The organism is Ekhidna sp. (assembly GCF_965228795.1).
Taxonomy (GTDB): domain Bacteria; phylum Bacteroidota; class Bacteroidia; order Cytophagales; family Cyclobacteriaceae; genus Ekhidna.
This window is the reverse complement of the sequence record NZ_OZ245839.1, coordinates 1,730,143-1,845,485: the sequence shown is the minus strand read 5'-3', so window position 1 is coordinate 1,845,485 and position 115,343 is coordinate 1,730,143. Positions and strand designations below refer to the sequence as shown.

General features: G+C 39.1%; 93 protein-coding genes and 3 tRNA genes (2 of these 96 only partly in view). 44 read left to right on the top strand and 52 right to left on the bottom strand.

Going from position 1 to position 115,343, the window contains the following annotated elements:
- A protein-coding gene (locus ACQK2H_RS08355) for an amino acid adenylation domain-containing protein (RefSeq protein ID WP_425390979.1) crosses the window boundary here: on the bottom strand, positions 1-5,600 show its 5' portion. Its footprint begins 5,440 nt before the window's first position; only the first 5,600 of its 11,040 coding nucleotides appear in the window; it begins with the start codon at positions 5,598-5,600; the stop codon falls past the left edge of the window.
- A complete protein-coding gene (locus tag ACQK2H_RS08350) occupies positions 5,597-15,229 on the bottom strand; it encodes an amino acid adenylation domain-containing protein (protein WP_425390978.1) in 9,633 nt (3,210 codons plus the stop codon). Before ACQK2H_RS08350 ends, ACQK2H_RS08355 begins: the two co-directional genes overlap by 4 nt.
- 306 nt (positions 15,230-15,535) lie before the next feature.
- Between ACQK2H_RS08350 and ACQK2H_RS08345 the strand changes: the two genes are divergently transcribed.
- The 4 genes from ACQK2H_RS08345 to ACQK2H_RS08330 all read left to right on the top strand — a co-directional run bounded on the left by ACQK2H_RS08345 (position 15,536) and on the right by ACQK2H_RS08330 (position 20,763).
- Positions 15,536-17,959 carry an ABC transporter permease gene (locus tag ACQK2H_RS08345; protein WP_425390977.1) on the top strand — a complete coding sequence of 808 codons (2,424 nt, stop codon included), beginning with the start codon at positions 15,536-15,538 and terminating at the stop codon, positions 17,957-17,959.
- Between the two features lie 54 nt (positions 17,960-18,013).
- The gene (locus ACQK2H_RS08340; protein ID WP_425390976.1) at positions 18,014-19,570 is read left to right on the top strand and encodes a flavin-containing monooxygenase; all 1,557 of its coding nucleotides are present in this window, start codon (positions 18,014-18,016) and stop codon (positions 19,568-19,570) included.
- A 91-nt stretch (positions 19,571-19,661) separates the two neighbouring features.
- On the top strand, positions 19,662-19,865 hold the full coding sequence (locus ACQK2H_RS08335) for a hypothetical protein (protein WP_425390975.1): 204 nt from the start codon (positions 19,662-19,664) through the stop codon (positions 19,863-19,865).
- Positions 19,834-20,763 (top strand): serine hydrolase domain-containing protein, encoded by a 930-nt coding sequence (locus tag ACQK2H_RS08330; protein WP_425390974.1) that lies wholly within the window; start codon positions 19,834-19,836, stop codon positions 20,761-20,763. The genes ACQK2H_RS08335 and ACQK2H_RS08330 overlap by 32 nt, the downstream gene beginning before the upstream one ends.
- A 585-nt stretch (positions 20,764-21,348) precedes the next feature.
- Here the strand turns inward: ACQK2H_RS08330 and ACQK2H_RS08325 are convergent.
- The 7 genes from ACQK2H_RS08325 to ACQK2H_RS08295 form a co-directional block, all read right to left on the bottom strand.
- Complete coding sequence (locus ACQK2H_RS08325) at positions 21,349-22,242, bottom strand: phosphotransferase (RefSeq protein WP_425390973.1); 894 nt, start codon at positions 22,240-22,242, stop codon at positions 21,349-21,351.
- Positions 22,199-23,359, bottom strand: coding sequence for a lanthionine synthetase LanC family protein (locus ACQK2H_RS08320; RefSeq protein ID WP_425390972.1), 1,161 nt, complete (start codon positions 23,357-23,359; stop codon positions 22,199-22,201). The genes ACQK2H_RS08325 and ACQK2H_RS08320 overlap by 44 nt, the downstream gene beginning before the upstream one ends.
- 66 nt (positions 23,360-23,425) lie before the next feature.
- Positions 23,426-23,911 carry a hypothetical protein gene (locus tag ACQK2H_RS08315; RefSeq protein ID WP_425390971.1) on the bottom strand — a complete coding sequence of 162 codons (486 nt, stop codon included), beginning with the start codon at positions 23,909-23,911 and terminating at the stop codon, positions 23,426-23,428.
- A gap of 368 nt (positions 23,912-24,279) precedes the next feature.
- The gene (locus ACQK2H_RS08310) at positions 24,280-24,978 is read right to left on the bottom strand and encodes a hypothetical protein (RefSeq protein WP_425390970.1); all 699 of its coding nucleotides are present in this window, start codon (positions 24,976-24,978) and stop codon (positions 24,280-24,282) included.
- A 4-nt stretch (positions 24,979-24,982) separates the two neighbouring features.
- Positions 24,983-27,124 carry an ATP-binding cassette domain-containing protein gene (locus ACQK2H_RS08305; RefSeq protein WP_425390969.1) on the bottom strand — a complete coding sequence of 714 codons (2,142 nt, stop codon included), beginning with the start codon at positions 27,122-27,124 and terminating at the stop codon, positions 24,983-24,985.
- Complete coding sequence (locus ACQK2H_RS08300) at positions 27,114-29,558, bottom strand: ABC transporter permease (protein ID WP_425390968.1); 2,445 nt, start codon at positions 29,556-29,558, stop codon at positions 27,114-27,116. Before ACQK2H_RS08300 ends, ACQK2H_RS08305 begins: the two co-directional genes overlap by 11 nt.
- Positions 29,558-30,556, bottom strand: coding sequence for an LLM class flavin-dependent oxidoreductase (locus tag ACQK2H_RS08295; RefSeq protein WP_425390967.1), 999 nt, complete (start codon positions 30,554-30,556; stop codon positions 29,558-29,560). Before ACQK2H_RS08295 ends, ACQK2H_RS08300 begins: the two co-directional genes overlap by 1 nt.
- On the opposite strand from ACQK2H_RS08295, the gene ACQK2H_RS08290 reads away from it, so the two are divergent.
- From ACQK2H_RS08290 to ACQK2H_RS08255, 8 genes are all read left to right on the top strand, one after another.
- Positions 30,544-32,103, top strand: a complete 1,560-nt coding sequence (locus ACQK2H_RS08290; RefSeq protein WP_425390966.1) for a hypothetical protein — start codon at positions 30,544-30,546, stop codon at positions 32,101-32,103. The genes ACQK2H_RS08295 and ACQK2H_RS08290 overlap by 13 nt on opposite strands.
- Positions 32,093-33,532 (top strand): glycosyltransferase family 4 protein, encoded by a 1,440-nt coding sequence (locus tag ACQK2H_RS08285; RefSeq protein ID WP_425390965.1) that lies wholly within the window; start codon positions 32,093-32,095, stop codon positions 33,530-33,532. Before ACQK2H_RS08290 ends, ACQK2H_RS08285 begins: the two co-directional genes overlap by 11 nt.
- Positions 33,529-34,272 carry a galactosyltransferase-related protein gene (locus ACQK2H_RS08280; protein ID WP_425390964.1) on the top strand — a complete coding sequence of 248 codons (744 nt, stop codon included), beginning with the start codon at positions 33,529-33,531 and terminating at the stop codon, positions 34,270-34,272. The genes ACQK2H_RS08285 and ACQK2H_RS08280 overlap by 4 nt, the downstream gene beginning before the upstream one ends.
- A gap of 232 nt (positions 34,273-34,504) precedes the next feature.
- Positions 34,505-35,017: a galactosyltransferase-related protein gene (locus ACQK2H_RS08275; RefSeq protein ID WP_425390963.1), complete on the top strand. Its 513-nt coding sequence runs from the start codon at positions 34,505-34,507 to the stop codon at positions 35,015-35,017.
- A 54-nt stretch (positions 35,018-35,071) separates the two neighbouring features.
- Positions 35,072-36,166 carry a polysaccharide pyruvyl transferase family protein gene (locus ACQK2H_RS08270; protein WP_350205737.1) on the top strand — a complete coding sequence of 365 codons (1,095 nt, stop codon included), beginning with the start codon at positions 35,072-35,074 and terminating at the stop codon, positions 36,164-36,166.
- Between the two features lie 62 nt (positions 36,167-36,228).
- Entirely contained in the window at positions 36,229-37,533 is a 1,305-nt protein-coding gene (locus ACQK2H_RS08265; RefSeq protein ID WP_425390962.1) for an HAD-IIIA family hydrolase, read from the top strand.
- A 76-nt stretch (positions 37,534-37,609) separates the two neighbouring features.
- Positions 37,610-38,593 carry a hypothetical protein gene (locus ACQK2H_RS08260; protein WP_425390961.1) on the top strand — a complete coding sequence of 328 codons (984 nt, stop codon included), beginning with the start codon at positions 37,610-37,612 and terminating at the stop codon, positions 38,591-38,593.
- Positions 38,594-39,166, top strand: a complete 573-nt coding sequence (locus ACQK2H_RS08255; RefSeq protein WP_425390960.1) for an SIS domain-containing protein — start codon at positions 38,594-38,596, stop codon at positions 39,164-39,166. It abuts the gene before it with no gap.
- A 107-nt stretch (positions 39,167-39,273) separates the two neighbouring features.
- Here ACQK2H_RS08255 and ACQK2H_RS08250 read toward each other — a convergent pair whose 3' ends face one another.
- On the bottom strand, positions 39,274-40,602 hold the full coding sequence (locus tag ACQK2H_RS08250) for a tyrosine-type recombinase/integrase (RefSeq protein ID WP_425390959.1): 1,329 nt from the start codon (positions 40,600-40,602) through the stop codon (positions 39,274-39,276).
- A gap of 114 nt (positions 40,603-40,716) precedes the next feature.
- Between ACQK2H_RS08250 and ACQK2H_RS08245 the strand changes: the two genes are divergently transcribed.
- Positions 40,717-40,783: transfer RNA gene (locus ACQK2H_RS08245), tRNA-Met, on the top strand.
- A gap of 256 nt (positions 40,784-41,039) precedes the next feature.
- On the opposite strand, the gene ACQK2H_RS08240 is transcribed toward ACQK2H_RS08245, so the two are convergent.
- The 4 genes from ACQK2H_RS08240 to ACQK2H_RS08225 form a co-directional block, all read right to left on the bottom strand.
- The gene (locus ACQK2H_RS08240; RefSeq protein ID WP_425390958.1) at positions 41,040-41,705 is read right to left on the bottom strand and encodes a DUF6090 family protein; all 666 of its coding nucleotides are present in this window, start codon (positions 41,703-41,705) and stop codon (positions 41,040-41,042) included.
- 61 nt (positions 41,706-41,766) lie between these two features.
- A complete protein-coding gene (locus ACQK2H_RS08235) occupies positions 41,767-42,993 on the bottom strand; it encodes a glycosyltransferase family 4 protein (protein ID WP_425390957.1) in 1,227 nt (408 codons plus the stop codon).
- A gap of 156 nt (positions 42,994-43,149) precedes the next feature.
- On the bottom strand, positions 43,150-44,340 hold the full coding sequence (locus ACQK2H_RS08230) for a glycosyltransferase (RefSeq protein ID WP_425390956.1): 1,191 nt from the start codon (positions 44,338-44,340) through the stop codon (positions 43,150-43,152).
- Positions 44,325-45,368, bottom strand: a complete 1,044-nt coding sequence (locus ACQK2H_RS08225; RefSeq protein ID WP_425390955.1) for an NAD-dependent epimerase/dehydratase family protein — start codon at positions 45,366-45,368, stop codon at positions 44,325-44,327. The genes ACQK2H_RS08230 and ACQK2H_RS08225 overlap by 16 nt, the downstream gene beginning before the upstream one ends.
- A 276-nt stretch (positions 45,369-45,644) precedes the next feature.
- Here ACQK2H_RS08225 and ACQK2H_RS08220 point away from each other — a divergent pair, with 276 nt between their 5' ends.
- Both ACQK2H_RS08220 and ACQK2H_RS08215 read left to right on the top strand, forming a co-directional pair.
- On the top strand, positions 45,645-45,875 hold the full coding sequence (locus ACQK2H_RS08220; RefSeq protein WP_425390954.1) for a hypothetical protein: 231 nt from the start codon (positions 45,645-45,647) through the stop codon (positions 45,873-45,875).
- A complete protein-coding gene (locus tag ACQK2H_RS08215; protein WP_425390953.1) occupies positions 45,872-46,177 on the top strand; it encodes a type II toxin-antitoxin system RelE/ParE family toxin in 306 nt (101 codons plus the stop codon). Before ACQK2H_RS08220 ends, ACQK2H_RS08215 begins: the two co-directional genes overlap by 4 nt.
- A 27-nt stretch (positions 46,178-46,204) precedes the next feature.
- Here the strand turns inward: ACQK2H_RS08215 and ACQK2H_RS08210 are convergent, their stop codons facing one another.
- Positions 46,205-47,074, bottom strand: a complete 870-nt coding sequence (locus ACQK2H_RS08210; protein WP_425390952.1) for a hypothetical protein — start codon at positions 47,072-47,074, stop codon at positions 46,205-46,207.
- Positions 47,075-47,212: 138 nt separating this feature from the next.
- Here ACQK2H_RS08210 and ACQK2H_RS08205 point away from each other — a divergent pair, with 138 nt between their 5' ends.
- From ACQK2H_RS08205 to ACQK2H_RS08185, 5 genes are read left to right on the top strand one after another with little or no spacing between them, the layout of a single operon-like run.
- Positions 47,213-48,217: a glycosyl transferase family 90 gene (locus ACQK2H_RS08205; RefSeq protein ID WP_425390951.1), complete on the top strand. Its 1,005-nt coding sequence runs from the start codon at positions 47,213-47,215 to the stop codon at positions 48,215-48,217.
- Positions 48,218-48,219: 2 nt separating this feature from the next.
- Positions 48,220-48,921, top strand: a complete 702-nt coding sequence (locus ACQK2H_RS08200; RefSeq protein ID WP_425390950.1) for a hypothetical protein — start codon at positions 48,220-48,222, stop codon at positions 48,919-48,921.
- Positions 48,918-50,558: a cyclic peptide export ABC transporter gene (locus tag ACQK2H_RS08195; protein WP_425390949.1), complete on the top strand. Its 1,641-nt coding sequence runs from the start codon at positions 48,918-48,920 to the stop codon at positions 50,556-50,558. The genes ACQK2H_RS08200 and ACQK2H_RS08195 overlap by 4 nt, the downstream gene beginning before the upstream one ends.
- Positions 50,545-51,504, top strand: a complete 960-nt coding sequence (locus ACQK2H_RS08190; RefSeq protein ID WP_425390948.1) for a glycosyltransferase family 2 protein — start codon at positions 50,545-50,547, stop codon at positions 51,502-51,504. The genes ACQK2H_RS08195 and ACQK2H_RS08190 overlap by 14 nt, the downstream gene beginning before the upstream one ends.
- 4 nt (positions 51,505-51,508) lie before the next feature.
- Entirely contained in the window at positions 51,509-53,053 is a 1,545-nt protein-coding gene (locus ACQK2H_RS08185; protein ID WP_425390947.1) for a capsule assembly Wzi family protein, read from the top strand.
- On the opposite strand, the gene ACQK2H_RS08180 is transcribed toward ACQK2H_RS08185, so the two are convergent.
- Both ACQK2H_RS08180 and ACQK2H_RS08175 read right to left on the bottom strand, forming a co-directional pair.
- Positions 53,050-53,817 carry a rhomboid family intramembrane serine protease gene (locus ACQK2H_RS08180; RefSeq protein ID WP_425390946.1) on the bottom strand — a complete coding sequence of 256 codons (768 nt, stop codon included), beginning with the start codon at positions 53,815-53,817 and terminating at the stop codon, positions 53,050-53,052. The two genes, ACQK2H_RS08185 and ACQK2H_RS08180, sit on opposite strands and share 4 nt — an antisense overlap.
- Before the next feature lie 329 nt (positions 53,818-54,146).
- Positions 54,147-55,427 carry a hypothetical protein gene (locus tag ACQK2H_RS08175; protein ID WP_425390945.1) on the bottom strand — a complete coding sequence of 427 codons (1,281 nt, stop codon included), beginning with the start codon at positions 55,425-55,427 and terminating at the stop codon, positions 54,147-54,149.
- 159 nt (positions 55,428-55,586) lie between these two features.
- On the opposite strand from ACQK2H_RS08175, the gene ACQK2H_RS08170 reads away from it, so the two are divergent.
- From ACQK2H_RS08170 to ACQK2H_RS08150, 5 genes are all read left to right on the top strand, one after another.
- A complete protein-coding gene (locus ACQK2H_RS08170; protein WP_425390944.1) occupies positions 55,587-56,399 on the top strand; it encodes a M48 family metallopeptidase in 813 nt (270 codons plus the stop codon).
- Positions 56,400-57,371: a YitT family protein gene (locus ACQK2H_RS08165; RefSeq protein WP_425390943.1), complete on the top strand. Its 972-nt coding sequence runs from the start codon at positions 56,400-56,402 to the stop codon at positions 57,369-57,371.
- A gap of 154 nt (positions 57,372-57,525) precedes the next feature.
- Positions 57,526-57,999, top strand: coding sequence for a nuclear transport factor 2 family protein (locus ACQK2H_RS08160; protein ID WP_425390942.1), 474 nt, complete (start codon positions 57,526-57,528; stop codon positions 57,997-57,999).
- Positions 58,000-58,050: 51 nt separating this feature from the next.
- Entirely contained in the window at positions 58,051-58,638 is a 588-nt protein-coding gene (locus ACQK2H_RS08155; RefSeq protein ID WP_425390941.1) for a fibrobacter succinogenes major paralogous domain-containing protein, read from the top strand.
- A gap of 103 nt (positions 58,639-58,741) precedes the next feature.
- Positions 58,742-59,644, top strand: coding sequence for a DUF5694 domain-containing protein (locus ACQK2H_RS08150; protein WP_425390940.1), 903 nt, complete (start codon positions 58,742-58,744; stop codon positions 59,642-59,644).
- A gap of 45 nt (positions 59,645-59,689) precedes the next feature.
- Here the strand turns inward: ACQK2H_RS08150 and ACQK2H_RS08145 are convergent, their stop codons facing one another.
- On the bottom strand, positions 59,690-60,808 hold the full coding sequence (locus ACQK2H_RS08145; protein ID WP_425390939.1) for an amidohydrolase family protein: 1,119 nt from the start codon (positions 60,806-60,808) through the stop codon (positions 59,690-59,692).
- 105 nt (positions 60,809-60,913) lie between these two features.
- Here ACQK2H_RS08145 and ACQK2H_RS08140 point away from each other — a divergent pair, with 105 nt between their 5' ends.
- On the top strand, positions 60,914-61,396 hold the full coding sequence (locus ACQK2H_RS08140; protein WP_425390938.1) for a deoxycytidylate deaminase: 483 nt from the start codon (positions 60,914-60,916) through the stop codon (positions 61,394-61,396).
- 131 nt (positions 61,397-61,527) lie between these two features.
- Here the strand turns inward: ACQK2H_RS08140 and ACQK2H_RS08135 are convergent, their stop codons facing one another.
- Positions 61,528-61,887 (bottom strand): hypothetical protein, encoded by a 360-nt coding sequence (locus tag ACQK2H_RS08135; protein WP_425390937.1) that lies wholly within the window; start codon positions 61,885-61,887, stop codon positions 61,528-61,530.
- Between the two features lie 115 nt (positions 61,888-62,002).
- Here ACQK2H_RS08135 and ACQK2H_RS08130 point away from each other — a divergent pair, with 115 nt between their 5' ends.
- The gene (locus tag ACQK2H_RS08130; RefSeq protein WP_425390936.1) at positions 62,003-63,028 is read left to right on the top strand and encodes an alkaline phosphatase D family protein; all 1,026 of its coding nucleotides are present in this window, start codon (positions 62,003-62,005) and stop codon (positions 63,026-63,028) included.
- 59 nt (positions 63,029-63,087) lie between these two features.
- Here the strand turns inward: ACQK2H_RS08130 and ACQK2H_RS08125 are convergent, their stop codons facing one another.
- The 3 genes from ACQK2H_RS08125 to ACQK2H_RS08115 all read right to left on the bottom strand — a co-directional run bounded on the left by ACQK2H_RS08125 (position 63,088) and on the right by ACQK2H_RS08115 (position 67,572).
- Positions 63,088-65,556, bottom strand: a complete 2,469-nt coding sequence (locus ACQK2H_RS08125; protein ID WP_425390935.1) for a TonB-dependent receptor domain-containing protein — start codon at positions 65,554-65,556, stop codon at positions 63,088-63,090.
- An 85-nt stretch (positions 65,557-65,641) separates the two neighbouring features.
- Positions 65,642-66,895 (bottom strand): sensor histidine kinase, encoded by a 1,254-nt coding sequence (locus ACQK2H_RS08120; protein ID WP_425390934.1) that lies wholly within the window; start codon positions 66,893-66,895, stop codon positions 65,642-65,644.
- Positions 66,892-67,572: a response regulator transcription factor gene (locus ACQK2H_RS08115; RefSeq protein WP_425390933.1), complete on the bottom strand. Its 681-nt coding sequence runs from the start codon at positions 67,570-67,572 to the stop codon at positions 66,892-66,894. Before ACQK2H_RS08115 ends, ACQK2H_RS08120 begins: the two co-directional genes overlap by 4 nt.
- A gap of 163 nt (positions 67,573-67,735) precedes the next feature.
- On the opposite strand from ACQK2H_RS08115, the gene ACQK2H_RS08110 reads away from it, so the two are divergent.
- Together ACQK2H_RS08110 and ACQK2H_RS08105 are read left to right on the top strand one after the other, a co-directional pair.
- Entirely contained in the window at positions 67,736-70,189 is a 2,454-nt protein-coding gene (locus tag ACQK2H_RS08110) for a S9 family peptidase (protein WP_425390932.1), read from the top strand.
- A 109-nt stretch (positions 70,190-70,298) separates the two neighbouring features.
- Positions 70,299-71,996 (top strand): hypothetical protein, encoded by a 1,698-nt coding sequence (locus ACQK2H_RS08105; protein WP_425390931.1) that lies wholly within the window; start codon positions 70,299-70,301, stop codon positions 71,994-71,996.
- 20 nt (positions 71,997-72,016) lie between these two features.
- On the opposite strand, the gene ACQK2H_RS08100 is transcribed toward ACQK2H_RS08105, so the two are convergent.
- Both ACQK2H_RS08100 and ACQK2H_RS08095 read right to left on the bottom strand, forming a co-directional pair.
- A complete protein-coding gene (locus ACQK2H_RS08100) occupies positions 72,017-72,889 on the bottom strand; it encodes a hypothetical protein (RefSeq protein WP_425390930.1) in 873 nt (290 codons plus the stop codon).
- A gap of 67 nt (positions 72,890-72,956) precedes the next feature.
- The gene (locus ACQK2H_RS08095; RefSeq protein ID WP_425390929.1) at positions 72,957-74,108 is read right to left on the bottom strand and encodes a DUF819 domain-containing protein; all 1,152 of its coding nucleotides are present in this window, start codon (positions 74,106-74,108) and stop codon (positions 72,957-72,959) included.
- Between the two features lie 80 nt (positions 74,109-74,188).
- Here ACQK2H_RS08095 and ACQK2H_RS08090 point away from each other — a divergent pair, with 80 nt between their 5' ends.
- Together ACQK2H_RS08090 and ACQK2H_RS08085 are read left to right on the top strand one after the other, a co-directional pair.
- Complete coding sequence (locus tag ACQK2H_RS08090) at positions 74,189-74,875, top strand: aspartate/glutamate racemase family protein (RefSeq protein WP_425390928.1); 687 nt, start codon at positions 74,189-74,191, stop codon at positions 74,873-74,875.
- A gap of 6 nt (positions 74,876-74,881) precedes the next feature.
- On the top strand, positions 74,882-75,337 hold the full coding sequence (locus ACQK2H_RS08085; RefSeq protein ID WP_425390927.1) for a GNAT family N-acetyltransferase: 456 nt from the start codon (positions 74,882-74,884) through the stop codon (positions 75,335-75,337).
- On the opposite strand, the gene murB is transcribed toward ACQK2H_RS08085, so the two are convergent.
- Both murB and ACQK2H_RS08075 read right to left on the bottom strand, forming a co-directional pair.
- Positions 75,334-76,350 carry a UDP-N-acetylmuramate dehydrogenase gene (gene murB, locus ACQK2H_RS08080; protein ID WP_425390926.1) on the bottom strand — a complete coding sequence of 339 codons (1,017 nt, stop codon included), beginning with the start codon at positions 76,348-76,350 and terminating at the stop codon, positions 75,334-75,336. The genes ACQK2H_RS08085 and murB overlap by 4 nt on opposite strands.
- Positions 76,351-76,362: 12 nt before the next feature.
- Positions 76,363-78,075 (bottom strand): amidohydrolase, encoded by a 1,713-nt coding sequence (locus tag ACQK2H_RS08075; protein ID WP_425390925.1) that lies wholly within the window; start codon positions 78,073-78,075, stop codon positions 76,363-76,365.
- 51 nt (positions 78,076-78,126) lie between these two features.
- On the opposite strand from ACQK2H_RS08075, the gene ACQK2H_RS08070 reads away from it, so the two are divergent.
- The 3 genes from ACQK2H_RS08070 (at position 78,127) to ACQK2H_RS08060 (ending at position 81,095) form a co-directional block, all read left to right on the top strand.
- Positions 78,127-78,627, top strand: coding sequence for a hypothetical protein (locus ACQK2H_RS08070; protein WP_425390924.1), 501 nt, complete (start codon positions 78,127-78,129; stop codon positions 78,625-78,627).
- A gap of 149 nt (positions 78,628-78,776) precedes the next feature.
- Positions 78,777-80,957 carry a 30S ribosomal protein S1 gene (rpsA, locus tag ACQK2H_RS08065; protein ID WP_425390923.1) on the top strand — a complete coding sequence of 727 codons (2,181 nt, stop codon included), beginning with the start codon at positions 78,777-78,779 and terminating at the stop codon, positions 80,955-80,957.
- A gap of 67 nt (positions 80,958-81,024) precedes the next feature.
- Positions 81,025-81,095, top strand: a tRNA-Cys gene (locus tag ACQK2H_RS08060).
- A gap of 239 nt (positions 81,096-81,334) precedes the next feature.
- Here ACQK2H_RS08060 and ACQK2H_RS08055 read toward each other — a convergent pair.
- Both ACQK2H_RS08055 and ACQK2H_RS08050 read right to left on the bottom strand, forming a co-directional pair.
- Positions 81,335-81,583, bottom strand: coding sequence for a hypothetical protein (locus tag ACQK2H_RS08055; RefSeq protein WP_425390922.1), 249 nt, complete (start codon positions 81,581-81,583; stop codon positions 81,335-81,337).
- An 81-nt stretch (positions 81,584-81,664) separates the two neighbouring features.
- Positions 81,665-84,517, bottom strand: coding sequence for a M16 family metallopeptidase (locus tag ACQK2H_RS08050; RefSeq protein ID WP_425390921.1), 2,853 nt, complete (start codon positions 84,515-84,517; stop codon positions 81,665-81,667).
- 168 nt (positions 84,518-84,685) lie between these two features.
- Between ACQK2H_RS08050 and gap the strand changes: the two genes are divergently transcribed.
- Positions 84,686-85,678 carry a type I glyceraldehyde-3-phosphate dehydrogenase gene (gene gap / locus ACQK2H_RS08045; protein ID WP_425390920.1) on the top strand — a complete coding sequence of 331 codons (993 nt, stop codon included), beginning with the start codon at positions 84,686-84,688 and terminating at the stop codon, positions 85,676-85,678.
- A 70-nt stretch (positions 85,679-85,748) separates the two neighbouring features.
- Here the strand turns inward: gap and ACQK2H_RS08040 are convergent, their stop codons facing one another.
- From ACQK2H_RS08040 to ACQK2H_RS08030, 3 genes are read right to left on the bottom strand one after another with little or no spacing between them, the layout of a single operon-like run.
- Positions 85,749-86,459 (bottom strand): YebC/PmpR family DNA-binding transcriptional regulator, encoded by a 711-nt coding sequence (locus ACQK2H_RS08040; RefSeq protein ID WP_350207276.1) that lies wholly within the window; start codon positions 86,457-86,459, stop codon positions 85,749-85,751.
- Between the two features lie 53 nt (positions 86,460-86,512).
- A complete protein-coding gene (locus ACQK2H_RS08035) occupies positions 86,513-87,349 on the bottom strand; it encodes a DMT family transporter (RefSeq protein WP_425390919.1) in 837 nt (278 codons plus the stop codon).
- Positions 87,350-87,351: 2 nt separating this feature from the next.
- Entirely contained in the window at positions 87,352-87,999 is a 648-nt protein-coding gene (locus ACQK2H_RS08030) for an ABC transporter ATP-binding protein (protein ID WP_425390918.1), read from the bottom strand.
- 193 nt (positions 88,000-88,192) lie between these two features.
- Here ACQK2H_RS08030 and sucC point away from each other — a divergent pair, with 193 nt between their 5' ends.
- From sucC to ACQK2H_RS08015, 3 genes are all read left to right on the top strand, one after another.
- On the top strand, positions 88,193-89,404 hold the full coding sequence (gene sucC, locus ACQK2H_RS08025; RefSeq protein ID WP_425390917.1) for an ADP-forming succinate--CoA ligase subunit beta: 1,212 nt from the start codon (positions 88,193-88,195) through the stop codon (positions 89,402-89,404).
- Between the two features lie 148 nt (positions 89,405-89,552).
- Positions 89,553-89,978 (top strand): hypothetical protein, encoded by a 426-nt coding sequence (locus tag ACQK2H_RS08020; protein ID WP_425390916.1) that lies wholly within the window; start codon positions 89,553-89,555, stop codon positions 89,976-89,978.
- A gap of 473 nt (positions 89,979-90,451) precedes the next feature.
- Positions 90,452-90,525: transfer RNA gene (locus ACQK2H_RS08015), tRNA-Arg, on the top strand.
- Positions 90,526-90,909: 384 nt separating this feature from the next.
- On the opposite strand, the gene ACQK2H_RS08010 is transcribed toward ACQK2H_RS08015, so the two are convergent.
- Positions 90,910-91,281 carry a hypothetical protein gene (locus tag ACQK2H_RS08010; RefSeq protein ID WP_425390915.1) on the bottom strand — a complete coding sequence of 124 codons (372 nt, stop codon included), beginning with the start codon at positions 91,279-91,281 and terminating at the stop codon, positions 90,910-90,912.
- An 83-nt stretch (positions 91,282-91,364) separates the two neighbouring features.
- Here ACQK2H_RS08010 and ACQK2H_RS08005 point away from each other — a divergent pair, with 83 nt between their 5' ends.
- Positions 91,365-91,508: a hypothetical protein gene (locus ACQK2H_RS08005; RefSeq protein ID WP_425390914.1), complete on the top strand. Its 144-nt coding sequence runs from the start codon at positions 91,365-91,367 to the stop codon at positions 91,506-91,508.
- Here the strand turns inward: ACQK2H_RS08005 and ACQK2H_RS08000 are convergent.
- Complete coding sequence (locus tag ACQK2H_RS08000) at positions 91,505-92,365, bottom strand: ion transporter (RefSeq protein ID WP_425390913.1); 861 nt, start codon at positions 92,363-92,365, stop codon at positions 91,505-91,507. The two genes, ACQK2H_RS08005 and ACQK2H_RS08000, sit on opposite strands and share 4 nt — an antisense overlap.
- A gap of 117 nt (positions 92,366-92,482) precedes the next feature.
- Here ACQK2H_RS08000 and ACQK2H_RS07995 point away from each other — a divergent pair, with 117 nt between their 5' ends.
- The gene (locus ACQK2H_RS07995; RefSeq protein WP_425390912.1) at positions 92,483-93,577 is read left to right on the top strand and encodes a fasciclin domain-containing protein; all 1,095 of its coding nucleotides are present in this window, start codon (positions 92,483-92,485) and stop codon (positions 93,575-93,577) included.
- A gap of 269 nt (positions 93,578-93,846) precedes the next feature.
- Here the strand turns inward: ACQK2H_RS07995 and ACQK2H_RS07990 are convergent, their stop codons facing one another.
- The 17 genes from ACQK2H_RS07990 to ACQK2H_RS07910 form a co-directional block, all read right to left on the bottom strand.
- Positions 93,847-94,815, bottom strand: a complete 969-nt coding sequence (locus ACQK2H_RS07990; RefSeq protein WP_425390911.1) for a carboxylesterase family protein — start codon at positions 94,813-94,815, stop codon at positions 93,847-93,849.
- An 89-nt stretch (positions 94,816-94,904) separates the two neighbouring features.
- Complete coding sequence (locus ACQK2H_RS07985; RefSeq protein WP_425390910.1) at positions 94,905-97,862, bottom strand: TonB-dependent receptor; 2,958 nt, start codon at positions 97,860-97,862, stop codon at positions 94,905-94,907.
- A 277-nt stretch (positions 97,863-98,139) separates the two neighbouring features.
- A complete protein-coding gene (gldC, locus tag ACQK2H_RS07980; RefSeq protein WP_425390909.1) occupies positions 98,140-98,469 on the bottom strand; it encodes a gliding motility protein GldC in 330 nt (109 codons plus the stop codon).
- 28 nt (positions 98,470-98,497) lie between these two features.
- Positions 98,498-99,301 carry a M48 family metalloprotease gene (locus tag ACQK2H_RS07975; RefSeq protein WP_425390908.1) on the bottom strand — a complete coding sequence of 268 codons (804 nt, stop codon included), beginning with the start codon at positions 99,299-99,301 and terminating at the stop codon, positions 98,498-98,500.
- Positions 99,298-100,224 carry a bifunctional riboflavin kinase/FAD synthetase gene (locus ACQK2H_RS07970; RefSeq protein ID WP_425390907.1) on the bottom strand — a complete coding sequence of 309 codons (927 nt, stop codon included), beginning with the start codon at positions 100,222-100,224 and terminating at the stop codon, positions 99,298-99,300. The genes ACQK2H_RS07975 and ACQK2H_RS07970 overlap by 4 nt, the downstream gene beginning before the upstream one ends.
- Positions 100,211-100,885 (bottom strand): tRNA pseudouridine(55) synthase TruB, encoded by a 675-nt coding sequence (gene truB / locus ACQK2H_RS07965; protein ID WP_425390906.1) that lies wholly within the window; start codon positions 100,883-100,885, stop codon positions 100,211-100,213. Before truB ends, ACQK2H_RS07970 begins: the two co-directional genes overlap by 14 nt.
- A 1-nt stretch (position 100,886) precedes the next feature.
- Positions 100,887-101,672: an undecaprenyl-diphosphate phosphatase gene (locus ACQK2H_RS07960; protein WP_425390905.1), complete on the bottom strand. Its 786-nt coding sequence runs from the start codon at positions 101,670-101,672 to the stop codon at positions 100,887-100,889.
- Positions 101,669-101,893: a DUF3098 domain-containing protein gene (locus ACQK2H_RS07955; RefSeq protein ID WP_425390904.1), complete on the bottom strand. Its 225-nt coding sequence runs from the start codon at positions 101,891-101,893 to the stop codon at positions 101,669-101,671. The genes ACQK2H_RS07960 and ACQK2H_RS07955 overlap by 4 nt, the downstream gene beginning before the upstream one ends.
- 3 nt (positions 101,894-101,896) lie before the next feature.
- Positions 101,897-102,790 carry a cell division protein FtsX gene (locus ACQK2H_RS07950; protein ID WP_425390903.1) on the bottom strand — a complete coding sequence of 298 codons (894 nt, stop codon included), beginning with the start codon at positions 102,788-102,790 and terminating at the stop codon, positions 101,897-101,899.
- A 40-nt stretch (positions 102,791-102,830) separates the two neighbouring features.
- Complete coding sequence (locus ACQK2H_RS07945; RefSeq protein ID WP_425390902.1) at positions 102,831-103,739, bottom strand: hypothetical protein; 909 nt, start codon at positions 103,737-103,739, stop codon at positions 102,831-102,833.
- A 2-nt stretch (positions 103,740-103,741) separates the two neighbouring features.
- Positions 103,742-104,281 carry an RNA polymerase sigma factor gene (locus ACQK2H_RS07940; RefSeq protein WP_425390901.1) on the bottom strand — a complete coding sequence of 180 codons (540 nt, stop codon included), beginning with the start codon at positions 104,279-104,281 and terminating at the stop codon, positions 103,742-103,744.
- 91 nt (positions 104,282-104,372) lie between these two features.
- Positions 104,373-104,993, bottom strand: coding sequence for a ligase-associated DNA damage response endonuclease PdeM (gene pdeM, locus ACQK2H_RS07935; protein ID WP_425390900.1), 621 nt, complete (start codon positions 104,991-104,993; stop codon positions 104,373-104,375).
- Positions 104,994-104,995: 2 nt separating this feature from the next.
- Positions 104,996-105,430 carry a DUF2147 domain-containing protein gene (locus ACQK2H_RS07930; RefSeq protein ID WP_425390899.1) on the bottom strand — a complete coding sequence of 145 codons (435 nt, stop codon included), beginning with the start codon at positions 105,428-105,430 and terminating at the stop codon, positions 104,996-104,998.
- Positions 105,431-105,467: 37 nt separating this feature from the next.
- Positions 105,468-107,927 (bottom strand): ligase-associated DNA damage response DEXH box helicase, encoded by a 2,460-nt coding sequence (locus tag ACQK2H_RS07925; protein WP_425390898.1) that lies wholly within the window; start codon positions 107,925-107,927, stop codon positions 105,468-105,470.
- A gap of 77 nt (positions 107,928-108,004) precedes the next feature.
- Positions 108,005-110,383 carry a sodium-translocating pyrophosphatase gene (locus tag ACQK2H_RS07920; protein WP_425390897.1) on the bottom strand — a complete coding sequence of 793 codons (2,379 nt, stop codon included), beginning with the start codon at positions 110,381-110,383 and terminating at the stop codon, positions 108,005-108,007.
- Between the two features lie 97 nt (positions 110,384-110,480).
- Positions 110,481-111,173, bottom strand: coding sequence for a GTP cyclohydrolase I FolE (gene folE, locus ACQK2H_RS07915; protein ID WP_425390896.1), 693 nt, complete (start codon positions 111,171-111,173; stop codon positions 110,481-110,483).
- Complete coding sequence (locus ACQK2H_RS07910; RefSeq protein ID WP_425390895.1) at positions 111,136-111,546, bottom strand: 6-pyruvoyl trahydropterin synthase family protein; 411 nt, start codon at positions 111,544-111,546, stop codon at positions 111,136-111,138. Before ACQK2H_RS07910 ends, folE begins: the two co-directional genes overlap by 38 nt.
- Positions 111,547-111,649: 103 nt before the next feature.
- Here ACQK2H_RS07910 and ACQK2H_RS07905 point away from each other — a divergent pair, with 103 nt between their 5' ends.
- The 4 genes from ACQK2H_RS07905 to ACQK2H_RS07890 are packed head-to-tail and all read left to right on the top strand — an operon-like array spanning position 111,650 to position 114,126.
- On the top strand, positions 111,650-112,303 hold the full coding sequence (locus ACQK2H_RS07905; protein ID WP_425390894.1) for a phosphoadenylyl-sulfate reductase: 654 nt from the start codon (positions 111,650-111,652) through the stop codon (positions 112,301-112,303).
- Between the two features lie 53 nt (positions 112,304-112,356).
- Positions 112,357-113,277 carry an NAD-dependent epimerase/dehydratase family protein gene (locus tag ACQK2H_RS07900; protein WP_425390893.1) on the top strand — a complete coding sequence of 307 codons (921 nt, stop codon included), beginning with the start codon at positions 112,357-112,359 and terminating at the stop codon, positions 113,275-113,277.
- 46 nt (positions 113,278-113,323) lie between these two features.
- Complete coding sequence (locus ACQK2H_RS07895) at positions 113,324-113,683, top strand: antitoxin Xre/MbcA/ParS toxin-binding domain-containing protein (RefSeq protein ID WP_425390892.1); 360 nt, start codon at positions 113,324-113,326, stop codon at positions 113,681-113,683.
- The gene (locus tag ACQK2H_RS07890) at positions 113,680-114,126 is read left to right on the top strand and encodes an RES family NAD+ phosphorylase (protein WP_425390891.1); all 447 of its coding nucleotides are present in this window, start codon (positions 113,680-113,682) and stop codon (positions 114,124-114,126) included. Before ACQK2H_RS07895 ends, ACQK2H_RS07890 begins: the two co-directional genes overlap by 4 nt.
- 206 nt (positions 114,127-114,332) lie before the next feature.
- Here the strand turns inward: ACQK2H_RS07890 and ACQK2H_RS07885 are convergent, their stop codons facing one another.
- Positions 114,333-115,067 (bottom strand): class I SAM-dependent methyltransferase, encoded by a 735-nt coding sequence (locus ACQK2H_RS07885; protein ID WP_425390890.1) that lies wholly within the window; start codon positions 115,065-115,067, stop codon positions 114,333-114,335.
- Positions 115,068-115,140: 73 nt separating this feature from the next.
- Positions 115,141-115,343 carry the end of a flavin reductase family protein gene (locus tag ACQK2H_RS07880; protein ID WP_425390889.1) on the bottom strand. 682 nt of this gene lie beyond the right edge of the window, so only the last 203 of its 885 coding nucleotides appear in the window; its start codon lies beyond the right edge, outside the window; the stop codon is at positions 115,141-115,143.

Sequence of the window (115,343 nt, the reverse complement as noted above, 5' to 3'; positions counted from 1 at the left end):
TTGCTTTCATGCAGCGACTCACCACCAGTAGTAAGAATTCTTAAGGAAGGTACATCGCAATCTTCTGTTCCATTGAGTACAGCAGCAGAAACGGATAAATGAGTTATCTCTAATCTACGTGCTGTCTCTAAAGCATTCACATGCTTCTTCATAATGAAAAGTTTACCCCCTGCTAAAATTGATCTGAAAAGATGACCAGTACCTGCATCAAAAGTCATTGAAGTGGTGTGTAAGCATCTAGAATGTTCATTCAGATCAAAACGAGCAATATTGTCTTCAATAAAATTCACTACGCTAGTATGTGAAACAATGACACCTTTTGGCTTTCCTGTAGTTCCAGACGTATAAATCACATAGCAGAGGTCTGTAGCTCGAGTTTCTGAAGGAAGATTGGTAGGTTTTTCCTTGATGTAGAGAGACTCATTGAGATCGACAGGTATAATTTGGTCTTCTTTAAGAACTGCGCTTAATCTATCATAGAGGTGTCTTTGTGTCAGGACTAATGGTGCTTTTGTATCTTTTAGCATGTAGTCAATCCTCTCCTCAGGAAAGTCCGGATCCAAGGGAAGGTATGCGCCCCCTGCTTTCAACACGGCCAATGTTGCAATCACCATTTCCAAGCTTCTGTCCACACACAAACCTATGAATGTGCCTGGATGCATTGAGTCACCAACTTTTTGTGCATAGCTGTTTTTAATATGTCTAGCCAGTTGATTACTTTTGCTGTTTAGTTGACCATAGGTCAATTCCTCTCCCCCAAAAACTATAGCAACATGATCTGGAGCTCTAGCAGCCTGTGCCTCGAATAGCTCATGGATGGTTTTGCTTTTTGAATACTCACGATCTGTCGCATTCCAATCCATCACTATCTGCCTGTAGTCAGCAGGGGAAAGTAGGCTCATCTGACTATAGGACTGGTGAGGCGAGGATACCAGCCGTGCAAGCAGGTATTGATATTGTGCTACGATGCGTTTAATAGTTGATTTTTCGAATAGGCTTGTGGCGTAGCTTATGCTACCTTGAAGCTGAGCCTTACCATCATCGATGAATAGTGAGAGGTCGAATTTCGCCACTTCACCAATTACAGTTCCATCATACACCCTGAATGGTGTAGAGTGATCCTTTTCTACTCGAAAATCACCAAAGCTTTGTACACCAAACATAACCTGAAAAATGGGATGTCGAGAGAGGTCCCGATCTATTTTCAATTCATCCACCAACTTATCAAAGGGTAAGTCCTGATGAAACTGAGCTGATACCTGATCTTGATGAATCGTGTCAATTAATTCGCAATAGCTTTGTTCGTGATTAAGCACTGTCCTACTTACTTGCGAATTGATGAAGAAGCCAATAAGCTTTGCTGTCTGATGATAGCCTCGATTGGCAATTGGGCTACCTACCACAATGTCTCTCTGACCGGAATACTTTCCCAAGAGAATTTTGAGACTGCCCAGTAGCACACTATAAAGTGTAGTACCTCGTGATTTCGCAAGCTTTCGAACCTTAACGCTCGTTTCTTCATCTATTACAAAGTATTCCCTCGCACCTCGATAATCAACTTGGTTGGGCCGAGAATGATCTGTGGGAATTGCAAGTGTTTCGAATCCGGAAAGCCTTTGTTTCCAGTAATCAATTTGGTTTGCAAGGGTGGCTTCTGTAAGCTGAGTACGCTGCCATGCAGCATAGTCTTTGTACTGAATTGGTAAGGGGGCTAAACTAAATGACAAATCCTGCCTTACGTATGCTTCATAGAAAGAGAGCAACTCATTCTGAAAGATATCCAATGACCATCCATCGCTGGCGATATGGTGGATATTGATCAATAAAACAACCTCGTCTAAGTTTCCACTTGAGTCAGATGAAACAATAGTATAGAACTTTACTCGAATTGGATAATCTTTACTTAAGATGAAGGGCTTCTTAATGTCGGACCGAATAAGTGCATCCAAATCAGCATGCTCGGCCACATTTTCCTCTTCGATGGTCAAATTGTCGTCACCGACTACCTGAATACCTTCTCCTTCTTCATTTTTTTGTATGGTGCTGCGTAGCACTTCATGTCTTGAGACAATTTGCTGTAATGCGTAGACTACAGCTGATTGATCTGTCTCTTTACCCAGGGAAAGTACGAGTGGAATATGATACGCATTGGTTCCCTTCTCAAACTCTTCGATAAACCACAACCGCTCTTGCGCAAAAGAAAGCATGGCATTGTTTTTTTTTATTTTGGGAATGGTCATCTGAGTCTGCCCCAGGTTGTGGGAAAGAAGTTCGGAGATGGTTTTGTGTTTGAAAATATCAGCTACCCTGATCTCACAATTGAGTTCAAGGCTCATTTGATGGGACACTTGCATCGCAAGAATGGAGTTGCCCCCTATTCTGAAAAAATCATCCAAAACTCCAACTCGATCCAGCCCAATGACACTCCTCCATATCTTACAGATAGCAAACTCTGTGTCGTTTGAAGGTGCACGGTATTCGTCTGATTGCGATCCCCAGTCAGGGGGTGGCAGTGCCCTCCTGTTCAACTTACCCTGCACGGTCAAGGGAATTTGATCCAGTCTCACCATCGCGGAAGGAATCATGTAGTCTGGTAGCCTCTCTCGCAGATAGTCATCTAGCTCCTGGACTTCCACATCTTCTCTGGCTACAAAATATACAACCAACTTTTTGTCCATGTTTTTTTTATGGACTATCACCGCCACTCCTTCCACCTTTAAATGGCTGGTCAGCTGATTTTCAATCTCTCCCAGCTCTATTCTATACCCTCTGATTTTGACCTGATCATCGTTGCGTCCAAGAAACTCAATGGTGCCATCAGGAAGCCATCTGGCCAAATCCCCAGTTTTGTACAACCTCTCACCTTCTCTAAAAGGATGATCGATGAATTTCTCCTTCGTTAGTTCTGACTGATTCAAATAACCCCTTGCCAGCTGCACTCCTCCCAAGCAAAGCTCTCCAGGGATTCCTATTGGCTGTAGTTGCAAACTTTGATTGAAAATGTAAGCTTGAGTATTGGCCACGGGTTTACCAATTGGAACTGAATGACCTACAATACCCTTGGAGGGATCAACAAGGTTGATAGTAGAAGTGACTGTATTTTCAGTAGGTCCGTAGGTATTGAGAAACTCACATAGAGGTGACCATTGTCTTGCCAAGTTCCAATCACAGACCTCTCCTCCCGCAATGATGCCTTTCAAATTGGAGTAGGTTTTCGGCTCGATTTGTCTCAGGAATCCGGGGGTCGCATCAAAATGAGTGATACGATTATCCATGATGAACTTTTCAAAAGCGGCTTTTTCAAATCTTTTCTCTTCATGCAAAAGAAACAGTTCAGCTCCACTGCATAACGTAGGCCATATTACTTCGACTGATGTATCAAAGCTGTAGCTACTAAAAAGTAACACTTTACTTGTTTCCTCAATGCCATAGGGTGGCGTCAAGGAGTGGATCATATTGTGAACACTTTTGTGCTCAATCATTACCCCTTTGGGCTTTCCTATTGTGCCAGAGGTAAAGATGACATAGGCTAAATCCTCTTGAGTACTAACTGGTGAAAGGTTGGAGTTGGCTTCTGTCTGGTAGTACTCTTCAATCAAATCAACGTAGAAGACCTTATCGCTCGGCAGTTCAATGTCATTAATCTCCGGTATTTTCTTTCGCGTCAGTATGATTGAGGCATCGATATCCTCTATGACATAGTCCACTCGACATTGTGGATAAGCAACATCAATGGGTACATAAGCTCCTCCTGTTTTTAAGACCGCTAATATCCCGATCATCATCTCCAAACTCCGATCTAAGTAGAGAGGTATTAGGGTATTAGGGCATATTGTCTTACCGTTTCTCCTTTCATATTCAGTTTTCAGTTGCCTCGCCAATTGATTACTCTTTTCATTCAGTTGTGAGTAGGTCAATTTTTCTTCCTCATACACAAGGGCAACATTATCAGGGGTTTTATTCACTTGAGCTTCAAATAGCTCGTGGAGTGTTTGCATTGGAGGATAATCTTGGGCGGTATCGTTCCAGCGGGTTACTATCTTACTGTATTCCGATGGGTCAAGAAGACTGATCTTGCTGTAGGCTTTGTTTGGATCGTCTACAAGTTGGGACAATAAATACGCGTAATGCTGAACAAGTCTGATAATGGTTTCGCGGCTAAATAAACTGGTAGCGTAGCTAATGATTCCTTCCAATTCCTCTGCACTGTCGTCAATGGTTATGGTGAAATCAAATTTTTCTGCTTCATAAAGTGAAGATGTTTTAAATGGCTTTAGGTACTTGTTTTCGGCCCTATGGTTGCCGTATACCTCGAACATAATCTGGAAAACAGGATGACGAGATAGGTCTCGGTCCTTTTCCAATTCATCCACTAGCTTTTCAAAGGGTAAGTCCTGATAGCGCTGTGATGCTATCTGCTCTCTATGCACTTCGTCGATGAGCTGCGCAAAACTTTGCCCGTCAATGAGTCGTGATCTGTTTACCTGAACATTCAAAAAGGGGCCGATGAGCCCTACTGTTTGCGGATAGTGACGATTTGCATTGGGGCTACCCACAACAATATCTTCCTGACCTGAATATTTGCCCAGCAAAATATTGAGACCGCTCAATAGCACACTGAACATCGTCGTGCCCTTGGTTTTGGCCAATGCCTTGAGTTTTTCACTTACTCGCTGATCAACCTTAAAAGATTCATTAGCACCACTGTAACTGACCTGAGCAGGCCTCCCGTAATCAGTAGGAAAGGCCAGTGTCTCGTACCCTGCTAGTTTCTCCTTCCAGTAAACAACTTGCTTCTCCATTTCGGCACCGGATAGATAGGCTTTCTGCCAAAAAGCATAATCTTTATATTGTATTGTCAGAGGAGGTAGGCTGAAGTCATAATCTTGTTTCAGGTAAGCCTTGTAATAAGCTAGCACCTCTTCCATTAAGATGTTCTGAGACCATCCATCACTTGCAATGTGATGAATATTGATCATCAAAATCACTCGTTCTTCCACAGTTATGGATTGCGAAAAAGAGGAGACCCGATAAAATTTGATACGAATAGGATACTCCTTATTTAAATCAAAAGGCCTGTTGATATCTGTCTTCAAAAGGTTTTCCACTTCTTCTGACTTTCCTACTTCTATTTCTTCAATCTTCGGAAGATCGTCATTAACCGTCTGGATTCCTTTCCCCTCTTCCCCTTGGTCTATCGTACTGCGCAGAATCTCATGGCGCATGACCACTTTTTCTAACGCATACTTCAAGCCCTTTACGTCCGTCCCTTGCTCCAGCTCAAACAATAATGGAAGGTGATAAGCATTCGTTCCCCTTTCAAACTGCTCGACAAACCATAAGCGCTCTTGTGCAAAAGAAAGAACTGACTTTTTGTTGTTACCGGGAAACATAAGAGTCTGTAATTGTCCTTGCTCGAATACCTGATTCTCCTCCAGCATTTCAATGATACCGGCTTTATTGTCTCGTACCTTCTTCAGAACGCCGGAGATATCCTTCTCCTTGGGAGCCCTGAACTTCAACTCGCCATTCTTACACCAAAGCCAAATTCCTGACTGATGTGCCTGGTAGATTACTTTCAGTATATCAAGACTTTTCATATCACACCAAAATCAAATTCATTTTTTCTATCAAAATGTGCTGGAACTAGCTCCCTGATCGTTGAGTTCATAAATACATCTGCAACTTTTATTTCATGGTTCAATGCCTGACTCATACGATGTGATAATTGGATGGCCAAGATGGAATTGCCTCCAATCTTGAAGAAATTGTCCGTGATGCCTACTCGCTGGAGCCCTAGCACCTCCTCCCAAATCTTACAGATCATCTGCTCTGTGTCAGTAGTAGGTGCAACATATTCGTGGTCAGGTACTCCCGAGTCGAGATCTGGAAGCGCCTTTTTATCCAGTTTTCCATTACCGGTAACAGGGAAGGTATCTAGCCTGATCAATACATCTGGGATCATGTGATCAGGTAAAATTGCCCTCATTTTCTTGATTAGTAAATCCTGCTCCAAACTACCTGATTCGCTATCAGGCTCGTAGTAACCAACCATACACTTAACTGTGCCAGCGGTTGTCTCTCTATCCTTTATCACCACGCAGCTCTTCCTGACCCCATCCATCGCTGACAGTGTGTGCTCCACTTCTCCCAGTTCGACACGGTTTCCTCTTATTTTTACTTGATCATCATTCCGTCCCAAATACTCCAATTGGCCATCTCCAACCCATCGTACCAAGTCGCCAGTTCTATAAATTCTAGACTTTTTCTCCTCTTCGCTAGAAAAAGTGAAAGGATTGGGTACAAAAAAGTCAGAAGTTAGTTCTTCATTGTCATAATAGCCTCTTGCCAGCCCAACGCCTCCAATGTAAAGCTCTCCCATGACTCCAACCGGAACGGGAAGTTTGGCTGAATCCAAAACATAAACTTCGGTATTCTGAATAGGGCGCCCTATATTGATCTCTTCATCTAAGCCTACCTCTTGGTAGGTGATAGAGGCTTCAGTAGGACCGTACTGATTGTATATCCTAAGCTTAGAAGACTCTGCATTTTCAAGAGTAAGCTGAACCAGCTGATTGGTCAATACTTCTCCACTACATACGATATATTTTAGACTTGTGCACCACCTCTCACCGGTCTCCAAAAGATAATCGTTGAACACCTCCAGCATGCTTGGCACAAAATGTACCAAAGTGACTTCATTAGCTTTAATCAGTTGATAGAGGTAAGGACATTCGAGGTGACCACCAGGTTTTGAAATGACCAATTTCGCACCACATGTATTCGCTAAGAGCATCTCCCATATAGAGACATCAAATGTGTATGGTGATTTATGTAGGACAATATCGTCTGCTGTGAGTTCATATTTCGAACGCATCCAACTAAGCTTATTCACAATACCACCATGTTCGAGCATCACTCCTTTTGGTTTTCCTGTGGTACCCGATGTGTAAACAATGTAGGCCAGATCATTTGGGGTGCTCTCAATCGGTAGAGTAGAAGAATCTTGCTGCTGAAATAGGTCAAGATTTAGGTCAATCATGAGTGTCTTGTCATCCGGAAGCAGCAATTGATGGCTTTCTAAGAGGTGCTCTTGAGTCAAAATCAATGCTGTTTGCGTATCCTCCAATATGTAATCAATTCTTTCTTGTGGATCTTGAGGGTTGATTGGCACGCAAGTGCCACCTGATTTAAGAACACTCAAAACACCAACTATCATTTCGAAACTCCTTTCGAGACACAGGCCTATTAAGGTATCTGGCAAAAGGGATTCACTCCTTCTTTTTTCGTATTGAGACATGATGTACCTTGCCAATTGATTGCTCTTCTGATCTAATTCTAGGTAGCTCAGTTCTGCTCCTTCAAATACTATCGCTGTTAAATCCGGGGTCTTAGCTGCTTGTATTTGGAAGAGTTCGTGGATCGTATTGTTCCTTGGATACACCTTTTGAGTAGCGTTCCAGTCGAAAATAATCTTTTGGTATTCTGTGGGATCTAATAGACTTATTTGACTGTATGGTTGCTCGGGAAAGGATACCAGCTGATTTAATAAGTGCTGATAATGAATAACCATTCGAGAGATGGTTGACTGCTTGAACAGGCTCGTCGAATACGTCAACCGGCCCGATAGAATTTCTGTACCGTCATCTATGAAAAGAGACAGGTCAAACTTTGATATCTCATTTAAAATCAAGGATTCAATCGGTTTGAAATAAACTTTTTCCACATCCTTTTTTCTTCCAAAGCTCTGGACTCCAAACATTACCTGGAATATTGGGTGTCGAGAGAGGTCCCGGTCGATTCCCAATTCGTCAACCAGCTTTTCAAATGGTAAGTCCTGATGAGACTGAGAGGCCACCTGCTCTTGGTGAACGGCATCGATCAGTGCGGCATAGCTCTGATTAGCATCTAATCTGACCCTATTGACCTGAGTATTGACAAAGAGCCCGATTAGCTCTTCTGTCTGATGGTAGTGGCGATTGGCAATAGGACTGCCTACCACCACGTCTTGTTGCCCAGTGTACTTACTTAATAAGATATAGAGACTACTCAACAGGACGCTGTGCATCGTGGTGCCATGATCCTTGGCTAACAGCCGAAGTTTGTCACTTGTGGCCTTTCCTATCTCGAAAAATTCACTAGCCCCCTTATAATCAACCTGACTCGGGCGAACGTAATCAGTCGGCAATGCCAAGGTTTCATGACCAGTGAGTTTTTCCTTCCAGTAGTTGATTTGCCTTTCTAGCACTTCACCCGTCAGGTACGTACGCTGCCAGGTGGCATAGTCCTTATACTGTATTGCCAGTGGTGGGAGGCTAAAGTCGGTCTTCTCATGGAGATAGGCTTCGTAGTAGGCATGAAGTTCGGTACGGAAAACATCAATGGACCATCCATCACATGCAATATGATGGAAGTTCAGTAGTAGCACCACTCGCCCGGTAAATTCTTTGTAAAATTTAATCCTAAGTGGATATTCCTTCCTTAAATCAAAAGGCCTGCCGACATCTGATTTGATTAGCTCTTCAAGTTTCTCTTCAGGCTTCACGTCGACCACTTCAAAGTTGATAGGTTCATTATGTATGACCTGAATACCCAGCTGGTCACTCCCAATCTGAATAGTACTACGTAGCACTTCATGCCTTAAAACAATCTTCTCCAGAGCATAACACATTCCCTTAATATGAACTGCTTCGCTAAGTTCCAATACCCAAGGCAAATGGTACACATTTGTTCCTTCCTCGAATTGCTCAATAAACCAAAGCCGTTCCTGTGAAAATGACAGGACGGCATGATTTTCTTTCGTCTTAGGAATAGCTATTTTATCCTGGCCCACTGCATGGGAAAGAAGTTGCAATAGTGTCTTGTATTTAAATATATCCGCCACCCTTACATCAAAGCCTGTGGTTTGACTCATTTGGTTCGCTACCAGTATTGCAGAAATGGAATTACCTCCTATTCGAAAAAAATCATCCGTAACCCCAACACGAGTTAGGTTTAAGACTTTCTCCCAAATCCTACACCCAATCATCTCCATTTCAGTAACAGGTGCTATGTAATCTTCCTCAGACGTGTTTAAATCAGGTTCTGGCAAAACACTCCTATCTAGCTTACCATTTTTTGTCAAGTGAAAACGATCGACACGAATCAATACATCCGGGATCATATGATCGGGTAAGATGTTGGCCAAATAATTGTGTACATCCTTTTTGCTGATCTCTACTTTTACATCAACCAATGTGTAATATGCTATCAGGTATTTGCTGTCCCCAGCCGCCGTTTTTTGCTGCTTGAAACATACGAAGCACTGACTTATTCCCTCCATGCCAGACAGTACCTCTTCTACTTCGCCCAACTCCACACGCATCCCTCTGATCTTAATTTGATCGTCGTTTCTTCCGACGTACTCCAGCCTACCGTCTGGTAGACAGCGGACCAAATCTCCTGTTCTGTAAAGTTTGGTATACCCTTTAGCTTGATCTGATTCCGTTCCGAAAGGGTTTGCAACAAAACGATCTTGTGTTAAGGTATGATTTTTCAAGTAACCCCGTGCTAAGCCAGCACCTCCTACATAAAGCTCCCCAATCACGCCTACAGGTACAGGCTTTCTGGTATCGTCTAGTACATATTGGCGACAGTTTGGAAAGATTTTTCCAATGACAGCTGCATCTTCGGGGGCTTGCGGACTGAACCCGGTTATTTCGCCTAACTCAGTAGGCCCATAATAGTTGTAAACCGCTATGGTTTCGTCTAACTCCCTTAAAATCTTGGTTGTCAGTGCTTCACCACTAAAGAAAACTCTATCAGGTTTCGCCCGATTAATGGTAGAAGCAATTAGCTCGAACTGCGAAGGAACGAGATGTAGGGAGGTAATTTCACCACTTCCAAGCAAGCTATTTAATTCTTCAAGATCAAAAAGACTTTTGGTGACTTGTATGGAGGCTCCAACAAGTAAGTGGGCGAAAACCTCAAAGAATGAAGCATCGAATACATAATTGGTCTTGAAGAGGTGGACATCTGATGACTTTATCCTAGAGTAAGAAATAATATGCTGCACTCTGTTACACAATGAAAAGTGTTCGAGCATCACTCCTTTTGGTTTGCCGGTAGTGCCAGAAGTATAGATTATATACGCGAGATCTTGCGATGTGCTTGTAGGTGAAAGTCGAGCTCCAGATTCTGTTTCATAAAATCTTTCTTTGAGATCAATTTGAAGCACTTTGTTAATTGGAAGGACAGCAGTTTGATCCTTAGAAAAATGCTGAGCCGTCGTAAGTACAAGGTGTGCTTCCGTATCTTCCAGGAGGTAGTCGATTCTGGCCTGGGGGTATGCAGTGTCTATCGGAACGTAAGCTCCTCCAGCCTTTAGCACACCCAGAATACCAATGATCATCTCTAGGCCACGATCCAGAAATAGCGGGATCAACGAATCGGCGGTCAGCCCTTTTTTAGCTCTTTTTTTATACTCCTTTCGGAGGTGTCTCGCGAGTTGGTTAGTTCTTTCGTTTAATTGTTGATAAGTAAGGGTTTCTCCTTCAAAAATCAATGCAATATTCTCGGGATTCCTGATGACCTGTTCTTCAAACATTTCATGGATCGTTTTCTCCCTAGGATACGGCATATCCGTTTTATTCCACTCGTTTACTATCTGATCGTACGTTGATGGAAGGAGTATCTCAAGTTTAGTGTGCTCCTGATTGGGATGGTTAATAACCTGATTAAGGAGATGAGCTAAGGTTTGAATATGATTGTTGGCTTTTTCTTCAGACAAGCAAATCCCGTCGTACTTGAGATTGATGGTGAATTGATCTGCTCTATCAAAGGCTTGTATGCATAAAGGATAGTCTATTCCATCGTGATAATGTCGATTTAGACGAAAATCAATACCCTCTTTTTCAGTCGCCGGAAAATTTTCGAACACAAAGAGACTATGAAAAATTCGCTCACCTCCTCGCTGTAGGTCTGCCAGGTCTGCATAGCTGTGCATGGTCAATTCGGACAATTGATTCTGAATTTCATGCAACATCTCCAGTATAGACACCTCCTTTTCCCAATGTACAATGAGCGGAAGCGTATTGATATATAACCCTACACTGTTTTCGATTCCCAAAATGGGCAAGTTTCTCCCGGACACGATGGTGCCAACTACTGTACGATTCAGTCCGCTGTACTTCTGGATCAGTTTATGCCAGATGAATTGGACGATAACGTTCAGTGTAACACCATGTTCCTGACTGAAAGATTTGAGTTGATCATACAGACGACCCTTGATGACTAATGGACTTGTCTTGGCTTCCTCGACTCTCCTAAAAGACCTGATGTCTATAGGTTCACTCAAAAGTGGAGTAAGATCATTAGCCCCTTCCAATTTGTTTAATTGCTCGCCCCAGTAACTCATAAGACTGCTTTTCTTGCCACTGATATACTCCTGGGCTTCTAGATAGGTACTATCTTCTTTGACGCTTACTTCCCCTCCTGCTATTATGGTCTTGTAGTACCGGTGCAGCTGCTTCAGTAAAATAGCCTCACTCCAACCTTCCGTGATAATATGATGTATAGTCTTTATGACCGTATATACATTATCAGATTGTTTTATGATATGCAATCGAAATGCTGTGGGCTTGGAAAGGTCAAAATCACTTTCCCTGGCTTGGACTCGGATTTGCTCTATCGCGTCTCTTTTACCATCCTGGGTAGGCAAATGACATAAGTCATGAAATTTATGATACAAAGAACCATACTGATACACTATCTGTAACAGCTCTTCTTGCCAGTCAAATGCAGTTCTTAAAATCGGATACTGGGAAATACAGAGCTCCATGGCTTTTACGTAGGCATCTACCTCCAGGGGCTCATGATATTCAAAAAGATACTGTTGTTTATAGGCCAGATCTTCCTTTTGACTTAGTGAATGATAGATAAACCCTTGCTGGAGACTATTTGCCGCATAGATGTTCGAAATTTCGTTTCCCGTAGAGTAAGCATTGTACTGTAATTGATCTAGTAAGTGCTGGCTTACTTTTACATACTTAAAATCACTTGGAGTATAACTGATACCTACTTTTTCTAACTTGCTGACGCAGTGCTTTAATACTTCCAAAAGATGATTTTTGAAGTGTATGGCAAGTAAACTAGTGGTTGCCACTCCTAGCCGAGTCATAATGTTAAATTCCATACACCCATCTACTGCCATACCAGTAACACTGATGATATTAAAGTCAATGTTATTTGGATCGGTATCCAGCCATTTACTATCTGAAGATATCTGCCATTCCTCCTTTTTTGTATCAAATTGACCGAGGTAATTGAAACTTATCGGCACTAGGTCTTTCAATGAGTAGCCCATACCTGAACCAGATGCAAAAGGACCAAAACCCAACCCTTTGACTGGTATCCTTCGCAGCGTCTCTTTCGTACAGATAATGCTTTCTTTGATGGTTCCCTTGACCTTAAGAAGGACAGGGAACATACTTGTAAACCAGCCGATTGTGCGGCTATGGTCCACTTCTGGATCAATAGGTTCCCTTCCGTGTCCTTCTAAAGTGATGCCTTGAGCACTCAACCCGTTCACCTCTTGAAGGGCATACGCCAAAACAGTCAGTAGCAAATCGTTGATTTCAGTGTGATACGCTTCAGGTGCGATTCTTAGCAGAGAGTGGGTCAGCTCTGTGTTCAATACCACTGAGTCCTCGCTTTGAAGAATGGATGGGTCTGGGTACACCTTCCGATAGTCTGGAATCTCTTTAAGCAAGTCTAACCAAAAGAATCTCTCTTCCGGATACTGCTTTGGATACCGTGTGATGGTTTCTACCCATTGACGATAACTTGTTCCTTTCTTTGAAAGTATTTTTCCATCGTACAAAGCTTTTATGTCTTCGGTAAGCACACGCCAGCTTACCGAATCCATCACTAGGTGGTGTGCCGCGAAAAACAATCTTGCGCTGTTGTCCTCATAGCCGTGAAGGTATCCCCATTGAAAGAGAGGACCTTTTTCAAGGTTTAATTGGGATTGCCACTGGTCCAACGCTTGCCCTACCTCTTCTTTGGACAGATTCTTTACATCCAAGATAAAAAATTCAGGAGTGTCAATTTGGGACTGATAAACCTGCTTCCACTCTTTACCTTTGACAAACCTTACTCTTAGCATGTCATGGTGCCTGGCCAATTCCTGAACCATTTCGCCAAGTCGTGAAGTCTCAAGTACTGGGACTTTGACCATAAAGCTCTGATTCCAAAAGTTGGCATTGCTCAGTTTTCCGGCATCGATTCTGTCGGTAAACCATTTCTGCACAGGCAGTAGCCCAAAAGTCCCCTCAAGCAGTCCTTGTTCCGACTTGATAGATGCTCTGGTGTCTTTATTCTCAAGTAGTGTGGATAACCTTGCAACTGTTTTGGCTTTATAAATATCTCTAACTTGACAGTCATATCCTTCCTTTTGAATACGACTCGCCGCTTGAATGCATAAGATAGAATCGCCTCCAAGTCGGAAAAAGTCATCATTGGTACTTACTCTTGACACGCTTAAAACCTCCTTCCATACGTTACAAACCACCTTTTCTGTTGGTGTCTCCGGTGCGGCATAAGTGGTTAACGATGAGTTGGGAGCAGGCTCAGGAAAAGAATTCTTATCCAATTTGCCGTTTGCAGTAAGTGGGAAATCATTCAACTGAACAAACATGGATGGCACCATGTACTCCGGCAGTGTCTGTCTCAACTGTTTTACTATTTGCTCTTTGCATACTTCATGTGCTCCCTCATTTAAGGTAAAATACCCTACCAGGTATCTGCTGGTCATTCCTGTAACTGACTGGCGCTCTTTGACTACTACACAATTCTGCTTTATCTCAGAACACTTTGAAAGCGCGTGTTCTATTTCTCCAATCTCTATTCTATGTCCCCTGATCTTAACCTGGTCATCCCCTCTGCCCAGATACTCCAAGCCCTCTCCCTCTACCCATCGTACCAGATCTCCTGTTTTATAGAGCATCTCAAAACCAGCTTTTTTTTCTCTGTGGGTCGCAAAAGGGTTTTCAATAAAGTGTTGTCCAGTTAAATGCTTATTGTTGAGATATCCTCTAGCAAGTGCTATACCCGAAAGATACAATTCCCCCACATCCCCATCAGAAACAAGGTGGCGATCCCCGCTAAGTACGTAAGTTTTTACATTCCGTATTGGTTTCCCTATGTAAACCTTTTTATCAGGATGTGTTTCATAGAATGAAACATCGATGGAAGCTTCAGTAGGTCCGTATAAATTATGTAGTTTGAAATGTGGATTAGACGCGTACTTATAAGTACTTTGAACCACCTGTTCCTTCAAGGCTTCACCACTACAAAATAGCTGATAGATAGAAGAATTCAGCTGCTCTTTTTGATCTGCCAGAAAGTGACTATAGACCTCCAGCATACTGGGCACAAAATGTAAGGTAGTCACTTTGAACCGCTTGATAAGCGCATGTAGATATGCACTATCCTTATGCCCGTCGGGCTTCGCCAGTACAATTTTAGCTCCGTACCAATTACCCCAAAGAAGTTCCCAGACAGAAACATCAAACTCGTAGGGGGTTTTTTGAAGAATCACGTCTTCTTCATCAACTGAATACATCGATTGCATCCACTCGATCCTGTTAACAACCCCTCTATGTTCAAGCATCACACCTTTAGGCCTACCAGTCGTACCAGAGGTATAAATCACATATGCCAAATCTCGATTTGAATTGTAGCTGGGCAATCTAGTACAGTCATACTTCTTATAATTCAGCTCATTTAACCCTATGAACAGCTGCTTATGCTGAGGCAACGAGATGCTATTTGTAAGCACTGAGTTTTCGGTGGTTATGACAATCTCGGTTTTTGTGTCATCAAGAAGATAATTGATCCGCTCTTGAGGATGACTTGGATCAATGGGTACATAAGCTCCTCCTGCCTTTAATACACCTAGGATCCCAATGACCATCTCTAAACTCCTCTCTAGACAGAGCGCTATCAATGTGTCTGGTTGTAGTTCTTCACCCGTTCGCCCCTGATACCGACTTCTAATGCATCTTGCCAGTTGATTACTTTTCTCGTCTAGCTGCTGGTAGGTTAATTCTTCATCCTCAAAAACCAGCGCAACACTCAAAGGGGTCTTCTCTACTTGTAGCTGAAATAATTCTGGAATAGTTCTATCCTTAAATGCATCACGTGGCGCACCAACTTCCTTGGCTTTAGGGTTTCTGATTTTTTTTTGCAAAATAGGATTTAATAATTGCCGCTAACCTTTTTGGAGAGTATGGCTTTATCTTATCAACTGCTAATTAAAAAAAAAGCACTTAACTTTTTCCATTTTTTAACATTTAAATAATAAGAAATCTCAAAAATTTTATTTTCGAGGAGAAGTTACCTATTTTGGCCTCCTTAATATTATGCAACACCTTAAGTCAGGTAAATAATATTTTAAGATTAAACAGATTTTTTTTTAAAATAGTGAGATAAAACTGCAATTGCAATTAAAGATGTGTGGGATACACTCAAAAAAACCTTAAAACCTAAACAAAACATGTTTTCCAGCCATTTCAGCTTCGCCATTCGATTTTTTCGCAAGGAAGGAGCTTACACGTTACTCAATCTCCTGGGGTTAATCCTTGGTATAGGAATAGGCATCATCCTTCTTCTGTATTTGCAAAATGAACTAAGCTATGACACCCATCATTCAAAAGGTGATCGCGTATACCGTGTTTCTCAATACATGAAGACCAAGAGTGGGGAATATAATACGGCTAGGACGCCTCGGGAACTTGGTCCGCTTTTGAAGAAAGAGATCCCTGAAGTACTTAATTACGTGCGATTCAATTTGTTCGATAAGACCATGATCACAGTCCACAATAAAAGTGGTAAGGAAGCTAAATTTTATGAAGAGCGGGTTATGGAAACGGACTCGTCACTTCTGTCACTCTTCACTCATGAGGTGTTCGAAGGAAACCCGAAAAACTGTCTTAGTGGACCCGGTAAAGTTGTTCTCACTTTGTCCATCGCAAAAAAATATTATGGCGACAAACCAGCATTGGGCAGAGTAATTACTTTGCCAACTGGAGAAAAACGTACAGTCTCCGCTGTAATCTCAGACCTGCCAGACAATTCACATTTAAAATATGATCTGCTGCTTTCTGAGATTTCAGAAAGAAAAAGGTTTGCGAACACAGAAGACTTGATCCGAAAATCAGAGGCGTTTTGGAATCCTCGTTGCTACACGTACGTATTGATGCCTGAGGAATACCGTGCTGACGATTGGAATGACCGATTCCAAGTTATTTTTGAAAATCACTATACTTCTTTCGGCAAGAAAATCGAGGGCTCTGCTACCTCTGCTTTGACTGTTTTAAGTGATATCCATTATACTTCTGATTTGCAAGATGATGAGGTGCAAGGAGACTTAAGTTACTTGTATACTTTCGCCACTATTGGTCTGCTTGTAATTTTGCTAGTGAGCGTCAATTATATGAACATGGCTACCGCCAGGTCCATTGTTCGAACCAAAGAAATCGGCATACGAAAAGTACTAGGCTCGACGCGTAGACAATTGTTTTTCTCCGTTCTCTCTGAAGCACTGATTATGTCCCTTCTGGCGATGTTCTTTGCCATCATTATTGTCTTTATTGTATTGGAAGCAACTCCTTTTAATAGTTGGATCAATAAAGATCTAAACCTTAACTTCCTAAGCAATCCACAGCTACTATTTGGAGTACTCATAATATCTCTCTCAGTCGGTCTCATATCTGGTCTCTATCCAGCAGCGTACATCCCCTCTGTCAAAGTCACTTCTGCGCTTAAGGGAAGTGTTCAGACCAATCGTATTGAAACCTACTTAAGAAAAAGTTTAATTGTTCTGCAATTTTCGGTATCTATTTTCGTCGTGCTGCTGGTAGTCATGATGAATCAGCAAACAAGCTATCTTAAATCGACGGATATTGGATTTAACAAGGATAATCTATTGGTAATTCCGCTTCAAGGGTCCATGACAGGTAAAGTAGATGCAATTCGCAACAAATTGTATTCTAACCCTAATATACTATCAATAACATCTGCACGAACAACACCAGGAATCAATGTACATAGTCCGGCATTTCGTGTAGAGCAAGATGGGGAAATGGTGATTAAATCACTTGGTGTGATCATCACTGGCAGTGATTATCTGAAAACAATGGAAATGGAAATTGTTGAAGGTCGTGATTTCCGTCCTGAAGACTCCAGGCGTGAGAGTCCAGGAGTGATCATCAATCAGACCGCTGCGGAAGAACTGGGTTGGGCAAGGAATCCGTTGAATAAGCGAGTCCGTTTCTTCAACGGAAAGGTAGACATGCATGTGATCGGAGTGGTGAAAGACTTTAATTTTCAATCGCTTCATAACTCGATAGGCCCTTTGGTGATTTTAAGATCAGGTAGAGAATCAGGTGCCTTACATGTAAGGGTTTTGCAGAAAGGCTTGGATCAAACACTGGCCTTTTTAAAAGAGCAGTTTGAGGTATTCGATCCGGCGCATCCTTTCGAGTATTCGTTTGTAAATCAAGAGTTTGAAAAACAATATCAGGCAGAGCAAATCCAGATGCAACTGATTTCATTACTGTCAGTTATTTGTATCATTGTTTCGGCTTTGGGATTGATTGGCTTATCTGCATTTAATATCGACCAAAAGGCGAAAGAAATAAGTATTCGAAAAGTAATTGGTGCCTCCACCGAAAGCATCCTCGTGAAATTCTCTAAGGAGTATGTATTTCTCATATTGGTAGCCATCGTACTAGCCATCCCTTCGGCTGACTATATGATTAATGAGTGGCTAGCAGCGTTTGCATACCAAGTAAACATTAAATGGTATATCTACTTAATTCCTGGTTTTCTGGTACTTCTCCTGGGATTGATAATTGTATTATTACAATCTATAAAGTCAGCTCAGGCAAATCCAGTGCGATCACTAAGACAATCGTAAACTTATTTTTTTAAAAAAAGCTGCTTTTATTCTCAACTATTTTATTAGCGAAAAATGAAAAAGAAAGTAGGCGTAATTGGAGCCGGTCCGTCTGGTTTAGTTACTATCAAAGAGCTGCTCAGCCAAGGTATTGACCCAATATGTTTCGAATCACAGGAGACTTTCGGGGGGGCCTTCAGACCCATATTAAAAGGGGGGCGATCATATGACAATCTAAAACTTACTGTATCGAACTATTTTATGGCATACTCTGATTTTATGCCTGATCCAGGCACTGAAAGAAGGTATTGGAAAGTAGTGGAATACCGGAAGTACTTGGATGACTATGTGGAGAGATTTGATCTAAAGAAACACATCCTATTTTCGCATGAGGTAACCCATGCCGATATTGATGGCCATCAAGTAGTGGTTCAGGTGAAAAACGATAAAAAAAAATCCTCTACTTATCATGTTGATCATCTGATCATTTGTGGCGGCAGTAATTTCACTCCTTTGACTCCAACTTTTGATCAACAAGAAGGTTTCGAAGGCAAGATTTTACACTCCAGTAACTACCCAGGTGCAGCGGCTTTTAGAGGTAAACGTGTTGTTTGCATCGGACTAGGTGAATCGGGCGCTGATATAGTTCATGAAATCAGCCAGGTTACTCAATGTGAAGTGTTGGTAAGAGACTACCCTAATGTGATTCCACGCTGGATCAATGGTTTTACAAACGATGCTTACACTGCGTTTGCTTTTTACAAAATGGGTGCGAGGGGTATCGACTTTTTCATGAAGATCAAAGCGTTTTACTATTTGCGATTCAAAAAAAACATGACGACTGGGGAAAGACTTGTACAAGAATGGATTTATAAAAGAAAAACATTTATTGGCAAGTTCCTAACGAAAAGTGACATTTTCATTGAAGACATCATCCAAAAAAGATTGATTCTTAAAAAGGATGAGGTCAAGTCACTTACCCGTGATACTATTCTTACTACTAATGGGGACCAGATTAAAGCAGATGTTATCCTATGCAACACAGGATACCAGACATCCTTAGATAGCTTTTCGTTCGGCTCAGATTTTGAAAACCCAAGAAGACTTTTCAAACACATGATACATCCAGAATATGGAGATAAGGTTTGCATCGTTGGGTGGGCAAGACCTACTCAGGGAGGCCTCCCTGCTTGTTCTGAGATGCAATCTCGCTACATCGCTATGCTGATATCAGAAAAGAAAAGCTTACCATCAATTGATAGAATGCAAGCTACTATCTCAAAAGATGCAGCCTACTATGAAAAAGTGTTTAAAGACAGTAAGAGGATAAACTCACTTATTAGTTATCATGACTTCATGAATGATATGGCAAAACTCATAGGGTGTAAGCCCAACTTTCTGAAAGGAAAGAACCTGCGGCTACTCCCTAAATATTTATTTGGATCGCAACTACCATCTTTTTATAGAATCAATGATGTGAGTCCTAACGAAAACACTAAATCATCTATTACTTCTTTACCAATTGCATATTCTTGGAGGAGGAGGATGGTAATTTTCTTTGTCATTATATTCTGTAAACCGATTTTAGGATTGATAAATCTCAAAGTAATGGCCGCACAAAGTAAAGTTTGATTCAATTTAGAATTTTTATAAAAGAAAAACTACGCAAAGTCGGCATTACGATTTCAATTTGATGAATTCAACTGGAATAATCCATAATGATATGAGTCTTTTAACTAAACTCACAAGCCACTCTGATTCAGAAATTGACTTGATACTTGAAGAATTTGAATGGCAGCTCCAAAAAGACTTGAGAGATGATGATTTAAAGGGAAGCATCTCAATGGCGATTGTAAAGGAGGACAATTTAATTCGATCCAAAGCATTTGGTTTTCATGACTTCAAAAAGGTCTCAGGCAACAACTGATAGTGTCTATAGAACAGGATCTATATCCAAATCATTAGTAGCGTATGTAATAATGCTTTTAGTTCAGGATAACACTATTGAACTGGATGGCGCGATTGAAGAATACCTGCCTGAAGTCAAAAAAATTAAGGGTTATAGAGAAACTCCTAAGATTACATTTCGCTTGCTAGCCAGTCATATGTCCGGGTTGGCTAACGAACCTCAAGTGCCACAAAAAATTGGAAGCGTAGACAATTGGGAAAGCCTTTTACTGGAAGTATTTCCAAATGCCTACTTTGAAGCAAGGCCTGATGAACAATACATCTACTCAAATCTTGCATTTGGGATCCTTGGCTTGGCCTTGACCAGGGCAACTAATAAAGCACTACCAGATTTATTATCTTCTAAGGTCTTTGAGCCAATGAGTATGCAAAACACTTTCTATAAAATACCAATCTCAAAAAAGGGTAATATTGCGATAGGTAGACTGGGAGGGTCTATTGGGTGTTACAATGAAGAAAAACCCCTCAAAGAACTTGCAGGAAGAGGATGGGCGACTTCTAGTGGAGGAGTATGGTCAACTGCCAATGACCTAGCCAAATTCGTGATTTCTCTGATGGGATTTAAGAGTGATTTAAAGAAAGAGTACTTAAATATCATGCAAACCACAAAAAGTAAAAGCACAAACTGGGAGGAGAATTATGGACTTGGTTTATTTACATACAAAGACAGTATCATTCATCGAATCGGACATGAAGGAATTGCTCCAGGATATCGCGCAAATTTTGCATATGAAAAGGATACAAAATATGGCGTTGTAATACTAAGAAACTACACTTGGGGTAGTACAGATTTAAAGTTGAGATCCACGTTATTGCTACGAAGACTTAAGAAAGTACAAATAAAGAATAATAAATAGTATTTATCTGTTTTTTCATAAACCTATTACAAAAATGACTTCTCATCTTTTCATAATATAGCAAGCTTCTTCGCTCAGATTCTGATATTAATGTGGCAGAGCATTTGTTTCTACAGCTTTTAGCCTAACAAAACCCGCAGAGTTATTCACATTTTTATACCAGTACTTTAGCCAACAACCATCTTCCAAAATACCGCCACGCTTCTATCGGAATATGGATTGTTCATATAAAATTCTTAGCTTGATGTTTTGAAGAGTAGGCCGGTAAATAAACTTGACAAATATCGGAAGTATAAGTTTCGGGTTACGAATTAAAAATACATTTTTTTATTGAATTGAGATAACTGGTGTGTTTCATGTACCAGTTAATCGCCTATCTCTTAATTGAGACAGGTTTGTACTGGGATTTGTTTCTCAACTACTAGTGCTTAGACTCTTATTGTTATTCTAAATTATCTATCGTAAGAAATTAATTTTGTTTTAACGTCAATTAGTCTTTAAGTAAGCCTTAATTGGAATTAAAACTGGCCCTAAAGAATATCTAAATCCACTAGGAAATCTGATCATAAATAGGAGAATTATGAATCAAATCATAAGAGAAGATTTTTTGATAATACCCAACATCCTTAAATACCATTTCTTGCTGTTGGGCGAAAGCATTCCATCACGGAGACACCAAGAGATTCTTGAGACTCCCGCTAAGATTGTGAAATAGTTCATTTTCCTAATCGAGAATTCATTTTTATTATTCAGCATGTAACCTTCAATGATTGCGTTAATATCACAATTCCATTCAAGATTAATAATTGCAAAATCATAGTGAATATCAGAAGATCGAGCATTTCCAAAATCAATTATCCCAGAAACTCTATTATCTTGAACAAATACGTGATTCATACTCAAATCGGCATGAGCAAGTCTTGGATTTCCTGTAGTGCTAAGCGATAAATTTTCTAAAACGATTTTCTCTAAAAAATAAACTGTATGTCTATCAACTAATTCAAAATTCAATAAGGTAATTAAATCGTTTCTAAATTCAGCACTAATTGTTTTCTCTTGTAAAATTGATGTGCCAAATAGCATATTATTCTGAATTTTTTCAATTTTACCAAATTGAAAGGTATGTATTGAGTGAATTTTTGCCAACTCTTTCCCAAACGAGTTGAGAAGTTTTCTGTTTGCAAAATTCGATGTGTTTTTATAAATCTCTTCCCCAACAGCTTCTTCTAAAAGAATGAATGATTTTTCATTTCGATCACTTGACCCAACTACTCTAGGCACAATATGTGTCACTTTACTTAGCTCTTTCAGTATAAAATTCTCAATCTCAGCTGATCCTTTTGTATACATTTTTAAATAATAGATTTTCTTTCTACAATTAATTTTGTAAACAGTAGAGGTATTTCCAGCCTCTACCTCTTCAAGAAAATCCACCTTAATTTTTGGGATTTCCTTCTGAAGGATCTTGGAAGGCTTCAAGCAAAAAAAGTTTGTTAAACACAGTCATGTCATTAAAAAGCACACCAGACATGAAAAACGCAATTCCAGCTATTCCTGATAATAGTCCATTAACCTTTTCCCACTTTTTGGATGCATAGTTGAACTGAAGAGGGACTTCTAGCCTGATTGATTTGAAAAATTGTTCTTGCCAATATTGGTTAGCACTTTTAACTTCTTCACAGGAAAATCTTTCATGGCTTAACCAAAATAATATTGTTGGTGAGAGTATCCCATGGCACAAATTTGTTTCGACAATATTTTTTGATCTTTTAAGCAAACTTTCGTTTAACTGACGACTAGCATTAAACTTAACTGCAGAAATAGCTTCATTCAATGTCTCCTTATTTCCTGTTACTTCATATCCTGCTAAAAGTCCATAAATAATCCCTATGTCTCCCCCACACCATGAAGTTTTCGTGGATCTATTGTGATCAGAGTAATTCGAGAAGTAGGAAATACCATTTTTAAGCTTATTAGCAATAATTCCATTGCAAGCCTCATTGACTATTTCTTTCAATCGATTTTGCTTAGTATTAAAAAAAAGAGTTTTTGCAAGAAAATAGATTATTAAAGATTGTCCATGAGCAAGACCTAAATTATAATTCTTTCCGTTATAGAATTGATCCCCTGGGCTATTTGACCAAAACATTCCCCTATTGGTCGCGACCAAATTATTTAAAAAATAGTCGTGTATGTCAATTAACAAATCACTACTGTAACTACCATTTAGGCAATTGTCCCAATACAAGTAATGGATTTTTCCTAGTGCACCAAACAAAAAATCATGGTTAGAATTTTTAAGATCATTTCGAATCGAATTAGTTATCAATTCATCCATCTTCTTCAAGATCGAAATGTCATCATTTTTTATCAATCCAAAGCTTATAAGTAGCCTAAATGTCAATGCAATACCTGCTAATCCAGATCCTAAAGAGGTATCATTCTTAGACGCTTTTCTGTAAGCTTTTTTAAGATGATCTAAGGCTCTATGCGCTACCCCATCATCATTTGTCTTACTCCAGATAAATCCCAAACATAGAGCAATTCCACTATCACCATACATGAGTCCGGGATGACCAATCTCCTCAGGAAACATTGAAATAAGTCTATTCAGAATTGATTCAACCAAGGGTTTATTTTGGAATGTCACATCAACTAATGGTCAAGTAACAGGGTACGGCTTTTGGTAGATTTGATTGATTATTTCTGTTGAGTACTTTTTAGGGTAGACATAATACCATCTGATGAAAGTTTCTTTACCAAGATATTTAATGATGTATTGTGCTTGTTTCTCAAATTCCCATGTTACAGCATTGGAATCCGTTACTTTATCTTTGATATATGGCTGGTGGTGGAGATAAACTTCGAAATAATTTTCACAAAACTTCTTATAATCAATAGTGAATAATAAAAAGGTGTGCCACATTTGATCTATAATCGCTAATTCACTTGTAATTCGAACACGGAATAAATGATTTTCCCAAACTGTTGCAGACAACCAAAGCCATCTCAAAACGTCTTCAAATATAATTTGATAGTCGCTATCCAGCAATTCGATCGTCTTCTTGAATCTAACCAGAACATGCTCGTTTGAATAACTGAGTACCTGATCTAGTGAAGCAATTTTAATAGTTGGTTTTCTAGACATAGGGGATTAAATAGCTGTTCGAAACGTTTATTCGACTAAATAGAAAAACAATTAAGATTTTCTACACAAATTAATTCAATCTATTTCGAACAGCTAATAAAGAGATGTTTACTGAATAATAGCCTCACATTCCTGATTGCAACATCCCTGAAAACAACATCCTCTTATCAGTTGTTCATCTGGAATTGATTTCATGTCATTCAACATGGACTTGGATTCGTTCAAAGAAGAAATAAGTGTTTCCATTCTACAAAAATTTATAGTTAAAAATAAAATCTAAAAGTAAAAGATTTTCTTAAACAAGAAAATCTTTTATCAGTTTTATTTGCGACTAATTGAATTGTGTGTAATCAATCATATTCATCCAATCAATCATTCATCATCGACTCTAAGTATGATCCTCGAAAATAAGTTTTTAGTTCAGAATAGTTCGTAATTATCTGAGAGAGTCTCCTGTTATTTTGCTTTTTGAGTGAAGATTTCAGCTTGCTATACTTCAATGGAATAAATGATAGTATTTTCTTATGTTCATTCACTCCAAGTATAAGATCTTCGTAGAACACATCAATTGTATTGAATTTTAGCAAGCAGTCAATTTTTTTTTCATCAGCATCTATGTTCAAAATTTCTCTCTCACACTCTTTAGTACTTAAAGTAAATTTATGTCTATCATAAATTGATTGATTAACCCCACAAATATGTGAATTAGAGTAGTTAGCCAATTTTTTTGATACCAATTGTTTTAGCTTATTCCGTCTTTTGAGGTGAATAAATTTATTTGATGAATTGAAAATAGCTTTTTTTACAGACTCTAAATGTCTCAAGCCATGAAGCTCAAAGTATTCTTTCGTAAGTTGTTCATATAGTATTTTAGATACATCTACTTTTGATGAATTATAATTTTTTAACGGATAAAGACTGTCTTCGCGATATAAAGACAGGATTTCGGGCTTTTTTAGATACCAACTGCCATAAATTTCACCATATGAATTAATGTCTGGATGAGAGCTTAATAATGAACTAAGAAGGTTGGATCCACTTCTTCCATGTGTGATAATGAAAAGCATTTTTTTAAGAATTGATAAAGGTGTTCAAGATAGAATTTGGTTTAGCAATTAGCTGCTCAGTAGCACCTTCCTCAACAATCGTTTTATTACCAAGTACGATTGCATAATCTGAAATACCTATAAGACTTGAATCGTGCGAAGTAATAATCACTGTGCTATCAGCAAAATATTTTTTAATCATTTTATCAATCAGGTTACCCTGTAAATGATCGATAAATGTGGAGGGCTCATCCATAATCAATATATCCCTCTTTTGATAAATGGTTCTTGCCAGCAAAATTTTTTGTTCCTGTCCTTTACTGAGACTTAATCCATTTTTTCCTATAACAGTTTCCAAACCATATGGTAATGACATCGTAAATTTTTTTAGGGCAACAAAATCCAATATTTCATCAATTGAAATCTTACTTGATTTATTTCCAAGAGTGATATTAAAGAGTAATGTATCTGATAATAAGTTGCTTTCAGTACCCAGATAGGCAATATTTTCACGAATGGAGTTGAAATCTTTTTTCAAATCCGAGTCAAATATGACCTCGCCTTGAGTTGGTTTGACAATTGTTGCCAATATTCTTAATAAGGTGGTTTTTCCGCTTCCATTTGATCCGGCAACTAGTGTAACCTTTTGAGCAGGTATTTCAAATTTTAAGTTATCAAACACTTGATTGGAAGCATTCTCATAGGAGTAAGAAATGTTGTTTAACTTAATACTACCTGTATCAAGAGGTTCCCATATAGTTTCGAAATCATCTTGCTGTTGCTTTTGTGTAAACTCGAAGTGTCGGTTTCTAAAGAGTAGAAAGTCCTGATAGGCAGGAGAAAAATTGCTTATGGTATTGACTCCCCAGCTTAGTTGTCCCGTAATAAATTGGACCGCAAATAAATCACCAATTGTTGAGTTCTCCTGGATTACCAGAACTAAAAGTACACATGTAATTGATATATTTCGAATCTCATCAATTAGGGTTGTTCCTCTTGCTCTTTGAAAAAATAATGAATCACTTTTAATGTGATTCGAATTGTGTATGGATGATGAGTAAATGAGTTTATCTTTAATATACCTTTCTTTTTGATACATCCTTAAATCAGTTATCTCATTTTTGAAGTCCAATATTACCTGTTGAAATCGGGTGCCACTTAGGTGAATTGTGTAAAAGATGTTCTTTAACCTATTTCTGAATGTTTTAAGCCACACAAACTCCCAGAAAATAAAAAATACAAATAGGATAAAAATTTCCCACTGTATGAATAGTAGCAAGACTCCCAGTGCTATAGTTAGTAACAGTGCTATAATATTGGCCGGAATTTTTTCAGATAAAAATTTTTGGATTCTTCTAATATCCTGAGCTCTCATCTGGAAAATTCCGACGCTCTTTCTTTTTACAAAAGATGTTGATAAGGATACATATGAATCAAATAACCTGGAATAGAGGGAGTTTCCTATTTTAACTCCGAATTGAATAACCATTTTATCGTTAAACTCTTTGGCAAGGTATTTACCCATAGCAACTACCAACTGTGCAATGATAATTGGAATGATTGTCATTACACTGCTTGACCTCAAGCTATTGTCAATTAAAACCTTGGATAATAACGGAATAGCTATTTGTAAGCATACCAAAACAATACTTAACAAAAGGAATACTACTAACTTTGATGTGTCTATTTTCAAGATCTGAAGACTTTTCAGATGATTGAAAAAATTTTCTTTCCTGGAGTGAAATAGGTCTAGTCTTGAAATTCCCGAAATATGTACACCAACGATATTTTCCTTTTGATCACGTTGCAGTGATGGAAGGATTGAACACCAAGGCAAGGTTAGCTCTCCGGCTATTGGATCAACCATAATAATGGCATTCTTATTAGGTGGTTTCTTCACAATACAGATCCAATCGCCATTTTCCTTGCGAAGAAGTGCGGGATATTCTAAATCAGAAATATCATTGATAGAAATTAAATTTGAATTAAAACCGACTTCATTACAAATTTTGCAGGCATCTTCCAACTCAATTGTCCGTGCAAAAATTAATTCATCCACTTTATCGATCGACAAATCTTGTTTAAAGCATGAAGCAATAACTTTCAGGCAAAAGTGAAAGTGATATTCTTCAGGAAGAGTCGAAGAATACCAAGTATTATTGAGCATGAAGGTTGGAGGTTGGGTTTAAAGACTTAATTCTTATAGAATACAATAAAATAGCTACCGAAGCGGTTGAAAGCATTATTAATAACGGAATAATAAAATCCAGAATATTTATTTCAATTCTAGATGAATAATTAGCTAACCAATCCTGCATTAAGGGAAAAGCGATTAGAATACCTATAGTGAAGCTTATTATTATAACTAAAAAAGTTTGCTTTATAAGTAGAATTAACAAATGAACAAACCCAGCTCCATATATACTTCTTACTGTAAGCTCTTTAATTTTATTTTGGAAGTTGTACGATGTTAATGCCCATAAGCTAACAAGACAAATGATGAACATTAAAAAAGTAAAAAGCATTACAATCTTAATAAATCTTCGATCTTCCTTATAATTCTGATTTATAATATCACTGAGTGCATAGTACTCAAGACTTTCATTTGGTAAAATGGTGTTCCATCCTGCTTTTAGATTTTCAACATCTATTTCGTTATTAAATGATATTGTAATATTTGACAACGAAACTTCTTGCCTATATAGAAGTAATGGTTCCACCGATTGTTTTAGTGAAATCAAATGGAAATCCTTTACAACTCCAATAATTCTCTTTTTTGCACCGAAAAGAAAAAGGTCTTTTCCTATAATTTCCTCCGGCTTTGAGAACCCGAGTACTTCAACAGCTTTTTCATTAACAATAACTGTGTGGTCTTCAGTGCCCAAATTGATTCTTCCCCTATTAAAGTCAATTAAATCAGCAATAATGTTTTCCTTCTCAAAAGAATTACCAGCTACAATTTGTAAGTCATAGGCTTTAATAAAGCTGAAGTTTACACCATTGATATTTAAGAAATATTTATTCCTGTTTTCACCAAAAATAACAGCTTGTTCTCTATGGTTTGCTCCCGGATGGGTGACACTATAGGTGACTTCAGAAATACTTGGATAATTAAGAAGTTCATTTCTTAAGGATTCTTTTTTTGAGTTAGTTAGAGATTTAGGTGCTTTGACAATCAATAAATTACTTGATTCAAACCCCAAATCTGAAACGGTTAAAAAAAAGTATTGCCTTGCTGCAATAGTAGTACAAAAAATAAGTGATGCAGCAATTAAATAGTTTATTCCTAAAAGGGCAGTTCGCCAATGTTTTTGGCTATTTATTTTCAGGTTACCTGCCAGTACTTGCGAGATTTTGAATTTTGAAACAATCCATGTTGAAATCAAACTCGACAGGAAAATCCAAGCAATAAGCCCAAGAATAATACTCTTAAGAAGCTCCGACTGAGTCATTATTGTTAAGTCGATCGAATTATCGATCATCTGTTCAACTATTTGGCCAGAGGAGGCAACAATTATTGTAGTCAGTATCAGGGTAAGTGTCAAAGTAATTACGCTATCAATCAGTGATTTGACAAACAGGTGCAATCTAGTCGATCCAACCACCAACCTAACTCCAAGTTCCTTCGAAGAGTCCCTTAATTTTGAGATAAAAAGATTGATATAATTCAAGAGTGTTATTGAAATAATAAACGAAGCTGTGATTTTTAGATAAAATAGCAAGTCACTATTTGCACCTGGCTTAAAGTCTCCTAACACATTAGATTTTAAATGAATATCTCTAATATTCTGTGAATAAAATGATACTTCATGCCTACCTTTCGTTTGTTCGTATACTTCTTTGGACAAATCTTCATAAAGATTGTGTGGAATCTCATCAGCAAAAAAATAAGTGTAGAAACCAGGCCAACCCATATTAGTTTCGGATATTGTTTTGTAATCTGAGTTGTCGCTATCTCTCCATTGGTAAATTGATTTATATGAAATCAGACCATCGAAATCAAAATGAGAATTTTGGGGCAAATCTTCAATTATTGCAGTTATATATAAAAGTTCATCTTCTAGATTTCCCTTTTTTGTAACCGTTCTGCCAATCACTTCCGTCAACGGAATGTCAGGGAAATATTTACTGGCAAATGATTTCGTTACTACCAGACTATTGAGTTCACTCAAAGGATTAACTGCATCACCAACCAATGTGCTGAATGTGAATAGTTCAAAAAATCCCTCATCAGTATAATATAGCTTTGTCTCGAAATTTTGAATGATTTTGCCAGATTGATTATTAGTAATCATACCTGGTTTTCTTTTCATTCTAATTGATTGGGAAATACTTGGATAGTCTTTTAACAATGTTCTAACTCCTGGAAATGTGCTTGCATTCGATGATATAACTTGCCCATTGTTTTTAATATTCATCTCAAGTCGATAAAGACGAGCGCTGTTCTTGTGGAAAGAATCATAATGTGTTTCAAAAAATATAAATGAAATTAGAAACACCATTGAAGCAAATGAAACAGATAACCCAAGGATTAAAAAGATGTTATTTGCAAACCTTCGTCTAAAATTCCTGAAATAGATTTTGATATAATTTCGTATCATTACTGGTTTCTGAGGTTAAATAAATTCCCGATTTTCTCAATCATTTCTAATTCCAGATTTGGATCATAGTGAATCGGAATGATCATTAGTTTACGGGTGCCATAAAAAGATAGAAGAGATGTTGTTTTAGCATAAAATTGGTCTTCTAATCCTACTATAGATCGGTATTGGATTACTTCATCTTCTAATTTACTTTCTTCCATTATCTCCTTTTCACATAGTGTTTTCGCATGTTTATTGTCGACCATATGATCAATCAACCGTTGGTGAGTTTTATTGAGAATCTCTAATTCCCTATGAGTACTGGCTAAGGATGCAAACACTGTAACACCGTCAACTTTAATTACCTTATTAGATGGCACTGAATAATTATTTGGTTTTATGAAGTGTGCATAGTACGTTGTTTCACTTAAAGAGGGATACTCAGGGAGTGTTGAAGTTAATCGTATCAAATTTATATTATTCTTTTTTGAGTTAACCCAATCTGCCAGTTCATTGTATTTGGTAATTTTACTTTCTTTACTAGATGTCCAGCCAAGTGAATTTTGAATGGTAGAGTTTTCTGTCCCAGGGGCAAATCCAATTCCTATTTCAATAGGTTGATTGCTTAATGCGCTGAGATTTTCAAGTTGATGTTTTAAATTTTCAATATTTTGATAGACTATGAGCAATGCTCCTGTACCTAACCTAATATGATTTGTTTTGGATGCAAAATAACTTATTAAGATAAGGGGTGATGTAAAAGTAAGAAGCGAATCATTGTAGTGCTCACCAAACCAATAACTTGTAAAGCCTTTTTTATCAGTTAATTGAACCAGTTTTTTAGTATGATTCAGAATATCTATAAATTTTTGGTTGGATCGACGCAAGCCGAAATCAACTACTCCGATTGCAATATCTTTCACGCCAAGTTTAGGTTTGATTTTTTTGAATTTTGTACCTTGCCAAAGATTATAAAAATATTGCAAATAACCTTTTAAATTATATGTGGATACCATTTAAACTAGACTCCAGGTTTAGTGAATCAATTAATGACTCCATCAATCAAATTGAAAATCAACAAGAGAATCTTGATGTTGAGAGCCTAAACGAAACTGTCGAAATACTTAATCAATTGATGGTCAATAATATTCATAACATCATTGATCGTGATGGAATGCCATACTATTGTCACATTATTAATGGATGGGGAAATGTAGAGTATGAAGGTAAAACAATCATTGATTACATGGAGACATTTGTACATTTAAATAAGAAGGGACTTCCTCATATAAGACAGAATTCTCCTGAAGGTGATTTTCATCCGTGGCAAACTTTTGCCTACTTAGCAATGAGCGGATTTGAAAAAGAGGGACATATTGGAAGACATAGTATTATTGAAACCGTCAAAAATAGCAATGTAATTAACCTTCCGTCTACAGAAAGTCATGATTTTGGCCATTTGTTATTTGGGTATGCTTACTTTCTAGATAATCCTGATCTGGAGTTTACATTCAAAGACACAAAATTGAAATTTGGTCAACTTTTAGAAAAAGCAATTGAATCTCATGAAAATGGGCCATTTACAGTTTGTCGCAAGGTACATCTAACAGAAGGTATTATTGCTACAACCAATAAGTTTAAAGAATTTGAACACTTAAGAAAGTACAATGAATACTTTTTGCATGGTCAATTGGAGATATTAAAATTATTGGGCTCACTACTTTATTTTTTGAAAACCAACACTGGAAAGGACACGATTCTGTATCTCCAAGACCTTCTGAAGGTTGGTCCTTATGTAGAGAATCTATCGTTTTATGTTGGTCACCTTGTGGAACTAGCCATGTTTGCTGTTCATTATGGAATGACAATCCCAAAAGAATATCTGCTATTTTGTAATTACACGATAAATCGAATGAATGAGCTTATAGGAATTTATCAAAATGATTTTGAATTTGAACATTGTTTCCTTCATTTAGGACATTATAGACGATCCATAACTCTTTTCAAAGATCTCAACTTTGACTGCCAAAAGATATCGAGTGAGATATTAGCTGATTTCACGTTAGAGTTAAATGGTATTACAGCTATAAGCAAAAGCAAAAAACTTGGAAAAAGAAATGAATTTCTTAAAACAGCACATTACGAAGTAACTTTCGATGATAGTTTTGAAGAACTAATAAATTATAGTGACAAGCTTCTTGGAAATGATTTAAAGGCAAGAGGTAGATTCCCCCATTTCCGTCGTATTATACCAAATGGCTGGCCAAGGTTTCTCCACTATGAATACCTCCTTGAGGAAAATAACGTCTTAATCGAGCTTCATATGGAATCCGGTTTTAATGAAGCATTAAAAGAACTATTGAAGAAAAATGAATCTAAACTTAAAGAAATGTTTAATCCTAATGAGCTTCATGTTGACGATAAATGGTTTGGTGGGAATGGTTACCGTATAGGTCTTAAATTCAAGCAAAACGCAACAACAAAAGAGGAGATAGCTAAAAAAATGGAAATGCTTATCAATGCTACTTCACCAGAGTTGAATTCAATCATAAATGGGAGATAGGTTAAGGGTTGGACTTGCTGGATTTAGTGAACATCCTTGGAGAAGCGTAGATAAAACAAGGCGGTTTTTTCTGAATGCAATTGAAAAAAAATTTGAATATGAGTTTGTCGATTCATCAGATTTCTCTGGAGATGTTCTTCTTAATTTTTCATCTAGTAAATGGTGGCAATCAAGAGAGAATGATTTCCCAGTTATTCATTGCATTCATGGAGGAGCCACCATTGATGTTGAATTTCTGAAAAAGAATCTTACTAACCTTTACAGAACTGATGGTCTTATAGTAAACTGCCATTCAGACGTTGAATTGTTAAACCTATATACTGATGAATCTCCAATTGTGAGTTTATTGCAATTACCTGTAGACCACTCAATATTTTATAGAAGGCATGACTATACTCAAATAGATGATATAATCCACCCCGATGAATTGGTCATTGGTTTTTTTGCAAGAATACTACCTCAGAAGAACCTTCATGGCTTTCTTGAAAGTTTCTACTGTTTAAAAAGACAATTCAAGAAGCTAAAAGCTGTGGTAGTAGGAAATTATTGGCTTGATTATCCACTTTTTAATTGGGAAGGGACTCAATATCCAAATTATATTCAAAAGCTTATTAACCAATATCAATTGGTAAATGATCTAAAATATTTTACTTCAACACTTAGTTCATCTGACCTTGCCCTACTGATGAGTAGATGTGATATAATAATGCACCCCACTTTATCTGTTGATGAGAATTTCGGATATGTTGTTCCTGAAGCTATGGCATGCGGCACGCCAGTGATAGGTTCTGCTTATGGAGGGCTGAAAGATACCTTAGCAGAAGAAAATGTGGGTTTTGCAATGCCTACATGGATTTCTGATTCAGGTTTAAGGGTAGATCTGGCATCAGGAACATACGCCTGTCAAAAATATTTATCAGATCATGATATTAGAAAGAATCACAGCCAAAATGCGATGAAATTAAGCTCAATCCATTACAGCTTAAATGCATTCCAAAATAAGTTATCTGCCATAATTAATGAAACTGTAGCCAGACATAAACGATCAGAAAACAAGGATACGAAAGTGTCATTAGGCGACTTTCTTATTAAGAATAATACTGATGTGAATTATTTGCCTGACACAGACGGTATTTCATGGAATGATATATCTAACAGTGTTTATTACTATACCTCAAAACCAACATATAATCAAGAAAAGCATCTAGTATATCCTTCATCACCTTTTCATCTTAATCAAGTTTCTAAACAATTGAAAATGAATAACCCAATGTGGCCTGCCACTTTTGATGTCAGTAGCGAAGAAATAAAAATCTTAGATACATTTTCGAATAGTCATTTTATTCAACCAACACAGTTCGACTTAAATTATAATACTAAACTGAATAGTATGATTAAAAAGGGAATTCTAAACTTTACAAAAAAATGATATCAGTCATTATCACAGCATTCAATAAACCAGAACTGGAGAGATCACTTGTTGAAAATAAGGAGCTTTGGACTGATCCATATTATCAGTTGATTTTAGTGTGCAATAGGAATAAAGAGTTTCTTCAACTGTTAAAAAACATTAATGCTAAAAATTATAAGGTAATTCAATACGATTTCAAGAAATTCAATAAATCACGAGCAATCAATATTGGAGTATATCATTCCAATTTTGACATTATTTTTCTTATGGATGCTGACATCATAATTAAAGCTGATACCTTGAAAGAGAGAAAATTATCGAAGAATGAATTTCTAACAATAAGAAAAGTCTTTGAATCAGATAATAACCAAAGAGTTAAAGATGGATTCATTTCTGAAATTCATAATGTCAAGCGGTTTGTTACAAAAGATGGTAAGAATATCGATGTACCAACCTCAAGTAACTATATAACAGATGGATCACGAAGTGGAATAGGGCAATGTACTTTGTTTAAAAAGGATTTTTTTGCTGTTAATGGAATGAACTCAAATCTTGAGAATTGGGGATGGGAAGATTGTGATCTTTTTATTAGACTTTCGTACATCGGGCTTAGTCATGACCAATTTGGAGAGGCAATTCACATAAGTCATACTAATAGGCAAGTCGATGCTAATCTTAGTAATTTTCGACACTGTTTAGCCAATTATTATAAGCAAAATTTTCTAGGAACCTACGATCAAGATATTATCAAATTTTAGTTATTACCATATCATAATGGACCTTTCACTACTCATAACATACAGAAATAGACCAGCACATCTTAGAACATTCTTAAAGTGGTTTAAGAAAACCCAAAAACTGACTTCCTCAATTGAAGCTATTTTAATTGAATCAAATTTTGAACCCAGTATACAAAGAACACAGATTGAAAAGACAAAAAATCTAATTTATGAATTCCTACCATTCGATGGTGTTTTTCATAAGACAAAAATGCTTAATCTCGCATTAGCAAGAGCTTCAGGAAAGTATGCTACTGCATACGATATTGATTTAGTCCCATATGAATTTTCTTTCGAGACACATTTAAGATTAGCTGAAGAATCAAAATCCCTCCTTATGTCCGGATATAGAATTAATTCCAATATAGAAGAACTTGAAAATATTGAAATTGTTTGGGAATATATGAAAAGAGGGAATATAGCCGAAGAAGATTTGGAAGAAGGTTGCCTAAAGTCACAGTTCTTTGACCGTGAGCGCTTCGGTGTACTGCCTTTTTTTCTTAGAAAGGAACTTGATAGAATCGGTGGATGGGATGAGAGGTTTATGGGCTGGGGTGCAGAAGACCAGGATATTATTGGTCGCTACTTAGGAGACAGCCGGTTTTTACTTAAATCACCCGACCTTCTTTACCTGCATTTAAATCATGGTACAAGTGAAGGTTGGAATGAAAAAGTCCTGACAAAAAAGAATGTTCACTTATACGAGACGAAGCGAATGAAGTAATACTCTTTTACCAAATAATCCCGGTAAAAGAGTATCGCCTTTAGAGATCAAGTAATGAAAATAGCAGTACTTTCCTCATATTCTTGGATTCAAAGAGCTAATAATTATGGTTCTCTCTTTCAATATTATGCATTACAAGTCTACCTTAAAAAACTCAATTGTGAGGTTTTTTGGATACGTCTTAATAATGTTTCACAAAAAAGAAAGGTATTTATAGATTCGACTTTAGAAGAAAAAATCACTAATTGTCAATTTGAATTTAAATGCTTCATTGACAATTTCTTAAATGTATCTACCCACGAATACCCTTCTTTAGTAGCTTTTAGGAAAAATCCACCCCAAGCTGATATTTATATAACTGGCAGTGATCAAGTATGGAATGGTATAGTACCAGAATATTTTCTACATTTCTTTCCCAAAGGTGGTACTAAGGCCTCGTACGCAGCAAGTTTTGGTAAAAACTCTTTGAATATTGAAGAATTTTCGCTTCTCAAAAAATTACTTTCTAATCTCGATTTTATTTCAGTTAGAGAAAACTCTGCTTTACAACTTTGTGAGCAAGTTTTGGAAAGACCAATAGACCTTACATGTGATCCAACGCTCTTGCTTGAGAAGGAGGACTATTTGCAACTGATTAGAAGGGACTCTGCCTTTTTCATTGATGAATCTCGCCCCAAATTTGTTATTTACTTGGTAAATGAGTGTCCATTTACAGTCGATGAACTCGCATTTATTGAAAATTATGCAAATTCTGAGGGACTTGAAGTGGTGATTATCGCTATTCAGGGTGCAGAAAACAATTTTCCCTCCACTATTGTCAAGATGCCTTCGCCAAATAAATGGCTTCACCTAATTTCTGTAGCTAAGTACGTAATAACGAATTCATACCATGGCCTACTTTTTTCAATAATTTTTGAAAAAAAATTTATGCTTGCAACACAAAAGAATAAGGCATTTGCTGAAAATGATAGGTTTACCACAATACTCAATCGATTTCAACTAACTCATAGAGTCTACACCTCTCAAAAAGAGCATCTAGTCAAGATCAGCAACGAAATCGATTGGCATTCTGTAAGAAAGCATAAACGACAATTTGTAAATCATTCAGTACAATTCTTAAATCGTGTTATCTATAATCACAATTCATAGGTTCTTTGTGGCAAAGAGGTATGATTTATATTTTTTTAAAAAAAATCAACCAATTTTAATCAATGAACAAAATTAAGCAGGCAGTTATTTTGGCTGGGGGTAGAGGATCGCGACTAGGAATTCTGACATCTGACATTCCAAAGCCGTTAATTAAGGTTGGAGATATGCCCGTGATTGAACATCAAATTAAATTACTACATAAATATGGTGTTCGAAGAATACTCATCACTGCTAATTATCACCATGAAGCACTCTCTAAGTTCACGAAAAAAATAAAACTACAAGGACTTCAGCTTCAAGTTTATGTAGAAAAAGAACCACTCGGAACAGCAGGTGCATTTCCATCATTCATGGATGATTTAGAGGAGCATTTCTTTATTCTTTACGGAGATGTGATGTTGGACATGGATTTAGATAGATTAATAGCATTTCATTTTTCACATAATTCAGACATAACATTAGTTACTCATTCTAATGATCACCCTCAAGATAGTGATCTGATTGAAACCGATGGTGCAAATAGAATATCTCGTTTCATACGAAAACCACATGAAAATGGTTTTGTTGGTCAGAACCTTGTAAACGCTGGGCTTTATTTAATGTCTAAATCAATAATTAATGGAATTCCGTTTCGGAATAAATTTGATTTTGTTAAAGATCTTTTTCCTACCATTATTTTAACTAAACAACTCTATTCCTATAGAACTTCTGAATACCTTAAAGACATGGGTACGCCAGAGAGACTAGAGAGAATAAGGATAGATTTCGCCAAAGGGATTATTCAAAAGAGAAATTTATCAAACCCTCAAAAGGCGATCTTCTTAGACAGAGACGGTGTCTTAAACTATGATATTGATCTCATATCCAAACCAAAAGATTTGATTCTTTACGATTTCACCGTGGAAGCTATTTCTAAAATCAATAAATCAGATTATTTGTGCATTGTAGTAACAAATCAATCCGTTGTTGCACGAAACCTTTGTACTATAAATGAGCTTGAGGCAATCCATAGAAAACTAGACATGGAACTAGCAAAAGGAGGCGCTAAACTTGATGCTCTATATTACTGTCCATTTCATCCAGATAAGGGATATCCAGAGGAAAACCCAAACTTTAAAAGCGAACATCACTGGAGAAAACCAAATGATGGAATGTTGTTACAAGCGGCAAATGATTACAATATTAATTTAAGTGAATCTTATATGATAGGTGATAGAGAAACTGATATTGAAGCCGGCAGAAAAGCTGGTGTGATAACAATAGGTGTAGATACAGGATATGGTCTTAAATCAAGGACAATAAATCCTGATTTCTTTTTCAAAAACCTGAACAAAGCAGTAGAGTTTATTATTGAAAATAATTCTTAACATTGGTTTTTAAGGGAGAAAAAACATTACATTTCTATTTATTAAATTTTGATGTTTTCATTGCAATAAGGAACGAATGATAATAACTCGAACCCCTTTTAGAATCAGTTTTATTGGTGGTGGATCAGATATGCCATCGTATTATAAAAGATTCCCAGGATGTGTTCTCAGCAGCACCATTAACAAGTTCATGTACATTGCGTCTCATCGATTCTTTGATAAAAATAAAGTGAGATTGAAGTATAGCAAGACAGAGACCATTCAAAACATCAATAATATCAAACATCCAATTTTTAGGGAAGTGCTCAAAAAATTCAATTTTGAGGGTGGTATTGAATTTTCTTCTATTGCAGATGTTCCATCAGGTACAGGAATGGGATCTTCTTCCTCTTTTACAGTAGGCTTATTGCACAATGCATATGTAAATAGAAAGAAATATGTGTCGAAAGAAACACTAGCAAGGGACGCTTGTGAAATTGAAATTGACATACTCAATGAGCCAATAGGGAAACAAGATCAATATGCGGCCTCATATGGAGGAATAAATGCTATTCAATTCAACACTGACGATTCTGTGAACGTCGAAAAAATTTATCTAAAAAAATCCATTCTTACTGAATTGGAAAGGAATTTAGTCCTCTTCTATACCGGGGAAAAGCGAGCTGCACATACTATTCTTGAAGAGCAAAAAAGAAATCTATTACAGGATAAATATGCTGGCTACATGAAGCATATGGTATCATTGGTCAATGAAGCTAAGTCTTTTCTTATTAACAACAAATTGGACGATTTCGCGAGAACGTTAAGTGAGAATTGGGAAATAAAAAAGAAATTAAGTTCAAACGTTTCTAATGAAATGATCGATCGAATTTACAGAGTTGCTATGAAAAATGGAGCAATTGGTGGAAAGCTTTTGGGGGCAGGAGAAAGTGGATTTTTTCTATTTTATTGTCCATATAAAAAGCAACAGATACTCGAAGATAAGATTGGACTTAAGAAGTTTGATTTTAAGTTTGAATCGGAGGGATCAAAGGTGATACATTATTCAGATGAAGATTAGATGGAAAACATTTATACATCGTACATTAAAAAATTGACGGAACAAATTACAAAATTAGACTTTCAAGAAATTGACAGGTTGAGAGTTCTAATTGATTCTACCCGGTCGAAGGGAAATACCATATATATATTTGGTAATGGGGGAAGCGGTGCCAACTCTTCTCATATTGCAGGAGACTACCTGAAAAGTCTGAATAATGGCCAAAAAAATAGAATTCGAATCATTTGTTTGAATGATAACTTCCCAGCCATTGGCGCAATTGCGAACGATATCGACTACAATGACATTTTCAAAAACCAACTTAGTGCCCTTATCAAACCAGGTGATCTTGTTATTGGATTAAGTGGAAGTGGGAAATCTAAGAATGTTGTTAGGGCATTGAAGTGTGCAAATCAAATGAGTGCAACTACTGTGGGCCTGGTTGGATTTGATGGTGGAGAGGTTTTAAAAATAGCCAATTTATGTCTTCACATTCAGATACCTGATATGGAAATTGTTGAAGATATCCATATGATGATTTTTCATATGCTAAAAAAATCATTACTAGCCGGAAAGGAATACACGTACATTTAAACTTACTAGCACAAACACCTTCTCTACATTATCGTAACTGCTTGGATTTCAGAGTAGCGGGAGGAGGACTCGAGCCTCCGACCTTCAGGTTATGAATCCAAACCAATTCACATTATCATCGAAGCAATTCTAGAATTTACTTCATCTAAAATTTTTCCGTTTAACTGGGGTGCATAGTGTTTGTCTGTCGTGTCCATACTAGAATGACCTAAACCCTTAGAAAGTAATCGTAAATCTATACCTATTTCACTTCCCATTGCTGTCCACGTATCACGAGGAGTATAGCTAGTAATATTCTTATCGATACCGAGTTCATGGGCAACTTTCTTAATTTGCTTATTGAAGTATATGATCTTCTCTTTTATCTTGGCATGGACTTTATCCTCGGGTATATCATCTTTCAGAATCGGAAAAAGATACTTGGATCCATTTTTACAAATGGATGCATTGAGAATATCTAGTGCCTGAGATGATAAGGTAATTGAAAAATTATCTGGGGATGAGTTTCTTGTTTTTCTCCGTGTGTAAAGCAATTTACCTCCATTAACATTCCACTTTTCAAGCAATGCCAAGTCTGTAAAATTCATACCCATGCAATAGAACATGAAAAGAAAATAATTCTTTGATTCCTCTAGACCTTTCACAGATGTTTTATAGGAATTTAGCTTTAGTAGCTCTTCGCCAGATAGTGGAGTTGGAATATTTCTAAAACTAGGTGTCTTAATATCATTGATAGGAGAATACCCATTCAAGTCTTCTATTGATTTGTAGGCCTCATTTAATATTGCAGAAATGGATCTTAGAAAGATATTGGGAGTATTTTTACTACTATATCTAGATTTAAAAAATGACCTGAGATCTAGGACAAATTCTCTATCAATACTTTCACAAGGAATGTCAAAGGTTTCAAACTCATCTAGCAATGTCATCTGCTCATCAAATAAAGACTTTATTTGTTTATCTATTTCGACATCATCGTTTCCTCTTTTCTTCTTTAAAAATCTCACAAAAGCTTTTAAAGAATCTTCATAGCTACTTGCCGTAGAATACCTTCCTTCTTCCTTAAGCCTTTTAAGATAATTAGAGGAAAAGCTTAAGAATCCCTTTTCATTCACTTTACCAAAAACCTCTTTTTCAATTCGGACTTTGACTCGATTTATATCCCAATACTTAATCCGCTTATTATTATCTTGAACAAACAGTTGAGCCCTTGATAATGAGGTCTTGCATCTTGCATTCAATCGGGAAGAACCTAAAATCTTTTTGGAAATGGGTTTTTCTAATGATGATGGATTGAAGTCTGATTTATTAAGGTTTATGTCAAGATAAATCAATCTGGTTTTTTGATTATGACTTAGTTGAAGAACTAACGGATGCTTATCTCCTTGAACAATACTAGTCTTCCTAAGATCTAACTTCAAACTTATTTTGGTCATAATGAATAATTAAGCTGCGATTTTTCTGCGATTTTCAAATCGTTTTCTACACAGCCAAAGTTATTAAAATATAGACTAAATATGCCTTAAATACGTATTTAAAAGGATTTCATTGGATCTAAGTTCATTATAATACTGACTCATAATCAGTAAGTCCCAGGTTCGAGCCCTGGTGGGCCCACACCCGAATCCCGCTTTTACGCGGGATTTTTTGTTATGAGTTATGAAAGCCTATTGCTACATCTTTTCCCCCTCAGAGTTACTCGCAGAGAACTCTGAGCTTTGTACTAGCTAACATTTTTCTTTTTTCTATTCTCTTTTTCTTTGTTCCTCAGAGTCCGCTATTCATCTCCCTTCTCAGGAGTGACTCTATGAAAGCCTCATTCTGATCGCAAGACGATCCTTTCAAATCTCAACAAACCTTAATCAACAAGAACTCATTCTAGATCTAAATAACCAACTATCTCATTCCTTACACTATCTGTTTTATTCAGCACATTCTTATAGAATTCATCTTTTGCGATAAATAGATATCTATAGGCAAAAATGATATTTCGAAATTCGTCACTATTTAAAAAGGCAGGATCAATTGATTGTGGCCCTGTAAAACGCACATTTTTCATGTAATAAGGTTTTACAAAATCACGCACATGTTGGTCTAGTGCGTCATCATACTCCGAGGTACCCCGGTAATACTGCTCATATAAATCCACTATCTGATTTCTAAGTTCATAGTCCCTGATAAGATCCATTTTTCCGGATGCTTTTAATGATTCATAAGCAGTTCTTTGCGGAGTAAATGGAGGATTATATTGGATTTTTAGCGTTTGATACATCAAAGCGGAATCACTTCCGTATGGCCTTCCTACGCTTGCTAAAGACAGATTTACCAAAGCTCCTGACAACTCTTCATTAACTTTTAAAAGAGTATCCAACGCCTCAATATCCGTTTGCAGATCGGTAACCATACTTTCCAGATACTTTTTCTCCTGACGCTGATTGTTCGATTCCTCCTTGTAACTCTCTAGATAAAACGCAATGCTGATACCAAGAATTACCACCAGCAGATTAGCAAAATGATCCAGCCAATTAATCTTCTTCATGCAATAAAAATAGTGATATCAATGGATTTTGGTCCAATTGGCAGGTAGATTCAGCAACCAGCTATATGCTCTGCCTGGATGGCACTCCTGAAACAACAGAATGACGTGATGTTATTACAGGAGCAGTATTATAGTCGTTGATGGCCTTTTCATAAATAACCCACAACTTTTCATGAAGGCTCTCGATTGATCGAACTTCAATGGATTTTCGGGCAGCTTCACTCATTTCTGCATGTAGTAGATCATCCTTTAAAATCTGCACCACTCGCTTTACAAACTCCTTTGTTTTTCCCGTCTTTACGAGGAAGCCGTTTTGCTTATGTTTGACTAATTCTGAAGGCCCTCCTGCATCTGCAGAAACCACAGGCAAACCAGAAGCAAGTGCTTCAATTACCACATTGCCAAAAGTCTCTGAAGATGACGGAAACAGGAACAAATCACTGGATGCATATATGCTTGCCAGATCCTCGCCTGTTTTCTTACCGGTAAAAACAGCCTTTCGCATTCGCTCCTCCAGCCACTCTCTTTTAGGTCCATCTCCGGTGACCACCATAGTGATAGACTTATCTATTTTCCTTAGCTTCTTATAAATTTTCACCATTGCTGGCATATCCTTTTCTTTAATCAATCGACTCACAAACAGCACCTTTTTATTGTCTTTAGGAATCACCAAATCAAATAATGATTCATTACGAAAGTCCGGGTGAAAACTGCCTGTTTCTATTGCACGTCCCCATACCTTCATTTTCTTCTTTGGCACACCCAGCTTTTTTAGATCCTTGCGAATAGGTTTTGTAGGAACGAGCGTGAGGTCTGCCTTACGGTAATACCACATCACAGACCGCTTGATCATTCTACCGAAAAGGAAATCACCGAACTTGCCAATATAGTACTTCAGGTATGCCGGAAAATGAGTGTGGTAAATATTGATAACCGGAATATTATGTTTTTTGCCATACTTTATTGCAAACCGTCCCAGCAGCGAGGGTGATGTAAAATGAATAAGGTCAGGACTAAATTCATCCAGTTTTTTTTTGGCTTCCTTTCCAGGTATTCCAAGTCTATATCCTGATTGACCCTTTTGAAAAGGTAGATCTAAAAATTTACAGGTATATATCTCAAAAGGAATCTTTTCAGGAAATAGCGGTGGATGCGGCGTAATTATCAGAAATTCAAACCGGTCTTGGGGTGCATTCCTGAGAATCTTATGCAACGTGACACTAACCCCATCAAAGTTTTCCTCAAGGACATCAGCAAACAGGGCAATCTTTCTCTTTGTCACGCTCATAATCAGAAGTAAAGATCATGCTGATTTAAGCGCAGCGGAAACAAATCCCATTATGAAATAATGAGACTTTTTTTACCGCACATTGATGCCAATATTATGATCAACCTTACTTCACCGATCTATTTTAACATTGAAATCAGGAGAAATAATATTGACTTAATGAACCATGCGTTTATTCGCCTCAATTGCTCGTTGATAAATATTTAACTGACGATCAAAACAGCTTTCCCAAGATAATTGAGCGGCATACTTCCTGGCATTTTCTGACAGCTTATATCGGTCAAGCTTACTGAATCTCACGATGGCATCAGCAAGTTGATCCGGATTTACTTCATCCAGAATTAATCCGGCTTTCGAACTTTCAACATGTTCACGAGCCGCTCCTTCGCCAGCCACAATAAGGGGTAGCCCCGAGCTAAGTGCCTCCACTAAGGATAATCCAAATGTCTCCCACTCGCTTAGTGCAAAACCCAAATCAGCACTGGCATAATATTCAGCTATTTCTCGCTTGTTTTCAATGAATCCTTTGAAGTGTACATGTTCATATTTGGCTGCTGCTTGCCTTACCGAGCTTTCAAATGGTCCTGTTCCTGCAAATACTAAAGCAGGAGGTACATCCAGCATTTCCAGGATCATCTCATATGCCCTTAACAAAACATGTAACCCTTTCTCTTTTGAAAACCGATGAGAGAAAAAAAGTATCAGCCGATCAGAGTTACCGGCTTTCAAATCATTGATAAGTCCGGTGTTTCTCCGGTCCGGGTGGAACAGTACATTGTTAACACCAAGAGGAGAAAAGTGAAGATTTTTCATTCCGTTTTCCTCCATCCTGTTTTTAACAGCCTCACTAGCCGCTAACACTCCTTCCATTCTGTTGTAATGCTTTCGTGCATACTGCCAGGCTAATTGCTCTCCTTTATTTGCTAATCCCAGAGGGGCTTTTTCCAGAAAACGACGCATGTAAGTGACCGGGAAATCGGCGTGCCAAAAACCAAAAACTTTGGATTCAAGCTTATTTTTTTTCACAATTGAGTGGATAATTCGCGGCATAAAATAAGGAGATCCCACTTCAATGATATCTGGCTGATGCTTAAGTATCACTCGCTCGATAGGTTTTTTTCGAACCAAATAACGATACTCCCAGTTACCCCAGACTTTAGGAACTTTGATATGCTCAACAAAAGCATTTTCCCCAATTTGCTCTGTATACGTTTTGTTATCATGCATTACAAAGACATAATGCATATCTGATCTGGATTTATAATAGTCCATCTTCTCTAGATGGTACCTACGAACACCTCCGCCTGAGGGGCTCCAGAAATTGTTACAATCTAGTAGCTTGAGCATGCCTCCAGTTGATAGAAGCTTTTGTACCAATGGACAAACTCCTTCACCCCTTCTTTAACAGACACCTTGGGGTGATAGCCAATCTCTTCTTTTAGTTCCGAGATGTCAGCGTATGTGCTTACTACATCTCCCTCCTGTAATGGAAGAAACTGTTTTTTCACCTCCATTCCAAGCTCTTCACCCAGAATATTGATAAAATCCATAAGCTGCACCGGATGGCTATTACCAATGTTGTAGATGCGATACCTCACTCCCTTCTCATTAGGTTTAGGAGCGGTTTCGAGCACCTGCTTCACCCCTCCTACAATATCATCAACATAGGTAAAGTCACGCTCCATCTCCCCATTATTAAAAACTTTGATCGGGTCTCCATTGGAAATGGCTTTTGCAAAAAGCATTGGTGCCATATCGGGTCTTCCCCATGGTCCATATACAGTGAAGAAACGAAGACCCGTGGTGGGAATTTTGAACAGATGGCTGTATGTATGCGCCATCAGTTCATTACTTTTTTTGGTACTCGCATACAAGCTTACCGGCTCGTCCGTTTTGTGCTCTACAGAAAAAGGCTGATCAATATTCAATCCATACACACTGGAGCTGCTCGCATAAACCAGGTGCTTCACAGGGAAGTACCTGCATGCCTCCAGAATGTTATTAAAACCAACTACATTCGATTGAATGTATGCATTAGGATTATCGATGCTATACCTTACCCCTGCCTGGGCCGCCAGATGAACCACATACTCAAATCGGTATTGAGCAAACAATGTGGTTATGGATTTCTCATCTGTAATGTCGATGCGGACAAACTGAAAGTTCTCAAATTCATCACTTTCAGTTTCCCTATTGTAGCGAATAAAATCAGGGTGGATACCAAGCTCTTTTAAACGCTCAAATTTCAGCGTCATCGGGTAATAGTCGTTGATATTATCAATACCAATCACATGGTATCCCTGATTTACTAACAACTTTACTGTGTGGAAACCAATAAATCCCGCACATCCGGTTACCAATACCTTAGTTTTCATCCAGTTTATAAAAAATTAGATCAATTTGTATAGGCAATACACATCATTTGGGAGGTATTTCCAAGCATGATGGAGCATGATAACAGAATCGTAAAAGTGAGGAAATAACTCACTAGTGTTCATTAAGAGAAGATCAAGAATTCATTGACCACCATTGATTTTTAAAATACCCATAGAGCGTATTGTTATTGGTGTTATCAGCATTATTCTGTAGGATTTATAGAATTTTGAAGTCTTTTTGATCTAAACAAGGAGATTTATCGTTATTTTGTTGATATGGATTTACAATCGAAGAAGCTTCATTTCATAGAAGAAATTCTTGCTATTAGTAATGAGGAACTTATAGACAAGCTAGAATCATTATTAAAGAAAGAACAAAAATTAGATCCAACTCTAAAAGAAAAGCTGACTGCAAGGGCTTTGAAAGCAGAGGAAGATATTAAAGCTGGTAGAGTTTTTACCCGAGAAGAAGCAGAAGTCAAATTAAAGGAAAGAATGGACTTATGAGGGTAATCTATACAGGCCAGTCAATTGACAGCCTTGAGGAATCCTTAAATTTTGCAATTAAAGAACGAGAACTTTCACCTGAAAGAGCATCAAGTCTAAAAGATACCCTACTTGATCGAGCTGATAGTTTAGGCCTGAATCCGTACAAAGGCCAAAGAGAAGATTACCTGAAGCATCTTAAACAAGAGCACCGAAGAATCATAGAAGGTCACTTCAAAATCATTTATAGAGTTGATAGAGAGGTTATCTACATCACAGACTTTTTTGACTCAAGACAAAGTCCCTCGAAAATGAAAGGTTAATAACACCTTTATCCAAAAAAAAGAAGATCAAGAATTCATTGACCACCATTGATTTTTAAAATACCCATAGAGCGTATTGTTATTGGTGTTATCAGCATTTACACTACTGGATAAACCAAACTGTGAAGACTGCCTAACGGAAACAAATCGACCAAAACGAAAAGGTGCAGGAATAACGTACACAGGTATTTTGTTTCTGGCTAAATTTCCACTTACCCATATATCATCCACGAAGAAGGCTTCTTTCGGTGCATTATCAAAATCGAATACGGTTAGATCGAAAAATTTAGGCTTAACAGCGAAGCTTGCAGCCCCTTGCAGACAATCAACGCGAACAGGTTCTTCTACTGAGTCGTCTCTTCGGTAAAACCTCACGATTCCACCATAGCGTTGTTCTTTATATGCATGATCCAGTGTCTCTGGGACCCTCCATCCGGAGAGTGTCATCGCTGCACCCGGTAGTTGTTTTTCATGCTTCACATAATTCTCCACCATCTCTTTGGAGTAGATCTGATCATCATCTACCACAATGATTAATCGGTCGGGATTGTGCTCATAGAAATCGATGGTTGGCAATAGTTTAGTTGCAGGGCCTAAATCATTTTCAATCCAATTGATTTCAATCAATGGATGTTCGGTGATGTAGTTTGGAATTTCATACTCAGTTTTATCCCTTTTAAAAAAACGAGGAAGATTGATCATGATCTTTTCAGGAAGGACCGATTGATCAGTTAGTGAATTGATGGTAGGTAATAGCCCTTTAAAACGAGAAGGCAATACTGACATAGACACCACAGCGCTTGACTGATCCTTCCCCTCTATTTTCCGGATCCACCTTTCTGGTTTCGTATGTCGAATTTGAAACAGTCTGGAAATCTCCTTCAAATATCTGCTCATCTTCTTACTAGATCTATTTGCTTCAAAAACCAAAACTATACGCTGATCAAGAAGAAAATCTCAGCATTTCCATAATTAAACAAACTCATAACACCCTCTTAATCTTCTCAGAGTACTGTCAGCATAGTTTTGCTAGCTATGAGAGGGGACAGTCATAGTGACAAAGAGTATTGGATTGCGCCAAAAGAACGAGTAGACTTTTACCTGAATAGTCAAGCTTCATTTGATATCAACCTGAAGCGATATGAAGAAGTTAAGAATAGTAATAGTTGGAACCGGAAGGAAATGAAGCTGGTGTCTTACAATGACTTGGAAAATACCCTTACTCACTGGTACTGTAAACACATTGTTCACCTACCCAGGATACGAAACATCCGGGTTTTACCATTTTTCAAGTCGTACAAAGACCTGCACTCATTGATGAATTTCTTTCTACCATTCGATCGAATCGGGAAAGAACACGCTTCAGTGAAATACCCACTTTTTTATGGAGAAGCAGGTGATACTAATGAAATTCCCTGTATCAGAAAATCAAGGAGAGCAGATGATCATACCAGTGTGATTTTCAATTTCAGATCCCTTCGATTGACTACTCCTTGTGAGATTTCAGCCCAGCATGACCTCCCGTGGGAGCAAAAGAAAAAAAATGTCATCTGGCGAGGAGCCACTACCGGTCAGGATCAGCGTGTGCAGTTCGTTGAAAAGTATTTCAAGGAATACGATGTGGGTTTTGCCAGTACTAAACAGAAGCCTCATTTAGATCACTTGAAAAAAGACAAAGTATCTATCAAAGAACAGCTTCAATACAAATTCATCATCAGTCTGGAGGGGAATGATGTAGCAAGCAACCTCCGCTGGGTGCTCTCATCCAATTCCGTCCCCATAATGACAAAGCCTTACTGGCAGTCATGGATCATGGAAGACCGGCTGGAGCCAAATGTGCACTACTTGGAGCTAAACAAAGATTTATCCAACCTGAATGAGTTGTTGCACTGGGCAAGAAATAATGATGAGGCTTGCAAAAAGATCGCTCTCAATGGTAAAAAATATATGTCCCAATTCCTTGATCTGGATAATGATCTGCCTGTACAAAAAATGGTATTGGATGAATACGCCAAACGACTAACCTATAACAACAACTAGCCATGATAGATATTTTAATGCTTTCTACTGAGCACATTGAAGAGTACACAAAATACTCGATCCCTATCTGGGAAAAGTACTGCGATATGCATGGCTATCGATTTTGTCATTATGGTGAGAAATTGATTCCTGATATGGCATTTACATGGAGCCGCATTAAGATGATTCAGGACCATTTCAATGAAACGGACGCTGAATACGTGATGATGGTAGATGCGGATACCCTCCTTTTCAAAGACCAGTTGGACTTAAAATTGGAGACGCTGATTGAAAAGTACATGACCGGAGACAAACGCATCCTTTTTCAAAAAGATGGATCTGAACGCATGGGCCTTTACTTCTCTCACAATTTCAAGTTGAGCTTAGAACTCAAACGCTGGACTCTTCCTAACGCAGGGTTCAACATCATGAAAAATTGTGAGGAAGTACACCGATTCATTGATGCCTGGCTAGAGCTGGGGCAAGGAAAACTTAGGCACCTCGCTGAAGTGCACCCTCGAACACAAAATGTTCTTTTAAGGGGGCTGATGACCGATCCTGAGATGGATCAATTGATTGGGTACCTGCCCTCCAAAGTGGTAAGTAAACGCAATACAGAATTTTGTAAACACCTATCTGCCATGACCAAAGAGCAGATAGCCACGAAAATTAAGAAAGAACACGACAAGATTTTTCAGGGTGAAGGTGAACTCATAAATCAATGAAAAAGCTTTACCCACTTATCAAAAACCGGCTTGGACTATTCATGGTTGGAGCCATCACCGGGATACTGTCAGGTATCTGTACTTCCCAGGTGATCTCCATGATTAAAAGTGGATTGGATTCAGTGGATAACATCAATGGAAGTTTCATTTTTCAAATCATTGGATTTAGTCTGTTTGCTACTGCTCTTGGTATTGCCTCTGGCTATTTCATTGCCAGAATCACTGCTATTGTTATCAGAAACCTGACTCAAAGCCTGTCTGAAAAAGTACTAAAAGCAAACTACGAGTATGTGGAGTCAAACTCTGAGCGAATCGTTCCGGTGCTTACTCGGGATATCACCATGCTATCCGAATTCATTAATCGCTTTCCACAATTTCTGGTATCCACTACTACAGTAGCGGTCACGCTATTCCTCCTATTTAAAACAGATTGGCAGCTTACTTCTTTCTTTATGGTCGCCTTCCTCCTTCAGATTATCATGGTTGCCTCCACTCTTCCCCTGGTAAGAAAACTGACACGGCGATCAACGAAATTCAATAATTTTCTTTTTAGAGATTTGGCCAGTTTGGTTTCCGGTTTGAAAGAGCTTTCATTAAATCAGCGAAGGCGCAATGAATACATATCAGGCGTGATATCTGAAAACTTGCACAATTGGAATCACTCTGAAGTGAAACGAAAAGTACTGCTCGAAAGCACAGATCGGTTATCGGATTTATTGGTTTTTATTTTTTCCGGACTGCTCATGTTTATGGGCGTTACCATTCTTCCGATCGATTTCAATCAGTTCAAGGTGATCCTTCCAACTATCCTTTTCCTAATTCCATTTACTGTGAAGATTGCCAGCTTTTTCCGATTAAGAAGCAGTGCCTTGGTTTCATTAGAGCAAATCCACCAGCTGGGAATTGACGTTGACAAACAGAAAATAGAATCATCAAAAGAGCTAAGCCTCGAAAGCGCACAAAACGAACCATACTTGTTCTTTGAGGACATTGAGTTTCAATACAAAACCTCACAGCACGAAAACCCTATCTCTTTTGGCCCCTTAAAAGTCTCATTTACAAGGAATAAGATCACGTTCATCGTTGGAGGAAATGGTAGTGGCAAAACCACCTTCTCAAAGATTCTGACCGGACTATATCAACCCACAGAAGGTTCTATTTATTATCAGGGTCAGCAGGTGGATCACACCAACTTGCTTAGTTATAGAGACCTGTTCTCTGCTTACTATGCGGATTCACACGTCTTCGAACACCTTTCACATATAGATGTCAGCTTTCTAGAAGATCATGCTGAAAACTACATAAACATGCTGGAGATGGAGAGTAAAGTAGATGTAGAAGATCAGAAGTTTAGTTCGACCAAACTTTCCTATGGTCAACGTTCCAGACTAGCTCTAATAGCCAATATGCTGGACAATAAAGAAATCTATGTTTTTGATGAATGGGCTGCCAATCAGGACCCCTATTTCAAAAGCATATTTTATCATGAAATACTACCATTCCTAAAAGAAAAAGGCAAGACGGTGATTGTCATCTCTCACGATGAAAAATACTTCGAAGTGGCGGATGAAATCATTGAGCTGGAGGAAGGAATGACGGTCTCCGAATCTAAAATCGTTCAAAATGAGTACGCCTAAATTATCAGTCGTTGTACCGGTTTACAATGTATCAAAGTACCTTCCAAAATGCCTAAACACGCTTACGAATCAATCGTTCAAGGACATTGAGATCATTCTCGTAAATGATGCCTCACCAGACCCGGAAGATGATACCATCTGTACTTTTTTCTCTGAGAAAGACGATCGCGTTAAATACATTATACATCCGGAAAATCGTGGACTGGGAGGAGCCAGAAACACAGGAATTAAAGCTGCTGAGGCGAACTACGTTGGGTTTGTGGATAGCGATGATTGGGTAGAGTTCGACATGTTTGAAAAACTTTTTCAAGCCATCCAATCAAAGGATGCCGATATCAGCCAGTGCTATTTTATGGAGCATAGAGGTGGCTTGAGTAATGTCAGAAAATTAAAAAAATTCAGAAAGAGAAGGGACGTTCTAAACGCTACCAACGTACTGTTTTGGAACAAGCTATTTCGTAAAGAACTGTTCACTAAAAACGATATTTACTTCCCGGAAAAACACTCGCTGGAAGATCTCGCCACTATGCCACGACTTCTTTATCACGTAGATTCAATGGCACAAGTGAAAGAGCCTCTCTATCACTACATTGTAACGCGTCCGGGAGCATTGACGGCCAACTATGACCGAATCTTTTCAGATCATTCTACGGTTTTCAACATCATCAAAGAGTTTATGGAAGAGCAACAGGTTTGGGATAGAGATCGACCATTTTTTGAAAAAAGAGTTCTCAAAAGCCTGATTCACGATGTAAGTCGGTTTGCTCAAGATGACTTGTTTACAGAACAAGAAAAAATAAACGTGCTTTCTAACCATCTTCACAAGTCTCTCAATTTTTTAGAAAACCCAGATAAAATAAGAACCGAATCAATTGATGAAGCTGAGCAGACACTCAAAAAATATAAATGGAGGTTAGAAGCTAAATCACTCCTAAAAGTGATCTAACAGAATGAAGATAATTACCTCGATCATTTTTCTTGTTTCATCGTTTGCGCTATCAAGCCAAGTGCTATATCCTGAAAGCGAAATCTTAGATTATCATCGGATACTGGAAATAAAAAATCCAATTCTGGAGAGTCGCTTGAACCTATTTCCGTCCATAACCACTCCGTACAAAACGGATTCACTCGATTGGAATCCATGGGGGTTTCACCAAAAAAAGAATAAAAAGAAGATGAAACTGCTTCCACTTAGGTGGGCCAATCATTTCAATAGTAAATATGCCCGTGGGTACAATGATGGAGCAATATGGAAAGGGAAAGGTATTACCTCATCCTTACAGGGGGGAGCTCAAGGTAAACTTGGAATGTTAGAGATTTCCTTTGCTCCTATCATCTATTATTCTCAAAATGCCAATTTTGAATTAGCCGAACAGCAAGGCAATAATAACCCACTGAACTATCAATTTCGAAACAGAAGGATTGATCATGTTCAACGATATGGAACCGATCCTTTCATGAAGTTTAATCCAGGCCAATCAGAAGTTCGAATCGTGTACCGCTCGTTTACCTTCGGTGCTTCTACCCAAAATGTGACCTTTGGTCCCGCACAATACAATCCGATTATCCTAAGCAATAACGCTGCTGGAATTCCTCATATTGATATTGGCACCTATAAACCAATTGAAACCAAAATTGGACGGATCGAAGGGAAAGTCTATTACGGCATCCTTACCAAATCAGATTACTTCAGCGAAAGCGATGAATGGGATTATCGCTATTGGTCAGGCTTCTCCATTGGCTACAGTCCCAGCTTCCTACCTGAACTTACCTTGGGCTTCAATCGAGCATTCTACGAGAAGTCCAGTGATTTCTCACCAATTGATCTCCTCGTCTTCATTAACAAATTCGATGATACGGATGGAAACCCGTCTATCAATGATGAATTTGATCAACTAGGGTCTGTCACTATGCGATGGGTTTTTAAAGAAGTAGGATTTGAGGCATATGCGGAATATGCGAAGAATGATTTTGGCGGTAAGCTATGGGGAACCGCTCCTGAACATGGACGAGCTTATGTCATTGGATTTAATAAGTATGTTGATGTCCAAGACAAAAATGTACTCAAATTGACCTTCGAACACACCTCACTGGATCAGCCAAAAAATGCAATTTATCGTCCATACAACTCCTGGTATTCTCATGGAATTGTGAAGCAAGGTTACACACAGGATGGACAGATTCTTGGTGGTGGAATAGGTTCAGGATCTGTTACGGATGTGATGGAGGCTCAATACTTCTTTACCAAGGGAAGACTTTTGCTAAGAGCGCAACGCATCCGATTTGATGATGACTACTTCTTTGACAATATTCGAGACGAATATAATCACGATCATGAATGGACGCTTGAATCTAAGTATTCAAAGTTTATGGGACCTTACATGGCAGGATTTGATCTGGCTGTTAGCTTCAGGCAAAATCAGTACTTCATTCAGGAGAACGATAAAACCAATATTTATTTAGGTTTTAGTTTGACTAAGTTTTTTCAGCACTAGCTAGCACTACTTAGTGAACGCCTACCTCCAAAAGCCCATCTGGAGTTCTTGAATTTCTCCCGAACGAAACAAATGATCCACCCAAAAGATGTTGAGGTAATATGTATGAAGGAGATATAAATATTATTTCCTAAGATGAAATAATTGATCAGCTCAAACACAAATACAAGGCTGTAAATAAACCACTTTTTACCACTGTAAAAGGACAGCCCCCCCATCAATGCGAAGATACCTACCGACCCTCCCATCCATGCTCTGCTAAACGCATGTGAAAAAAGGGGCTCCTCCGGCCAGTATTCAACAAGCGTATTAAATAGTGCACCATTAAAGATGGCTATTAGGATGTAAGAAAAGAAGTAAATAAAAACGGTGAGTCTGGTTCCATGTTGGGCTTCAAAGGACTGCACGGGAAACATAAAACCGAAGATGGTGACAAAAAGGATGTGCACAAAGTCATTATGTAACCATGGCGTTGTAAAGCTTGTAGCCATGAAGTGCCAGAAGTTTGTTTTGTACTCTGCCATCCACATAGACCAGTTACACTGAAGCACTATTTGCCATGGGCCCGTATCACAATCTCTTCGCTCCGCAAAACCAAGAAACGCAAGCAGCAACCATATTGCAATTAGGTAGAAAACACTGAATTTTCTAGAGTAAAGCCAAGTCCAAAAAGTGTATTTACCCTGGAATGGATGCGCCCATGGCCACATATATGGCACCCATTTTTGCTGATATTTATTCTTGCTATTCTGAGGCTTTCCCATGCAGTTTTAGCTTTTTCGCAAAGCTATGGGCTTAAACACAATGGGAGTACTTGAAGTCTTTAGTTGTGTGATGAATTAATAAGAATATAATATTCAGTTTTCGTTGAAGTAATCAAACTCAAAACCAATCGGTTTACAAATTGATTTCTCCATTTGTTATTTGTAAGTACTGACGTTCGACTGAAATTTATTTTCAATGAAGAAAGTGTATTTTATAAAACATAGAATTTACTTTTTCTAATAATCTTAAAACCATCGCTGACGGACCGTTCCCATCGAAATCCACTGAACTAAAAAAATCTTGCTATGACGCTATTAATTTGTAAGCCTCAATCTATATTCAGATGGAGGGTTATTTTACGAATGATTGGATTCTCTACCTCATCGATCTGCAACTCCATATTCTCATCATAAGCTCCCCATGGACTGTTGAAAACATAATGGAATTCATTCCCTACAATTGTGCCCAGTGTTGGTTCATTCATTCCGGGGAGCGCTTTCTCAAGAATAGTGTATCCATCTATTTCATCCTCGGATGCGTTTAACGAATACCTTACAATCCGAAATGGTCTCAATCCATTATGAACAGCTATCAGGTCTCCTTTATAATAATAAAGACCGTCGATCCCTTTGAGCGGATGTTGAATATTTGATGTTATTGATGAGAGCTTCTCTTCAGATATATCATATCGAAATAAGCCAAACCGGTAATCTGAAAAGAAGAGGGCTGACTCATCAGAATTGAATGCCAATCCCTGAAGCGATACCAATTCCTTCGGTTCTATTAACACTTCGAGCGTTTCATCAGCCTCATTTACAACATATATAGCCGGTTTCTCTGCGCTACTACTTGATACATAAACTACACCATCATTCGAAACCAATAAATCTCCCAGCCATGCTTGAGAGTGAGGGGCTGCATACGAACCAACCAACTTCCCTGTCTTGAGATCAAAACTGAGAACCTCAGCAACCAATCCCTCTTCATACTCAGACATTTCAGGTGCCGGGGTAGAGCAAGCCCAAAGTAGGTTTCTTTTTTCATCCACCTGAAGGCCCATTATCGCCATCAAGCGTTCTTCAGAGGTAAACTCCTTCGCATTACCGTTCCTATCGACAGATATTATAGTTTGATTATGGACACCACCGATGTAATATTTCTTTTGCTTTGAACTATAAGCAACTCCTTCCGGATGCAGGCTTTTATTATTGATTTCAAAGGCAACAGATCCTGATGAAATAGGCTGTTTTAACTCATTAACCTCTGTGATAAGTGCCTGGAAAGGTTCATAATCTTTCAATGATTCCAAGTCTTCGTCAGAATCAAAAGGCATTTCTGCATTCATCCATGCCACTTTTCTTAAGGTTTCTACTGCTGATGCTTCATCTCCTGTGAGTGCTAAAGCGACACCAAGATTATATAATATGGTTGGGTGATTTGGCCTAAGCTCATCCGCAAGCTTCATATTGGTAAGAAAAGTCTGATAATCATCTGCCTTGTAAGCATCGGTTCCTGCTTTGTATACTTCCTGGAGTCCTTCTTGAGTGAATGATAAGAATGAACTAGCAATACAGATGAACGTAAAAAAGAGTCTCTGGTAAGTGCTCATTTTGATAGTAGTTTTTAAGTGGTAGTAGGCCTGGTCAAATTACTTTGTAATTTGGCCTTATCTTCGACGTTTTAACAAGAACAATCAAAAAAGCAGCTTCCCTATTTACAGTAAAGAATGGATGATTTATCTTCATCCTTTTAATTCCAATAACTCATCATGAGAAAGTTAACTTCTATTTCATTCATCATTCTTGCATTTGTTCTTGGTCAGTGCTCCAGTGTTCCCATGAGCGACCGATCTCAATTAGCGCTTATCAGCAATGACAAAATATTTCCAATGAGTTTTGATCAGTACGATCAGGTAAAAAAGGATAGTAAAATAATCACCGGAACGGATGATGCCAGAACCGTGAAACGTGTCGGCACCCGGATTCAACGGGCAGTGGAGCAATATTTCAATGATCAAGGTCAGGGTGACTACCTTAACGACTATCAATGGGAGTTTAACCTCATTGACGAAGAAACGGTAAATGCCTGGTGCATGCCAGGTGGAAAGGTTGCCTTTTATACCGGTATCATGCCCATCTGCCAGGACGAACTGGGTGTTGCAGTGGTCATGGGACATGAAATAGCACATGCAATAGCTAATCATGGTCGTGAGCGCATCAGTCAACAATATGCAGCCCAATTTGGACTGTCGGCAGTTAGTATTTTATTAACCGGCGGAAGCAGCGCTCCATCCATTCCAACGGAAATAATCATGCAAGGAGCCGGAGCGGCTACCTCTCTGGGGATACTGGCTTTCTCCAGAAAACATGAATCAGAAGCTGATAAATTAGGACTATTTTTTATGGCAATGGCCGGATACAATCCTCAAGAGGCACCTAAATTTTGGGAACGAATGGCAGCACAAAGCGGTGGAGAAGCTCCTCCTGAGTTTGTCTCCACTCACCCTTCTCATGATACACGCATTTCTGACCTGAAGGCAAACATGCCAAAGGCTATGGAGTATTATCGCAAATCTCAATAGGTGAAGTCGACAGGAATTTATCGATTCTTCAAATCCTTACAATCATTGATTGGAGGGAGAGCCAAGCGTATAAGCGATTATACAATTGCACGATACTCCATTGCTGTGAAAGATAATGCAAGCAGATGGTTTAAAGAACTCATTTTTTTAACGGTGGGTATATTATCTGCCGGGTTTGGATTGCACGGATTTCTGCTTCCAAATGACTTTATAGATGGTGGGGTAACAGGTATTTCACTACTTACACGAGTGATAACAGGGTACCCCCTCCCTATTCTGATTGTAGTTATCAATATACCATTCATCGTTCTGGGCTACTTCCAGATCGGGCGATCATTTGTTTTCAAGAGTATCATTGCCATTATCGGTCTGGCATTGGCCTTGAATTTTATTCACTACCCAATCATTACTTCAGACAAGCTTCTAGTCTCTGTATTTGGTGGTTTTTTCCTTGGAGCAGGCATTGGATTGTCCGTGCGAGGCGGTGGAGTATTAGATGGAACAGAAGTGCTGGCTATATATCTGGGTAGAAAAACCGGTTTGACCATTGGTGACCTTATTTTGGTATTCAACATTTTCATCTTCTCTACTGCCGCATACCTACTCTCCATTGAAATTGCACTCTATTCCATTCTTACTTATCTGTCCGCCTCAAAAACAGTTGATTTTGTTATTGAGGGTGTTGAGGAATACATAGGTGTAATTATAATCTCCAAACGAAGTGAGGCTCTTAGATTGATGATCACAGAAAAAATGGGGAGAGGTGTCACTATTTACCAGGGTAAAAGTGGGTTTGGTAAGCGGGAAGATTTAGCAGAAACCGAAATTCTCTATTCGGTTATCACTCGACTAGAGATCGGACGTATGCAGAATGAAGTAAAATCCATTGATCCACAGGCTTTCATAGTTATGAATAGCGTGAAAGACTTGAAAGGTGGAATGATCAAGAAGCGACAGTTTAAGGAGCATTGATTTACAAAAAGCCCTCACCACCATTCGATCAGTAAAAAAATAGTAAAGAGAAATTATTCTTTACTTCCTCGTTCATTTCTTGACCAAAAATATCCATGCAGCCTCATATCATTGCTTATAGAAAAATGAGACGTGATAAAAAATGTATTGGTCAATGAGGAATAAAACAATGAAAACCTTTTACCTCATCATCACTCTATTATTGATTTCATGCGGACAAAAATCAAGTGTAGATCAAGTAATTGAAGAGGGGGATTATGACATTCTGAAAAACATAAAAGAAGTAAAATGGCCGATGGCCTACAGAGAACAAGATACTGTCCTACTTGATAGGTTATTAGCTGAAGACTTTCAACTGATCGATCAATCAGGAGGCAGGTATGGCAAAAAAGATGAACTAGCTTGGATTAAAGAGCATGCATTAGCGCATGACTCATTTTACTACGAAATTAAGCGTCTGGATATCTATGAAAATGGTACTGCAGTAATTGCAGGAACCGGGCATATATTTAACGATACAGCTTATTCCACCTACGAATCAAGTAACGTTTTAGTTAAACGAAATAGAGAATGGAAGGCGATACTATCCCATGTTTCGGGCTACAAAAATATAAAGGCAGAAAATTAACTGATTATTGGATATACCAGAGATGCCTACACCCACAACAAACTCCGGAAAATGAAAAACCAATACCTGATCAGCTGTCTTCTTTTATTACTAATATCATGCGATAGCGCTAAATCTACTTTGAATGACTTTGATGGAAATCAATATAAAACCCAGAAATATGGCAATACAATCTGGATGACTGAAAACCTTCGCACTACACGAGACAAACATGGAAATGAGTTAATGTACTATTTCCCAAACGAAGACCCCACAAAATCGAAAGGTTTTGGTTTGCTCTACGATTTCGAAACAGCATGCAAGGTTTGTCCTGACGGATGGAAGCTTCCATCGAATGAAGATTGGGAAGCGTTGTTTGATTTAGAGAATCAAAACATCGCAAGTATTTACAAGGATAGCCAATATTGGACTGAAGGTAAATCCAATCAAAGTGAATTTTCAGTTCGGCCGGCTGGATATGGTAATAATGGTGAGCATGATAATAATTTCAACTCCAAAGCAATCTTATGGTCTTCATCCAAAGAGGATGATCATTTTGTTTGGACCTATGTGCTCGAACTCGGCAAAGACTCCATTCGGAAAGCTTCGCAGCATCCAGAATATGCATTTTCGGTTAGGTGTATAAAATCAGAATCATAATAGTAGAAATTTCAAAGTCGGTGATAAGTCATGTTTTTCATGACAGGGAGCATCAGGGTTGATACTCTCGTTTTAAAGATTAATTCAACAATAATAAAAAGGCATGAAATATTTAACAGTAATAATCATTATAACAACTTCATTAAGTTGTCAATATCAGAATACGATAACTAAGGATGAGTCCGACAAAGAAGTCATGCTGCTGGGTGTATATCATTTTGATAATCCAGGCATGGATACGCACAACATGGATGTGGACGATTATTATTCTGAAAGACGTCAGAAAGAAATTGAGGCAGTAGTGTCCAGACTTAAAGCATTCAATCCAACCAAAATCCTTGTCGAATTTCAACCGCATACGCAACCAAAACTTGACAGTCTATATGGTCTGTATAACAATGGTGATATTGACCTAAATGAAATACCAGGAGGCAGAAATGAAGTGTATCAATTGGGATTTCGACTGGCAAAAGAAATGGATTTAAATGTCCCTGTGGCTATTGATAATGATGGTTTTTGGCTTGGAGACTATGTAGACTTTATTGCTGACACACTCAGGTATGATTCTTATACTACCAGTCAGGAGAAGCGAGCCAAATATATAGCTGAGCGTTCTGAACGCTTTCAGCAAAATACCATTTTGGAGAACCTTTCCAGCCTAAATGAATGGGAAGAAATCATGGCAAATCATGACTACTACAACAATGTAGCCATTGATGTAAGAGATGGAGAAGGAATCATGTTTAATTATCAAGAGCTAACCTCTGAAATAGATGGTCTCCCTTATTTTATGAGGTCGTTTGATTTCAACAACATTGGTGTTGAGATGATAGCTGAGTGGTATAAACGTAATCTATTTATCTATCGAAATATCTTAGACCAAACCCAAAAAGAGGATCGTGTGATTGTCATATTTGGATCAGGTCATGTGAGATATCTAAACCAGATGTTGAGTGACAACCCTGAATTCAACCTGGTAAATCCAAACCAATATTTAAAGAAATGATTTTTGTGTTTTGATAATTACGAAGCATTGAAAGGTGCTCCGTTATTACTCAAACTGACTCTCCTCCAATCCAGGAATAATATCACAAGCGTTCTTATAATAGACCTTTTTTAAGACCTCATCGGAAAGCCCTAACCCGTACATGCGCCAGAATGCGTGATACTTTTTGTAGTATGGAAAATACTCATCTTCAGTTTCCAGGACTCTGAAATAGGTCCAGAATTCTTCAGGATTATAGGCGTCCTTCCCGAATAGCAATCGATCCTGATATTTTTCAAAAAATTGCTTTGCTCTTCTTGGCTGACGACCAAACTCTGCGATTACAGCTCCGATTCCAAAATAAACATTTGGATACATTTCCAGGTGTTCACCGGCCTTATCCAAATCATTCGCCATCCAGCCCATATGAGCATTCACGAAAGTGGTATTAGGATGCTTTTTAAAAACATTATGTTGCTCTGCAATGATTTGTTCAAATGGTGCAGGATTATCCTCTCCACGCTTTCTTCCCGGTCTTAGCTTGAGCTCAAGCCACCGCTCGTTATCAGCATCCATGGGATCCCAAAATGGAGCTGGGTCAGCTGAGTGAATAAGAACCGGAATTCCGAGCTCACCACACTTCGCCCAAACGGGATCAATTCTAGGATCGTCAATGGCTATTCGATTTCCGTCTTTATCAGTATATCTCAGCCCTAGACTCTTGTAAATTTTCAAGCCTCTCGCTCCTGCTTTTACATCTTCTTCGAGTTCTTTTACTGCATTTTCTGTCCAGCCCTCCTCATCAATGTCATTAAATGAAACATTGGTAAAAACGATGATCCGATTGGGAGCCTCACCTTCGACCCTTCTCACCATTCCAGCCAGGTATTCCTGAGAACCAATATCACCTGCTTCTCTATTATATCCCCTCCCACTTAGGTTGATCATGGCTCCCATATTCAATTCATCCATCTCCTCCACCAGTGAAGCAATGCGTTCTTTGGTAAGATTCCACTGATGACTGTGAATATCTACAAAAGGAAACTTCGCTCGCTTCACAGGGTTTTCAGGTACTACGAGTGTTGAAACCGGATTGTATTCTTCAAAACTCATGGTTGGTTCTATTTCCTGAGCCTGGATCGTCATCGAAAGACAGATAAAAAGTGTTAGCAGGAATTTTCTCATTCTTCTAATTTTATTTCAAGACAATAATACGAAATGTATGGCCTCTTCAGGTGGTGATTTATTTATTTGGGTTCGATTTCCGTTTCAGCTGATTATTTTCGCAATATGGAGCGACCAGAATTCGACGACATTTTTATGGAACTGGCAGTGAACCTCGCCAAGAAATCTCATTGCATAAAGCGACATGTAGGTGCTGTGCTGGCAAAAGATACACGCATCATCTCGATAGGCTACAACGGACCTCCATCCGGCACACACAATTGCGATCAGGAATGGCCCGAACAAGGCTGTCCCAGAGATTCCAAAGGCAGTTGCTCTCTGGCACTTCATGCCGAGCAAAATGCGATTCTCTATGCAGTAAAAAACAAAACCGACGTAACTGGCGCTACCCTTTATGTCACACTGTCACCATGTATCGCCTGCGCCAGAATCATCTACACCATGAAAATAGAAAAGGTGATTTACCTAAAGTCATATGCTGAGTACAAAGGCATTGCCAGCGATGAAGGCGTTGACTTTCTTCGCAGGTTTGGGGTTGAGGTGGAAAAGTATGAGGGGAACCTTGAGAATGTGACAGAGTTGGTGTAACATCCAGTGACAAACATCCTCTTGAAATTACAATTGAAATTGATAATGCCAGAAGGCTAATCACAACAGCGTTGGAAGTGGATTGAGGCAAAAGGTGATTTAATAACGTGAGTGGCCATTTTGCTTATTATTTAGTCAGCCGCCAAATAGTCCTTGGCTTCTTCTAATGTAGGAAATGGCTTCAAATCATTTCCGGTTATGGCATTATAACCTTTCAAAATCAACCCTCTTAAACCATCCATTCCAATGATTGCTCTCTTTTTAGCATAAACACTAAAAACCTCTTTGCCTAAACGCTTAGTTTTATCCACGATCTCAGGATCATTTTTCGTTCCTCGCACATCAGTAAGTACCAGTAAGTTTCCCTTCGTTTGCTTGAATGTATTGGCCATCTCATCTAATTGATCAAAAATGGCTTGCTTATTTTTCATGTCCTTGAAATCACAGAACATGATTTCTTTTCCCTTATGGGTGATTTTATTAATTGGCATTGGTGATGAAATTTAGGCGACAAAAATAGCTTTATCCTTTTCAAAAAAATTAAGCACACGATTAATTAATAATGAATTGACTTCTTTTCGTTTATTTCAAATTATTTTTCAGCCGATGAAATATTTAATCATTCTTTTTCTCGGATTACCGTCTCTTGTTTTAGGACAACAGGCAGATGTTGTTGTCGCAAAAAATATCTCGCAAGTTGCTTTTGGCTCGTGTAGCAAACAAGATCAACCTGACAAGCAACTATGGAAAGAAATAAACCACATGGAACCGGATCTCTGGATATGGTTAGGCGATAACATCTACGGAGATACAGATGATATGCGAGTGATGAGGTCGAAGTATGACAAGCAAAAATCACATAAAGGCTATCAGCAATTATTAGAAAACACAGAAGTACTGGGAATATGGGACGACCATGATTATGGAGGAAATGATGGAGGAAAAGAGTATCCCAAAAAGGATGAGAGCAAAGAGGAACTTTTTAGATTTCTAGACATTGCGGATGATCATCCGGGTAGAGGAAGAAAAGGAGCCTATCAATCGTATGTATTTGAAAGCAACAAACGCATTAAGGTCATTCTTTTAGATACCCGGTATTTCCGGGATTCATTAAAATGGAATTGGCCTTCACCTGGAAAAAAAGAAGCAATCATCAACCCAACAGGTGAGATATTAGGGGAAGAGCAATGGAAATGGTTTGAACAACAGCTTTCGGAACCAGATATTGACTTATTCATAATCTGTTCAGGAATTCAAATCATACCAAAAGAACATGTCTTTGAAAAATGGGCAAACTTTCCCAGAGATCGTGAGAGATTTCTAAAGACAATCACCCCGGTTGAAAGTCCTCTAATTCTGCTTTCCGGTGATCGGCACATGTCAGAGGTTTCGAGAATTGAATTAGATAATCGAAAACACCCTATTTATGAATTTACTTCCAGTAGCTTGACCAGCCCATGGGGGATGGAACGGGATGAACCAAATCAATTCCGGGAAAAGAACATCATATACAAGCCGAACTTTGCTCATCTTGATATTTCATGGTCTGGCAATATCCTTAATCTAGAGCTCAATTACTTTGGTAAGGGAAGTGAGGTTCTTCAGACACATCTTATGCGATATTCTGAATAAAAAAACCCTCCCGCTTTTCAGCTTAAGGAGGGCTACCAACTTACTCAAAGTATATTTTCTTAGAACTCACCACCGTCATAATCACCGTCACGTTCCTCACCTCGGTTACGCTGCTTTTTCTGATTCAGCCGATAGGTAAAAGAAAGAGTTGCAGTTGTTGACCGCCACTGAAATTCGCTGTATTGGAAGGAGTTATCATTAAAAGTCTCACTCCTCCATCTTCTGGTGTTGAAAAGGTCCCGTACATTAAAAGCTAATGTTCCTTTATTATTTAAAACATCTTTTGACATTCCAATATCTACTGATGTCACTGATAATCGCTTGCCTTGAACCGTATTTCTTGGTGCTCTATAATTCACATTGATTTGAGCATCAAAGAGATTATTAAACTTAAAATTATTGCTCACTCTGGTTGAAAGCGAAACCGCTTCTGCTTCATCGTAGCTCACCGTTTGATCTCCAAAAGAAACAGATCCAGCTGGCACATATGATCTGAAAAAATTAACATTCCCGCTTACTCGGTACCAATCTGTAAAGTCTTGAGATACATTAAACTCTGCCCCAAATGAGCGCTCAATAGAAACATTGTATGGTCGTGTAAATGTGATTCCATTTTCATCAGTCGTTCTAAGACGCTGCTCCACTCCTTCCGTATAGCGATAATAGACACCTCCGTAGAATGAAGATTTTTCTAGATTTAATAAATAACCAAGCTCGTAGGAGTCTGTAAATTCCGGCTGCAAATTCGGATTACCCACGTAATAATTTCTATTGTCTGATATGGAACTGAATGGATTCAACCTTCTACCTCTTGGACGACTGATTCTTCGACTATAGCTTGCCTGAACAGCTTGTGTTTCAGTCACCTGGTAGGTTAGGAAAGCACTTGGAAAAAAGTTGCCATAATTTTGCTCGTTTCTAAGATCATTGGTTTTTTGATAGGTAATCAATTTTGTGAGCTCATACCTTACCCCGAGCTGCCACGACAGCTTATTAAACTTATTGCTTATGATCCCATAAACAGCCAGCACATCTTCTTCATATTCAAATTCGTTAGAAAATGCAGAATCTACCTCATAAATACCGCTCTCATTTCTTTCAGTAACCAGATAGTCATTTCCTACTAACCTATCGGTATATCGTGTACCAAGTTCCAGATTTCCCTCTTTTGCAAATGGGTGAACATAGTCAGCCTGGAGCATGAATCGCTCTTCTATTTCATCATTGTTTGCTCGCTGATACAGAAATGGAACCTGATTATTAAATGTTGTGCCTTCACTCTGAACTAAATCACTACTTTCCTGCTCGTTGTTATTTTGATATTGAAAGTCAGCGGTGAGTTTTTGACCTTTTCTATTGAAGTTTCGCGTATAGTTTAGCGCGTATTCCACATTTTCATCTCCTTCACCTTCATTATCATTTCTCAAAGTCAATGAGTCTGCACCAGATGGCTCGAAAAAATCACGGTAGATTAATCGTGTTTCGTTTTCTTCATCCGAATACCTGTATAAAAATGAAAGTGTAAGCGTATTTGATTCGTTTAAATAAATATCTGATCCAAATCGAGCAGAATAGCTGATTCCACCTCGATCATGAGATCGATCCCTTATTGTAAAAGATGGAGAGCTGGGATCTTGATTGTAGAAGTTCTGTTCCGAAAAGCCACTACCGTTATATCTTCGATTATTGATACCAACATTCGTAAAGAAATTAATCCAATCTCGCCTTAAGTTCAGGTTAATAGATCCTCCATGATTAGCCGGAACGCCCGTATTAGCCTGAAAACTACCATTAAGTCCTCTTTTTTGATCTTTTTTAAGTACTATATTGATAATACCGGCCAATCCTTCAGCATCATACCTGGCCGAAGGGTTTGTTATTACTTCGACACTTTCTACCAGGTTTCCATTTAATTGACGCAATGCATCATTGCTACTCAATCCAACCAATCCTGATGGTTTTCCATCAATCAATATCCTAACATTTTCACTTCCCCTTAAACTCACATTTCCTTCTACATCTACTTGTACTGAAGGTAGATTATCGAGTATATCAGTTGCACTTCCTCCAAGGTTACTGAGGTCTTTTCCGATATTGAATACCTTTTTATCCAGCGTCATTTCCATCTGGGTGCGCTCACCTTGCACCACAACCTCCTCTAATAAGGTCTCATTTTCTTCAAACTGGATATTGCCGGCATCATAAACCGGTCGGTCTTTTGAAACCTTAACTCCGGAAATCAAAGCATCCTTAAAACCCATAAACTGAACTCTGATGTAGTACTCGCCAGGCTTAATTGGAACATTAAAAATTCCGTTAATGTCTGTCAACCCACCTGTTACTAAGGATGAGTCAGATTCATTAAAAATGCTAATCGTAGCAAATTCAACGGGCTCATTGGTGTTGGCATTCACCAGCTTCCCTTTAATGGCAAACTTGGGTGCTGCCATTTCTTTAGATGCCTGACTATAGGCACCTATCAATAGAGCTAAAAAGTAAATAATAAACAGTAGTCCTTTTGATTTCATAATGCAAAACAAACAACACTCTTTGAAGCATGTTTGAGTGAAATTTGAAGCAATTCTGAAGTTTTGAAATTCTTTCTATCTACGGTCAAAAACGAATATGAATGGAGTGTAATTCGTTCGCATACCCGTAATTAATTTGATAAGAATAGTAATCACAGATTTTTTTAACAATAGCCAGCCCAAGCCCCATAGACTTTGCGCTTTGGTTGGACTTTTTGAACCGCTCGAACAGCTGATCACTTGTTATCTCTAGCTTTGGCCCTGTATTTGAAATTATTAGCTCTCCTCCGGTCAGGGAAACTTGAATCGTTCCTCCTTCCCAGTTGTGCCTTATTGAGTTATTAATGAGATTAGTCAACATAAGTTCGATCAACACTGAATCAGCCTCAACAACCACATCATCATCAATCTCAACCTTATGATCAATCGATTTAAGTTCAATCAATTCCTTGAATTCCTCAACCATACTCCTGAGCGTTTCTGATAAATTAATTTCAGAAACATTAGCAAACTCCTGATTTTCGATCTTTGTCAATAGCGCCAGCGAGTTACTAAGATTACTGAGGCGTTTAATTGTATGTTGTGCAAAAGTGATTTGCTCTATTTGCTCTTCTGTTAAATTTTCACCATCCATGAGCACTTCAAGCTTGCTTTGGATAATGGCAATAGGGGTTTGAAATTCATGCGAAGCATTTTCTGAAAACTCCTTTAAAGACAAATAATCCGACCGAACCTTGCTCGTCATTTCACTTAAAAAGTGATTTAGCCGCTTGAATTCACTCACATTTGACTTAGGGAATTTGAGCTGCTGGTCCGGTTTAGTGAGCGAGAAATTCTTAATGACATCCAAAGTAAGATTGAAGGGTCTTAAAATAAAATATGAAGCCAGAAAGCCAATAACTATCACTGCTGCCAGTAGAATCAAATACATGGTCACCAATGATTCCACCAATCCATCTCGGATATCATCCGGTTCTATAATGATATCATATAAGCTAACCATATAGCTCACACTATCCACATTCCGGATCGCATCCAATCGAAGGTGTGACTCAATACGCTCAAGTTGACTATGCATCACAACTGTATCTGAAAATTCGGTTGATTCCTCAACGAATTCATCCAACCTGACAACAGTAAGTTTAGCCCATTGCAGCGAATCTTCTACAGGTCTGGCTTGCAGTCGATTTTCCATACGATCCAGCCGTTCCATTAAAAAACGCTGTTGCTCATAATTCACTTCGCGCATCATCACATTGAAGCTGATCACTCCGCCCACCAGAAATACTACCAGCGAAACAATGACAAATAATATGGTGATTCGGACAATCAGATTCATTCTTCATCTTTCATTTTATACCCTGCACCGTAAACGGTTTTCAAATAATCTCTGCCACCGGCTGCCATTATTTTCTTTCTTAGGTTTTTAATATGCTGATAAACAAAATCAAATGAATCCATGGTATCCATGTAGTCACCCCAAAGGTGCTCCGCAATGGCTTGCTTTGTCAATAATCGATTTTGATTGACTACAAAATAGTGTAGTAGCTCGTATTCTTTACGAGTTAGGTCTAATGACTGATTATTTACTGTCACTTCGTGGTTCTCCAGGTTCAACTCAATTTCGTTGAAGGTTAGCGAACGTTTACCCTCTTGCTTTCTTCTTCTGAATATGGCATTGGCGCGTGCATTTAGTTCGGCTAAATGAAAAGGTTTTGGGAGGTAATCATCTGCCCCTAGTTCAAGACCATGCAGCTTATCGTTGAGCGCATTCTTAGCCGAAATGATTAACACACCCATATCCGGCCAGTTCTCCTTTACGACTTTCAATAATGAAAGCCCATCACCATCCGGGAGCATTAGATCTAATAACAGCACATCGTAAGAAAACGCATAGAGTTTCTCTGTTGCTTTAGAAAAAGTAGTAGCGATCTCACAAACGTCTCCTTCCTTCGAAAAGTAATTTCGAACACTGGATGCAAGCTCTTCTTGATCTTCAACTAGCAACAATTTCATGGGGTAAACTTAAGATACCTTTTTGAAGCAATTCTGAAATCCCCTAATACTTCATACTCCATTATTCAAAATGAATGCAGGGCAACTCTTACATGAACGGTCACTTCTCTGCCGTCAACTTTTTCTAACTTAAAGGTGAAAATCAATTTAAACAGCTAGGACTATGAAAAAAATAATGAACAGTTGCTTCTTGGCTCTTTGCACCTTAGGGCTTTTTGCCCAGGGCGGACTTGAGTATCAGGAGCCACCTGAAGAAATCAAAGAACTGATAGATGCCCCACTTGCACCATGGGTACGCATCGATAACAAAGGAGAAAATGTAGTTCTCCTTTACCGTAATGCCTATAAGTCTATTGCAGAGCTATCAGAAGAAGAATTAAGACTTGGGGGCTTACGGATCAATCCGGTCACCAACATTGGGAGCCGTACTACTTTTTACAACAATGTGAAGGTAAAAAAGGCTTTTGACGAGAATGCTAAACAGGTAACCGGCCTACCGGTAAACCCGCGCCTGGCCTACTTCAGTTGGTCACCAGATGAAAGCAAGATGGCGTTTACTCATACCACCGCCACAGGTGTAGAAATTTGGGTACTAGATGTGGCTAAGGGGACTGCCAAAAAGCTAACCAACGCTGGAGCAAATGCAAATTTAGGTTGGCCTATGGTATGGTCTCCGGATAGCAAAAGTATGCTGGTTAAAATGCTACCTGCGGATCGTGAACCTTTAATCAATACAGACACTGCCGTACCTACAGGGCCTACTGTCAGTACAAGTACCGGAGAAAAGGCGCAAAACAGAACCTATCAGGATTTGCTTAAAAACCCCGTGGATGAGAAAAACTTTGAACAGTTAGCCAGAGCAGAGATATTCAAAGTTTCCCTGGATGGAACCTCCAAAAAATGGATGGAAACCGGAATGTACCGAGGCATGGATTATTCACCCGATGGCAACTATGTACTGATCACTAAAGTGAAGAGACCATTTTCATACCTAGTACCATACTACAGATTTGCTTCTGAGACAGCCATTTTCGATCAAAATGGCAATCAAGTAAAAATGCTGTTGGATAATGACGTAGATGAAGTGAGACCTAAGGGCTTTATGTCTACTACAGATAAACCACGAGGATTTAACTGGCGTGCCGACAAACCTGCAACTGTAGTCTGGGCTCAGGCACTGGATGAAGGCGATCCTGCCAAGGAAGTAGCATTCCACGATGAAGCATTTGAACTTCCGGCTCCATTTACAGGAGAAGCCCGATCACTCATGAAAATGAAAAATAGATTCTCAGGCATCACATGGGGTAATGATGAGGTCGCAATAGCCTACGACTATTGGTTTGACAACCGAAACACAAAAACGTATCTGTTTAACCCTTCAGACAATGCTCAAGAACCTAAAGTATTGTTCGACAGAAACTATCAGGATGCGTACAGTGATCCGGGCAATTTTGTAACTACAAAAAATAAGCTAAATCAGTCTGTGTTATCAATGGACGGAAGCAACGCTTACCTGATGGGCGATGGCTTTAGCGATGAAGGCCAATTCCCTTTTGTAGACCAAATGAATCTGGAAAGCGGGAAGACGACCAGACTATATCAGTCTGAGTACACTGATAAGGTTGAGGATCTGGTAGATGCGATAGATATGAGCAAAGGAGAAATCCTTGTTCGCATTGAATCACCAACGGAGTACCCTAATTATTACGTTAGAAACATCAAGAAAAAGATGGCTTTGAAGCCAATCACTCAATTCGAAAATCCATTTAAAGCGATGATGGAAGTAGAAAAAGAGGTGATTACTTACGAACGAGAAGATGGAGTTGAGTTGACCGGCACCCTTTATTTACCTGTTGGCTATGACAAGGAAAAGAAAGAGAAAATGCCAATGATCATGTGGGCTTATCCGGTGGAGTATAAGGACAAAGCCAGCGCAGGACAAAATACTACCAACCCGAATGAATTCATCTACCCATGGTATGGATCTCCGGTTTTCTGGGTGACACGAGGTTATGTGGTGTTAGATGATGCAGCCTTTCCAATCATTGGTGAGGGGGATGAGCAACCAAACGATACTTTTAGAAAGCAGCTAGTCGCTAATGCTAAAGCAGGAATCGATGCTGTGGATGAAATGGGTTACATCGACCGTGAGCGAGTTGCTGTTGGCGGTCACTCGTATGGCGCATTCATGGTGGCAAATCTATTGAGTCATTCTGACCTGTTTGCGGCTGGAATTGCGCGAAGTGGAGCATATAACCGTACGCTTACTCCTTTCGGATTCCAACGTGAGGAACGCTCTTACTGGGAGGCTCCAGAGGTGTATTATACCATGTCTCCATTTATGCACGCAGATAAAATGAAAACCCCACTCCTGCTTATCCATGGAGAAGCCGACAACAATTCGGGTACGTACCCCATGCAAAGTGAGCGTTATTTCAACGCACTAAAGGGACTTGGAGGACCTGCAAGGTTAGTGATGCTACCAAAAGAGAGTCATGGCTACCGGGCGAAGGAGAGCATCATGCACGTACTATGGGAGCAAGACGCATGGCTTGAGGAGCACGTTAAAAACAAAGACCCAATGGAAACTTCTGTTGAAATGGAGGTTGACAAATGAAACAAGCGATGACCAACCTAATGAAGCCGGACCGTAAGGTTCGGCTTTTTTTATAAGAAACAGGTGATGATATTTTTATGTATCTTAAAGGTACATTAAACCTTTAATTGTGAACAAACTCGGCAAAAGGTTAGCATTCTATCTTGGAGGTGCCTGGGTGGTAATTGAAGCATTTAGTTTTTTGGTTCAACAATATGATCTTGACCCTGCACTAATTGATATTCTCATATTGTTGGTACTATTTGGATTTCCAGCCACCCTTATTTACTCATCATTTAAGGGAAAAACTAATTGGAAAGCCATATCACTACAAATAATTAACGTTTTTTTGGCCATTAGTTTGATTTTCTACTATGTTATTAATCCTAACAGCCTTAAACCGGAAAAGCTTCGCTTTTTAAAAATAAGTAAGACAAAAAATACAGAGTTAAACAAGCTTGACGCAGTTGCAGTACTCCCTTTTCTAAATAACCTGGGTTCAGAGCAAAAAAACCTTGTTGCAGGTATGCATGATGGACTAATAACCGAAATCGGTAAGTTGGGAAGTATGAAAGTAATCTCAAGAACTTCTGTCATGTCGTATGAAAATTCCGACAAAAACATAACTCAAATTGCTCAAGACCTAAATGTAGATGCCATAATTGAAACATCTCTAACCAGAATTGATACGGTTGTTTCGTTGAATATTAAGCTAATTAATATCTTTCCCGAAGAATCAGTTTTATGGTCTCATTCGTATGAAGGACACTTTGGAAAAATCCCCAACCTATTCCGTGAAGTCACTAAAAATGTAGCAATTAAGCTAAACAAAGTAATTTCCCCTGAACAGGAAAAAAGGTTATCATCCAATCGTACATTTGATCCTTCAGCTTATGAAGCATACCTCAGAGGCACTTTTTACACAGGGCTTTTGACACCTAAAAATTTTTCTAAGGCTGAGTTTTATTTTTCAAAAGCGCTTCAGCTTGATTCTACTATTATCGAGGCTTATTGTGGACTAGCAAGCATGTGGGCATCTAAAAGACAAATGGGATATGTGAGACCACATCTGGCAAGTGATAAAATTGATTCCCTTATCACTCTCGCTGAACAAATTTCAACCAAAAATGCCAGCCTATTCAGCATCAAAGCTGTGGAAAAAACGTGGGGTACATTTGAATGGGAAAAAGCAGAACGGAATTGGATCAATAGCCTTGAGCTCAACCCTAATTCTGCAATCACACGCATAAGCTATGCTCACTTTTTAATGATAATGAATCGCTGGGATGAAGCATGGCAACAAGCAAAATATGCGGAAGCTCTCGACCCAGAATCTCCTTGGGTAATCAGCTTTATTGGGATCATGTATACGTTTAATGGGAAAGTGCTGACCGGTTCGAAGTACATAAATAAACTTGAGAGAATTGCTCCCAATCACCCTTTGCTTGTGGAAGTCAATCTAGAAAAAGCAGTGGCATTCAACAAGCATGATCAAGCTATAGAATTTTTAAAGGAACTACTTAAAAGAACCCAGATAGATAGAATTGAAGAGTTTATCAATGACACTTACAAAAAAAATGACTTTAATACCACATTATCAATTACTGCAAAGTTTCTGGAAGAGAAAAGAAAAACTCAGTATGTATTGCCCAGACTGATACATCAGATTTACATGATTACGGAAAACGTAGAAAAACAAATGGAAACCTTACTCCTTGTTTACGAAGAAAATGATCCAAGCCTTCCGTATTTCGCAGTAAAAGGAATGTGGCCGAATCAAGACCACCCAACATATAAGACAGTGATGAAAGAAGCGGGATTGTGGTGATCAATTTTTACTCCATCATTTCAATATTTCTTTTCGATCTCTTTATTCATCGCCCTGATTGCTTGATCAAGATCTTCAGATGATTCCACCATAATTCCTATCAATCGTTCTTTCTCATTCTCATCCAGTTTCAGTGCATTGGATGCTCCGATGATTTTTGATAACGATGATCTGACCTCATGAGAGTTCATATAAGCTATTCGCTCCAGGCGCTCATTCTTTACTTTTATGTCTTTAGTTCGTTGATCTACTCGTTCTTCCAGTGAATTATTCAAGTCTTTTAACTCGTTATTTAAACGCTCAATCTCTTCATTCTTAACCTTCATTGTGGAGTATGCATTACCCAGCAAGTAATACAGCAAATAAAAACCGGCATAAATACAGAAAAGGAACAGTATTCCTGCACTGGTAAACTTTATAAAATCAGGATTTATTGGATGGGAGTCTCCTACAACCTGAGAACCGTAATAACCATTCACCATCAAAGTAATTGCAATTATCAACATCCACCATTTAGAGTGTGTCATGCCACGGGTAATTAATGCATGCATGGGAATAAATGGCATCCAATAAACCAAAATGTAAAAGACACTTGGGTTCGCGAAGAAATGTGCCTCAACTATTAGGTATAGTACGATAACATGAGCAATCTCTAAATTCTTCAATCCCTTTTTAAAATAGGATATAAGAAGTAGTACAAAATTTAGCAGAAAACTAGGAATGAGCAGTTCAAGTGTTGTCGCTGATAAATCAAAAATCAATTCTATCCCGATGACTACAATCATCATCAGATTAGTAGCCAGTAAGACTTTATGTCCTATCAATCTCGATTGAGGGATTTGGTAATCCTTTATTATGGTACTCTTTAAGTTTTGAGAATTTTGATTAGGCATTAAGGTGATAAGTGAGATTAGGGAAACAGTAAATTACCAAAATATAAAAATACTCACTATTGATAGTTTATGCTCCCAACAATCCTGCTACTAAAAAACCGAGGTATGTACCTAAACCTGAACCCAAAGAACCTGCTAGAATAGCAGGAAGGATCAAATCATTTCTTTTCACGCTTTTTGCCAAAGCTAAAGCGGTGCTAGCTCCTCCAATATTCGCCTGAGAAGCTATGGCTATAATAGACCAATCAGATCTAAAGATTAGTCCTGAAAGAATTAGAAAAGCACCATGAACCAGGACAATCATGGTAGTAAAAAAGAATATATCTATCGCATGCGCTCCAACGTCTAATAGAGCTCCAATTTCACAAAAAGCACCCACGACTGCCAAAAACAGATATACTGAGAACATACCCAGTAATTTTGCCCCGGGTATTGCTTGAATCGTTTTAAACTGTGCAAGTACCAGAGCGATGGTCGTCAAAATTAAAATCGAGGGAAAACTGAGCCCCTGATCAGATAGTGCTTCTGCCAGCCAATCTGAAACAAATAATGTTCCTGCTCCTAAAAGAAGCATCACTGAGAGATTCATAGGCCCAATCTGTTCTACTTCTCTATCCAATTCATGATCATGACTCTCACCACTTTGAATGCTTGCATGCGGACGTAACTTTTGCATTACTACTGGCAGGCTTAATGTGATGATCATCCATAGAGCAGTAATTATATTATCTGCAACAACAACTCCGGTAAAAATTGCTCCTTCTCTATACACTTCATAGTGCAAAGCCACCGCATTGAAATTGGCACTTCCTCCTGTGTAAGTTCCCGTCATCATACCAGCAATAGCCTCAGCATTTGCTCCAAATACTGACTGATAATCAATCAAATTGAGGGCCACTATCACACCCAGCATTGTACCCACACTACCCAATACAAATGCAAATAACATGGGCAGCCCGGCTTTCTTGAGTGCTTTTAGATTGACACCTAGCAATAGAAAAAAGATACTGGCCGGTGCGATATAATGAAAAACACCTTCATAAACAGGACTTGAATCAGAGGCAGAAGGAATCCATCCAATATTTGCAAAAATTGCTCCCAGAATGATCACCAATAATGAACTGCTGATGTGCTTTAAAAAAGTATGCTTGCAGAGATATTCGCTAAGAAAAACAAGAAAGAAAAGGACACCTAAAATGTAAATTGGTTGATCAGTCATCAGACTAAAATAGTATAAATGATCATTCTATATAGAATGGTCAAATTCCTTAGTTTTATGAGAGATATAATACAACCAGTATGAGAAAACTCGGACTAATTGGTGGTACCTCCTGGTACTCAACAGTAGAATACTATCGGGGTATTAACACAATGTATAGCGATCAGATGGGCAAACAAACAAACCCCGAGCTTATTCTATACAGCATCAATATCGAGGTAATGCGACGGCAGGATGAAGAAGAAATTCGATCAAAGTATCTGACAGTAGCACAAAAACTGGAACAAGCCGGAGCTGATGGAATAGTTATTTGTGCTAACACTCCACATCTCGTTTTTGATCATGTTCAGCCTCAAATTAGCATTCCCATTCTCCACATCGCACACGCTATCGGACAGGCAGCAAAAGAGCATGATATGCAGAAATTGGCGCTATTGGGAACACGCCCTACCATGAGAGGTGATTTCATTCAGGGACCACTAAACAAGGACTTTGGAATAGAGACAATTATTCCCGATGAGAAAAACGCTGATAAAACTCATGAATTTATTGCTGATGAACTTACTCAAGGTATTTTTTCAGATTCGGCAAAGGAATTCTTTATTCAAGAAACGGACCAACTAAAAAATAAAGGCGCTGAAGGGATTATACTGGGATGTACCGAACTACCGATATTATTGAAAGATGAAAAACTATCTGTACCTGCACTAGCTACCACAGATTTACACATAAAAATGGCTGTAGAATTTTTGATAGAAAAGAATTAACCAGCTATGGGTGAAGAATGGAAAGTTATTAGGTTAGATCAATCAAGTTTAAAGGAAGCTCATGTATTTCTGGAGCGCATTTTCACACAAGAGCAGCATATTCCTAAACATCTGATTCCACCTCCATCTAATGAGCAAAGATGGTGGTGCATTCGTAAGAATGATAAAATTATAGCAACAGTAGCTGCATGGAAGATTAAAAACGAATGGCACTGGGGAAGACTGGCTGTTGATCCAAATGAAAGAGGCCATGGTTGGAGCAAAAAAATAGCTCATACGTCATTTAAGGAACTATTTGAATCTGGTATTGGTCAAGTGATCATTGATGCCAGAGACATTACCGTTCATCTATTGAAATCAATTGGGGCAGAAATTACCGGCCCCACTGATGAATTCTACGGGTTTCCAATCACTCCAATGTTGCTTAGAAAGGATGCATTTGATAGCAGTATAAATGCTTAAATCACATTCACTTCCCGTTCCAATTCAATTCCAAATTGCTGTTGGATGGACTTCTGAATTTGGTTAGAAAGTTTGAAGATATCTTTCCCTCTTGCATTTCCGAAATTAACCAATACCAGTGCTTGCTTATCATGTACGCCATACTCTCCGTCTTTATACCCCTTCCATCCCGCTTTTTCTATTAGCCACCCAGCAGGCACTTTAATATGATCATTATCAAGTGGATACGATTTTATATCCGGAAACTCTGCTTCCAGAGCTTCAAAATGTAACTTTTCAATCACAGGGTTTTTAAAAAAACTCCCTGCATTTCCAATATCCATTGGGTCAGGCAGCTTAGATTGGCGGATATTAATCACTGCCTGACTCACATTTTTCAGGGTCAACTCGTCCACTCCCATTTCTTCCAGTGTAAGCTTTATCGCTCCATAAGAAATATTGAAATTAGGCTTCTTTTGTAGCTTGAAAAATACTTTGGTAATTACATATTCATCCTTCAATTCTCCCTTGAATATGGAATACCGATAATCAAACTTGCAGTCTTCTTTAAAAAATGATAGCGTCTTTCCAGTCTTAATCTCGTATGCTTCCAGTGAGTGAAAGACATCTTTCAATTCAACACCATAAGCTCCAATATTCTGCATAGGTGCAGCTCCCACAGTACCCGGAATCAGTGACAGGTTTTCAACGCCACCATAACCACGCTCCACACACCAAAGTACAAATTGATGCCAATTCTCCCCTGCTCCAACTGAAACAAGTACATCCTCTTCGGTTTCATTTTGAACCTGAATGCCTCTTATTTCATTTTTTGCCACCACTCCGGTAAACCCTCTGGTGAATAGAACATTGGAGCCTCCACCCAAAATCATCTTCTTTTGGGAGCGGAAACGACCGGTCTGATAAATTTCATCCAAATCGTCAATGGAGTCCACGATTGCAAGAAAACCTGCATTTTCATTTAAGCCAAAAGTATTATATGGCTTTAAGGAAACGTTTTGCTGTACAATCAAGTCTATTGTGAGTTATTCTGCTTCGTAAACAATTTCGCCACCAATAATCGTCATCATCACCTTTGTATCTAAAATGTCATCCTCAGGAATGGTCATGATGTTTTTATCAAAAATGGTTAAGTCAGCCCACTTTCCTACTTCAATGCTTCCTTTTCTATCCTCTCTAAATGCAGCATAGGCTGCATCTAATGTGTAAGACTTTAGTGCTTGGTCGCGGGTCATCTTTTCCGAAGGTTCATATCCTCCATCAGGACTTCCTTCCAACGTTCGTCGACTGACAGAAGCATATAAACTTGCCAAAGGCGTAATAGGCTCTACAGGTGCATCAGTGCCATTTACAATGCGAGCACCTGATTGTAGCAGTGTCTGCCACATGTATGCACCCCACTCTATTCGTTGCTGCCCCAATCTATCAATGGCCCATGGCCTATCAGACGCCATGTGAATGGCTTGCATGGATGGGATTACACCCATTTCGGCAAATCGAGGGATGTCATCCGGATGAAAATGCTGCGCATGCTCTATTCTAAACCTTGGTTCTTTCGGAGCACTTTCAGGATATAGTTGAAAGGTACGTTCATATATATCAAGCACTTCTCTATTAGCCCGATCTCCTATGGCATGCACACATACCTGGAAGCCTGCCTTATAAGCGTCCTTTGTAATCGCCTCTATTTCATCCATTGGCATCACATTATGCCCATGAACACCCGGGGCATCAGTGTATTCTTCTAGTAACCAAGCTCCTCTCGATCCAAGTGCGCCATCTGCATATAGCTTTACCGATCGAACCGTCAATTGATTATCATAAAGGTCTTCCTCGATTCCATTTTTAAAATACTCATCAAGTAACTCCTCATCTCTTCCATTAAGCATTACATATAAACGCAACTTAAGATCCCCTCTCTCAGCAAATTCTTTGAATAGATTAATGTGATCAGGACCAGATCCTGCCTGGTGAAATCCGGTGATACCGTATTTGAAGCATTGCTCCAACGCTAACCGAAGTGCTTGTTCATCGCTTTCTTTAGTGGCATCTGGTATCACCTTAGTGATTAACCCTTGTGCTGTTTCATTAAATATTCCTGTAGGTGACCCGGAAACACTCTTGAAGATCTCCCCACCGTCAGGTTGAGGGGTGCCTTCTGAAATTGCTGCAATTTCCATTGCTTTTGCATTAGCCAATGCTGCATGTCCACTTGCATGCTTTAAATACACGGGATGATTTGGCACGGCCTCACTTAATAGATCATGTGTTGGAAAACCGTTTGTCATTTCAGGTTTTTCCGTCCACTTATCCTGATGCCAACCTCTGCCGGTAATCCAGGTGCCCTCCGGAGCTTTGGATGCACGATCTGCCACCATTTCCACAACTTCCTGGTAGCTTTTCGCTTCTCTCAGGTCTACGTTTAATAAATTGTATCCAACACCCATAATATGGGCATGACCTTCAACCAGTCCTGGTGTCATGGTTTTACCATCTAAATCAACGGTTTCGGTTTGATCTCCGATGTATTGCTTCACACCTTCATAAGTACCTACATATAAAAAAGTATCAGCTTTTATAGCCACAGCCTCAACCTTCGGATTAGAATCATCCATGCTATAGATCGAGCCATTAAAAATGACTTTGTCAGCAGAAATGCTCTGCTCATTTGAGTTTTGACTACAACTATTGATAATAACGGTCAAAATGACCATGTAAACGGTAAGGTATCTATTCATAGTAATTATATCTTCGCAACTTTAATTATTAATCATCCAAAAATAGCTTACATGAAATCCACATTTATCTATTTTATTGTATTTCTAAGTATCACCACTATTTCTTTTGCTCAGCAGAATCAAAATTCAGGCATTAGCTCTCCGGGAGAAAAAGTAGAAGCCAGCACAAACACTGGATCCGGTCAGGTTCAGGAGTACGATACTGAAATCCTTGAAAAAAGAATTGAGCGAAGAAAGAAGTCAATTAAATCGCTATACATAATTGAAGAAGAAATTGCAAAAGCATATGGAACAGGAACTCAAACTGTTACCAAAAAACTAAAAAAACATATTTACAGAGCCGGACAAAAGCTAATTGATAGCTATGAAGGTCAACTATCAGAGGCAAACTCTGAAGAAGATAAGGTTGAAATTCTTAATGAAATCACTAAAGTTCAGGATCAACTTATTTATTTCAGTAAGCAAGAAAAAACACGACCAGTGGAAAAGAAGCTGAAAAAACTCAAAACTCCACAAGAAATATCTGAAGTATTCTTTTCTGTGACTGAATAAGACTGGATTTGTAATTCAAATTCCCTAAATTTGCGCTCCGTTCCAAAATGGAGCGCTCAGGCAAGTATTGTCTGAGTATTGTTTAACAAAATGCTGGTCGGTGCTGACTCCAACTGACACAGTGTACCTAACGGGAGTCATTTTTTATTATGGCGAAAAAAGAAGAAACCGCTAAAGCTGAGGAAAAAGAAACCAAAGCAAAAGCAACTGCTGCTAAGAAAACCACAACAAAAAAAGCAGCAACAAAAAAAGCAGAGGATAAGAAAGAGGAAGTGAAAGAAGAAACTAAAGCTTCTAAATCCACTGCAAAAAAAGAAACCAAAGCAAAGGCTGAGAAAAAAGAAGATGCTAAAGCTGAAACTAAAAAAGAGGAGAAAAAGGAAGTGAAGGAAGAAAAAGTGGAAGCAAAAGCAGAAGAGGTAAAGGCAGAGAAGAAAGAGGAGAAAAAGGAAGAGCCTAAAGCTAAAAAAGCAGAAAAGAAAGAGGTTCCAGCTCCGGTAATTGAAGAGCAGGATGACGATTTCGATTTTGATACTGAGGGTGGCTTTGAGGATGAGTACTCTGAAGAGGATCGTAAAGCAATGGAAAAACTTTACGAAGAAACTCTTACAGAAATCACAGAAAAAGAACTTATCACCGGAACCGTGGTAGGTGTTACTGACCGTGAAGTAATTGTAAACATTGGCTTCAAATCTGATGGCTTAGTATCTCTTTCAGAATTTAGAGATATGCCTGACTTAAAAGCTGGTGATGAAGTTCAGGTATATATAGAAGAGCAAGAAAACGCCAATGGGCAACTTGTTCTTTCAAGAAGAAAAGCAAAAATCGTTAAGGCATGGGAGTCTATCCAGGGTGCCCTTGACAATGATGAAGTAATCGAAGGATTCGTTAAGCGAAGAACCAAAGGAGGTTTGATCGTAGACGTATATGGTGTAGAGGCTTTCCTTCCGGGATCACAAATTGATGTGAAGCCTATCAGAGACTTTGACGTATTCGTAGGTAAGTCTATGGAAGTGAAAGTTGTGAAGATCAACTACACGAACGATAACGTAGTAGTGTCTCACAAAGTCCTAATCGAAAAGGATCTGGAAGAGCAAAAAGCAGAAATCCTGAACAACCTGGAAAAAGGTCAGGTACTGGAAGGTGTGATCAAGAACATGACCAACTTTGGTGTATTCATCGACCTTGGTGGTGTGGACGGTCTTCTTCACATTACAGACATCTCTTGGGGACGTATCAATCATCCGGAAGAAGTGCTGTCACTAGACGAGAAAGTGAATGTTGTAGTGTTAGATTTCGACGACAACAAGCAGCGAATCTCTCTAGGTATGAAGCAGCTTACTGATCATCCTTGGGATTCACTTGATAAGGATATCGATGTAGGATCTAAGGTGAAGGGTAAGATTGTGAATGTTGCCGATTACGGTGCATTCCTTGAAATCATCCCTGGTGTAGAAGGATTGATTCATGTTTCTGAAATGTCATGGTCTCAGCACCTAAGAAATCCATCTGATTTCTTGAGCGTAGGTGATGAAATTGAGGCTGTAGTTCTTACAATCGACAGAGAAGAACGAAAAATGTCTTGTGGCATTAAGCAGCTTACCGAAGATCCATGGACTAAGCAAGATGTACTTACTAAGTATGCTGTAGGTACTGAGCACAAAGGAACCGTTAGAAACCTAACCAATTTCGGTCTATTCATCGAACTTGAAGAAGGTATTGACGGTCTTGTTCACGTTTCAGATCTTTCTTGGACAAAGAAAATCAAGCACCCATCTGAATTTGTAAAAGTTGGAGATGAGCTTGAGGTGAAAGTAATGGAGCTTGATGTTGACAACAGAAGATTGGCACTTAGCCACAAGCATCTTGAGGAAAATCCATGGGATACATTCGAAACTGTATTCACTAAAGGATCCGTACACAAGTGTACAGTAACTAGCGTTACAGATAAGTCTGCTACTGTTGAACTTCCTTACGGTCTTGAAGGGCATGTATTGCCTAAGCACCTTAAGAAAGAAGATGGTACTAAGGCTGCTGAAGGCGAAACACTGGACTTCAAAGTGCTTGAGTTCTCTAAAGACGATAAGCGAATTGTACTTTCTCACACTTCTGTTTGGGATAAGGATGCTGAGCAACCAAAAGCAGCTTCTGCGAAGAAGACTGCTGGTGGAGGCAAGAAGGGTAACACATTAGATAAAATCAACAAAGAAGTTGAGAAATCTACACTTGGTGACCTTGATGCACTTTCAGCATTGAAAGACAAAATGGAAGATGCAGGTAAGTCTGCTCCTAAGAAGACTACCAAAGCAAAGAAGGAAGAAGAAAAATAATCATATAAAATTGAGCCATTCATCTTCTGATGGATGGCTCTTTTTCTCTACTTTTGCATCAAATCATGGCGCTGTGGCCGAGCGGCTAGGCAGAGGTCTGCAAAACCTTTTACAGCGGTTCGAATCCGCTCAGCGCCTCTTTACAAGCAACCTGAAAGGGTTGCTTTTTTTATCTAAATAGCGGATGAGAACCGTAGGTTCGAAAGCGACTAAAAGGAGCTTCACGAGGGGCTGTGCGGCATGTAATGCAGGTATAAGTAAACGAAGGCATGGATGCGCGTACGAATAATCCCTACCTGCAGCAGGCAGGCGCGCAGCTCCTCATACCAATAGATTGTATATCAAAGCGTTTAAAACACCAGCTTATCAACTCCAGATCACATAATCTTAGACTCTGTAAAGAGATCGTAAGCTGCAACGAACGTATCACCCACGTTACTGTAATCGTCAGTGTACTTTTTGAGCTCTTCTCTTTCAGATAAATAAACCGGGTGAAAGGATCTATCAATTTCGTCCCATAGAATCACCAGGTAGCTGTACCTGATTTTGCTAGATCTCCCACTCTCTAGCCATTCTTCAAATTCATTTTCATCAAGAGAAGATGAGAAATTAAGATTTTCGAACATTTGTAAATTGTATCTACACTCAAAGAAAAGCCCATTCGGCTTTTACCGAATGGGCTTAAAATAGTTTTTATCAATTGGGAATTACATCACTCCTTCTTCATTTCCATATCGATCGACCAACACAGGGTCTCCAGCACCATCAACTCTTAGTTTCTCGTACTGAGTAGCCTTATCACCTACTATCACGAATATATAGTTGCTAAGATCAAAGTATTCATTTGCAGTAGCCTGAATGCTTTCAATGCTTGCATTTGTAACAGCCTGCTGTTCTTGATTGATGTAATCTTTAGGCAAATCATACGTGCTGATGTTTTGAAGAATGCTCAACAAGTTACCTAGTGTTTCAAAGTTTCTTGCATTCTCCTTGATCATTGCCGTTTTTGTTTTTTCAAGATCCTCATCAGTATACGTAGATCCGTAATTTCCTATCACTTCTTTGAACGTATCTAAAGCATCTTTTGTAGTTGACGATTTTACACTAGAGAATGCCCCGAATGTACTTGGTGTTCTTACACCTCTTCCGGGGAATGAATATGCTCCATAAGTAAATTGCTTTTCTTCTCTTAATACCTGAAATAACCTACCCGATGAACCATCTCCTAAACGATCATTAGCTACCATGATATCATTATAGGTAGGATCGTTAGATGGTACTGTTAAGCGTGACATTCGAATGACTGACTGCTTTGCGTTAGGAACATCTACAAAATATACTTCCGGTTCATTCGGTACCGGAGGTACTTCGTATGTAGGCATTGCTATATCCTTTTGTTCCCATTCAGTGCGCAATCTCCCAAGTGCTTTAAGTGCACGGTCTTGAGATACATTTCCGGCCACATGATAGTTGGTCACATTGGGAGCGAAGTAATTTTGGTAGAACGCTTTTAGATCATCCATAGTGATGCTTTTCACATGATCTTCATACCCGATAGATGGGTGTCCAAGGATGTGATCTTCACCATATAGTTTCTTATCCATCACCACAGCAGCAATTGCATTTGGGTTGGTTTCACGTTGCTTAATAGACTGTAAAGTCTGATTAACAATACGCTCAAACTCTTTTTCGTCCCATCTTGGCTCCAGTAAAATCTCCTGAACCAACGCCATTGTTGCTTCAAAATTCCTGGAAAGGCAATTTCCTGAAACCTGGATATATTCATCCGAAGTGAACATGTTCAAGTTAGCTCCAAGCTGCCCAATTGCATCTTCCAACTCCTCTGGCGTCTTATTGGCAGTACCTTCCATCATGATATCGGTCATAAGATTTGCAACGCCCACCTTATTCATATCATCCAGGTAATGACCTCCCATGATTCTCATAGAGAAATTAACCAACGGAAGTTCATTTGCCTCTACACCGTATGCATCAATACCATTTTCGGTTTGGCTTGTCCAGATAGTGGGAGGTGCAACCAGAGGCTTCTCGCCGAAATCAGGCTCAACAGAACGGTCAAATGAAGATTCTGTTTTTACAATGGTAAAATCCCCCTCCTCTTCAATCACTTCACTCTGACCATACTCATTTATTGCTTCTTCTTTGATATCGGCTGCTACCGCACCCTCCATCGCAAGATCAGCAGATCCTTTAGGGACGAAATTTGTCACAATATGATTTTTATTCAGAATGTATTTTCTGAATACTCGCATCACATCATCCTGTGTTACTGCCTTGATGTTTTCAATGTCCTTTTCGATAAATCCAGGATCGCCTGCAAACTCATTGTAGGAAGCAAGCTGAAATGCTTTTCCTAAAACACTACTGATACCATTGTAGAAGTTGGTTTCTAGTCCAGCCTTGATTCTCTCCAGATCTTTCACATCAAATCCTTCCTTGTCGAAATCAGCTAGTGTCTGATTAATAACCGCTCTTACTGAATCCAAATCCGTTCCGGCATTTGCCCGTACACTAATTGTAAATGTCCCTGCTAGTTCACTAGAACTATTGTATGAATTGACATTAGGAGCAACTTTCGCTTCCTCAACAATTGCTTTATATAATGGAGCTCGCTTACCATCTGAAAGGATTTGACCTAAAGCATCCAATGCCCACTGATCAGGATGGTATTGCTCTACCGTCGGATAGGTCATGCGCAATTCAGGAAGCTGGGCAAAATTATCCTCGTGATAGATCACTTTAGTTTCGTCTAAAGTCACCGGCTGTGGATCCATTGGGGTATCAGTTCCTCTTGAAGGAATCTCGCCAAAGTATTTTTCAACTAATTCTTTTACTCCATCTTTATCAATGTCTCCGGCAATCACCAGTGTTGCATTGTTTGGACCGTACCATTCATCATAAAACTCTTTAACATCTTCTAATGTAGCATTTTGAAGATCTTCTAGTTCTCCGATTGTCAACCAGCTATATGGATGTCCTTCCGGATACAAAGCCTTAGCTACTACCGCACGTGTATGACCATAAGGTCTATTATCGTAATTCTGTCTTTTTTCGTTCTGTACTACAGGCTTTTCACCTTCAAGACTAGCAAGAGAAACTGCGTTAATGAAATAGCCCATTCGGTCAGATTCCATCCAAAGTACTTTTTCTAGTGCATCTTTTGGAACAACTTCATAGTAGATGGTACCATCTGTCCAGGTACCGCCATTGAAGGTTCCACCCCACTCATTGATATTTTTGAAAAATCCGCCATCAGGAACATTTTCAGATCGTTGAAATAACATGTGTTCAAAAAAGTGAGCAAAACCGGTTCTTCCGGGTTTCTCTCTGCTTGAACCTGCATGAATAATGATTGATACTGCTACTATTGGATCGGACTCATCCTGATGCAGCACAACATCCAGCCCGTTTTCAAGTGTGTACTTTTCATAGTCGATAGACAACTTATCGCTGGATTGACTGTCTCCTCCGGAAGTACAGGCCGTCAGCATCGTTATCACTGCAATAAATGCAACAAATAGATTCTTAATTTTTTTCATTTTAACGTTAGAGATTTTAATGTGCCGCAGTTTAATCAATCATATAGCATTATGAAAGGTTTTTGATATGAATGGTTCTTTAAGGCCGGTAAAAGACGTTTATCAATAAAATTGATTACCTCAAAAAGTAGGTTTACTTTTGCACCTCAAAAATCAAAGCAAGATCACATGTCAACGAAAATTGGTATTAACGGATTTGGACGTATTGGAAGACTAAGCTTTCGAGCGCTCCTTGAAAAAAATAATGTAGATGTAGTTGCGATCAATGACCTTACAGATACGCACACCCTCGCTCACCTTTTAAAGTATGATTCTAACCATGGTAGATTTCCTGGTACGGTTGAGGCTGACGATAAAAACATCATTGTGAATGGTAAAGCCATTCCTGTGTATGCTGAAAGAGATCCTGAAAACTTGCCATGGGGTGACTTAGGTGTTGAAATTATACTTGAGTCTACTGGTATTTTCGTTGATGAAGCGGGTGCTGGAAAACACTTGAAAGCTGGTGCGAAGAAGGTAGTTATTTCTGCTCCTGCAAAAGGAGACATTCCAACAGTAGTGCTTGGAGTAAACGAAGATATCTTGACTGGTGATGAAACCATTCTTTCCAACGCTTCATGTACAACCAACTGTCTTGCCCCGATGGCTAAAGTGCTTGATGATGCATTTGGTTTAGAGAAAGGATACATAACAACAGTACACGCATACACTGCAGATCAGCGTTTACAAGATGCACCACACAAAGATTTACGAAGAGCCAGAGCAGGTGCTGTATCTATTATACCGACCTCAACTGGTGCAGCTAAAGCTGTTGGTTTGGTTCTTCCTCACCTAAATGGAAAATTAGACGGTATTGCGATGCGAGTTCCTACCCCTACCGGATCATTGACTGACCTTACCTGTACAGTAAGCAAAGACGTAACTGCTGAAGAAGTAAATGCTGCCATGAAGGCTGCTGCAGAAGGTCCAATGAAAGGCATTCTCGAGTACACTGAGGATCCAATTGTTTCAATTGACATTGTTGGCAACCCTCACTCGAACATCTTCGATTCTAAACTTACTTCATGCCAGGGCAACCTGGTGAAAGTGGTAGGATGGTATGACAATGAGGCCGGATACTCAAACAGAGCGGCAGATCTTATTGCTAAGCTTGCCGGATAATAGTAATAAACACCAAAAGAAAAGGGACTCAATCGAGTCCCTTTTTTTGTTTGATTTTCAATAATGTGACTTACGCAATATTCGTATAAACTGCCTGCACATCATCGTCATCCTCGATCTTGTCAAGCATCTTCTCGATCTCATCCAGTTGTTCTTCGGTAAACTCTACCGGATTATTAGAAATTCGCTTTAGCGTGGCTTTCTTCACATCTATTTCCAAGTCTTCCAGTACCTTACTCATCTCCCCAAATTGGGTGTAGTCGGCATAAGCATAGAAAACACCTTCATTCTCTTCCAATTCTTCCAAACCGCCATCTATAAGTGAGAGCTCCAATTCTTCACGATCCATCCCCTCCTTTTTCTCAAATTCAAACACAGCCTTCCGGTCAAACATAAACTCAAGGGAACCGGATGGCACAAAGCTCCCTCCCGCTTTATTAAAATACGACTTCACATTAGCAACCGTACGTGTGGTATTATCTGTGGCCGCTTCTACAAAAACCAAAACACCATGAGGCCCTTTGCCTTCATATGTCACTTCGTGAATTTCATCAATATCTTTTCCTGAGGCGCGTTTGATAGCATTCTCGATATTGTCCTTCGGCATGTTCTCCGCCTTAGCATTTTGAATAGCCGTCCGCAGTTTGGCATTCATTTCGGGATCTTCTCCCCCCTCTTTTACGGCAACAGTTATTGCTTTAGCTAGCTTAGGGAACACTTTGCTCATTTTATCCCATCGCTTTTCTTTGGCTGCTCTTCGGTATTCAAACGCTCTTCCCATGATGTTTTCTTTTGATTTTAGGTGTGCAAATTAAGCAGAAGGCATAATTAAAATCAAGGATGCTTTTTCTTCCACATCACATTGAATATTACACCTGTCAGGACCAGTGCCATCCCTCCGTAGGTAACCAGGTTATAGGTCTCGTCAAAGATGAAAAATCCAAATGCCAATGAATATATAATTCCGATGTAAGTAAGAATGGATACCTTATTAAGTTCCTCTTTTTGATAGGCTTTGGTCATTAAAAACTGTGCGATCTGTGTGGTGATACCAACAAGAATCAAAACCAACCAATCATAGCCTATTGGCTGTACCCAGACAAATGAAGACCAGATGGCCGATATAGGCAGCATGATCAATGGGAAATAAAAAATGATGACCAATGGGTGCTCACTCGTCTTCAACTTTCGTATGAAATTGTACGCCAGCCCCATAAATAACGATGCAGTAATTCCCATAACCAGATGGATGAAAGATATCCTCGGATCAAACCCCTGGATAACTAAAATACCCGCAAAGCTGATCGCAAAGAATAACCATTGAATACTTCTGACCTTCTCTCCGACAATGAATATTCCCAAAACAGCTGTGAAGATTGGAGCCAGGTATTGCAACGTTGAAGCTGTTGCTAGCGGGATTTGTTGAAGTAAGCTGAAGTAAATAACTAATGCTATAGCTCCGGCTACTCCCCTTCCTATTAAGTACGGCTTATTATTCCCCCAGATATTTACTCGCTGCTTGCTGAGAAAGAAAATACTGATGGCCAATGATATTACTGAGCGAAATAGAATAATCTCGATTGCGGGAATATGAGGTACCAACTTCACGCACACTTTCATGATGGTGAAAGTAAACGATGCAAACAGCATGTATCTAACTCCCTGACTCAATATCAAGCAGTTATAATTCCGTCTTTTATTTCCAGCTTTCTATCAGCCATTCCCGCCAGATCCATATTATGAGTCACTATGACAAATGTTTGACCCATTTTGTTTCTTAGGTCAAAAAAAAGTTTGTGCAATTCATCCGCACTTTGAGAATCAAGGTTACCACTCGGCTCATCGGCAAATACAATTGAGGGATCATTGATAAGGGCACGAGCTACTGAAACACGCTGTTGCTCTCCCCCTGATAACTCGGAAGGCTTATGATCTTTTCGATCTTTGAGTCCTAAAATCGTCAGAAGCTCCAATGCTTTAGCTTCAGCTTGCTTATTCCCTTTGATGAATGCAGGTATACACACATTTTCGATTGCTGTGAACTCCGGAAATAAATTATGAAACTGAAAAATGAAACCAATTTCTTCATTCCTCACACTCGACATTTTTTTTTGAGTAAGAGACGAAACTTCCACGTTGTTCAAAATCACCTTGCCCCTATCCGGTGTATCGAGCGTTCCTAGTAAGTGTAGAAGTGTACTTTTCCCAGCACCTGAGGCTCCAACTATGCTCACAACCTCTTCTTTTTCTATTGAGAGATTGATCCCTTTCAGAACATCTAATCCATTATAAGATTTATGAATATCTTCTGCTTTCAGCATGGCGGCAAAGATATGCTTATCATCCAGAAATACGCTATATACCCCTATTCAACTTGGTTATACGTTCCCGATGATTTAGCTTCGCAGAAAATTTATTTCCATGAATGAGCATGATGCTTAAACAACCATTTAGCGATTTCAAGCGCGAGTGATTGAATTGAAGCAAATCGCTTATTTCAGAAACTTTGAAGACATGAACATTCACGAATACCAAGCCAAAGAAATCTTAAAGTCATACGGCGTAACCATCCAGGAAGGTGTGGTTGCCGATACGCCAGATAAAGCGGTTGAAGCTGCAAAAGAACTGAACAGAGAAACAGGTACCGAATGGTATGTGATCAAAGCTCAAATCCATGCTGGTGGACGAGGAAAAGGAAAAGTAAATGAGACCGGATCCAATGGGGTGGTATTGGCCAAGAGTATGGATGAGGTGGCACCAAAAGCTAAGGATATTCTTGGCGGTACACTGGTAACACATCAGACAGGTGCTGAAGGTAAGAAAGTGAATAAAGTATTGATTGCTCAGGACGTTTACTACCCGGGCGAATCAGATCCAAAAGAGTATTACTTATCTATTTTATTAGATAGAGGCACAGGCAAGAATGTGATCATGGCTTCCACTGAAGGTGGAATGGACATTGAGACCGTAGCTGAGGAAACACCTGATAAAATAGTAAAGGAATGGATTGATCCTGCAGTAGGTCTTCAGGGATTTCAGGCCCGAAAAGTTGCTTTTGCATTAGGTCTGGAAGGAGAAGCTTTCAAAGGAATGGTTAAATTCATCCATTCACTATATAAAGCCTACGAAGCAACGGATGCTTCACAATTCGAAATTAACCCTGTACTTAAAACTTCAGATAATAAAATCTTAGCGGTTGACGCCAAGGTGAATATTGATGATAATGCGTTATACCGTCACAAAGACATTGCTGAGCTGAGAGATCTTACAGAAGAAGATCCATTAGAAGTTGAGGCTGGAAAATCCGGTCTAAACTACGTAAAGCTTGACGGTAACGTTGGTTGTATGGTGAACGGTGCAGGACTTGCGATGGCCACAATGGATATTATTAAACTTTCTGGTGGTGAGCCTGCAAACTTTTTGGATGTCGGAGGAGGCGCTAACGCTCAGACTGTAGAAGCCGGTTTCAGAATCATCCTTAAAGATCCTAATGTAAAAGCCATCCTTATCAACATCTTCGGTGGTATTGTTCGATGTGATCGAGTAGCCAATGGCGTAGTAGAAGCATACAAAAACATTGGAGATATCAACGTTCCAATTATTGTAAGGCTTCAGGGAACTAATGCAGAAGAAGGTGCTAAAATCATTGAAGATTCAGGATTAAAAGTGACATCAGCAATTGTATTGGAGGATGCAGCTGAGAAAGTGAAAGAGGTACTTTCTTAACATCCCCCTTACCCCCTTCAAAGGGTGAATTATCCTTGAGAGAATTATCGATTCTTATCGATTTGAATATAATTCCATTTATACCGAAGTTGATTCAGTTTTAGGGGTAGAAAATTAAATGCTTGCCATAGTTGTAAATCACACAACTATGGCTTTTTTACGTCTACTCATTTTGGCTTTAATCATTTCCAGCTGCTATGATGATGGCCCCAGATCAGTAACTCCTTCTGAACTAATCGCCGGGAATGATGCATACGGCAGAACGTATCAAATTGATCAAATTGAAATAGAACTAGGCACTGTACAGCCCCACAGATGCGTCACAGATAATTTCATTACTTACTACCCTAACGGAACCTATGAAATTAATGAGGGAGGCTCGAAGTGTGACCCTGGAGACCCTCCAGGCGTTATTGGTACATGGTTCATTAACCAAAGAAATAATCAGCTGGTTGTAGAAATAGGTGATAGTGCACAGAGATGGAACATTGATGAAATCAATGAAAATGCGCATCAAATCACTTCTTCTTTTGAAGAGGGTTATCGAACATACTTCTTTGTTTCATCGAGGTAAAAGGCTTTTTAGTAGAAACACTTAGGGGTATCCCCTTACAAATTGGCCATATGAACGACAACAAAATGAAATCAATTATGAACTACGTAAGATTTTTCTTATCCATTTTAACGGTGATTGTTTTGCTTGTCATGCTGAGCTAATACCACTAAAAGAAACTTGTAAATAATCACCACTCAAAGAAAAAGCCCTCCAGACGATACTGTCTGGAGGGCTTTGTTTTTATATCGACAGTCACCAATTCCTCCAGGTCTTCACCGAAGAGATTCCTATGAATCGACCTCCTTTCGTCGGTCTCCCATGTGACAGAGTGTAGAAAACGATGAAAACATATTACAACCCTATCCCCTTGCGAACGAGGAACGAGTGAGACTTGGGAATCTTAAGTCCAATCAATCACGAATAGCTTGAGACCTATTAAAATTAAATGGTTCCTTCTATATTTGCGACCCTGTGGCCGCATTAGGTCATATGCACTCGTAGTTCAACTGGATAGAATACCAGATTTCGGCTCTGGGGGTTGAGGGTTCGAATCCTTCCGAGTGCACATTTAAGCATCTATCAACTGGTAGATGCTTTTTTATTTGGGACTATTTCCATTAAACGCGACAGGAAGGATGAGAACCTCGGTTCGAAACCCATAGGGTTCACGAGGGGTCGAGCGCATGGTTTGGCGAATGAGTAATCCTTCCGAGTGCACATTTAAGCATCTATCAACTGGTAGATGCTTTTTTTATTTTCATCGCCTCAGTGTTATCTAAAGTAATTAGGAAGGATGAGAATCCTGGTTCGAAACCGACCAACGGGAGGTTCACGAGGGGCTGTGCGGCATGATTGTGCGTATGAGTAATCCTTCCGAGTGCACATTTAAGCATCTATCAACTGGTAGATGCTTTTTTATTTGGGACTAATTAGTTGAGGCACTCTTTTTTTAAAATGAAATCTTATCGACGGAACCTAAGCTTAATGATTCCTTTTTTCCTTCATCATTTAGCCCTTCAACTTTTACAAGGTCTATTTCTACTTCTAGCTTATCGTTGTTCGCTTTGACTAAGATTACCCGATAGGTTGTAATACCTTTTTTCTTTTGAATTGTTTCTTTAAAAGATATCCGCTTAATGTCTTTGACCTTGACTTGATCTTTGGCCCCACGGTATGAATACACAATAACATCAGGAGATCCTTTCTTCTCATTTTGATAAATCAAAACATTTTTGAGCTCGATTTGATCTCCATTGTTTTTAACAATGGTAGTGGTAGACTGTAATACTGCTAGTGCTATGGTGATGTACAATAATTTCATGAGTAAATGCAATATTAAATTTCTAAGTTACAAATAATTTGAAACCATAGTTACTCTTACATTGCTATATTTATGCCAAAATTATGGAGGAACAAGACACTAAATTCACTGATTGGGTTGATTCGCTTACTATTTCGGATGCAGCTAACGTATTTCTGGTCATTATTTTTTCGATATTCATCGTTTGGTTGGTGATACGAACATTCAGAAATAAGCCATCTGCCTAGAGTTTGGCTGAGCAGTTCTTACAGTAGATGGCATCTTCATCATGTCCTTTTACCCCACAAGCTGTGCATGATCTTCCGGAGCTCTGCTCCAAATTCTTTTTACTCTGCTCCATTTCTTTTTTATTCTTCTCCGCTGTGGCAATTTCAGATGTGACAATGCCTGTTGGAACTGCGATAATTGCATAACCCATTAACATCAACATAGATGCAACTGCCTGCCCTGTAATTGTCTGTGGCGCGATATCCCCATAGCCCACGGTGGTTATCGTCACAATCGCCCAATAAATACTTCTGGGGATACTTGTAAATCCGCTTTCCCCTCCCTCAATCATGTACATGAGCGTCCCCATAATCATCACCAGCGTAAAAACTGCTCCTAAAAAAACCAATATCTTATGGCGACTTGCGACAAGTGCATTACTAAGCACAGAGGCCTCTCTTAAATATCTACCAAGCTTTAGTATTCTGAAAATCCGTAATAATCTAATGGATCTAATAACCACCAGGTAGCTCCCACCTGCCACAAAAAGCGTTAGATAGGTAGGTAGCGTAGCAAGCAAGTCAATAATACCAAAGAAACTAAAGGCATATTTTCCAGGCTTAGCAGTGATTACAAGTCTTAATATATACTCTATGGTAAACAGCCCGGTAAAAAACCACTCAGCCACGAAAAACCAACTATCAAAACTATCTCGAACCTCCTTCACACTTTCCAGCATCACAATGAGCACGCTTAAAACTATCGCCCACAGCAATATGATATCAAAGAGTTTTCCGGCTCTGGTTTCTGTGCCAAAAACGACGGTAAATAGCTGTTTTCGGATCTTTGGGAAGTATTTAAACTCTGGCTGGGACATAATTTTAGAATTCTGTCAACGTTTTCGAGTTGAATTGTGTCTTGTTACCAAACATTTCGCAACTTAATTGATTAATTAATTAATTTTAAATTCGTACGTTAACTAAAACCAAATACAATGAAAAAATCGATTTTGAAGTATTTTAAGGCCTTTACGCTAATTGGCGTAATGGCATCAATCATCTTTATATCCAGCTGTAGTGATGATGATGGAGGCGAGCCGGCTCCAACCGAAACCATTTGGGAAATAGTAGAAGGAAGAGATAATCTATCTTCTCTTGAATCAGAGCTTATCGCTGTTGACCTTGATGCTTCTTTACAAGCAGATGGAGAACTTACGCTATTTGCTCCTACCAATGCTGCGTTATCAACACTTCTTGGAACTTTGGGACTTGAAGATTTCAGTACTGTGAGTGATGATATCGCAACTGCAGTACTTGCATACCATGTGGCTAATCAGGTAATTGCTTCTAGTGACCTAGTAGAAGGTGCAACTTTCACTACGCTGCAAGGAGAGACTTTTGAAGTTGGTGGTGGACCATCTATTATTTCAGGAGCAACAAGTGATGCAACTTTCAGTATCACTGATATCCAGGCAACTAATGGAGTTGTTCACATCATCGATGTGGTAATGGTACCTCCAACTATCGGCGCTGCTATTGTACAAACTTTAGGTACAGTTGCTCAGCCTGTGTTGTTAGGAGCTGACTTCTCAATTTTAGCTTCTGGTATTGCTAAAGCTGATGCCGGCAAGGATGAAGCTGAAACAATTCTGGGTGCTCTTGTAGCAGCTCAAGACTTAACTGTCTTCGCTCCAACAAATGCAACGTTTGAGGCAGCTCAAATTACAGCTGAAACACTAACTGCAGCTCAGTGGGATGCATACATCAGAAATCATGTGGTCGTAGGCCAAGGTGGTGGAACAGATGATAATATCAACACTTTAGGACCAGATGACCTTACTACAGGATCTACATTCAATACATTTGGTGGTGGATCGCTTTTATTCTTCAATAATACAGATGCGATTCCAGCTGACAATGGTATAGGAGTTTATATTGATAGTAACGGAGATGTTGATCTTGCTGATCAAACAACATACACGAATTTCGACGCTGAGGTAGCTGTTGTAGATGCTGTATCAGCATCTAATGGAAGAATTCACGTAATTGCTGGTATTCTTGCACCTGCAACGAGCGGAACTGCACGTTAATTCCATAGATGAAATTATAAAATTAAGGCCCGGCCATATGGTCGGGCTTTTTTCGTGAATAGGAAATCTCACCGAGATCAATACGAATAATCAAGTCTTTTGTTATGTTGGTAAACGCTAGACCAACTCACTTAAGAATCTGAGTGTGTGTTTGAAAAGCCATAGTCTTTCAGGCATTTCAACAAGAAAACGGAATAAAATAAATCATAAAAAAAGCCTATAGGAAATCCCATAGGCTTAACAAAACTCTCCCCTATTAGATCTATCTTCTAAATCTCTCCAGTCAAAATCTTATTAATAAACTCAGCTGATTGATCAATTAATTCCTGACCCTGCTCATCACCCAAATAGGTCACATGATTATTAGGTGGATTAGTTTCACCAGGTAGCGGTACAAATTCATAAGCCACGTTGTTTTCAGTCAAAGCATCGACTATAGAGCAAGATCCATAAGCAAACAATGGAAATGGCACCACGTTGGTATCCTCATAATTACACGGCACCACAGCGTCTAATTCATCATGCACCATAAATATTGGTGGATCATTGCTATCAATCCAGGCATCACGAAATACGGAACCGGAATAACTAATAATACCCTGAACTTCAGAAGAAACATTTATATCATTTGTATTACCTTCAAATCCACCATACTGTGCCTGAATTTCTTTTAAGTAGTCAGGATAGCCTGCATCATTCTCATCTAAAAATCCAACGTTCATAGACATAACGCCCCCAGCAGATATTCCTCCTATTATGATCATATTGGGATCTATCCCGTAGGTATTTGCATTCAATGCATCATTTCTTAAATACCGTATAGCACCTCTCATATCAGACAATGTTAATACCACACCTTCTGCATATGCCACCGAATCAGCATTAAGAATAGCTGGATCATTAATCAATCGATACTGCATACTGGCTACCACATAACCCTTTTTTGCGTAAGCAATGCACATATCTTTTATCGCATTCTTAGTGCCGCTAATAAATGCTCCCCCATGAGCGAGAAGTATTAGCGGTCTATTTGTCTCACTATCACCTTGTGGCTCATAAACATCAAGGTACAGGTCGTTCACAGGCCCTACTAATGCAGCTCCTTCTCCATATTTGATATCAAATGTTATATCAGCATCAGCAAATACATCTTCTACGTATCGCCCTGATATGGTTCCATCATCATCACTACACCCAAAAAACACTGCCGCTACCAACAGTAAATAGAACTTTTTCATATTTGAATTAATTTGAATTAAAAAAAACCGCCAAATCAGATAAGATGGCGGTTATTTAAAGAGTTATTTATTGAAATTGTTTATTTCCTCTAGTTCATTAGTTCATCAAAAGTGAGGGAGATGTAATACATCGTTCCTATGTTCGGTCCTCCAAGACTTTGGATATATGGATCTCCCATGATGTTAGATCCACCAAGTTTAATAATAGATTTCAGTTCTTCAAGCTTCAAAGATACTTGTGCATCAAGTGTGCCGTATGATGGCACATCTCCAATGGCGAAAGACGACTCCCATCTAAATGCATCTTGCCATCTATAGGTCAAATTAAAACCTAGCTTATCAGTAAGCTTTCTGTTTCCAAACTGAATATTGTACTTATGTTCCGGAGTATTAAACTGAGTCAGGTTATTATCCGTAAACCCACCTTCTAATGTGTTCCAATTGTAGTTACCACCAATAGTATATCCCTTCGGTAGATTATAGGTCAATCCAATAGCCGCTCCTTGAGAAGTAACTTCATCATCCAGGTTAGTATATATCTGGGCGGTATTACCTGTTGTTGACCCACCACTAGCTAGTGTCAATGCCTCTCCATTCAGAATGGTGGCATAATTTGGAGTTCCAACAAGTGCTGGATCAGGTGCAGTTTGATCCGTGTATTCACTAGCTACCACAATTTGAACCTGAGTGATAAAATCAGTATAAGTATTGTGATAATAGACTGCATCAACTAAAAGCTTATTAGCGATTAAGCTTTTATAACCTAGCTCTATTGAACGAACTTCTTCAGGTACAACTGGCCTCACATCACTTTCAGTGAATTCTACTAATTCAGCAGCAGCGGCAGCAAAGTCGCCTGTAGCGAAAATTGTATTTCTAAAGTCTCTCACTGATCCACCAGTAAATGCAAGAGGTACTCCTGTACTACTGGTCCTAGCCAGATCGTATCTATCATAGTTTTCTTGCAAACCACCTAATAATCGTGTACTGATCGTATTCAAATCAATGTATTGACCCTGAGTTGTCGGATTTCTAAATCCGGTCTGAAACGATGCTCTAAAATTGTGGTTATCTGCAACTGTATATACTGCTGAAATTCTAGGGTTTACCTGACCATCAAAATTCTCATTCTTATCAAACCTCACAGATCCTGAAAGCTTAAGATTGTCTGTCACTCGTTTACCCATTTGCATGTATGCTCCAAATTCATTGATTTGGATTCCTCCATCCTGATCCGGGAAGATGGTACCATCTGAGCGAAGATCGAAGATTCGGAAACTACCCCCCATTTGGAATTCCATGAAATCAATTTGATTCTTGAAATCATATTGAGCGTCTGCCTGATACATCTTTGTAGCATCACTAAATTTTGGACCAAAGGGAATAGTACCATCAAGCTCTTCATTTTTTATTCGCTCAAACTCAGCAGCTTGCTCGATAGGATCTAGCGGAAAATAGTTGTTATCATTCTGACCTCTTGCATAATTATGAGCAGCTTGATCTATCAATAATGCAGCTGAAGGGTCAGACTGCCTTAGCGCAGCTATATCACCTGGATCATACCCTTGTTGATTCAAATACTCTAAATAATTTACTCCATAAGTTGCAAGCCATGTAGAAACTCCGCCACCACTTCTATTATCGTTCATTTTGAGCGCTAAAAACTCAGTAATGTAGGAATCCCCTGAATCTTCAAACGTTCCATAAGCACGTACAAAGAAATTATCTGCTCGAAGCTGTAAACGATGCTGCTGGATACTAAAGTTAGATAGGGAGTATCGCTGAGCTCCCGTATAAATACTTGTACCAAAACCGCCGTTATACAAATAACTTAACTCCAGATCGTCATTTAATCGATAATACAATCCCGTATTAAACTTTAGGTTTTCAGCACCGTAATCCGCGAGGTATTCTTCTTCCCATGGTGTTACTGAAACGACATGATTTGGTAGGTCACCGGCTTGAGCATAATTATTAGCACTCAGTCCTGGTCCGAAATTCCTGGATCTTGCCAGTGCACCAAAAGTTGAGCTAAATGGAAATATCGCTAAATTGATAGTTGCTTCATCTCCATGCAGGTGTAATCGATCAGCTCCAGGATTCTCACCCCCTATGCTTGCAAATGGATTATTATCTGCGTTCCTGTCAAAGGTTGATGTTCCATGCCAGTCGTCTGCTGCAGAGTATGTAGCGTTCACCTTAAATGCGAATTTGTTGTTGAATGCTTTTGCATACCTCAATGAAACAGTATTCATTAGTGCAGGATCCTGGTCAGCATCACTTCCAACATGGTTTACACCAGTTTTTACAAATGCACTCAGACCTTGATATTCAAATGGATTTTTACTATTTATCAATAGAATTCCATTGAATGCGTTAGGACCGTAGAGCGCTGAACTGGCTCCAGGGATCATTTCAACACTTTCTACGTCTAAAACTGATGGCCCGTTTAGATTACCAATTGGGAAATTTAGCGCTGGTGCCTGTGTATCCATCCCGTCAATTAGCTGAACAAATCGTGTGTTACCGGTAGACCCAAAACCACGTGCATTGATGATCTGAAAGTTGATACTTGAGGAAGCAACATCAACCCCTTTCAAGTTAGCTATCCCTTCGTAGTAACTTGGTGCTGATGTGTTCTGAACCGCCAGAATATCCATTTTCTCAATACTTACGGGAGACTGTAGAATATTCTCTTCTACACGAGAAGCAGATACCACTACTTCCTGGCCCAATAAGGTCGATTCTGCCAACTGTATGTCAAGCGTCTGACCAGATGCAGTCACTTCTATCTCCTGTCGCTCATAGCCGACATAAGTAATGATTAATGTAATCGGAGGGCTTGATTGAACGGACAAATTAAAGTCTCCATTCACATCGGAAATGGTTCCTAATACTGTTCCTTTCACAAGGATCTGAGTACCAATCAAGGGCTCTCCTGTTTCCGCATCAATTACTTTTCCTGAGACAGATGTCTGTGCGTAGGTAAATCCTGCTATCAGGATCATACATGCACATAAGATGATTTTGGTTATGTTTCGGTTCATAAGGGTTGGATGTTTATCAAATAAAATTCAGCTTTTAGTTAGAAAATTAACCATAAATTCTAGCAATATGGCAATAAAGTTGAATCTCCATTCACACTTTATTATGCATGCATAATATTAATGATTTTTGGTGAATTGAACAGCCGAATGGCTTCCTCAATCCTTTTAATGGGTAACAAAATTAGTTTTGCATTACCTCTTGCTTAAAGGGAGCTAAAGTTGATTTTTCATCTTCCCTTTAGAACTTGGGTAAAAGGCGGAACATAGAAAGCTATGGTCACCCTTCGTTTTTGACATGCTCAACCAGCTTATCGCATAATGACGAAATTTCCTGATTCATGTATTCATCACCCGTAGCATTCAAAACACTCTGAGCAAGCCCACCTAGACAATCGATATAAAAATGCTTCATTTCATCCATTGGCATATCCTTTGACCACAAATCAATACGCATGGTATTTTTATTGTCATGGTCCCATAATGACAAACTGATGGATTTTGTCTCAGATAATCCCGGTTGATCCTTCTCATCTGCATCCCACATTATTTTTTCAGGAATGTTCTCCTTGTCTAATTCAACTACGAATTTGATTTCTGACTTTTTCATCTGTTTAAGATTCTATGATAAAATATATTTATGGCACAGCATTTCTGAATGCTCTGTACCTTGTTGAAGATTCATCATCAATAGCAACATCACATCCGATTTCTGTAATGGTATTTTCTAAATCATCCACTCTTTCCTGATTAAGTCCATGAATGGTGATATAGGCTGCCTGCTCGCCAGGCTGGATATTTAGAACCCGGGAATGAAATAAATTGGCCGATGCGCATGATTGGGTTGTTTCAGAAAGAATTGAAACAGCGAGGGTATCTGCCTGCAATTCATGCACCCTGGACAAGTGAATGAAATTGCCTCTCAGATCCATATCATCAATTATTTGATTGATAGCCTCCTGATCACCGGATCGGGCAATTGACTTTAGGCCGTTTACACCATATTTAAAAAATAGTCTTTCTGATAAGTGTGATTGATTGATATGTGCCACCAAGTGGGCAAGAAGTCCCGTGAATTGATCTTCATTATCCAGGTAAAAAATCATCCCGGTGCTTATGTATATTTTTCCTCCAGGTAAAGCAAATGCATGCCTGGTGTCGTCCTCATAAAGTGTCAAGGACCATTTGAAATCAGACCCTTTTGTGATAAAGGATGAAGAAACCACCTCCTGCAGCCTGGAATTTGCATATCCATATAGTGTCGGATTATCATCTACCGGAATCATATTATAATCCTCATTTTCTCCAATGGCAGCTGAAAGTTTTTCTCCAAGTAAGATTTCATCTTCTTCTGTGAAATCAACCAGGTCTTCTGTCTTCCTACACCCTGTAAAGGATATCATTGTAAAGCAAATCAATATCGTAGCATAGCCTAATCTCATGAAAGTATTTCTAATGCTGCTTCCTTGTCTTTCCTTAGCTGATCTTTTAACTCTTCGATGCTGGCAAATTTCATTTCTTTTCTCAATGATCTAACAAATTCAACGACAATTTCCCTTCCATATATATCCGCATCAAAATTAAACAGATGCGTCTCAATGGTTCTTTGGGTTCCGTCCACCGTTGGTTTGAAGCCAATATTTAGCATTCCATTGTATTTTTCATCTTCTACAATGACTCTAACTGCATATGCTCCATCCGCAGGTAATAGCTTATAACTTTCCGGTATTTCAATATTGGCCGTTGGAAAACCTATGGACCTTCCTTTTTTATTCCCATCTATAATTTTTCCTTTTATGGAATAATGACGACCTAACAGTGAGTTGGCTAAGTGGATTTCTCCACTTTCCAGTGTGCTTCGAATTTTGGTTGAACTGACCCCAATATGGTCTATTTCCTGTTTAGAGATTTCGTTAACCTCAAATCCATAATCGGAGGCATGTTCATGAAGAAACTGAATATTTCCTTCTCTATTGTTACCGAAGTGATGATCATACCCGATGAAAAGCTTCTTGGTACCTACTTTCTCGACCAATATTTTTCGAACAAATTCGTCTGCCGAGAGATTTGAAAACTCAGGTGTAAATGCAATTTTCAAAATATAGTCAACGCCCAGATCAGCTACCATAGCCACCTTTTCATCAAATGTAGACAGCAACTTAAGCTTATCTGCATCTTTGTTCAGAATGAAGCGTGGGTGTGGCCAAAAGGTGATTAGAATACTTTTGCCATTATGTTTCTTTGCTTCCGAAACGAGTCGTTTCAAGATTGTCTGATGACCAATATGTACGCCATCAAAGGTGCCTATAGTCACCACCGAATATTTCGGTTTTTCAAACGCATCTATGTGATCAACTACTTGCATTATGCTCTTGAATGAATGCATTCAAATCTACTGCATCTGACAACTGATATTCTCCCACAGAGGTTCGAACTAGTTTTTTTAAATAAGCTCCAACCCCTAAATATTGTCCAAAATCATGAGCCAGACTTCTTATATATGTGCCTTTTGAGCAAGATACTTTGAATTTGATCTCCGGAAGATTCGAATAATCGACCTGAAATTCATGAATAGTCAATGACCTGGGCTCAAGATTTACTTCTTTATTCTTTCGGGCCTTTTTATACGCTCGCTCCCCTCCTACCTTGACAGCAGAATGAGCGGGTGGGATTTGTTGAATATTACCAGTAAGTTTATCTCTTGCCTCCTCAATCATCTCTTTTGTAACCCCTGCCCAGTCTGCTTCAGAGTCAAATTCTGTTTCCAGATCGTATGAAGGAGTGGTTTTTCCTATTTCAATGATACCTTCATACGTCTTATCAAGGCCTTGCAGCTCATTGAGTTTTTTGGTGAATTTACCGGTACCGATAATCAAAAGACCGGTTGCCAGTGGATCCAGTGTCCCTGCATGACCAATCTTCTTAACCTTTATGGTGTTTCTTAATTTTTTGACAACATCAAAAGATGTCCAGTCAACGGGTTTGTTGATGAGTAAAAGTCGTCCTTCTTCAAAACTATTCTCCATGTTATGCCGCAACAATCGCTATTAAGCCTACAATGAAACAGTACATAGCGAAATAGGTCAGCTTACCTCTTCTCACGATTTTAATCATCCATTTGCAAGCAATAAAACCTGAAACAAATGCAGCTAAAAAACCGATTATGAGACTGCTGATACTAATGGTATGTGCTGCAGTATTTTCCGTATAATCTAAAATTTCTAAAAGGCTGGCTCCCAGAATAGGTATTAAAACCATAAGGAATGAAAAACGAGCTGCTTTTGATCGCTCCACTCCCAGGATTAATGCCGTTGCAATCGTAGATCCTGAACGAGAAATTCCGGGCAATACAGCGAAAGCCTGAGCGATTCCAATGACAATTGCACTGACAAACCCGACAGACTTGGTACCATCATTTTTATAATGTGCAAACAATAAAAGTCCGCCTGTTATCAAAAGCATGGATCCTACAAGCACCAAATTACCTATAAATAGGGCTTCAATCTGATCCTTAAAAAAGACTGCAACAACAAATACAGGGATCATTGAGAGAATAATCTTTGCAGCAAATTGGGTAGACTCATTCCACTGAAACTTAAAAATATCTTTCAGTAAATTCAAAATGTCGTCTTTGAATACCGCCATAGTGGCAAGTGCGGTCGCGAGATGGACGGTTACTGCAAAAAGTAAATTGTCTGAGCTCTGTGCATTTAGAAGTACAGAACCAATTTCCAGGTGTCCACTGCTACTTACCGGTAAGAACTCTGTCAACCCTTGTATAATCCCCAGAATCAGGGCTTCAATCCAACTCATTCAGAATCTGAATTTGACTTTGGTTTGTAAAATATGGCTACAAATTGGATTAGAAATCCTAACATCACTACAATCGGCCCTAGTGTAAGCCCTAGAAATCCAAACCCGTAAGGTTCGGTATCCATAGTCATAATAATAAAACCAATGGCAAGTACGATCACTCCTGTGATCATTATAACGTAGTTGGCTTTTTCAAAAGCTAGTTTTCTCTTTTCTGACATGTCTTAATATAGTTCGTCTAGTGACATTTTTAAATATTTCTTAATGGCTCGTAAAGAGCTGAGATATCCTACGAGAATTCCCATGATAAGGATGAGTGCAAAGAGCATAATGAAGCCATTTATATCCTGAAGTTCTTCCAATCCCTCAATGATATTATTCATATACATTGTGAATCCGTAGATTATTCCACAAGCTAACACACCTGCAAAAAAGCCGTACATCATTGACCTATACAAAAATGGACGCTGAATGAATGAACTGGTTGCCCCCACAAGCTGCATGCTCCTTATCAGAAAGCGCTGGGAAAATAGGGCCAATTTGATTGTGTTGTTGATTAGAATAATCACTACGAGCAAAGCAAATATCGCAATTCCTAAAAGGATAAAACCTATTTTGGTTAGATTTTCATTGATGCTTTCAATCAGACTTTCCTCATATTCGACCTCAAAAACGCCTCTGAATCCTTCGATCTCAGCTTTAATCTGATTGAGGCTATCCAATGCTTGATAATCACCCTTGATCTTAACCGCAAAGAGATCACGTAAGGGATTGTCTCCTAAAAAATCTTTAAAGTCTTCTCCGGTTGCTTCTACAAATTGCTGTGCAGCTTCTTCTTTTGTAATAAGGGTAATTTGTGGAGTTTGTTCTTTTAGCAGCGTGTATGGCTTGGAAGCAATGGCAGTTCGGATCTTGGTGATATCCGACTGTGAGATGTTCTTATTTAGATAAACCTGAACCTCAATATTCTCCTGAATGCGAGTTCCAAGGCGAGAGCTATGAAGTAACAACCAACCAAAAAGGCCTAAAACCAACAATGCCAATGTGATACTAAATACCACACTGGCAAAGGGATAGCTTCCAAGCTTTCGTTTTTTTCTGGTTTTTTTCTCTTCCATTAAGCCACGAATTTAGGCAAAATGGAAATGCTTTGGAACATTACTTGTTTTCTCTGATCAACTGAAGTTCATTAATTACATCTTGGTCTTTTACTACAGGTAATTCAGTTAATCGATCAGTAATACCAACTTTGTAGTATGTGCCCAGATAGTAAACATAAATTCGTCTTCCCGAAGCACTGTTGATCTCTAGAATTTCGTAAGGAGCTTTGTCAAAATCTCCATTTAAGAAAAGCTTACCATCATAGTATTTGTACTTTATCGTACTGCTTTTGCTAATTTCTGTTTCTACGTCAATCGGATCTTCTTTAGCTACCGTTTCAGTAGTTTCCGGAAGCTCATCCAATCCGGTTGCTTCAAATTTGGTTTCTTCTGTTACATCATCAACCGTTGGTGCTTCGAATGATGGCTTGAATGTTTCATTTTGATCAACATTCGCTAACTCCTCAGTAGAACTAGGGGGTCTAGAAACAACTGTTTCTTCTACTTTTTCAGCAATAACAGCTTTTTGATTTATTTGAGGCTTCTCAAGCTCTTTATTAGAAACTTCCTCTTTTTCTGCACCCAAATTCCATACATATTCTATTGATTCTGTAACCGGTGCATCCACCTCAACTTGAGTAGTTGTCTCTACAGCTTCATTTTTATCCCCGAGGAAATAAATACCTGTTCCTATGACAGAAGCAACAATGACACCACCCATTGATTTCATAAGTGTAGATTGTCCCACGAATTCCATCCAGGTAGGACCAACATTGATCGCATCTAATCTGGATTTAAGTTCAATTTTTCGGTATTCTTTTAAACCATTGATAATATCAGACTGCAGATCACTTTCTGCCTTTAATGCAGGATCTGCTTCAAGCTGCTTTTCGAAGCTTGCCTTTTCGGACTCATTCATCAGTCCTGAATGATATTGGTCTATTTGCTCTTGCTGTAGGTTTGTCATGTCTAATCAAAAAAGTCTTCAGTGGTGTATTTGCTCTTTATTAAACTATCTAATTTTTTCTTGCACTTATACTTTTTGGTTTTTGCCGTATCGGTATTGGCAAAACTCATTTTTTCAGCGATTTCCTGCATTCCCATCCCATCGAAATAGTGGTAAGTCAAAACTTTCTTACACACATCCCCCAGTTGCTCTATGCACTGCATCACTATTTTGAGACGCTCTTTAGCGTCATGCGTTTGAAACTCCTCACGATCAACTTCCTCATTACTCAAACGACTTTTTCTATCCAATTCCTTTCTCCACTGGTTGAGACAGATGCTATACAGGTAGGTGCTGATCTTGGATGTCAAAACCAACTTCCCACTGGCAGCTTTCTGCCAAAAAGCGAGTAAGGCCTCCTGGTATACGTCTTTCGCCTCGTCCTCAGTCCCGTTATTACTGAGCACAATCTTGGTCATCATCCTGTAATATTTCTTATACAGGTGATCCAATATACGCTCATCTCCGCGACTAATTCGCTCAAGTATCTCACTGTCCTTCATACACCAAGCCAGTTTTTAATACGATTAATATTCATTAAGTAACCCCTCTCCGGTGAGTTCAGGGGTTTTAAGTTGTAAAATACGATAAAACTTACGTTAATTCAATTACTCGTTCCCCTGCTATTCCATAGACCCTGTCTGCTTTTTTCGGTCTTATTTTCTTCACTCCTGTGAATTGTCCATAAGCAGGCAAAACCCCATAATCATTGGTGAAGTAGAAACATGGCATGGTGATACTCTGCCTTGCTTTTCCCTTAATCGAAACACCCGGATGAATATGGCCGGACAGGTTGTATAAGGTAGATTCTTCCCTTATGTGGGTGAATGAAAAGGGCCCTAACTCTAGCATGGATTGAACCTTTAAAGTAGATGGATACTCACTAAGAATGTCGTGGTTGCCTTCTACCAGAATAAACTCAATTCCTTGATGCATTTGCAGGAACTGTACAAAATCTTGCCATTCGTTATTTTCGAAACTATGAAATAGGTCTCCAAGTAAAATGATCTGCCTGGGCTGATGATTCTCTATCAGTGTTTTCAGAATATAGAGATCATTTAAATGAACTTTCTTTGAAACAGGAATGCCATGCTTTCTGAAATGACCCGCCTTGCCAAGATGAAGATCAGAAACAACCAATACCTTTTCACGCTTCCAGTAAATCGCTCTTTCGGGGAGTAACGTTAACTGCTCTCCTGCTACCTCCACATTCATGTTCAACCTTCAGAAAATGGCAGCCATGTTTGTGTTCGGTAGAAGAACAATAGATAGCCCCTTACTTTTAGATTACCATCTTCAATCCAAAGCTTGCAATCATAGATGTTTCCATTTTCAGGGTCCAGAATTTCACCCTTATGCCATTCTTCATCACCTTTATCGTACTTCATGTCTGATATGATTTCCATACCTATTACTTTCTGACCTTTTCGATGATCCTCACATTCATCGCATATCGGATCCGGATCTTCACCGGGTTCTCTAAAGAGTTTCACAATTTTGCCGTAATACTTTCCTCCATTTTCATAGATCTCCACAACAGACCTTGGCTTACCTGATTCATCATCTATGGTTTTCCATTTTCCGACTATTGCTGTTTGCGCAGCAACCATTGACCCAACACAAAAAAGTATAACAGTTAAAATGTTCTTCACGATATGAAATTTTAAATTTTGAAGTGTAAAATTAATCCTAATCGAAGGCACGCTCAAGCTCCATTTGCATTTTAAGAATTCGATCCGTTACTTCTTCATTACTCAGCTTCTGACGCCTTATTAAGCTTACTAAAATAGGGAAAGCAAATGGAGTAGGCTTTTGAACTTCTTTCAAAACAATTTTTTGTTTGCTGATCCTTCTCATGGCCTCCATAAATCTGGATTGATCCAACTGAAGATTCATCACTTCATCTATGGCTTGTTTGATCAGCAAGTTGTTTTCATCATAGGTAGCAAAGACTTTATATAAAATACCTGAAGAGGCCTGTAAATGCCTTGCCCGAACGGTTTTCCCAGGATAACCTTGAAAAATCAAACCTGCTATGGTAGCCACATCTCTAAAAGTACGTTGAGCCATCTCCGTCATATTGATGGATTGATTCAAATCCTCAAAAAGGTTTTCTTCTGAAAACAGATCTAGTTCTAGTGCCTCCTCTATGGCTACCTCCTGGTCAGATAGCAACTCAAATCCATAGTCATTCATGGAAATAGAAAAAGTAATTTTTTGGTTTTTACTTAGGCGATAAGCAATGAGACCGCCTAGCACCTCGTGTACAAACATCCCTTCAAAAGTGAAGAAGAACAGGTGGTGGCCGTAATCTGTTTCTACTTTCTCAATCAGTAGTGTATCTACACCGGGAATGATGGACATTTTACGCTGGAGATCAAGAATGGGTTTGATCTTCTGCATCTCATCAGATTCATACTTGTCATCTACAGAAGCTTGAAGTTTAATCCTGATTTGATCAGATAGTAAAGATGAAAGTGGAAGTCGTCCCCCACCCCATGCGGGCGTCTTGCCAGATTTTTTCTTCGATTTTTTCACCAACACTGTCATGTCTTTAATCCTGATAAATTCCAGATTCTGACCCGCAAACCAAAACGTATCGCCCGGATTAAGTTTTGATACAAAGCTTTCCTCTACCGTTCCTAGATGTCCACCTGTAATGAACTTGACATTCATGGCAGGATCACCTACAATCGTGCCGATGGAAAGCTTATGTCTCAGGGCGGCTTTCTTATTCACAATTTTGTAAACTCCATCATCATTGTAGACACGGGCAAATTCATCATACTCTCCCAGGGTGCTGCCACCTGTTGTGATAAACTCCAAAGCCCAATTGTACTCATCAGCGGTCATCAATCTAAAACAATAGGTCTGTTTGATTTCTTCCAGAATTTCTAATGGGCGAAAGCCGCCACTAACAGAAAGCGTCACAAGGTATTGAACCAGTACATCCATGCATTTCTCCAGTGGTTTTCGCTGCTCAAATTTTTCCTCTTTGATTGCATCACGAAGGGCTGCACCCTCAATCAACTCCAATGAATGTGTCGGCACAAAATAGATTTGGCTTACTTCACCGGGACCATGCCCACTTCTTCCGGCACGCTGCTGAAAACGGGAAACTCCCTTGGGACCGCCGATTTGAATGACTGTATCGACGGGGCGAAAATCCACTCCCAAATCAAGACTTGATGTGCAAACAACTAGCTTGAGTTTCCCTGCATGTAATGCATCCTCCACCCAATTTCGAATGTTTTGATCCATGGATCCATGGTGCATTGCAATTACTCCTGCCAGATCAGGTGCTTCTTTCAAAATGGCCTGATACCAAAGCTCTGTCTGTGATCGGGTATTCGTAAAAAGTAGGGTTGTTTTACTCCTTTTGATAATCGGGATGACCTTATCCAATAACCGTGTTCCTAAATAGCCCGACCAGGGGAATCTTTCTACTTCATCCGGCAAAATCGATTCTACTATGATCTCTTTATCAATTTCTGCTTTGATGGTAACCGCTTCTTTTTTCAGATCCTCTCCAAGAAGCACCCGTTTGGCTTGCGGTAGATTACCAATCGTTGCAGAGATGCCCCATATTTTAAGGTTCTCTTGGGTTATTTTTTTAAGTCTTGAAATGGCCAACTCAGTGGCCACCCCACGCTTGGTTCCTATTAATTCATGCCATTCATCTACGACAATGCTTTTAACATTTTTGAGGTAATTGGGGTAATCACTTTGACTCAATAAAACGTGTAAGCTTTCAGGCGTAATAACTAATGCCTGCGGGGCTGATTTCTTTTGTTTCTGACGCTCAGAGGTAGTGGTATCTCCTGTTCGCAAACCGATCTTCCAGCGAACATCCATATCATCACAAAAGCTTTGCATGGCACTATGAATATCTTTCGCTAAGGCTCTAAGAGGGGTTATCCAAAGAATTTGCAACTCAGGCTTTACATCGTGCTTTTCATTGTGTTTTAAAAACTCCAATACACATGGTATCCATAATGCATAGGTTTTGCCGGAACCTGTCGGAGCATTTAGCAACCCGCTTTTTCCATCTAAATAGGCTTGCCACGTCTTTCGTTGAAATTCGAAAGACTTCCAATTTTTAGAACTAAACCAGTCTTCAGCAATTTGAAAAAGCTCTTTATCAGTCACAATCGGAAGTTAAGTAAAGGCATAAAAAAACCTCGACTTAAATAAGCCGAGGTTTCTAAATATTGTTTTGAATACAATTATTTCATTGCATCAATCTGAGCTTTAACCGCAGATTTCTCACCTACTAAAGTGTCTTCTTTCACAATGCTTTCTCCATCTTCTACAATGGTAGAAGTTACAATCGCCTGAACCTGCCCATCTTCTAAAGATTCCATCATCACTTTGAATTCCTTAGATACTTCTTTGATTGGCTCAGCTTCTTCCACTACCACAATAGCGGCCTCCTCAGTTGAGCCATGTCCTGTGCCATAAACCTCTCCAAGAATCGGAGCGATCACAAGACCCACAAGACAAGTCAATTTAATAAGGATGTTCATTGAAGGTCCAGAGGTATCCTTGAATGGATCTCCTACGGTATCACCAGTAACTGCGGCTTTATGAGCTTCAGAACCTTTGTAAGTCATTTCGCCATCAATCATAACTCCGGCTTCAAATGATTTTTTCGCGTTATCCCATGCACCACCGGCGTTGTTTTGGAAAATCGCCCAAAGTACACCTGACACTGCAACACCAGCCATGTAGCTACCAAGTGCTTCAGGGCCCATGAAGAATCCAATCAGGATCGGTGCAATAATGGTGATCGCACCCGGAAGCATCATTTCTCTTAATGCCGCTTTTGTAGAGATATCTACACACTTACCGTACTCCGGCTTGCCAGTTCCTTCCATGATACCCGGAATCTCTTTGAACTGACGTCTCACCTCTTTTACCATCTCCATGGCCGCTTTACCTACTGATCTCATAGCTAAAGCTGAGAACACTACAGGAACCATCCCTCCGATGAATAAAGCAGCTAGAACATCTGCTTTGAAAATATTGATTCCATCAATGCCTGTGAAGGTTACATACGCCGCGAAAAGTGCCAATGCAGTTAAAGCAGCAGAAGCAATCGCAAATCCTTTACCGATTGCAGCAGTCGTGTTACCAACTGAATCAAGGATATCTGTTTTTTCTCTAACGTCTTCCGGAAGCTCGCTCATTTCAGCGATTCCACCCGCATTATCCGCAATTGGACCAAATGCATCAATTGCTAATTGCATCGCAGTAGTTGCCATCATAGCAGAAGCTGCAATACCTACTCCGTAGAATCCGGCTAGTTCGTATGCTCCCCAGATTGCACCAGCGAAAAGAAGAATTGGGGCGAACGTTGAAATCATACCGGTAGAAAGACCTGCAATGATGTTTGTTGCGGCACCCGTAGCAGAGTTTTGAACTATATCTAAAACCGGTTTTTTACCAAGACCTGTGTAGTATTCAGTGAAGTAAGAAATAAGTCCTCCTACTGCCAATCCAACCAAAACAGCACCGAATACGCTTCCTGAAGTAACTGTAAGGTTTCCTTCACCGAAGAATGCCATGGTCATTTCAGCTGGCAATAGAAGATCAATTACGAAGTAACATGCCACTGCAGTCAATATGATTGATCCCCAGTTTCCTTTGTTTAAAGCAGCTTGTACCTGTGGTTCTTTTGCATCATTGCTAGAAATCTTTATAAGCATAGTGCCAAGAATTGAGAACACAATTCCTAAACCGGCAATAACCAATGGAAGTAAGATTGGACCGATTCCGTTGAATTCATCGGTGATAGAACCACCCATGTCTCGGATTACATAGTTACCGAGTACCATTGATGCTAGCACTGTTGCAACGTATGAACCAAAAAGATCAGCACCCATCCCTGCTACGTCACCTACGTTATCTCCTACATTATCAGCAATTGTTGCCGGGTTTCTTGGGTCATCCTCAGGGATTCCCGCTTCTACCTTTCCAACAAGATCAGCTCCAACATCTGCTGCTTTGGTATAAATACCTCCACCAACACGTGCGAATAGTGCAATAGACTCAGCTCCTAAAGAGAAACCTGCAAGTGCCTCCAGCACGATAGTCATATCTTCAACTCCATTTACAGTCCACTGACCGCCCATGAAGAATTGGAATAATAAGATAAAGAGAATACTTAGACCGAATACAGCCAGTCCAGCAACGCCTAGTCCCATCACCGTACCACCAGTAAATGATACTTTCAACGCCTGTGGAAGGCTTGTTCTTGCTGCTTGTGTGGTTCTTACATTCGCTGCAGTTGCAATTCGCATCCCAATGTTTCCGGCCCATGCCGAGAAGAACGCCCCAATAACGAAAGCAACAATGATGAACCAGTGAGTGGTTTCTACCATCATTGAAATGACGCCAAGCAATGCGCCAGCTAGCACAACGAAAATGGCAAGTATTCTATATTCTGCGCTAAGAAATGCCAATGCCCCTTCTCTGATGTGATTTGCAAGGTCTTGCATTTTAGTATCACCTGCATCCTGCTTGTATACCCAGCGGGATTTGATGATCATCACAACAAGCCCAAGAATTCCAAGGGCAGGCACTAAATAGATTATTTTATCCATGATTTATTAAATGGTTTTCAAAAACAGGCCGCAAAGATAGAACAACTAGTTTTTAATAGAAACCAATCACAGAACTTTAAGAAACCTTAAATGAGAATTAAGGCTTATTGATAGAATTTACATAATTAAGAAACTCAGTTTTAACGTCTTGATCTTTGAATTTACCATCAAAAAAGGCTGTTCCCGTTTGGCTATTCGTATCATTAACACCTCTGGATGACACGCACATATGGGAAGCATCCATCACTACAGCCACATGATCTGTGTGTAAGAGTGATTTTAATTCATTGCCAATCTGAACGGTTAACCTCTCCTGCACTTGTGGACGCTTAGCATAATATTGAACGATCCGATTAATCTTGGATAATCCAATTACTTTCCCATTGGGAAAATAAGCCACATGAGCTTTCCCATAAATAGGCACAAAATGATGTTCACAATGAGAATAGAAAGTAATATCCTTCTCTACAAGCATCTGGTTGTACTTGTATTTGTTTTCAAATAAGCGCACCTGTGGTTTATTTTTCGGATTTAGACCGGAAAAAACTTCCTGTACATACATTTTAGCCACTCGCTTTGGGGTGCCGGACAATGAGTCATCCTGAAGATCTAAACCAAGAATTTGCATGATTTCTTTGAAGTGCTTAGAAATCAATTCAATTTTCAAATCATCATCCTGCTCAAACGCATCAGGTCTCAACGGAGTATCATAAGATGATCCTACGTGTTGGTCAGCGTATGCATCATGTTCCTCAGCCTGGATATTCGACGTAGTTTCTTTCTGTTTCATATAGTGTTATTTTCATCTCGTACTCGTCTTCTACCTCAGGCCTCAGCAAATCATAGATGACTTTGACGATGTTTTCTGCTGTTGGATTCAAATTTTTGAATTCAGAAACATCCAAATTCAGATTTTTGTGATCGAATCGATTGAGTACTTTATCCTTAATAAGATTACTCAATTTTTTCATATCATAAACATAACCGGTATCTACATCCGGTTCTCCTGTCAAGCTTACAATCACTTCGTAATTATGCCCATGCCAGTTTGGATTGTTGCATTTTCCGAAAACTGCTTCATTTTTCTCATCAGACCATGTCTCATTATACAGTCTGTGAGCTGCATTAAAATGTTCCTTTCTATTTACGGTTACTCTTGGCATGTTGCAAAATTACTGGAACTCATAACAACGGCTTTTATAAAGATGTTTCGCCAGACTATGAATTTATTTTTCTGTGCGTTTGTTTTGCCTCAAATCTAACCAGATGGACATATCAGAAATCAGACAAAAAATCCAAGAATATAAGCGTGAAGGAAAGCGGTTATTCACTACCTCGTCATTCCAAACGCACAGCATACCCATGCTGCACATTCTGAGCGAAATAGATAACACCATCCCTGTCTATTTCATTAATACTGGATATCTATTTCCTGAAACGATCTCATTTAAAGATGAGGTAGCTGATCGACTCAACTTAAAAATTGTGGATCTAAAGCCAAATACTCCTAAATACATGCAGCGTGAAACCAATGGAAAACTGTTATTCACAACTGATCCGGATCATTGCTGCTATTTAAACAAGACCCAACCCATGGAATCTGTTTTAGCGAGTCATGATGTATGGATCAATGGTGTGCGTGGCGATCAAAGTGCGGTAAGGAAAGCCATGAAAATAGAACAGCCAGCTCCATTCGATAGTATTCGCTTTCACCCCATGCTGGACTGGGACAAACGTAAAATATTTGCCTACATCAAAGAACATGACCTACCGAAACATCCATTGGATGCACAAGGATATATTAGTATTGGATGTGAGCCGTGTACTCGAAAAATGGATCTGGAAATGCAGGAACGGGAAGCCAGATGGTTTGGTCTAAATAAAGTGGAGTGTGGATTGCATACGGATTTAGTCAAGTAAATTTTTGACAACAGTCGACGGCTAGTCAGTCGACTGTAGACATAAGAAAACAAATGAAAGTACTTATCACCGGTGGAGCCGGATATGTTGGAACGAAGCTGGTCAAGCACCTGGTTTCAAATCCTGATATCGAGAAGATCACAGTATATGACAATCTAAGCAAAGGTCATCACAACTTCTTTCTTGGAAAGGAGTACGCGAACAAGGAGAAAATCCATTCAGTGCGTGGAGATATTCTTGATACCCGCCAATTGAAAAAATTGATGAAAGATGCAGATGTGGTTGTACATCTTGCCGCAATTGTTACCACTCCATTTGCAAACACCGATCCGCATTTTTATGAGCAGGTCAATCACTGGGGAACTGCAGAAGTGGTGTACTGTGCAGAGGAATCTAACATTTCCAAATTCATCTACCTGAGTAGTACTTCCGTGTATGGCGCAAGTGACAAGGTATCCGATGAGACTACTACTCCTGCCCCATCTACATTTTACGGGATTTCTAAACTGCGAGGAGAAGAGCATGTGAATCGCCTGGCTGAAAAGAAGAATGCGATCAATATCCGAGGTGGAAACGTGTATGGCTATAGTAAATCCATGCGGTTCGATGCGGTTATTAACCGATTTATGTTTGACGCTAACTTCACCAACCGCATCCAAATCAATGGGAATGGAAAACAATCCAGGGCCTTCATTCACGTAGAATACCTCTGTGATGCCCTGGTTCAGACCATCACAAAAGAAGTTCCTAGCGGAACCTACAATCTGGTAGATAAAAACCTACAGGTTTTGGATTTAGTAGATGTGCTTAAAGAAATCTATCCTACATTAGAGTTTCTGTTTACCAATCAGCACATGAATCTTCGGGAATTAAAAATCAATCCTGACAGTAAGCTTTTTGATCACATTAATAGGTTTGAGAGCAAGGAATTAAAAACAGAGCTGGAGGAATTTAAAGGCCGGTTTGCGTTCTGAAACTACTTGGGTAATTTTACGTTAATATTAATGTAAATTTACATGAATGACTAAGGAGTATAAAATAGAAGTGACTGATTCAGCCTTAGTGAAAGAAGCTGCCGTTGACTATGGTATTTCCAGAGACGACATGGCAGGATTGCTCGGTGTTTCCGAAAAAACCTACTACAACATGATGCAAAAAAACCACTTAGATGCTGAAAGATCCGATCGTTTTCACTTTATACGGCAGATTCTGGCATCCGGGGAAGAAGCATTCGGTTCAAAAACCAACCTTTCAAAATGGCTTAAAACACCTCAATCCTCTTTAGATGGATACACACCTTTGAACATGATGTCTACCATCACCGGTGCAAATCGTGTTTTACTTGTACTTGGTAGAATCAAACATGGAATTACCAGTTGATTGTATTTAGGCTTACACTTCCTAAATATGCCAATGATCTAAGTGGGATGGAAGCAGCCCTGTATGGCGGAAGGTGGAATTCGATTGGAAATTTTGTTCTCTACACTGCACAAACCAGTTCGTTAAGCATTTTGGAGCACCTGGTACATATTACCGGTGCTGATTCTATAAAATATATGCTAACTAAAATAGAAGTAACAGGTGGCATAAATGAAATAACGATGGATGACTTACCTGACAACTGGCAAGAAAATGAAAAAATAACTAACAGTATAGGCGATGAGTGGACAAAGAAGATGTCAACACCCTTACTGAAAGTGCCATCGGTGATAAATCCATTAGAGTGCAACTACCTCATCAACCCCAATCATCCGGATTTGAAGATGGAAATCATGAACCAAGAGTGGTTCATTTACGATCGAAGGTTGGTTAAAAACTACTGATGTCTGACTTAAATGGAGTTTTAAAAACCTCCCCCTACCCCCTCCAAAGGGGGAATTGTCCCCTTGAGGGGCCTACAGGAGTGTTTTTGAGAATTCTGAAAAGCCTGTCGATACATGATTTACAAGTCTATTTTTCTCGGATTAAGAATTTAGTAGGATTACACTAGTTAAAAACAGCTAAACTTTTAAGTTTTTCAATAGGCGGACTATACTCTCCCAATACGGGTAAAGATCGGAAAGTCCACTTTACGAGCCCTATCTTTCCAGACCTCTTTTAAATCATTATACAGCTTGTCAATTGGGGAATACCCATTCTTTTTGATATAATGCTGAACTGCAGACCAGGTGCTGATGTAACCTACCAGATCTTCCAATAACATTTCCTTCTTCATTTTAAAAGAAGGCACATCTTCGATTTCATCATATGGAAACGGGATCGTTTGATAGGCAGCCTCTATGTGATCCCTCTCAGGATCCCAATAAGGATGGGTTACATTCCAGTAAAATTCTTTTATAACCTCTCCTACGCTACCTTCAACCTGAACCAACCCATACCCAATTAATGCAATGGCTCCACCTGGTTTAAGCACTCGTTTTACTTCCTGATTGAATCGTTTATGATCAAACCAGTGCGCCGCTTGTGCCACGGTAATCAAATCGAATTGATTGTCTGAGAAGCTAGTTTCTTCTGCAGATTGTTTGGAGTAATCAATATTTGATTTATAAGAAGCATTTGAGAGCTGCTTCTCACTGATATCCGTAGCATAAACATGATCAAAGTGATCTGCAAGCTTTACCGCAAGCTGTCCACTACCTGTTCCACAGTCCCAGCAGTTTTCATACTTCTCAGTGATCGAAAGCAGGTAATCGACAAGCTCATTGGGGTAGACTGGGCGGAACTTGGCATAGTCTGCAGATTGGATGGAGAAATTATCTTTCATTTTATGAGATTCAAGTTTCAAGCAATGAGCCTCAAGCTAACTTATCACTTGCTTCTTGAAGCTTGTGGCTTATCTACCCCATCATCAAAACCTTCCAGGCCGTATCCACCTCGCCATCATTCAACAGATCAGCGGCTAGTTTGTGAAGCTCCAGTTGGATATTCTCATCGTCATCGAACGAATCAAGAATGGATCGAACTTCAGGTTCATTTGCAAAGTCTTTTATTTCGTCTTCAGTCGGTAGCGATTCCACATTACCCAGCATTCCAAGATGGT

What these genes read in the sequence shown, in the direction of transcription:
- ACQK2H_RS08000 (WP_425390913.1), bottom strand. Translation starts at nt 92,365, where the DNA reads ATGTCCCAGCCAGAGTTTAAATACTTCCCAAAGATCCGAAAACAGCTA.
- ACQK2H_RS08085 (WP_425390927.1), top strand. Translation starts at nt 74,882, where the DNA reads ATGGGTGAAGAATGGAAAGTTATTAGGTTAGATCAATCAAGTTTAAAG.
- ACQK2H_RS08040 (WP_350207276.1), bottom strand. Translation starts at nt 86,459, where the DNA reads ATGGGAAGAGCGTTTGAATACCGAAGAGCAGCCAAAGAAAAGCGATGG.
- ACQK2H_RS08315 (WP_425390971.1), bottom strand. Translation starts at nt 23,911, where the DNA reads ATGTCTAGAAAACCAACTATTAAAATTGCTTCACTAGATCAGGTACTC.
- ACQK2H_RS08190 (WP_425390948.1), top strand. Translation starts at nt 50,545, where the DNA reads ATGAGTACGCCTAAATTATCAGTCGTTGTACCGGTTTACAATGTATCA.
- truB (WP_425390906.1), bottom strand. Translation starts at nt 100,885, where the DNA reads ATGGAGAATAGTTTTGAAGAAGGACGACTTTTACTCATCAACAAACCC.
- ACQK2H_RS08270 (WP_350205737.1), top strand. Translation starts at nt 35,072, where the DNA reads ATGAAAATAGCAGTACTTTCCTCATATTCTTGGATTCAAAGAGCTAAT.
- ACQK2H_RS07905 (WP_425390894.1), top strand. Translation starts at nt 111,650, where the DNA reads ATGGACATATCAGAAATCAGACAAAAAATCCAAGAATATAAGCGTGAA.
- gap (WP_425390920.1), top strand. Translation starts at nt 84,686, where the DNA reads ATGTCAACGAAAATTGGTATTAACGGATTTGGACGTATTGGAAGACTA.
- ACQK2H_RS07970 (WP_425390907.1), bottom strand. Translation starts at nt 100,224, where the DNA reads ATGCAAGTAGTTGATCACATAGATGCGTTTGAAAAACCGAAATATTCG.
- ACQK2H_RS08125 (WP_425390935.1), bottom strand. Translation starts at nt 65,556, where the DNA reads ATGAAATCAAAAGGACTACTGTTTATTATTTACTTTTTAGCTCTATTG.
- ACQK2H_RS08160 (WP_425390942.1), top strand. Translation starts at nt 57,526, where the DNA reads ATGAGGAATAAAACAATGAAAACCTTTTACCTCATCATCACTCTATTA.
- ACQK2H_RS08200 (WP_425390950.1), top strand. Translation starts at nt 48,220, where the DNA reads ATGATAGATATTTTAATGCTTTCTACTGAGCACATTGAAGAGTACACA.
- ACQK2H_RS07950 (WP_425390903.1), bottom strand. Translation starts at nt 102,790, where the DNA reads ATGGAAGAGAAAAAAACCAGAAAAAAACGAAAGCTTGGAAGCTATCCC.
- ACQK2H_RS07990 (WP_425390911.1), bottom strand. Translation starts at nt 94,815, where the DNA reads ATGAAAAAGTTCTATTTACTGTTGGTAGCGGCAGTGTTTTTTGGGTGT.
- ACQK2H_RS08345 (WP_425390977.1), top strand. Translation starts at nt 15,536, where the DNA reads ATGTTTTCCAGCCATTTCAGCTTCGCCATTCGATTTTTTCGCAAGGAA.
- ACQK2H_RS08090 (WP_425390928.1), top strand. Translation starts at nt 74,189, where the DNA reads ATGAGAAAACTCGGACTAATTGGTGGTACCTCCTGGTACTCAACAGTA.
- ACQK2H_RS07920 (WP_425390897.1), bottom strand. Translation starts at nt 110,383, where the DNA reads ATGGATAAAATAATCTATTTAGTGCCTGCCCTTGGAATTCTTGGGCTT.
- ACQK2H_RS08225 (WP_425390955.1), bottom strand. Translation starts at nt 45,368, where the DNA reads ATGAAAACTAAGGTATTGGTAACCGGATGTGCGGGATTTATTGGTTTC.
- ACQK2H_RS07985 (WP_425390910.1), bottom strand. Translation starts at nt 97,862, where the DNA reads ATGAACCGAAACATAACCAAAATCATCTTATGTGCATGTATGATCCTG.
- ACQK2H_RS08210 (WP_425390952.1), bottom strand. Translation starts at nt 47,074, where the DNA reads ATGAGCAGATATTTGAAGGAGATTTCCAGACTGTTTCAAATTCGACAT.
- ACQK2H_RS08185 (WP_425390947.1), top strand. Translation starts at nt 51,509, where the DNA reads ATGAAGATAATTACCTCGATCATTTTTCTTGTTTCATCGTTTGCGCTA.
- ACQK2H_RS08075 (WP_425390925.1), bottom strand. Translation starts at nt 78,075, where the DNA reads ATGAATAGATACCTTACCGTTTACATGGTCATTTTGACCGTTATTATC.
- gldC (WP_425390909.1), bottom strand. Translation starts at nt 98,469, where the DNA reads ATGAAAAAGTCAGAAATCAAATTCGTAGTTGAATTAGACAAGGAGAAC.
- ACQK2H_RS08115 (WP_425390933.1), bottom strand. Translation starts at nt 67,572, where the DNA reads ATGAAATTGTTGCTAGTTGAAGATCAAGAAGAGCTTGCATCCAGTGTT.
- ACQK2H_RS08195 (WP_425390949.1), top strand. Translation starts at nt 48,918, where the DNA reads ATGAAAAAGCTTTACCCACTTATCAAAAACCGGCTTGGACTATTCATG.
- ACQK2H_RS07900 (WP_425390893.1), top strand. Translation starts at nt 112,357, where the DNA reads ATGAAAGTACTTATCACCGGTGGAGCCGGATATGTTGGAACGAAGCTG.
- ACQK2H_RS08295 (WP_425390967.1), bottom strand. Translation starts at nt 30,556, where the DNA reads ATGGTATCCACATATAATTTAAAAGGTTATTTGCAATATTTTTATAAT.
- ACQK2H_RS08050 (WP_425390921.1), bottom strand. Translation starts at nt 84,517, where the DNA reads ATGAAAAAAATTAAGAATCTATTTGTTGCATTTATTGCAGTGATAACG.
- ACQK2H_RS08070 (WP_425390924.1), top strand. Translation starts at nt 78,127, where the DNA reads ATGAAATCCACATTTATCTATTTTATTGTATTTCTAAGTATCACCACT.
- ACQK2H_RS08230 (WP_425390956.1), bottom strand. Translation starts at nt 44,340, where the DNA reads ATGCTCAAGCTACTAGATTGTAACAATTTCTGGAGCCCCTCAGGCGGA.
- ACQK2H_RS08320 (WP_425390972.1), bottom strand. Translation starts at nt 23,359, where the DNA reads ATGTTTCCTGAGGAGATTGGTCATCCCGGACTCATGTATGGTGATAGT.
- ACQK2H_RS08095 (WP_425390929.1), bottom strand. Translation starts at nt 74,108, where the DNA reads ATGACTGATCAACCAATTTACATTTTAGGTGTCCTTTTCTTTCTTGTT.
- ACQK2H_RS08135 (WP_425390937.1), bottom strand. Translation starts at nt 61,887, where the DNA reads ATGCCAATTAATAAAATCACCCATAAGGGAAAAGAAATCATGTTCTGT.
- ACQK2H_RS07960 (WP_425390905.1), bottom strand. Translation starts at nt 101,672, where the DNA reads ATGAGTTGGATTGAAGCCCTGATTCTGGGGATTATACAAGGGTTGACA.
- ACQK2H_RS08205 (WP_425390951.1), top strand. Translation starts at nt 47,213, where the DNA reads ATGAGAGGGGACAGTCATAGTGACAAAGAGTATTGGATTGCGCCAAAA.
- ACQK2H_RS08330 (WP_425390974.1), top strand. Translation starts at nt 19,834, where the DNA reads ATGACTTCAAAAAGGTCTCAGGCAACAACTGATAGTGTCTATAGAACA.
- ACQK2H_RS07995 (WP_425390912.1), top strand. Translation starts at nt 92,483, where the DNA reads ATGAAAAAATCGATTTTGAAGTATTTTAAGGCCTTTACGCTAATTGGC.
- ACQK2H_RS08175 (WP_425390945.1), bottom strand. Translation starts at nt 55,427, where the DNA reads ATGAGCACTTACCAGAGACTCTTTTTTACGTTCATCTGTATTGCTAGT.
- ACQK2H_RS08300 (WP_425390968.1), bottom strand. Translation starts at nt 29,558, where the DNA reads ATGATACGAAATTATATCAAAATCTATTTCAGGAATTTTAGACGAAGG.
- ACQK2H_RS08170 (WP_425390944.1), top strand. Translation starts at nt 55,587, where the DNA reads ATGAGAAAGTTAACTTCTATTTCATTCATCATTCTTGCATTTGTTCTT.
- ACQK2H_RS08290 (WP_425390966.1), top strand. Translation starts at nt 30,544, where the DNA reads ATGTGGATACCATTTAAACTAGACTCCAGGTTTAGTGAATCAATTAAT.
- ACQK2H_RS08285 (WP_425390965.1), top strand. Translation starts at nt 32,093, where the DNA reads ATGGGAGATAGGTTAAGGGTTGGACTTGCTGGATTTAGTGAACATCCT.
- ACQK2H_RS08260 (WP_425390961.1), top strand. Translation starts at nt 37,610, where the DNA reads ATGATAATAACTCGAACCCCTTTTAGAATCAGTTTTATTGGTGGTGGA.
- ACQK2H_RS08005 (WP_425390914.1), top strand. Translation starts at nt 91,365, where the DNA reads ATGGAGGAACAAGACACTAAATTCACTGATTGGGTTGATTCGCTTACT.
- ACQK2H_RS08275 (WP_425390963.1), top strand. Translation starts at nt 34,505, where the DNA reads ATGCTTAATCTCGCATTAGCAAGAGCTTCAGGAAAGTATGCTACTGCA.
- ACQK2H_RS07945 (WP_425390902.1), bottom strand. Translation starts at nt 103,739, where the DNA reads ATGACAAACCTACAGCAAGAGCAAATAGACCAATATCATTCAGGACTG.
- ACQK2H_RS08340 (WP_425390976.1), top strand. Translation starts at nt 18,014, where the DNA reads ATGAAAAAGAAAGTAGGCGTAATTGGAGCCGGTCCGTCTGGTTTAGTT.
- ACQK2H_RS08240 (WP_425390958.1), bottom strand. Translation starts at nt 41,705, where the DNA reads ATGAAGAAGATTAATTGGCTGGATCATTTTGCTAATCTGCTGGTGGTA.
- ACQK2H_RS08055 (WP_425390922.1), bottom strand. Translation starts at nt 81,583, where the DNA reads ATGTTCGAAAATCTTAATTTCTCATCTTCTCTTGATGAAAATGAATTT.
- ACQK2H_RS08280 (WP_425390964.1), top strand. Translation starts at nt 33,529, where the DNA reads ATGATATCAGTCATTATCACAGCATTCAATAAACCAGAACTGGAGAGA.
- ACQK2H_RS08250 (WP_425390959.1), bottom strand. Translation starts at nt 40,602, where the DNA reads ATGACCAAAATAAGTTTGAAGTTAGATCTTAGGAAGACTAGTATTGTT.
- ACQK2H_RS08020 (WP_425390916.1), top strand. Translation starts at nt 89,553, where the DNA reads ATGGCTTTTTTACGTCTACTCATTTTGGCTTTAATCATTTCCAGCTGC.
- ACQK2H_RS08235 (WP_425390957.1), bottom strand. Translation starts at nt 42,993, where the DNA reads ATGAGCGTGACAAAGAGAAAGATTGCCCTGTTTGCTGATGTCCTTGAG.
- ACQK2H_RS08255 (WP_425390960.1), top strand. Translation starts at nt 38,594, where the DNA reads ATGGAAAACATTTATACATCGTACATTAAAAAATTGACGGAACAAATT.
- ACQK2H_RS07955 (WP_425390904.1), bottom strand. Translation starts at nt 101,893, where the DNA reads ATGTCAGAAAAGAGAAAACTAGCTTTTGAAAAAGCCAACTACGTTATA.
- rpsA (WP_425390923.1), top strand. Translation starts at nt 78,777, where the DNA reads ATGGCGAAAAAAGAAGAAACCGCTAAAGCTGAGGAAAAAGAAACCAAA.
- ACQK2H_RS08220 (WP_425390954.1), top strand. Translation starts at nt 45,645, where the DNA reads ATGGATTTACAATCGAAGAAGCTTCATTTCATAGAAGAAATTCTTGCT.
- ACQK2H_RS08130 (WP_425390936.1), top strand. Translation starts at nt 62,003, where the DNA reads ATGAAATATTTAATCATTCTTTTTCTCGGATTACCGTCTCTTGTTTTA.
- ACQK2H_RS08155 (WP_425390941.1), top strand. Translation starts at nt 58,051, where the DNA reads ATGAAAAACCAATACCTGATCAGCTGTCTTCTTTTATTACTAATATCA.
- ACQK2H_RS07940 (WP_425390901.1), bottom strand. Translation starts at nt 104,281, where the DNA reads ATGAAGGACAGTGAGATACTTGAGCGAATTAGTCGCGGAGATGAGCGT.
- ACQK2H_RS08145 (WP_425390939.1), bottom strand. Translation starts at nt 60,808, where the DNA reads ATGAGAAAATTCCTGCTAACACTTTTTATCTGTCTTTCGATGACGATC.
- ACQK2H_RS07975 (WP_425390908.1), bottom strand. Translation starts at nt 99,301, where the DNA reads ATGAGATTAGGCTATGCTACGATATTGATTTGCTTTACAATGATATCC.
- ACQK2H_RS08120 (WP_425390934.1), bottom strand. Translation starts at nt 66,895, where the DNA reads ATGAATCTGATTGTCCGAATCACCATATTATTTGTCATTGTTTCGCTG.
- ACQK2H_RS08110 (WP_425390932.1), top strand. Translation starts at nt 67,736, where the DNA reads ATGAAAAAAATAATGAACAGTTGCTTCTTGGCTCTTTGCACCTTAGGG.
- ACQK2H_RS08030 (WP_425390918.1), bottom strand. Translation starts at nt 87,999, where the DNA reads ATGCTGAAAGCAGAAGATATTCATAAATCTTATAATGGATTAGATGTT.
- sucC (WP_425390917.1), top strand. Translation starts at nt 88,193, where the DNA reads ATGAACATTCACGAATACCAAGCCAAAGAAATCTTAAAGTCATACGGC.
- ACQK2H_RS08010 (WP_425390915.1), bottom strand. Translation starts at nt 91,281, where the DNA reads ATGAAATTATTGTACATCACCATAGCACTAGCAGTATTACAGTCTACC.
- ACQK2H_RS08310 (WP_425390970.1), bottom strand. Translation starts at nt 24,978, where the DNA reads ATGCTTTTCATTATCACACATGGAAGAAGTGGATCCAACCTTCTTAGT.
- ACQK2H_RS08150 (WP_425390940.1), top strand. Translation starts at nt 58,742, where the DNA reads ATGAAATATTTAACAGTAATAATCATTATAACAACTTCATTAAGTTGT.
- ACQK2H_RS07895 (WP_425390892.1), top strand. Translation starts at nt 113,324, where the DNA reads ATGACTAAGGAGTATAAAATAGAAGTGACTGATTCAGCCTTAGTGAAA.
- ACQK2H_RS08180 (WP_425390946.1), bottom strand. Translation starts at nt 53,817, where the DNA reads ATGGGAAAGCCTCAGAATAGCAAGAATAAATATCAGCAAAAATGGGTG.
- ACQK2H_RS08305 (WP_425390969.1), bottom strand. Translation starts at nt 27,124, where the DNA reads ATGCTCAATAATACTTGGTATTCTTCGACTCTTCCTGAAGAATATCAC.
- ACQK2H_RS07910 (WP_425390895.1), bottom strand. Translation starts at nt 111,546, where the DNA reads ATGCCAAGAGTAACCGTAAATAGAAAGGAACATTTTAATGCAGCTCAC.
- ACQK2H_RS08140 (WP_425390938.1), top strand. Translation starts at nt 60,914, where the DNA reads ATGGAGCGACCAGAATTCGACGACATTTTTATGGAACTGGCAGTGAAC.
- ACQK2H_RS08215 (WP_425390953.1), top strand. Translation starts at nt 45,872, where the DNA reads ATGAGGGTAATCTATACAGGCCAGTCAATTGACAGCCTTGAGGAATCC.
- ACQK2H_RS08335 (WP_425390975.1), top strand. Translation starts at nt 19,662, where the DNA reads ATGAGTCTTTTAACTAAACTCACAAGCCACTCTGATTCAGAAATTGAC.
- folE (WP_425390896.1), bottom strand. Translation starts at nt 111,173, where the DNA reads ATGAAACAGAAAGAAACTACGTCGAATATCCAGGCTGAGGAACATGAT.
- ACQK2H_RS07885 (WP_425390890.1), bottom strand. Translation starts at nt 115,067, where the DNA reads ATGAAAGATAATTTCTCCATCCAATCTGCAGACTATGCCAAGTTCCGC.
- ACQK2H_RS08265 (WP_425390962.1), top strand. Translation starts at nt 36,229, where the DNA reads ATGAACAAAATTAAGCAGGCAGTTATTTTGGCTGGGGGTAGAGGATCG.
- pdeM (WP_425390900.1), bottom strand. Translation starts at nt 104,993, where the DNA reads ATGAATGTGGAGGTAGCAGGAGAGCAGTTAACGTTACTCCCCGAAAGA.
- ACQK2H_RS08100 (WP_425390930.1), bottom strand. Translation starts at nt 72,889, where the DNA reads ATGCCTAATCAAAATTCTCAAAACTTAAAGAGTACCATAATAAAGGAT.